Source organism: Pseudomonas sp. ACN5 (assembly GCF_002303975.1).
Taxonomy (GTDB): domain Bacteria; phylum Pseudomonadota; class Gammaproteobacteria; order Pseudomonadales; family Pseudomonadaceae; genus Aquipseudomonas; species Aquipseudomonas laurylsulfatiphila.
In genome coordinates this window covers 1-85,670 of record NZ_MRCP01000022.1, presented here as the reverse complement: position 1 = coordinate 85,670, position 85,670 = coordinate 1, and the positions used below count along the sequence as shown (strand labels likewise).

86 protein-coding genes are annotated in these 85,670 nt (G+C 59.6%); 47 read left to right on the top strand and 39 right to left on the bottom strand.

Annotation, left to right across the window (positions count from 1 at the left end; translation table 11 throughout):
• Positions 1 to 80: 80 nt before the first annotated feature.
• Both choX and betC read right to left on the bottom strand, forming a co-directional pair.
• Positions 81 to 1,001 (bottom strand): choline ABC transporter substrate-binding protein, encoded by a 921-nt coding sequence (gene choX, locus BSF40_RS28835; RefSeq protein ID WP_095967887.1) that lies wholly within the window; start codon positions 999 to 1,001, stop codon positions 81 to 83.
• Positions 1,002 to 1,016: 15 nt separating this feature from the next.
• Entirely contained in the window at positions 1,017 to 2,531 is a 1,515-nt protein-coding gene (gene betC / locus BSF40_RS28830; RefSeq protein ID WP_095967886.1) for a choline-sulfatase, read from the bottom strand.
• A gap of 114 nt (positions 2,532 to 2,645) precedes the next feature.
• On the opposite strand from betC, the gene BSF40_RS28825 reads away from it, so the two are divergent.
• Positions 2,646 to 3,596, top strand: a complete 951-nt coding sequence (locus BSF40_RS28825; protein ID WP_015092868.1) for a LysR family transcriptional regulator — start codon at positions 2,646 to 2,648, stop codon at positions 3,594 to 3,596.
• A 44-nt stretch (positions 3,597 to 3,640) separates the two neighbouring features.
• Here BSF40_RS28825 and BSF40_RS28820 read toward each other — a convergent pair whose 3' ends face one another.
• Complete coding sequence (locus BSF40_RS28820) at positions 3,641 to 4,306, bottom strand: NAD(P)-dependent oxidoreductase (RefSeq protein WP_095967885.1); 666 nt, start codon at positions 4,304 to 4,306, stop codon at positions 3,641 to 3,643.
• An 83-nt stretch (positions 4,307 to 4,389) separates the two neighbouring features.
• Here BSF40_RS28820 and BSF40_RS28815 point away from each other — a divergent pair, with 83 nt between their 5' ends.
• A complete protein-coding gene (locus BSF40_RS28815) occupies positions 4,390 to 4,716 on the top strand; it encodes a DOPA 4,5-dioxygenase family protein (RefSeq protein ID WP_095967884.1) in 327 nt (108 codons plus the stop codon).
• Here BSF40_RS28815 and BSF40_RS28810 read toward each other — a convergent pair whose 3' ends face one another.
• Positions 4,717 to 5,118 (bottom strand): GFA family protein, encoded by a 402-nt coding sequence (locus tag BSF40_RS28810; RefSeq protein ID WP_015092871.1) that lies wholly within the window; start codon positions 5,116 to 5,118, stop codon positions 4,717 to 4,719.
• Between the two features lie 417 nt (positions 5,119 to 5,535).
• On the opposite strand from BSF40_RS28810, the gene BSF40_RS28805 reads away from it, so the two are divergent.
• The 9 genes from BSF40_RS28805 (at position 5,536) to BSF40_RS28765 (ending at position 15,901) form a co-directional block, all read left to right on the top strand.
• The gene (locus tag BSF40_RS28805; protein ID WP_095967883.1) at positions 5,536 to 6,843 is read left to right on the top strand and encodes a CitMHS family transporter; all 1,308 of its coding nucleotides are present in this window, start codon (positions 5,536 to 5,538) and stop codon (positions 6,841 to 6,843) included.
• Positions 6,844 to 6,928: 85 nt separating this feature from the next.
• A complete protein-coding gene (locus tag BSF40_RS28800; protein WP_095967882.1) occupies positions 6,929 to 7,696 on the top strand; it encodes a TerC family protein in 768 nt (255 codons plus the stop codon).
• A gap of 287 nt (positions 7,697 to 7,983) precedes the next feature.
• Positions 7,984 to 9,642 (top strand): Na/Pi cotransporter family protein, encoded by a 1,659-nt coding sequence (locus BSF40_RS28795; protein ID WP_095967881.1) that lies wholly within the window; start codon positions 7,984 to 7,986, stop codon positions 9,640 to 9,642.
• 56 nt (positions 9,643 to 9,698) lie between these two features.
• The gene (locus BSF40_RS28790) at positions 9,699 to 11,075 is read left to right on the top strand and encodes a pitrilysin family protein (protein ID WP_095967880.1); all 1,377 of its coding nucleotides are present in this window, start codon (positions 9,699 to 9,701) and stop codon (positions 11,073 to 11,075) included.
• 231 nt (positions 11,076 to 11,306) lie between these two features.
• Positions 11,307 to 12,335 (top strand): DUF5924 family protein, encoded by a 1,029-nt coding sequence (locus BSF40_RS28785; RefSeq protein ID WP_095967879.1) that lies wholly within the window; start codon positions 11,307 to 11,309, stop codon positions 12,333 to 12,335.
• 54 nt (positions 12,336 to 12,389) lie between these two features.
• Complete coding sequence (locus tag BSF40_RS28780; protein WP_095967878.1) at positions 12,390 to 13,538, top strand: ABC transporter permease; 1,149 nt, start codon at positions 12,390 to 12,392, stop codon at positions 13,536 to 13,538.
• Positions 13,535 to 14,338: an ABC transporter ATP-binding protein gene (locus BSF40_RS28775; RefSeq protein ID WP_095967877.1), complete on the top strand. Its 804-nt coding sequence runs from the start codon at positions 13,535 to 13,537 to the stop codon at positions 14,336 to 14,338. Before BSF40_RS28780 ends, BSF40_RS28775 begins: the two co-directional genes overlap by 4 nt.
• A gap of 1 nt (position 14,339) precedes the next feature.
• Positions 14,340 to 15,278, top strand: a complete 939-nt coding sequence (locus BSF40_RS28770; RefSeq protein ID WP_095967876.1) for an MlaD family protein — start codon at positions 14,340 to 14,342, stop codon at positions 15,276 to 15,278.
• On the top strand, positions 15,275 to 15,901 hold the full coding sequence (locus BSF40_RS28765; protein ID WP_095967875.1) for an ABC-type transport auxiliary lipoprotein family protein: 627 nt from the start codon (positions 15,275 to 15,277) through the stop codon (positions 15,899 to 15,901). The genes BSF40_RS28770 and BSF40_RS28765 overlap by 4 nt, the downstream gene beginning before the upstream one ends.
• A gap of 127 nt (positions 15,902 to 16,028) precedes the next feature.
• On the opposite strand, the gene BSF40_RS28760 is transcribed toward BSF40_RS28765, so the two are convergent.
• The gene (locus tag BSF40_RS28760) at positions 16,029 to 16,679 is read right to left on the bottom strand and encodes an HAD family hydrolase (RefSeq protein WP_095967874.1); all 651 of its coding nucleotides are present in this window, start codon (positions 16,677 to 16,679) and stop codon (positions 16,029 to 16,031) included.
• A gap of 26 nt (positions 16,680 to 16,705) precedes the next feature.
• Positions 16,706 to 17,251 (bottom strand): gamma carbonic anhydrase family protein, encoded by a 546-nt coding sequence (locus BSF40_RS28755; RefSeq protein ID WP_095967873.1) that lies wholly within the window; start codon positions 17,249 to 17,251, stop codon positions 16,706 to 16,708.
• An 88-nt stretch (positions 17,252 to 17,339) separates the two neighbouring features.
• Here BSF40_RS28755 and prlC point away from each other — a divergent pair, with 88 nt between their 5' ends.
• Together prlC and BSF40_RS28745 are read left to right on the top strand one after the other, a co-directional pair.
• Positions 17,340 to 19,391, top strand: coding sequence for an oligopeptidase A (gene prlC, locus BSF40_RS28750; protein WP_095967872.1), 2,052 nt, complete (start codon positions 17,340 to 17,342; stop codon positions 19,389 to 19,391).
• Positions 19,388 to 19,675 carry a YheV family putative zinc ribbon protein gene (locus BSF40_RS28745; protein ID WP_007969831.1) on the top strand — a complete coding sequence of 96 codons (288 nt, stop codon included), beginning with the start codon at positions 19,388 to 19,390 and terminating at the stop codon, positions 19,673 to 19,675. Before prlC ends, BSF40_RS28745 begins: the two co-directional genes overlap by 4 nt.
• Positions 19,676 to 19,716: 41 nt before the next feature.
• Here the strand turns inward: BSF40_RS28745 and BSF40_RS28740 are convergent, their stop codons facing one another.
• Both BSF40_RS28740 and BSF40_RS28735 read right to left on the bottom strand, forming a co-directional pair.
• Entirely contained in the window at positions 19,717 to 20,361 is a 645-nt protein-coding gene (locus BSF40_RS28740) for a dual specificity protein phosphatase family protein (protein WP_172435773.1), read from the bottom strand.
• Positions 20,362 to 20,605: 244 nt separating this feature from the next.
• A complete protein-coding gene (locus BSF40_RS28735) occupies positions 20,606 to 20,911 on the bottom strand; it encodes a hypothetical protein (RefSeq protein WP_095967870.1) in 306 nt (101 codons plus the stop codon).
• A 209-nt stretch (positions 20,912 to 21,120) separates the two neighbouring features.
• On the opposite strand from BSF40_RS28735, the gene BSF40_RS28730 reads away from it, so the two are divergent.
• From BSF40_RS28730 to BSF40_RS28720, 3 genes are all read left to right on the top strand, one after another.
• The gene (locus BSF40_RS28730; protein ID WP_095967869.1) at positions 21,121 to 22,179 is read left to right on the top strand and encodes a PA0069 family radical SAM protein; all 1,059 of its coding nucleotides are present in this window, start codon (positions 21,121 to 21,123) and stop codon (positions 22,177 to 22,179) included.
• 244 nt (positions 22,180 to 22,423) lie between these two features.
• The gene (locus tag BSF40_RS28725; RefSeq protein WP_007969824.1) at positions 22,424 to 23,155 is read left to right on the top strand and encodes a carbonic anhydrase; all 732 of its coding nucleotides are present in this window, start codon (positions 22,424 to 22,426) and stop codon (positions 23,153 to 23,155) included.
• A 90-nt stretch (positions 23,156 to 23,245) separates the two neighbouring features.
• Positions 23,246 to 24,772: a SulP family inorganic anion transporter gene (locus BSF40_RS28720; RefSeq protein ID WP_095967868.1), complete on the top strand. Its 1,527-nt coding sequence runs from the start codon at positions 23,246 to 23,248 to the stop codon at positions 24,770 to 24,772.
• Positions 24,773 to 24,881: 109 nt separating this feature from the next.
• Here the strand turns inward: BSF40_RS28720 and BSF40_RS28715 are convergent, their stop codons facing one another.
• A complete protein-coding gene (locus BSF40_RS28715) occupies positions 24,882 to 25,532 on the bottom strand; it encodes a hypothetical protein (RefSeq protein WP_095967867.1) in 651 nt (216 codons plus the stop codon).
• A 369-nt stretch (positions 25,533 to 25,901) separates the two neighbouring features.
• Between BSF40_RS28715 and coxB the strand changes: the two genes are divergently transcribed.
• The 4 genes from coxB to BSF40_RS28695 all read left to right on the top strand — a co-directional run bounded on the left by coxB (position 25,902) and on the right by BSF40_RS28695 (position 30,307).
• The gene (gene coxB / locus BSF40_RS28710; RefSeq protein ID WP_095967866.1) at positions 25,902 to 27,029 is read left to right on the top strand and encodes a cytochrome c oxidase subunit II; all 1,128 of its coding nucleotides are present in this window, start codon (positions 25,902 to 25,904) and stop codon (positions 27,027 to 27,029) included.
• 82 nt (positions 27,030 to 27,111) lie between these two features.
• Complete coding sequence (gene ctaD, locus BSF40_RS28705; RefSeq protein WP_095967865.1) at positions 27,112 to 28,704, top strand: cytochrome c oxidase subunit I; 1,593 nt, start codon at positions 27,112 to 27,114, stop codon at positions 28,702 to 28,704.
• A 138-nt stretch (positions 28,705 to 28,842) separates the two neighbouring features.
• Positions 28,843 to 29,394, top strand: a complete 552-nt coding sequence (locus BSF40_RS28700) for a cytochrome c oxidase assembly protein (RefSeq protein WP_095967864.1) — start codon at positions 28,843 to 28,845, stop codon at positions 29,392 to 29,394.
• A 25-nt stretch (positions 29,395 to 29,419) separates the two neighbouring features.
• Positions 29,420 to 30,307: a cytochrome c oxidase subunit 3 gene (locus BSF40_RS28695; protein ID WP_095967863.1), complete on the top strand. Its 888-nt coding sequence runs from the start codon at positions 29,420 to 29,422 to the stop codon at positions 30,305 to 30,307.
• A gap of 33 nt (positions 30,308 to 30,340) precedes the next feature.
• On the opposite strand, the gene BSF40_RS28690 is transcribed toward BSF40_RS28695, so the two are convergent.
• Positions 30,341 to 30,544: a twin transmembrane helix small protein gene (locus tag BSF40_RS28690; RefSeq protein ID WP_008045798.1), complete on the bottom strand. Its 204-nt coding sequence runs from the start codon at positions 30,542 to 30,544 to the stop codon at positions 30,341 to 30,343.
• A gap of 71 nt (positions 30,545 to 30,615) precedes the next feature.
• On the opposite strand from BSF40_RS28690, the gene BSF40_RS28685 reads away from it, so the two are divergent.
• Genes BSF40_RS28685 through BSF40_RS28665 form a run of 5 tightly spaced genes read left to right on the top strand, consistent with a single transcriptional unit; the run spans position 30,616 to position 34,515 of the window.
• Positions 30,616 to 31,356 carry an SURF1 family protein gene (locus BSF40_RS28685; RefSeq protein WP_095967862.1) on the top strand — a complete coding sequence of 247 codons (741 nt, stop codon included), beginning with the start codon at positions 30,616 to 30,618 and terminating at the stop codon, positions 31,354 to 31,356.
• Positions 31,322 to 31,915, top strand: coding sequence for a hypothetical protein (locus BSF40_RS28680; RefSeq protein WP_095967861.1), 594 nt, complete (start codon positions 31,322 to 31,324; stop codon positions 31,913 to 31,915). The genes BSF40_RS28685 and BSF40_RS28680 overlap by 35 nt, the downstream gene beginning before the upstream one ends.
• Before the next feature lie 10 nt (positions 31,916 to 31,925).
• Complete coding sequence (locus tag BSF40_RS28675; protein ID WP_095967860.1) at positions 31,926 to 32,996, top strand: heme A synthase; 1,071 nt, start codon at positions 31,926 to 31,928, stop codon at positions 32,994 to 32,996.
• A complete protein-coding gene (gene cyoE / locus BSF40_RS28670; RefSeq protein ID WP_015092898.1) occupies positions 32,984 to 33,883 on the top strand; it encodes a heme o synthase in 900 nt (299 codons plus the stop codon). Before BSF40_RS28675 ends, cyoE begins: the two co-directional genes overlap by 13 nt.
• Positions 33,880 to 34,515 (top strand): SCO family protein, encoded by a 636-nt coding sequence (locus tag BSF40_RS28665; protein WP_095967859.1) that lies wholly within the window; start codon positions 33,880 to 33,882, stop codon positions 34,513 to 34,515. The genes cyoE and BSF40_RS28665 overlap by 4 nt, the downstream gene beginning before the upstream one ends.
• Positions 34,516 to 34,688: 173 nt before the next feature.
• Here BSF40_RS28665 and BSF40_RS28660 read toward each other — a convergent pair whose 3' ends face one another.
• The 3 genes from BSF40_RS28660 to BSF40_RS28650 are packed head-to-tail and all read right to left on the bottom strand — an operon-like array spanning position 34,689 to position 37,204.
• Positions 34,689 to 35,462 carry a MetQ/NlpA family ABC transporter substrate-binding protein gene (locus BSF40_RS28660; protein WP_095967858.1) on the bottom strand — a complete coding sequence of 258 codons (774 nt, stop codon included), beginning with the start codon at positions 35,460 to 35,462 and terminating at the stop codon, positions 34,689 to 34,691.
• Positions 35,463 to 35,522: 60 nt separating this feature from the next.
• Positions 35,523 to 36,197 carry a methionine ABC transporter permease gene (locus BSF40_RS28655; protein ID WP_008018443.1) on the bottom strand — a complete coding sequence of 225 codons (675 nt, stop codon included), beginning with the start codon at positions 36,195 to 36,197 and terminating at the stop codon, positions 35,523 to 35,525.
• A complete protein-coding gene (locus tag BSF40_RS28650; protein WP_015092901.1) occupies positions 36,197 to 37,204 on the bottom strand; it encodes a methionine ABC transporter ATP-binding protein in 1,008 nt (335 codons plus the stop codon). The genes BSF40_RS28655 and BSF40_RS28650 overlap by 1 nt, the downstream gene beginning before the upstream one ends.
• Before the next feature lie 210 nt (positions 37,205 to 37,414).
• On the opposite strand from BSF40_RS28650, the gene katE reads away from it, so the two are divergent.
• On the top strand, positions 37,415 to 39,553 hold the full coding sequence (gene katE / locus BSF40_RS28645; RefSeq protein ID WP_095967857.1) for a catalase HPII: 2,139 nt from the start codon (positions 37,415 to 37,417) through the stop codon (positions 39,551 to 39,553).
• Between the two features lie 106 nt (positions 39,554 to 39,659).
• Here katE and BSF40_RS28640 read toward each other — a convergent pair whose 3' ends face one another.
• The 4 genes from BSF40_RS28640 to zur are packed head-to-tail and all read right to left on the bottom strand — an operon-like array spanning position 39,660 to position 42,462.
• Positions 39,660 to 40,376 carry a PA5502 family lipoprotein gene (locus tag BSF40_RS28640; protein WP_095967856.1) on the bottom strand — a complete coding sequence of 239 codons (717 nt, stop codon included), beginning with the start codon at positions 40,374 to 40,376 and terminating at the stop codon, positions 39,660 to 39,662.
• Between the two features lie 37 nt (positions 40,377 to 40,413).
• Positions 40,414 to 41,202, bottom strand: coding sequence for a zinc ABC transporter permease subunit ZnuB (gene znuB, locus BSF40_RS28635; protein ID WP_015092904.1), 789 nt, complete (start codon positions 41,200 to 41,202; stop codon positions 40,414 to 40,416).
• The gene (gene znuC, locus BSF40_RS28630; RefSeq protein ID WP_095967855.1) at positions 41,195 to 41,980 is read right to left on the bottom strand and encodes a zinc ABC transporter ATP-binding protein ZnuC; all 786 of its coding nucleotides are present in this window, start codon (positions 41,978 to 41,980) and stop codon (positions 41,195 to 41,197) included. Before znuC ends, znuB begins: the two co-directional genes overlap by 8 nt.
• On the bottom strand, positions 41,980 to 42,462 hold the full coding sequence (gene zur, locus BSF40_RS28625) for a zinc uptake transcriptional repressor Zur (RefSeq protein WP_007969799.1): 483 nt from the start codon (positions 42,460 to 42,462) through the stop codon (positions 41,980 to 41,982). Before zur ends, znuC begins: the two co-directional genes overlap by 1 nt.
• Before the next feature lie 66 nt (positions 42,463 to 42,528).
• Between zur and znuA the strand changes: the two genes are divergently transcribed.
• Positions 42,529 to 43,449, top strand: coding sequence for a zinc ABC transporter substrate-binding protein ZnuA (gene znuA, locus BSF40_RS28620; RefSeq protein WP_172435772.1), 921 nt, complete (start codon positions 42,529 to 42,531; stop codon positions 43,447 to 43,449).
• A 90-nt stretch (positions 43,450 to 43,539) separates the two neighbouring features.
• Here znuA and BSF40_RS28615 read toward each other — a convergent pair whose 3' ends face one another.
• Entirely contained in the window at positions 43,540 to 44,490 is a 951-nt protein-coding gene (locus BSF40_RS28615; protein WP_095967853.1) for a homoserine kinase, read from the bottom strand.
• A 60-nt stretch (positions 44,491 to 44,550) separates the two neighbouring features.
• Positions 44,551 to 44,838 carry a DUF2782 domain-containing protein gene (locus tag BSF40_RS28610; RefSeq protein ID WP_095967852.1) on the bottom strand — a complete coding sequence of 96 codons (288 nt, stop codon included), beginning with the start codon at positions 44,836 to 44,838 and terminating at the stop codon, positions 44,551 to 44,553.
• A gap of 74 nt (positions 44,839 to 44,912) precedes the next feature.
• On the opposite strand from BSF40_RS28610, the gene polA reads away from it, so the two are divergent.
• Positions 44,913 to 47,717 carry a DNA polymerase I gene (polA, locus tag BSF40_RS28605; RefSeq protein ID WP_095967851.1) on the top strand — a complete coding sequence of 935 codons (2,805 nt, stop codon included), beginning with the start codon at positions 44,913 to 44,915 and terminating at the stop codon, positions 47,715 to 47,717.
• Between the two features lie 419 nt (positions 47,718 to 48,136).
• Here the strand turns inward: polA and yihA are convergent, their stop codons facing one another.
• The gene (gene yihA / locus BSF40_RS28600) at positions 48,137 to 48,781 is read right to left on the bottom strand and encodes a ribosome biogenesis GTP-binding protein YihA/YsxC (protein WP_008018454.1); all 645 of its coding nucleotides are present in this window, start codon (positions 48,779 to 48,781) and stop codon (positions 48,137 to 48,139) included.
• A 191-nt stretch (positions 48,782 to 48,972) separates the two neighbouring features.
• Between yihA and BSF40_RS28595 the strand changes: the two genes are divergently transcribed.
• From BSF40_RS28595 to BSF40_RS28560, 7 genes are all read left to right on the top strand, one after another.
• On the top strand, positions 48,973 to 49,263 hold the full coding sequence (locus tag BSF40_RS28595) for a cytochrome c5 family protein (protein WP_015092910.1): 291 nt from the start codon (positions 48,973 to 48,975) through the stop codon (positions 49,261 to 49,263).
• A gap of 45 nt (positions 49,264 to 49,308) precedes the next feature.
• Entirely contained in the window at positions 49,309 to 49,938 is a 630-nt protein-coding gene (locus BSF40_RS28590) for a cytochrome c (protein WP_015092911.1), read from the top strand.
• Positions 49,939 to 50,137: 199 nt separating this feature from the next.
• The gene (gene dsbA / locus BSF40_RS28580) at positions 50,138 to 50,779 is read left to right on the top strand and encodes a thiol:disulfide interchange protein DsbA (RefSeq protein ID WP_095967849.1); all 642 of its coding nucleotides are present in this window, start codon (positions 50,138 to 50,140) and stop codon (positions 50,777 to 50,779) included.
• Between the two features lie 14 nt (positions 50,780 to 50,793).
• Positions 50,794 to 51,672, top strand: coding sequence for an endonuclease/exonuclease/phosphatase family protein (locus BSF40_RS28575; RefSeq protein WP_095967848.1), 879 nt, complete (start codon positions 50,794 to 50,796; stop codon positions 51,670 to 51,672).
• Positions 51,669 to 53,687 carry a GGDEF domain-containing protein gene (locus BSF40_RS28570; protein ID WP_095967847.1) on the top strand — a complete coding sequence of 673 codons (2,019 nt, stop codon included), beginning with the start codon at positions 51,669 to 51,671 and terminating at the stop codon, positions 53,685 to 53,687. The genes BSF40_RS28575 and BSF40_RS28570 overlap by 4 nt, the downstream gene beginning before the upstream one ends.
• 104 nt (positions 53,688 to 53,791) lie before the next feature.
• Positions 53,792 to 54,571, top strand: coding sequence for an N-acetylmuramoyl-L-alanine amidase (locus tag BSF40_RS28565; RefSeq protein WP_095967846.1), 780 nt, complete (start codon positions 53,792 to 53,794; stop codon positions 54,569 to 54,571).
• 76 nt (positions 54,572 to 54,647) lie between these two features.
• Positions 54,648 to 56,264 (top strand): EAL domain-containing protein, encoded by a 1,617-nt coding sequence (locus BSF40_RS28560; RefSeq protein WP_095967845.1) that lies wholly within the window; start codon positions 54,648 to 54,650, stop codon positions 56,262 to 56,264.
• Between the two features lie 7 nt (positions 56,265 to 56,271).
• Here the strand turns inward: BSF40_RS28560 and BSF40_RS28555 are convergent, their stop codons facing one another.
• A complete protein-coding gene (locus BSF40_RS28555) occupies positions 56,272 to 58,062 on the bottom strand; it encodes an ATP-binding protein (protein WP_095967844.1) in 1,791 nt (596 codons plus the stop codon).
• A gap of 10 nt (positions 58,063 to 58,072) precedes the next feature.
• On the bottom strand, positions 58,073 to 59,419 hold the full coding sequence (gene algB, locus BSF40_RS28550) for a sigma-54-dependent response regulator transcription factor AlgB (protein WP_007969783.1): 1,347 nt from the start codon (positions 59,417 to 59,419) through the stop codon (positions 58,073 to 58,075).
• A gap of 439 nt (positions 59,420 to 59,858) precedes the next feature.
• Between algB and BSF40_RS28545 the strand changes: the two genes are divergently transcribed.
• The 4 genes from BSF40_RS28545 (at position 59,859) to BSF40_RS28530 (ending at position 63,998) form a co-directional block, all read left to right on the top strand.
• Complete coding sequence (locus BSF40_RS28545; RefSeq protein ID WP_095967843.1) at positions 59,859 to 60,146, top strand: hypothetical protein; 288 nt, start codon at positions 59,859 to 59,861, stop codon at positions 60,144 to 60,146.
• A 72-nt stretch (positions 60,147 to 60,218) separates the two neighbouring features.
• Positions 60,219 to 60,383 (top strand): DUF1328 domain-containing protein, encoded by a 165-nt coding sequence (locus tag BSF40_RS28540; RefSeq protein ID WP_003177151.1) that lies wholly within the window; start codon positions 60,219 to 60,221, stop codon positions 60,381 to 60,383.
• A gap of 840 nt (positions 60,384 to 61,223) precedes the next feature.
• The gene (gene gltP / locus BSF40_RS28535; RefSeq protein WP_015092920.1) at positions 61,224 to 62,555 is read left to right on the top strand and encodes a glutamate/aspartate:proton symporter GltP; all 1,332 of its coding nucleotides are present in this window, start codon (positions 61,224 to 61,226) and stop codon (positions 62,553 to 62,555) included.
• Between the two features lie 213 nt (positions 62,556 to 62,768).
• Positions 62,769 to 63,998 (top strand): nucleoside recognition domain-containing protein, encoded by a 1,230-nt coding sequence (locus BSF40_RS28530; protein WP_095967842.1) that lies wholly within the window; start codon positions 62,769 to 62,771, stop codon positions 63,996 to 63,998.
• Here BSF40_RS28530 and BSF40_RS28525 read toward each other — a convergent pair.
• The gene (locus tag BSF40_RS28525; protein WP_095967841.1) at positions 63,980 to 65,077 is read right to left on the bottom strand and encodes an aminopeptidase; all 1,098 of its coding nucleotides are present in this window, start codon (positions 65,075 to 65,077) and stop codon (positions 63,980 to 63,982) included. The genes BSF40_RS28530 and BSF40_RS28525 overlap by 19 nt on opposite strands.
• Before the next feature lie 59 nt (positions 65,078 to 65,136).
• Here BSF40_RS28525 and BSF40_RS28520 point away from each other — a divergent pair, with 59 nt between their 5' ends.
• Both BSF40_RS28520 and BSF40_RS28515 read left to right on the top strand, forming a co-directional pair.
• The gene (locus tag BSF40_RS28520; RefSeq protein WP_095967840.1) at positions 65,137 to 65,559 is read left to right on the top strand and encodes a hypothetical protein; all 423 of its coding nucleotides are present in this window, start codon (positions 65,137 to 65,139) and stop codon (positions 65,557 to 65,559) included.
• Between the two features lie 40 nt (positions 65,560 to 65,599).
• Positions 65,600 to 66,022 carry a hypothetical protein gene (locus BSF40_RS28515; RefSeq protein WP_007969772.1) on the top strand — a complete coding sequence of 141 codons (423 nt, stop codon included), beginning with the start codon at positions 65,600 to 65,602 and terminating at the stop codon, positions 66,020 to 66,022.
• A gap of 4 nt (positions 66,023 to 66,026) precedes the next feature.
• On the opposite strand, the gene BSF40_RS28510 is transcribed toward BSF40_RS28515, so the two are convergent.
• Together BSF40_RS28510 and BSF40_RS28505 are read right to left on the bottom strand one after the other, a co-directional pair.
• Complete coding sequence (locus BSF40_RS28510; protein WP_095967839.1) at positions 66,027 to 66,260, bottom strand: DUF1161 domain-containing protein; 234 nt, start codon at positions 66,258 to 66,260, stop codon at positions 66,027 to 66,029.
• Between the two features lie 182 nt (positions 66,261 to 66,442).
• A complete protein-coding gene (locus tag BSF40_RS28505) occupies positions 66,443 to 66,874 on the bottom strand; it encodes an OsmC family protein (RefSeq protein ID WP_095967838.1) in 432 nt (143 codons plus the stop codon).
• Between the two features lie 239 nt (positions 66,875 to 67,113).
• Here BSF40_RS28505 and BSF40_RS28500 point away from each other — a divergent pair, with 239 nt between their 5' ends.
• Entirely contained in the window at positions 67,114 to 68,115 is a 1,002-nt protein-coding gene (locus tag BSF40_RS28500) for an LLM class flavin-dependent oxidoreductase (RefSeq protein WP_095967837.1), read from the top strand.
• A 68-nt stretch (positions 68,116 to 68,183) separates the two neighbouring features.
• On the opposite strand, the gene BSF40_RS28495 is transcribed toward BSF40_RS28500, so the two are convergent.
• Together BSF40_RS28495 and BSF40_RS28490 are read right to left on the bottom strand one after the other, a co-directional pair.
• Entirely contained in the window at positions 68,184 to 68,408 is a 225-nt protein-coding gene (locus BSF40_RS28495; RefSeq protein WP_015092928.1) for a DUF1161 domain-containing protein, read from the bottom strand.
• Between the two features lie 121 nt (positions 68,409 to 68,529).
• Complete coding sequence (locus BSF40_RS28490) at positions 68,530 to 68,745, bottom strand: dodecin (RefSeq protein WP_015092929.1); 216 nt, start codon at positions 68,743 to 68,745, stop codon at positions 68,530 to 68,532.
• Positions 68,746 to 68,902: 157 nt separating this feature from the next.
• Here BSF40_RS28490 and BSF40_RS28485 point away from each other — a divergent pair, with 157 nt between their 5' ends.
• The gene (locus tag BSF40_RS28485) at positions 68,903 to 69,226 is read left to right on the top strand and encodes a YqjD family protein (protein ID WP_095967836.1); all 324 of its coding nucleotides are present in this window, start codon (positions 68,903 to 68,905) and stop codon (positions 69,224 to 69,226) included.
• On the opposite strand, the gene BSF40_RS28480 is transcribed toward BSF40_RS28485, so the two are convergent.
• Positions 69,223 to 70,116 (bottom strand): LysR family transcriptional regulator, encoded by an 894-nt coding sequence (locus BSF40_RS28480; RefSeq protein ID WP_095967835.1) that lies wholly within the window; start codon positions 70,114 to 70,116, stop codon positions 69,223 to 69,225. The genes BSF40_RS28485 and BSF40_RS28480 overlap by 4 nt on opposite strands.
• 124 nt (positions 70,117 to 70,240) lie before the next feature.
• Between BSF40_RS28480 and trpB the strand changes: the two genes are divergently transcribed.
• Complete coding sequence (gene trpB / locus BSF40_RS28475) at positions 70,241 to 71,461, top strand: tryptophan synthase subunit beta (protein WP_008002146.1); 1,221 nt, start codon at positions 70,241 to 70,243, stop codon at positions 71,459 to 71,461.
• A complete protein-coding gene (gene trpA, locus BSF40_RS28470) occupies positions 71,461 to 72,273 on the top strand; it encodes a tryptophan synthase subunit alpha (RefSeq protein WP_015092933.1) in 813 nt (270 codons plus the stop codon). The genes trpB and trpA overlap by 1 nt, the downstream gene beginning before the upstream one ends.
• Positions 72,274 to 72,421: 148 nt before the next feature.
• Here trpA and BSF40_RS28460 read toward each other — a convergent pair whose 3' ends face one another.
• From BSF40_RS28460 to BSF40_RS28410, 11 genes are all read right to left on the bottom strand, one after another.
• Positions 72,422 to 74,383: a DUF4105 domain-containing protein gene (locus BSF40_RS28460; protein ID WP_095967834.1), complete on the bottom strand. Its 1,962-nt coding sequence runs from the start codon at positions 74,381 to 74,383 to the stop codon at positions 72,422 to 72,424.
• Entirely contained in the window at positions 74,380 to 74,700 is a 321-nt protein-coding gene (locus BSF40_RS28455) for a DUF2388 domain-containing protein (RefSeq protein ID WP_008045884.1), read from the bottom strand. Before BSF40_RS28455 ends, BSF40_RS28460 begins: the two co-directional genes overlap by 4 nt.
• Positions 74,701 to 74,728: 28 nt before the next feature.
• Complete coding sequence (locus BSF40_RS28450; protein ID WP_095967833.1) at positions 74,729 to 75,046, bottom strand: DUF2388 domain-containing protein; 318 nt, start codon at positions 75,044 to 75,046, stop codon at positions 74,729 to 74,731.
• A gap of 107 nt (positions 75,047 to 75,153) precedes the next feature.
• On the bottom strand, positions 75,154 to 75,474 hold the full coding sequence (locus BSF40_RS28445; RefSeq protein ID WP_095967832.1) for a DUF2388 domain-containing protein: 321 nt from the start codon (positions 75,472 to 75,474) through the stop codon (positions 75,154 to 75,156).
• A 145-nt stretch (positions 75,475 to 75,619) separates the two neighbouring features.
• The gene (locus tag BSF40_RS28440) at positions 75,620 to 75,829 is read right to left on the bottom strand and encodes a DUF1127 domain-containing protein (protein WP_095967888.1); all 210 of its coding nucleotides are present in this window, start codon (positions 75,827 to 75,829) and stop codon (positions 75,620 to 75,622) included.
• Positions 75,830 to 76,087: 258 nt separating this feature from the next.
• Entirely contained in the window at positions 76,088 to 76,303 is a 216-nt protein-coding gene (locus BSF40_RS28435) for a DUF1127 domain-containing protein (RefSeq protein ID WP_007969750.1), read from the bottom strand.
• Positions 76,304 to 76,623: 320 nt separating this feature from the next.
• Positions 76,624 to 78,117, bottom strand: a complete 1,494-nt coding sequence (locus tag BSF40_RS28430) for an acetyl-CoA hydrolase/transferase family protein (RefSeq protein WP_095967831.1) — start codon at positions 78,115 to 78,117, stop codon at positions 76,624 to 76,626.
• A gap of 213 nt (positions 78,118 to 78,330) precedes the next feature.
• Positions 78,331 to 79,764 carry an NAD(P)(+) transhydrogenase (Re/Si-specific) subunit beta gene (locus BSF40_RS28425; protein WP_095967830.1) on the bottom strand — a complete coding sequence of 478 codons (1,434 nt, stop codon included), beginning with the start codon at positions 79,762 to 79,764 and terminating at the stop codon, positions 78,331 to 78,333.
• Complete coding sequence (locus BSF40_RS28420; RefSeq protein WP_095967829.1) at positions 79,761 to 80,117, bottom strand: NAD(P) transhydrogenase subunit alpha; 357 nt, start codon at positions 80,115 to 80,117, stop codon at positions 79,761 to 79,763. The genes BSF40_RS28425 and BSF40_RS28420 overlap by 4 nt, the downstream gene beginning before the upstream one ends.
• An 11-nt stretch (positions 80,118 to 80,128) precedes the next feature.
• Positions 80,129 to 81,250 carry a Re/Si-specific NAD(P)(+) transhydrogenase subunit alpha gene (locus BSF40_RS28415; protein WP_007969746.1) on the bottom strand — a complete coding sequence of 374 codons (1,122 nt, stop codon included), beginning with the start codon at positions 81,248 to 81,250 and terminating at the stop codon, positions 80,129 to 80,131.
• 435 nt (positions 81,251 to 81,685) lie between these two features.
• Positions 81,686 to 82,585: a LysR family transcriptional regulator gene (locus BSF40_RS28410; RefSeq protein ID WP_095967828.1), complete on the bottom strand. Its 900-nt coding sequence runs from the start codon at positions 82,583 to 82,585 to the stop codon at positions 81,686 to 81,688.
• Positions 82,586 to 82,742: 157 nt separating this feature from the next.
• On the opposite strand from BSF40_RS28410, the gene BSF40_RS28405 reads away from it, so the two are divergent.
• Together BSF40_RS28405 and BSF40_RS28400 are read left to right on the top strand one after the other, a co-directional pair.
• Positions 82,743 to 83,924 (top strand): acyl-CoA dehydrogenase, encoded by a 1,182-nt coding sequence (locus tag BSF40_RS28405; RefSeq protein WP_007969743.1) that lies wholly within the window; start codon positions 82,743 to 82,745, stop codon positions 83,922 to 83,924.
• 13 nt (positions 83,925 to 83,937) lie between these two features.
• Complete coding sequence (locus BSF40_RS28400; protein ID WP_095967827.1) at positions 83,938 to 85,158, top strand: CaiB/BaiF CoA-transferase family protein; 1,221 nt, start codon at positions 83,938 to 83,940, stop codon at positions 85,156 to 85,158.
• The last annotated feature ends 512 nt before the right edge of the window (positions 85,159 to 85,670 follow it).

Sequence of the window (85,670 nt, the reverse complement as noted above, 5' to 3'; positions counted from 1 at the left end):
CGCGAAGGCGGTGGGTCAGACAACATTAATGTCGACTGATCCACCGCCTTCGCGAGCAAGCCCGCTCCCACAAGTATTGGTTACAACTTGGCTTTGACCGCCGGCAACGCATCCTTCCCATCCACGGTCTTCACTCCATCAAGCCACTTGTCCAACACCGCGGGGTTGGCTTTGATCCACGCCTTGGCTGCGTCGGCGTTACTGACTTTGTTGTTCACCACCTCGGCCATGATGCTGTTTTCCATGTCCTGGGTGAAGCTCAGGTTGGTCAGTAGTTTGCCGACGTTCGGGCAGGCCTGTGCATAACCTTTGCGGGTCAGCGTGTGCACGCTGCCGGTGTCACCGAAGTACTTCTCGCCACCCTTGAGGTAATGCATTTTCAGTTGCACGTTCATCGGGTGCGGGGTCCAGCCGAGGAAGGTCACGAATTTCTGCTTTTTCACCGCGCGGGACACTTCCGCCAGCATGGCTTGCTCGCTGGACTCCACCAGTTTCCACTGGCCCATGTCGAAATCGTTTTTCTTGATGATCTCTTGCAGCGAGATGTTCGCCGGTGCACCGGAGCCGATGCCGTAGATCTTGCGGTCGAACTTGTCGGCGTATTTGTTCAGGTCGGCAAAGTTATGCACACCTGCATTCCATACGTAATCCGGAACAGCGAGGGTGAATTCGGTGCCGTCGAGGTTCTTCGCCAGTTGCGTGACATCGCCATTGGCGACGAATTTGTCATAGAAGCCCTGCTGCGCCGGCATCCAGTTACCCAGGAACACATCGACCTGGCCATCCTTGAGCCCGCCAAAAGTGATCGGCACCGCGAGGGTGTCGACCTTGGCCTTGTAGCCCATGCCGTCCAGCAGGAACCCGGTGATGGCGTTGGTCGCGGCGATGTCGCTCCATCCCGGGTCGGCCATCTTCACGGTCTCGCAACTCTGATCGGCAAACGCCGATGCACTGCCCAGAGCCAGGAGCCCGACCGTCAGTACTGTGGATAACCTTTGCATGGACTTCCCCTTACATTATTGGTTTTGGCAGGGTTGTGGATAACGTGCTTTACGTTCCAGATCGTCGAGGTCGATGTGGTTGCGCATGTATTGCTGACTGGCGTCCACCAGCGGCTGGTGATCCCAGCTCTTCAGCTTGCCGAGGGTCAGCGCCTCGGCTACGAAACGCCGGCGTCGCTGGCTGGCGAGCACCTGCTGGTGGATGGCTGGAATATTCCACTTCGCCCGCGCCTCAGCGAGAAAATCGTCGAACAGCTGGCGATGTTGCGGCGAATGGCTGAGTTCTTCCAGTTCGCGAGGGTCATTGTGTACGTCGAAGAGCAGACAAGGGTCATCTTCGCTGTAGATGAATTTATAGGCACCGCGGCGGATCATCATCAGCGGGCTGATGGTGCCTTCGGCCATGTATTCACCGAACACTTCATCGTGGCCACCCTGCCCTTGCAGGTGCGGCACCAGCGAGCGGCCGTCCAGCGGCAGGCCCGGTTCCAGCGAGCCGCCGGCCAGTTCGACGAATGTCGGCAACAGGTCCGCCGTGGAAACACTGGCGCTGACCCGGCTGGCCCCGAACTGTCCCGGTGCGCTGATCAGTAGTGGCACCCGTGCAGCCATTTCATACCAGTGCATTTTGTACCAGAGGCCGCGCTCGCCGAGCATGTCGCCGTGGTCACCGGAAAACACGATGATGGTGTCGTCGATCAACCCGGTATCTTCCAAGGTTTGCAGGAGTTTGCCGACGTTGCTGTCGATATAGCTGCAGGCGCCGAAATAGGCGCGGCGGGCATCGCGAATCTTGTCCACAGGCAGTGGCTTGTCCCACAGGTCATAGACCTTGAGCAAACGCTGCGAGTGCGGATCGAGATCATGCGGGTCCGGGGTTGCAGGCAGCGGGATATCGGCATCGTCGTACAAATCCCAGAAAGCCTTGGGAATCGTGTACGGATCGTGTGGGTGAGTCATGGAAACGGTCAGGCAGAACGGCTGGTCGCCATCCTCGCGGATATGGTCGAACAGGTACTGCTGGGCCTTGAATACCACCTCTTCGTCAAAATCCAGCTGGTTGGTGCGCACGCACGGGCCGGCTTGCAGCACCGAGGACATGTTGTGGTACCAGGTCGGACGCACGTCCGGCTCATCCCAGTTCACTGCCCAGCCGTAGTCGGCCGGGTAGATGTCACTGGTCAGGCGCTCTTCGTAGCCGTGCAACTGGTCCGGCCCGCAGAAATGCATCTTGCCCGACAGGGCGGTGCGGTAGCCGAGGCGGCGTAAATAATGGGCATAAGTTGGTACGTCGGCGGGGAAATCGGCAGCGTTGTCGTAGGCGCCGATCTTGCTCGGCAACTGGCCGCTGACCAGGGTGAAACGCGACGGCGCACACAGGGGGCTGTTGCAATAAGCCGAGTCGAACACCACGCCTTGTGCGGCGAGGCGGCTGAGATTGGGCAGCTTGATGGGCGATGGACCGTAGAACGGCAACATTGGCGCGGCCATTTGATCGGCCATGATGAAAAGAATGTTCTTGCGCTTCATGTGATCGCGGCATTCCATAGTGGATGTTTATGCGAGAGTGCTGGCTTCGAGAATGAAACCCAAGCTCTTTGCGGTAAAGCCCATGCACGGCAATGACTAGGATAAGCACAGCTTATGTATGACGCCCTTGGTGACCTGTCACTGGATCTGCTTCGTGCCTTCGAAGCGGCAGCCCGTCAGCGCAGCTTTACCGCGGCGGCGGTTGAACTCGGCACCACGCAGCCGGCCATCAGTCAGCAGATCAAGCGCCTTGAAGAACAACTGGCGACTCGATTGTTCGATCGCATTTATCGCGGTATCGAGCTGACTGAAGCCGGGCTGATACTTTTTCAGCAGGTTCAGCTCGGATTGCAGAATATCGACGCAGGATTGAGCGCAATCAGTGCCCAGCAACAGCATGAAGTGCTGCAGGTGGCCACGGATTTTGCCTTCGCCGCCTATTGGTTGATGCCGCGTCTGCATCGCTTTCACGCGGCCAATCCGCAGGTGGATGTCAGCCTGGTCACCAGTGAACGCAGCCATAACATGCTACGTACCGATATCGACGTGGCGGTACTGTTCGGCGATGGCCGCTTCAAGCAGGGTGAAAGCCATTGGCTGTTCAGTGAGGAAGTGTTTCCGGTGTGCAGCCCGCAGTTGCTGAGTGAGCGCTCCCTGCCTTTGCCCCCCCAGGCATTGCTCGAGTTTCCGTTGCTGCATCTGCGTGGGGAAAACAGCAGTAACTGGTTCGACTGGAGCGGCGTATTCCGCGAATTGGGCATCACCTCGCCCCCGGCGCCCGGGCAACTGCGTTTCGACAATTACACCTTGCTGATTCAGGCGGCGATTGGTGGTCAGGGCGTGGCCATCGGCTGGCGCCACCTTGTGGATAACTTGCTGGCGCAAGGGCTGTTGTGCCGACCGATCGGCGAAACGGTGATGTCCCGGCTGGGCTATTACGTGGTTTTGCCCCAGCGTAAACGGCGCGGGGTGTTGATCCAGCAGTTTGTGGATTGGTTGATGGCTGAGCAGGCGGGTAGCGCGGAGTCGTTAACGGGGTTGGCGTTTCCTTCGATTGCGGTTTGAGCGTCAAAAGATCGCAGCCTGCGGCAGCTCCAGGAGCAGCCAATTCAAGGTTCCGAGGTCGCGATGAAACTGACGTGCTCGCGGATGTGCAGTTTCAGGTGCAATTCATCGGCAATGCCCACGGCGGTGCGAGCCAATCGCCCGAGCGGTTCGGCCAGCCCCGGCTCGAGGTTGCCACCGGGTTTGGCGAAATGTTCGATGGTCAGCCCCGGTACCCCGCGCGGTTCGTTAACCAGCGTCCACTGCAAAGGACTGCTTTGCAGTGCCTCGCGGATTTCCTCTGCGGCGTGACGTTGCAGGCTGTCCTCGAGCTCTGGCTCGTCCAGCACTCCGAAATCTCCCACCAGAAACAGCCGGGCAACGCCTGCTCCTTGCAGGCCTTCAATCAAGGCGTCGACTGCCAGCACTTGCTCGACCGGACCCGGTACGATGGTTTTTTCCACGTGTTCGCTGTTGAACGGTAAGCCTGGAGCGTCCAGCAAGCAGATGACCACGGAGCTGCCGGCCACACTCTGCTTGACCCGTTGCGCGTCGAACAGGTCGCCAGTCTTGGTACGCAGCCCCGGACGGGGTGCCAGCGCATTGAGGTCATCGAGAATCGCGATCACTTCATGCTGACGTCTTAGCATTTCAGCCATCAGCGCACTGCCCAGGCTACTCATGGCACCATAAAGCACCACTTTCACAACGGGGGTTTCGGCATTTTTCATGGCTGAACCCTTTTTCCAGCGTCTATATAACGTGTGACCCGCAGGAAAGGGTGAGGGTTCGAACAGCTTTCAGAGGGATTGCGATGCAGCAGATCACGGGCTATCACGCCCATGTTTACTTCGATGCCGACTCGATCGGGCAGGCGCGGGCACTGTGTGAGCAGGCGGCGCAATTGTTTCCAGTGAAAATGGGCCGTGTGCACGAGCGCCCGGTCGGTCCACACCCGGACTGGAGCTGCCAGTTGGCGTTCGAGCCGCAGGTGCTGGGCGACGTGCTGCCGTGGCTGGCGCTCAATCGCAAGGGCCTGGTGGTGTTTCTACACCCGGACACCGGCGACGATCGGCGTGACCACACCGAGCATGCGATCTGGATGGGCGCGATTCGACCGCTGGATCTGTCTGTTTTTTGATCAGAGTGTTTCTTCAGCCTCGCCGGGCAAGTGTTCGTCCAGATGCAGCCACGGCAAGCGGCTGTCAGTCCAGATGTGCCGCTGCGCCGGGGCCTGCTCGGGGTGGTCGAGGGTGGCGATGGTCAGGTCGATGCTGTCCGGGCTCAGGTGCGTTACCACCGCCAGTTGCGCCCCGCAGTGACCGCAGAAATAACGCGCGCAGGTGGATGAAGAGTCGTACCGCGACGGCGTCCCGGCCAGCCATTGAAAGGCGGATGCCGGCACGGTGATCCAGGTGGTCACGATGCCGCCGCTGACCCGTCGGCAAATCGAACAATGACAGTGGACGATATCGTGCAGTGGCCCGCTGAATTGATAGCGCAGCTGCCCGCAGTGGCAACCGCCGGTGTGAACATTGTTCATGACATTCCTCCTGCTGCGTTATGACTGACGCCTTCGCGAGCAAGCCCGCTCCCACATTGGCTTTGTGTACGACACAGATCCAGTGTGGGAGCGGGCTTGCTCGCGAAGGCCGTAACCCGGTTCACCTCCCTGCCCCCGTCCGACGACCGGTCGTGCATCCGGTCAAAGCTTTCAATTGCGAAAGCTGGCTGAAAGCTTCCCCGATTAGGATCGCCGCCACTACCGGCAAAAGACCGGTGGCCAATGCGAGTGTTCGATTGCTCGAAAGGCCCATTTAACAACAACAATGGTGATTCTGATGTCCTCTTCTACCCGCCACTTCGCTGTGCCTCCGTCCGTACCTCTCGTGCTTCCCGTTCTGCGCTGATCCCGCCCGATCCGCCCATTCCCTAGCCGCGCTACGCCTGGAGTACTCCCATGCTGACTTTCCTTGGCTTCGCCATGGTCATCACGTTCATGTTCCTGATCATGACCAAGCGCCTGTCTGCGCTGATCGCCCTGATCCTCATTCCAATCATCTTCGCCCTGTTCGGCGGCTTCGGTCCCAAAATCGGCCCGATGATGCTCGAAGGCATCACCAAGCTCGCGCCGACCGGCGTGATGCTGATGTTCGCTATCTTGTATTTCGCCCTGATGATCGACTCCGGCCTGTTCGACCCGGCCGTGCGCAAGATCCTCAAAATGGTCAAGGGCGACCCGCTGAAGGTTTCGGTCGGCACCGCTGTACTGGCGCTCGTCGTGTCCCTCGATGGTGACGGCGCGACCACTTACATGATCTGTGTGGCCGCCATGCTGCCGCTCTACAGCCGTATCGGCATGAGCCCGCGGATCATGGCCGGCCTGATCATCCTCGCCGGTGGCGTGATGAACATGACCCCATGGGGCGGTCCGACCGCCCGTGCCGCCAGCGCACTGCACGTGGACCCGTCGGCTATTTTCGTACCGATGATCCCGGCGATGCTGGCCGGTGTGGTGGCGATCCTGGCTATCGCTTACTTCTACGGCAAACGTGAACGTGCGCGCCTGGGTGAACTGCACCTGGTGGGCGATGAAATCGACCACAGCGAAATCAGTGTTTCGCAGTTCCCGGATGCCCGTCGTCCGAAGCTGATCTGGTTCAACGGCGCCCTGACGCTAGGCCTGATGTGCACCCTGATCGCCGGCCTGCTGCCGTTGCCGGTGTTGTTCATGGTGGCGTTCAGTATCGCCATGATCGTCAACTATCCTTGCCTGCAACAGCAGAAGGATCGCGTCGCGGCTCACGCCGGTAGCGTACTGGCCGTGGTCGGGCTGATCTTTGCGGCCGGCATCTTCACAGGTATCCTGACGGGCACCGGCATGGTCGATGCCATGTCGAAAAGTCTGTTGTCGGTGATTCCGGATTTCCTCGGCCCGTACCTGGCAGTGATCACGGCGCTGGTAAGCATGCCGTTCACCTTCTTCATGTCGAATGATGCATTTTATTATGGCGTGTTACCGGTACTTGCCGAAGCTGCCAGTCACTACGGTATAACCGCGGTGGAAATGGCACGTGCCTCGATCGTCGGTCAGCCCGTCCACCTGTTGAGCCCGCTGGTTCCATCGACCTATCTGTTGGTGGCCCTGGCCGGTATCGATTTCGGTGACCACCAGCGCTTCACCCTGAAGTGGGCAGTGCTGGTTTGTATCTGCATACTGATTGCTGCACTGCTGTTGGGGACTTTCCCGATGTTCAGCACTCTATAAGCCCAAGACTCACCACTTCGGGTCCAGGCTTCGCTGTTTGAAGCCCGGGCCCTTTGTGGTTTAACAATCGCTCAAAGGAATACACATGGAATGGCTGACCAACCCTGAAATCTGGGTTGCCTTCTTTACCCTGACCGCCCTGGAAATCGTCCTGGGCATCGATAACATCATCATGATTTCGATCCTGGTCAGCCGCATGCCCAAACACATGCAGGCGCGTACCCGGATTTTCGGTCTGGCGCTGGCCATGATCACGCGAATTCTGCTCCTGTTGTCGATCACCTGGGTCATGCGCCTCACCGCCGACCTGTTCGTCGTGTTCGGCCAGGGCATCTCCGGACGTGACCTGATCCTGTTCTTCGGTGGTCTGTTCCTGTTGTGGAAGAGCTCGCAAGAGATGTACCACGCCCTGGAAGGTGAAGACGAAACCAACGAAGAGCCTTCGGGCAAGGGCGGCAACTTCCTCTACACCATCATCCAGATCGCGATCATCGACATCGTGTTCTCCCTGGACTCGGTCATCACCGCGGTCGGCATGGTCTCCCACGTACCGGTCATGGTCGCGGCGATCATCGTGGCGGTGTTGGTGATGATGTGGGCTTCCGGCACCATCAGTGAATTCATCGACAGGCACCCGTCGCTGAAGATGCTGGCGCTGTCGTTCCTGTTGATCGTCGGTACCGTGCTGATTGCCGAATCCCTGGACGTGCACGTGCCAAAAGGCTACGTCTACTTCGCCATGGCGTTCTCGCTGGCGGTGGAAGCGATCAACATCAAGATGCGCACGGCCATCGCGAAAAAGAAGAAACAGCAGGATCCGGTAAAGCTGCGCAAGGACATTCCGGGCCAGTAACCCGGTAGCACGCAATACCCTGTGGGAGCGGGCTTGCTCGCGAAGACGGTGTGTCAGACAACATTAATGTTGACTGATACGACGCCTTCGCGAGCAAGCCCGCTCCCACTTTGTTTTTGGCAGGTTGCATGAACCGGATTTCATGACAGTTTTGTTTCAATCCCTTCTTTGGCTATGCGATGCTGGCGCGCAGACCGTTAGCCAACTACAGCTTAAGTACAGAACGTAGAACGTCGCGCGGTACCGTTAACTTGCTCCTTTGGGGCGCTACACCACAGGGGGTCATTATGCTCACCCTGCTCAATTTGCTTTCCGCCGTGGCCCTGCTGATCTGGGGCACGCACATCGTCCGAACCGGCATCCTGCGGGTCTACGGCACCAATTTGCGCCATGTCATCAGCCATAACATGGCCAACCGCTGGCTGGCTTTCGCCTCCGGGATCGCCGTGACGGCGATGGTCCAGAGCAGCAACGCCACTGCCATGCTCGTCACCTCCTTTGTCGGCCAGGGCCTGATGGCGCTGACCCCGGCGCTGGCCACCATGCTTGGCGCGGACGTCGGTACGGCGCTGATGGCACGAGTGCTGACGTTCGATCTGTCGTGGCTGTCGCCGTTACTGATTTTTGTCGGGGTGATTTTCTTTCTGTCGCGCAAACAGACCCGACTCGGGCAGTTGGGCCGTGTCGCCATTGGCTTGGGGTTGATCATTCTGGCGCTGCAACTGATTGTCGAGGCGGCGCATCCGATTACCCACGCCAAAGGGGTGAAGGTGATTTTCGCCTCACTCACTGGTGACATCCTGCTCGACGCCTTGGTTGGCGCGCTGTTCGCGATGATTTCCTATTCAAGCCTGGCCGCCGTGCTGCTGACGGCGACCCTGGCGGGTGCCAACGTGATCAGCCTGCCGGTGGCCATCGGGCTGGTGATCGGCGCCAATATCGGCAGCGGCATACTCGCCTTCCTCAGCACCAGCATGCAGAACGCCGCCGGACGCCAAGTGGCGCTGGGCAGCCTGTTGTACAAACTGATTGGCCTTTTATTGATCATTCCGGTGCTCGACCCGTTGGTGCGCTGGCTTGATGGCCTGGATTTCAGCCCTCAGGAAATGGTCATTGGCTTTCACCTGCTCTACAACACTGTGCGCTGCCTGATCCTGCTGCCCAGCCTCAAACCGATGGCCAGGTTTTGCGCCTGGGTGCTGCCGGAGCGCCCGCTGGCCAACGGCACGGCCAAGCCCCGGCATCTTGACCCCACGGCGTTGGTCACGCCCGGTCTGGCGCTGGCCAACGCGGCCCGGGAAACCTTGCGCATGGGCGACCTGATCGACAACATGCTCGAAGCCATGCTTGACGTGTTGCATGGCAAGCAAACCGCAGTCACCCAGGAAGTCCGCCGCCTGTGCGACGATGTCGAAGCGCTCTACAGCGCGATCAAGTTGTACCTGGCGCAAATGCCGCGGGAAGACCTCAGCGATCAGGACAGCCGGCGCTGGGCGGAAATCATTGAGCTGGCGATCAACCTGAAGCTCGCCAGCGACTTGATCGAACGCATGCTGCGCAAGATTCAGCAGCAGAAAACCTCGCAGCGCCGGTCGTTTTCCGAAGTCGGGCTGGAGGAACTGACCGGACTGCACACTCAGTTGATTTCCAGCCTGCGGCTCGGGATGTCGGTGTTTCTCAGTGGTGATCCGGAAAGTGCGCGCCAACTGGTGCGTGAAAAACGTCGTTTCCGCGCACAGGAACGGCGTCTTGCCCACGCTCATGTCAGCCGTTTGCAACGTAAAATCGTGCAAAGTATCGAAACCAGCTCGTTGCACCTGGAGCTGATCGCCGACATGAAGCGTCTGAATTCGCTGTTTTGCAGCAGTGCCTACGTGGTGCTGGAAACATCGGACACCGGTGCGCTGGTGGTCGACGATTTGAGCGACATCACTCATTCACCCTGAACGTCCACAGTCGCCTGAAGTCTGTTGAACTTACGCTGGTCGTATGGAAGCTTGTTATGCGTTGTCTGTTGTTCGCCTGCCTGTTGCTTGGTTCACTCCCGTCATTCGCCCTGGATCGCTTCCAGGTCGAGGGCTACACGCTGCGCAATGGCTTGCAGTTGCTGCTCAAACCCGGCACTGATCGCGGGCATGTGGCAATCCGGCTGGTGGTCGGCGTTGGCCTGGACGATTTCGACTGCGAAGAAAAGGAATTACCGCATCTGCTGGAACACCTGTTGTTCAGCGGCATTGACGCCAGTGGCGAAGGTGGCCTGGAGGAGCGCATGCAGGCCTTGGGCGGTGAGTGGAATGCCTTCACCAGCAATGCCGATACGACTTTCGTCATCGAGGCCCCGGCGAAAAACCAGCGTAAGGTACTCGACCTGTTGCTGGCGCTGCTGACCCAGACCCGCTTCGACGACAGCGCGATCAACGCGGCCAAGCAAGTGGTCGAGCGTGAAGATGGCGGCCACTACTCACACCTGCAACGCTGGCTCGATCGTCAGGACCTCGGCCACACGGCCAGCAACCAACTGGCCGTCGAGTTGGGCCTCAAATGCCCGGAGCGTGCGCAAGTCGATGGCCTGACCCGTGAACAACTGGAGCAGGTGCGCAAGGACTGGTATGCGCCGAACAACATGACCCTGATCGTGGTCGGCGACCTCGACAAGCTGCTGCCAGCCTATCTGGAGCGGGCGTATGGCACGCTGGAAGCGATCACCCCCGGCGAGCATCCGCCGCTACCACAAATCCAGGCCAGCGCCGCCCATGAGCGCACCTTGCCCCGTGGTCTGGTCGGCAACGGCGCCAAGCTGCACTGGCTGGTGCCGGAGCCGGTGCTGGAAGATGGGCACGACCAAACCTTCGATTTACTCAAGGACTATCTGGATTGGGCGCTCTATCGCCAGCTGCGCCTGGCTCATGGTTTGTCCTATGGCCCTTGGGCGGAGCGCGAAGTGTTCGGCGGCGTGGGTTTCATGAGCCTCAATGCCGACCTTGAGCGTGACGACGTGTCCGAGGCCGAACAAGTGCTCGACGACTTGAAGGCCGGACTGCTCAGGGACGGCCTCAATGCCGACACCTTCAACCGCCTGAAGCAGGCTGCGATCGCCCGCCAGGCCTGGGCCGTACAAGGCAACAGTGCGTTGGCCGACTACTATTGGAGCGCCATCGGAAACTACGAGGACGGCCGTTTCGCCAACCCGTCCCGGGAGCTGCAAGGGGTGACGCTGGAAGAGGCGAACAAGGCCGTGCGTGAACTGCTGTTGCAGCCGGGTTATTTGCGGATCGAGAAGCCGTTGTTCAGCTATGACCAGTTGATGTGGTTGGTGGTTGGTGGGGTGGGCTTGATCGTGTTGATGCTGGTGGGCTGGCGTTTGCATCGCAGGAAGTAATCATTCTGTTTGGCAAGAAAACTCCTTGTGGGAAACACAATCCTCTGTGGGAGCGAGCTTGCTCGCGATGAGGCCATGTCATTCAACATCAAAGTTGACTGATCCGCCGCCATCGCGAGCAGGCTCGCTCCCACAGGTTGCGTGGTGCAACTGACCGCAAACTCTCGCCACAGCGCCGCACCAGCGGTACCCTGTCGAGGTTTTTTCCTACAACCACTGTGAAACCGCCGAATGCAAAACCTGCCCCGTTTCGTACAGCGCATCCTCGAATTGATGAAGCGCTACCCCGGGGTCATTGCGCTTGCTGGTTTCATCTCCGGGGTAGGCAGTTTCATCCTGGTCGATCGCCAGCAAGGCCTGGCGAGCTGGATCACCACCATCATGCTGATCAGCTGGATCTGGCTGATGCTGGAGAACACCCTGACCAAGTTGTTCACGCGCATTTTCAAGCGCGAAATCCCGGAACCCTTGCTGCGTTACGCAACGCAGATGATCCATCAGGAAAGCCTGTTTTTTGTCCTGCCGTTCTTCTTCATTACCACGACGTGGAACAGCGGCCAGTTGTTTTTCACCGGGCTGCTGGGCGTCGCGGCACTGATTTCGATCATCGACCCGCTGTACTACAAGTGGCTTGCTCCACGACGCTGGGCATTTCTGGCCCTGCACACCCTGACCCTGTTCGCCGCGCTGCTCACCGCGTTGCCGGTGATCATGCACCTGACCACAGCGCAAAGTTTCAAATGGGCGCTGGGTATCTCGGTGCTGCTGTCGTTCCCGAGCCTGGCGTCGATCTTCCCGATTCGTACCCTGCGCAGTGCGCTGGCGATTTTGAGTATCACTCTGGGCATTGGCGCCGTCGGGTGGGAGCTGCGCTCGTGGGTGCCACCGGCGACGCTGTGGATGACCGACGTGGCCATCAGTACGCAAATGCAGGACCGCACGCCTGGTGCCAGCCTCGACGAAGTCAGCGCCGAGCAGATTCGCAACGGCGGGCTTTACGCCTACACCGCGATCAATGCCCCGCGTGGCCTGGACGAGCGGATTTATCACGTCTGGCAGTTCAACGGCAAAGAGGTCGACCGTATCCCTCTGGATATTCGTGGCGGGCGTAAGGAAGGTTACCGGGCCTGGACCCACAAGCAGAATTTCCCGGGCAACCCGGCCGGCAAATGGCAGGTCCGGGTGCTGACCGAAGATGGCCAGGTCATCGGCGTGCTGCGTTTCAAGGTCACGGACAGCACAGCGATCAAAGAAAAGTAGTGCGGTTCGTGCTATTACGTAGAGCTGCCTAATCACTGAACAAGCACGGAGCTTATGATCAGCAGCACGATGGCCGGCAACGCCCGATTGGACACGTCGCTCACTCCTGCACGGTTGCGGGTGACGGGCGACTGGACGCTTGCCCATTACGCTGACCTCAAGCTGTTGAGCGAAAAACTCCACGGCCAGTACGACACCAACACCCCCATTGACCTCAATGGTCTCGGCGCCCTCGACACCGCCGGCGCCTCGCTGTTGGTCGAGCTGCTCGGCTCCGAGCGCCTCGGCCGTTCCGCCGAACATCCTGATTGCACACTTTCCGCTGCCGATCGGGCGTTGCTGCAAACCGTCTATTGCTCGTTGACCGATTTCTGCGTACCTATCAAGGAACCGGAAGTCAGCGTTTCCATTCAGTTGCTGACCCGCATCGGCCGCGCGGTGGACGCCGTCTGGCAGGACACCCTGCAACTGCTGGGTTTCGTTGGCCTGATCATCGAAACCATCGTCCGCGGCCTGTTCCGTCCCAAGCGCTGGCGCGTCACGCCGATGATCGCCCACATCGAACAGACCGGTCTCGACGCTGCCCCCATCGTTGCCCTGCTGACTTTTCTGGTGGGCGCCGTGGTGGCGTTTCTCGGGTCGACGGTGTTGGCCACCTTCGGCGCCACTGTCTTCACCGTGGACCTGGTGGGATTTGCCTTCCTGCGTGAATTCGGTGTGTTGCTGACGGCAATCCTGATGGCCGGGCGCACCGCCAGTGCGTTCACGGCGCAAATCGGTTCGATGAAGGCCAACGAGGAAATCGACGCCATCCGCACTTTGGGCCTCGACCCCGTGGAGTTGCTGGTGGTGCCGCGGGTCCTGGCGTTGCTGATCGCCCTGCCGATGTTGACCTTTCTGGCGATGCTGTCGGGGATTATCGGCGGCGCGGTGGTCTGTGCGGTGAAGCTGGATATCTCGCCGGCGATGTTCATCTCGCTGTTGCAATCGGACATCGGCGTTCAGCACTTTCTGGTGGGGATCGTCAAAGCCCCGATCTTCGCCTTCCTCATCGCCGCCATCGGTTGCCTCGAAGGCTTCAAGGTCAGTGGTAGCGCTGAATCTGTGGGCGTGCACACCACGTCGAGTGTGGTGCAGTCGATTTTCGTGGTGATCGTGATGGATGCGATCGCTGCGATGTTTTTCATGGAGATGGGTTGGTGAGTCGTGTACCCCGAGCGCCCTCCGAGGCGGTGATTGAAGTGCGTGGGCTGTGCAATCGCTTTGGCTCCCAGAGCGTGCACGAGAACCTCGACCTGGATTTGTACAAGGGTGAAATCCTCGCCGTGGTCGGCGGCTCCGGCAGCGGCAAATCGGTGCTGCTGCGCAGCATTGTCGGGCTGCGCCAGCCCAGTGACGGGGTGGTGAAAGTCTTCGGCAAGAACCTGCCAACCTTGTCCGAGCACGAGCGCTCGCTGGTGGAGCGGCGATTCGGTGTGCTGTTCCAGAAAGGCGCGCTGTTCTCTTCGCTGACCGTGACCGAGAACGTTGCCCTGCCGCTGATCGAGCACGCCGGCTTGACCCGCAACGACGCCGAGCATCTGGCGGCGGTGAAAATGGCCTTGGCCGGGTTGCCGTTGTCGGCGGCGGAGAAGTACCCCGCGTCGCTGTCCGGCGGCATGATCAAGCGTGCCGCACTGGCCCGGGCATTGGCGCTGGACCCGGACATCCTGTTTCTCGACGAGCCCACCGCCGGTCTCGACCCGATCGGTGCTGCCGCGTTCGACCAATTGATCCTGACCCTGCGCGATGCCCTGGGCCTGAGTGTCTTTCTGGTGACCCACGACCTGGACACGCTCTACACCATCACCGACCGGGTGGCGGTGCTGGCGCAGAAAAAGGTGCTGGTGGCAGACGCCATCGACAAGGTCTCGGAAACCAACGATCCGTGGATTCACGAATACTTCCATGGCCCTCGCGGCCGCGCGGCGTTGACGGCCGCCCAACAGCTCAACGAGGTCTGACATGGAAACCCGAGCCCATCATGTATTGATCGGCCTGTTCACCGTGATTGTGGTGACGGCCGCGCTGTTGTTCGGTCTGTGGCTGGCGAAGTCCAGTGTCGACACCGAGTTCAAGGACTACGAGGTTGTGTTCAACGAGGCGGTCAGCGGTTTGTCCAAGGGCAGTTCGGTGCAGTACAGCGGGATCAAGGTCGGCGATGTGATCTCGCTGCGCCTGGACCCGAAAGACCCGCGCCGGGTGTTGGCGCGAATCCGCCTGGCCGGCGATACCCCGGTCAAGGAAGACACCCAGGCCAAACTGGCCCTGACCGGCGTCACCGGGACCTCGATCATCCAGCTCAGCGGCGGCACGCCACAGAGCCCGACGCTCAAGGGCAAGGACGGCCACCTGCCGACCATTGTCGCCTCGCCCTCGCCCATCGCCCGCCTGCTCAATGACAGCGAAGACCTGATGGCCGGGGTGAGCACGCTGATGCATAACGCCAACCTGATGTTCTCCACGGAAAACATCGCGCGCATCAGCAACACCCTGGAGCATCTGGAGCAAACCACCGGAACCATCGCCGATCAGCGCGGCGATATCCGCCAGGCCATGCAGCAACTGGCCTCGGTGGGCAAGCAGGCCAACAACATGCTGGAGCAGACCACGACGCTGATGCGCAATGCCAACGGGCTGCTCAACGATCATGGCAAGGAAGCGCTGGGCAGCGCCGAGCAGGCGATGAAGTCGCTGCAGGAAAGTAGCGCCACCCTCAACACACTGATCAGCGCCAATCAGGAGTCGCTCAACAGCGGCATGCAAGGCCTCAATGGCCTGGGCCCGGCCGTGCGCGAGATGCGCGAAACCCTGTCGTCGTTGCGCGTCATTACCAAACGTCTGGAGGCCGACCCCAGCGGTTACCTGCTGGGCAGTGACAAGACCAAGGAATTCACGCCATGAAGCTGATCCGGATTGCCCTCCTCGCTGGCTTCACGCTGATCGGCTCGTGCTCGATCCTGCCCAAGCCAGAGCTTTTCGAGGTCTATCGATTGCCCTCAGCCCAGAGCAGCACGCCAGCCAGTCATGGCAAGCTGCAGCACTGGTCGCTGCGCCTGACCAAGTTCCAGTCCAGTGAAGCGTTGAACAGTCCGAACATTGCAGTCATTCCTCAGGGCGACGTGATCAGCCACTACAAGGGCTCGCGCTGGAGCGACCCGGCGCCGGTGCTGGTGCGCAATCGCCTGCTGCAAGGTTTCCAGCATGACGGGCGTGTGCCGTTGTTGAGCACCGATGACAGCATTTTCCAGACCGATCTTGAATTGGGCGGCAGCCTGCAGGCGTTCCAGACGGAATACCAGGGTACGAGTGCCAGCGTGGTCGTGCGTCTGGATGCATTGCTGGTGCGCAGCTACGACCAGCGCATCCTCGCCAGTCGCCGCTTCGAAGTGCACCAGCCGTTGAGCAATGTGCAGGTCCCGGCGGCGGTGGCCGGGTTCGGTCAGGCGAATGATCAGTTGACCGCGCAAGTGGTGAACTGGGCGGTGGAGCAAGGACAGAAACTGGCGCCACCACCAAGACCTTAAGGTAAGAACACAGCCCCCTGTGGGAGCGGGCTTGCTCGCGAAGAGGGAGTGTCAGTCGACAACATCGTTTCCTGACCCACCGCCTTCGCGAGCAAGCCCGCTCCCACATTGAATGGGCGTGTTTCAACTACCGCTGCAAAAACGCCTGATGCAACTCAGCCAGCGTTTCAAAGTGATACGCCGGCGCTTCGGCGCTCAGTTCTTCGTGGCTGCCGAACCCGTAACCCACCGCCGCCGCATCCAGGCCATTGCTGCGCGCGCCGATCAGGTCGTGCTTGCGGTCGCCGATCATCAGGGTATTGGCCGGGTCCAGGTTTTCTTCGGCCATCAGGTGAGCGATCAGATCAACCTTGTTGGTCCGGGTGCCGTCCAGTTCGCTGCCGTAAATCACCTTGAAGTGTTTGGCAAAGTCGAAATGCCGGGCGATTTCACGGGCGAACACCCAGGGTTTCGAGGTTGCGATGTACAGCTGCCGGCCTTGCCCGCTCAGGGTTTCCAGTAGCGGTGTGACGCCGTCGAACACGCGGTTCTCGTAGAGTCCGGTGACCTTGAAGCGTTCGCGGTAAAAATTCACCGCCTCCCACGCCCTGGCTTCATCGAAGTCGTAGAACTGCATGAAAGCCTGCAACAGTGGCGGGCCGATGAAGTGTTCGAGTTTGCCCAGATCCGGTTCATCGATACCCAGTTTGCCCAAGGCGAACTGGATCGAACGGGTGATGCCCTCGCGCGGGTCGGTCAGGGTGCCATCGAGGTCGAACAAAACGGTTTGGTAATGCATGTTGAGTCCTGAATTAGGGAGCCAGGTCAAAGCTGGTCGTAGCCTTCGGCCAGATGCAGGTCCTTGAGCTTCACGTAGTTCGCCGCGCTGTAGGTGAAAAAGGCGCGTTCCTTGTCCGTCAGCGGGCGGATCTGCTTCACCGGGCTGCCCACATACAGGAAGCCGCTTTGCAGGTGCTTGCCCGGTGGCACCAGGCTGCCAGCGCCGATGATCACGTCATCGTCGACCACGGCGCCGTCCATGACGATGCTGCCCATGCCGATCAACACCCGGCTGCCCACCGAACAGCCATGCAGCATGACCTTGTGGGCGATGGTCACGTCATCGCCGATCAGCAACGGAAAGCCATCGGGGTTGAACGGGCCGGCGTGAGTGATGTGCAACACACAACCATCCTGCACGCTGGTGCGCGCACCGATGCGGATGTGGTGCATGTCGCCACGGATCACCGTCAGCGGCCAGACCGAGCTGTCTTCGCCGATTTCAACGTCGCCGATCACTACCGCCGAGCCATCGACAAAAGCGCCTTTACCCAGCAGCGGCGTGTGGTTCTGATACTTGCGAAGGTTCACGATAGGGTTTCTCTCTGTTGCTGATAGCTGCGGTGAACGTCGATTGTAATTAAGATGGCTGCATGTTTCTCCAGCCAAGGTATCAACCGTGAGCGTGAACAACCCTCTTTTGCAGTCCTATGACCTGCCGCCGTTCTCCACCATCCGCGCCGAACATGTACAACCGGCCATTGAACAGATCCTGGCTGACAACCGCGCCGCCATCGTCGAGATCCTCAAGACCCAGGCCAAGCAGCCAACGTGGGCCGGCCTGGTGCTAGCGATGGACGAACTCAACGACCGCCTGGGTGCCGCCTGGAGCCCGGTCAGCCACCTCAATGCCGTGTGCAACAGCGCCGAACTGCGTGAAGCCTACGAGTCCTGCCTGCCTGCCTTGAGCGCCTACTCCACCGAAATGGGCCAGAACCGCGAGCTGTTCCAGGCCTTCGAAGCCCTGGCCAGCAGTCCTGAAGCCGCCGGTTTCGACGTGGCGCAGAAAACCATCCTGGAACACTCCCTGCGTGACTTCCGTCTGTCGGGTATCGACCTGCCGGAAGCCGAACAGAAACGTTACGCCGAAGTGCAGAGCAAGCTGTCGGAACTGGGCAGCCGTTTCTCCAACCAGTTGCTCGATGCCACTCAGGCGTGGACCAAGCACGTCACCGATGAAGCCGCCCTCGCCGGCCTGACCGATTCGGCCAAGGCGCAAATGGCTGCCGCGGCACAGGCCAAGGACCTGGACGGCTGGCTGATCACCCTGGAATTCCCGAGCTATTACGCAGTGATGACCTATGCCCAGGACCGCGCACTGCGCGAAGAGGTCTACGCGGCTTACTGCACCCGTGCGTCGGACCAGGGGCCGAATGCCGGCCAGAACGACAACGGCCCGGTCATGGAAGAAATCCTCGATCTGCGCCAGGAGTTGGCAAAGCTGTTGGGGTTCAGCAGTTTCTCCGAGCTGAGTCTGGCCACAAAAATGGCTGAGTCCAGCGATCAGGTGCTGAGCTTCCTGCGCGACCTGGCCAAGCGCAGCAAGCCGTTCGCCGCCCAGGATCTGGAACAGCTCAAGGCCTACGCGGCCGAGCAAGGCTGCCCGGACCTGCAAAGCTGGGACAGCGGTTTCTACGGTGAAAAACTCCGTGAACAACGTTACAGCGTGGCTCAGGAAGCCCTGCGTGCCTACTTCCCGATCGACAAGGTGCTCAGCGGCCTGTTCGCCATCGTCCAGCGCCTGTACGGCATCGAGATTGCCGAACTCAAAGGCTTCGACACCTGGCACCCGGACGTTCGCCTGTTCGAAATCAGGGAAAACGGCCAGCACGTCGGCCGCTTCTTCTTCGACCTCTACGCTCGCGCCAACAAGCGCGGTGGTGCCTGGATGGATGGCGCCCGCGACCGTCGCCGCACGGCTGGCGGCGTGCTGCAAAGCCCGGTGGCGAACCTGGTGTGCAACTTCACCCCGGCTGACAGCGGTAAGCCTGCGCTGCTGACCCACGATGAAGTCACTACCCTGTTCCATGAATTCGGTCACGGCCTGCATCACCTGCTGACCCGCGTCGAACATGCTGGCGTGTCCGGCATCAACGGTGTGGCATGGGATGCCGTCGAACTGCCAAGTCAGTTCATGGAAAACTGGTGCTGGGAGCCGGAAGGCCTGGCGCTGATTTCCGGTCATTACGAAACCGGCGAGCCACTGCCTCAGGACCTGCTCGGGAAAATGCTCGCGGCGAAAAACTTCCAGTCCGGCCTGATGATGGTCCGCCAACTGGAGTTCTCGTTGTTCGATTTCGAACTGCACGCGACCCATGGCGACGGCCGCAGCGTGCTGCAAGTGCTCGAAAGCGTACGCGACGAGGTCTCGGTGATGCGTCCGCCGGCCTACAACCGCTTCCCCAACAGCTTTGCGCACATCTTCGCCGGTGGTTATGCCGCGGGTTACTACAGCTACAAATGGGCTGAAGTGCTCTCGGCCGATGCGTTCTCGAAGTTCGAAGAAGAAGGCGTGCTCAACGCCGACACCGGTCGTGCTTTCCGCGAAGCGATCCTCGCCCGTGGCGGTTCCCAGGAGCCGATGGTGCTGTTCGTCGACTTCCGTGGCCGTGAGCCATCGATTGACGCACTCTTGCGCCACAGCGGCCTGAGTGAGGACGCGGCAGCATGAGTGAGGGGCCTGTGATTACGAAAAAGCGCTTTATCGCCGGGGCTGTCTGCCCGGCATGCAGCGAGCCGGACAAGTTGATGATGTGGAACGAAGACCAGGTCCCGCACCGGGAGTGCGTGGCCTGCGGTTATTCCGACACACTCAATGAGCAAGGGCTGTCGGTGCCCAAGGAGTTAGGTACGCGGGTCAACACCACCGCACCCAAAGCCCCGGACACCAAGGTTCAGGCGGTTCAGTTCTTCCCGAATCCGAAGCTGAAGAAAAAGCCCGACGAACAGCACTGAGTGTAAAAAAGCCCCCGTTGCTCCATGCAACGGGGGCTTTTTTATTCGATATGAGCGGACTTGAACCAGCTCTTCATCGAGCACGCGGCAAACGGGCTGGTGCTGCAATCGCCATTGGCCAGGGCCGTGCGCAGTTTGTCGACATCGACCTGCATCATGTAGCGGATGCCGTCCTTGAAGTGGGTACTGTCACCAAAGCCGCCCTCGGTCATTTCGTTCAGGGCCTCTTCCTTACTCCAGCCCTGGATGACAATCCGGTACATGGCCGCCATCAGGCCGGTACGGTCAGAGCCGTGTTTGCAGTGCATCAGCACCGGGCCTTTGGCTTCGGCATTCTGGATGGCGCGCAAGGCCTTGAGCACATCGGCGTCATCCACATGGTTGGTGCGATAAGGCAGCTGCACTTGCGTGATGCCTGGTGTGGACAACCAACTGGAGTCCTCTTCAGGCAAAAAGTTGATCACTGTGCCGACCTTGAGTTTCTCCAGCAGCGGCACCGCGTCCTTGTCCGGCAAGGCGCTGCGGTAGAGGGTTGGCGAGATTTGAAAGAGGTTGTATTGCTTCTCGATCGGTTGAGCCCAGTCTGCCGGACGGTGCATCGCGCTGTCGTCAGCAAATGCCGGTGTCAGGTTAACGAGTGTGGCCAGCGACAGGCATATTGCAGATAAAAAACGTGATAGAGGCATGCTTGAGCGACCGTTCTGAAAGGCACGGGAAGATGCTGGCAAGGATCAGCCACGCCCGGTCAAAGGCCTGTGAGAGGGCTGTCAAAGAATCGTGAAGCTGACGGGATGATGAATGTTTCATCAAGGATCGAGCCTCGCTCATTGAAAAGTGCATTGTTATAGGCGACAAAAAAAATCAAACCCGATCGATTATTAACTTCGACCGGACCTGATAAGTAAAAATATAGTTGCCTGGACCTTTGGTTCAATATTTCGCAATGCTGGCGTACGCTTTGGCCAGAGCCAGCAGTTTTTCCTTATCATCGGAATTGATGGTCCCGTTACCATCAATATCTTTGTCGACACTGCCGATACTAAAAGACTGACCGCCGTCGTATGAGGACGCAATCAGTGTGGTGGAGTCCAGCAAAGAGGTGGTCGCGACCGAGTTTTCTTCATCCCAGCCTTCTTCCTTGAGTGCGAACTGCATCGATACCAGTACTTCATTGGGGTCGACTACAGTCGGTCCAAGTTTTTGCAGAAATATACCGCGGCGATTAAAAAACGACATAAATAAATCCTTTTATAGAATATCGGTGTTTATGTTTTGCAGCGAAAAAAATGGTACATGTGGCTTTGTCGCAACAGCCAGGCTTTATATGTTTCTCCCGGTTGCTTCACGCAAGCGCGCATGACAAATAATCAGAAAGTGCCGAACGGTGCTGGTCGAGTGGTATTGATCGATGTACTGTATGCACATACAGTCATTGGGTGTTTTTCATGCACACGCCATTTCCTCCCCGTGGCCGCGGCACTGCGACCAACCCGCACAACCGTTTCGCCCCCAGTCATTCGTTGGCCGAAGACGACGGCTGGTATCAGGAGGTGCCGCTCACTCAAGGCACCGAGGTGCGCATTGAAACGGCGAAAACCATCATCACCCGCAACACGTCGCCGGACTTGCCCTTCGATCGCTCGATCAACCCCTATCGCGGCTGCGAGCACGGTTGTATTTATTGCTATGCGCGCCCCAGTCATGCCTATTGGGACATGTCGCCCGGACTGGATTTTGAGACAAAGCTGATCGCCAAGACCAACGCCGTGGATGTGCTGGAGGAGCAGTTGTCCAAACGTGGCTATCAATGTGCACCGATCAACCTCGGCTCCAACACCGACCCGTATCAGCCGATCGAGCGCGAATACCGGATCACCCGCAAGACCCTTGAGGTGCTGCTGCGCTACCGGCACCCGGTGACCATCGTGACCAAGGGCTCGCTGATTCTTCGTGACCTGGACCTGCTGACCGAGCTCGCCAGCCAAAGACTGGTGGCGGTCATGATCAGCCTGACCACACTGGACGACGAACTCAAGCGCATCCTCGAACCCCGCGCCGCAGCGCCCAAGGCGCGGCTGCGGGCGATCAGGGTCATGCGCGAGGCGGGTATCCCGGTCGGTGTTCTGTGTTCACCGATGATCCCGATGATCAACGACAGCGAACTCGAAAGTCTGCTCACTGAGGCCCATGTGGCCGGGGCGCAGAGTGCCGCCTACATGATGCTGCGCTTGCCGCTTGAAGTGGCGCCTCTGTTCGAGGAATGGTTGGCGACCCACTACCCTCAACGGGCGGCGCATGTGCTGAGCCTGATTCGCCAGAGCCGTGGCGGTGAACTCTACGACAGCCGCTTTGGCGCTCGAATGCGCGGCGAAGGTCCCTTCGCCGACCTGCTGGCACAGCGCTTTGCCAAAACCATCAAGCGCCTGGGGCTCAATCACCGGGAAGGCTTTGACCTGGACTGCAATGCCTTTTGTCCGCCCGGTCGCCAAATGTCGTTGATTTGAGGACAATTGGCCTATGGTTGAGTACTGAAGATCGCGCTCGCGCCTTAGGCTAGTCACGTTTTTTGTGACCTGGAACACGCATTCTAGAGCGTTTTATTCAGTTTCAATTAAGATTCGGCCGCTACCTTGTTCATCGAGTGACTGATGGGTCGAGATGTTTGGCCTGGATGTTTTTTAACCAGCCACTGGCTTCACACCGGACCACACGGGATGACTCCCTGAGCCCGCCAATGAGGATGAATTGATGAGTGACAAGGATAAACAGCCGTTGGCTGCGTCGGCTTCCGCCCAACCCGAGGCCGAAACCGCCGATGCAGCGTTGCAGCATATCGTTGACGGCTTTTTGCATTTTCATCATGAGATCTTTCCTCAGCAGGAAGAGCTCTTCAAGAAACTCGCCACGGCCCAGCGGCCACGAGCGATGTTCATCGCCTGCGCCGATTCGCGCATCGTTCCTGAACTGATCACACAAAGCTCCCCGGGCGACCTGTTCGTGACCCGTAACGTCGGCAACGTGGTGCCGCCTTACGGGCAAATGAACGGTGGTGTCTCCACGGCCATCGAGTACGCCGTACTGGCTCTGGGGGTGCATCACATCATCATTTGCGGGCATTCCGACTGCGGCGCCATGCGCGCGGTACTCAACCCGGACAGTCTGGAGAAAATGCCCACGGTCAAAGCCTGGCTGCGTCATGCCGAAGTGGCCAAGACCATGGTGCAGGAGAACTGCAACTGCTCTAACGAAAGCGAAAGCATGCACATCCTCACCGAGGAGAATGTGATCGCCCAATTGCAGCATCTGCGTACCCATCCGTCGGTTGCCTCGCGCATGGCCAACGGTCAGCTGTTTATCCACGGCTGGGTCTACAACATCGAAACCAGCGAAATCAAAGCGTACGACGCCGATCAGGGCTGTTTCCTGCCGCTCAATGGCAGCCTGCCAATTCCCGTGGCGACGCCCAAAGCGCGCTTCTAACTCCTCCTAAATCGTTGTGTGGTTTAGCCGAGGCTGCCGTTCAGGCAGCCTGGCTTTGCCATGCCTGAAGAAAACTTCGGGAGACTCACCATGCGTGCTGCTCGACTCAAAGCTGTTCTGCCACGGGAGCTGTTGGCTTCGGTGGTCGTGTTTCTGGTCGCCCTGCCCCTGTGCATGGGCATCGCCATTGCCTCGGGGTTGCCACCGGCAAAAGGTCTGATCACCGGCATCATCGGCGGTCTGGTGGTGGGCTGGTTGGCCGGCTCGCCGCTGCAAGTCAGTGGCCCGGCAGCGGGCCTGGCCGTTCTGGTATTCGAACTGGTCCGCCAACACGGTATCGCCATGCTTGGGCCCATCCTGTTACTGGCGGGTTTGCTGCAACTGGTGGCGGGTCGATTGAAGCTGGGATGCTGGTTTCGGGTGACGGCGCCTGCGGTGGTGTACGGCATGCTGGCCGGGATCGGTGTACTGATTGTCCTGTCCCAAGTGCATGTAATGCTGGATGCGGTGCCCAAACCCTCGGGTCTCGATAACCTGGCAGCCTTCCCGGCGGCGTTGGCTCAGGCATTGCCCACGTTTGGCTGGCAAGCCGGCTTGCTTGGTCTGTCGACGATTGCTGTCATGTGGCTGTGGGAAAAATTCCGTCCGCAATCCTTGCGCTTCATTCCCGGGGCGCTACTGGGTGTCGGTCTGGCCACGCTGGCCAGCCTGGTGCTGGCGTTGCAGGTCAAACGGGTTGAGGTCCCGGCCAACCTGGCAGAGGCCATCGACTGGCTGAAGCCGGTTGACCTGCTCAACCTGGCCGATCCGACATTGCTGATCGCGGCGTTTGCCGTGGCCTTTATCGCCAGCGCCGAAACTTTGCTCTCAGCCGCGGCAGTTGATCGGATGCACAGTGGTCAGCGCTCGGACTTTGACCGGGAACTGACGGCGCAAGGTATCGGCAACATGCTGTGTGGCCTGCTTGGGGCCTTGCCAATGACCGGCGTTATCGTGCGCAGTTCGGCGAATGTTCAGGCCGGAGCAACCACGCGGTTTTCGACCATATTCCACGGCCTGTGGCTGCTGGCGTTCGTACTGTTGCTCTCCAGCGTGCTGCAAAGCATTCCGGTGGCGAGCCTGGCGGGCGTGCTGGTGTACACCGGTTTCAAACTGGTGGATCTCAAGGTCTTTCGAGGGTTGGGTCGGTACGGTCGGGCGCCGATGTTCACTTACGCGGCAACCGCGTTGGCCATCGTTTTTACCGACCTGCTGACGGGCGTGTTGATTGGCTTTGGCCTGACACTGGTGAAACTGGCGCTGAAAGCCTCGCGCTTGAAGATCAGCCTGATCGACCTGCCCCGGGAAGGGGAGATGGAGTTGCGCCTGACGGGCGCGGCGACCTTCCTCAAAGTGCCGGCGCTGACCCGGGTGCTGGGCAGCATTCCGGTGGGTACGACGGTGCATGTGCCGCTCAATAACCTGAGCTACATCGATCACTCGTGTCTGGAGTTGCTGGAGGAATGGGGACGAGCCAATGCGGGCAAGGGTTCGAAGCTGTTGATTGAATCGCGGGGGCTGAAGCGCAGGCTCGAGGGGCGGGTGCGGACGAATACCGGCGTCGGCGCGGCTGGCTGAAGTACCTGTGTGGGAGCGGGCTTGCTCGCGAAAGCGGCGTGTCAGTCGATATCAACGTTGAATGACTGACCGTATTCGCGAGCAAGCCCGCTCCCACAGGTTTCAGGGATCAGGCAGCCGGCTGATCCAGCTCCAGGCCTACGCCCAGGCGGCGGGACATGCACGGCCAGCGTTTCCATGCGGCGCCGGTGTCCGGGCTGCTGAGCTTCTCGCGATAGGCTTCCACCGACTCCAGCGCAAAGCTTTCGTCGTTGAGCATTTCGTCCACCGCGTGATGCACCACCTCGTCCAGTTGGTTGGCGAACTCCTCACCGATCAATTGGTGAGCAATCAGGTTGGCGACAGTCATGTCCAGGGGGATCAGTGGCTGGCCGAAATGCTTGATGTACAGGTCGTTGACCTCTTCGACAAACCTGTGCGCCAGGTAGGCTTCATCCAGCAGGCTGTCGAGCCCGACGTGACCGTTCAGGACGGTCGGCGGCTGGAGGAAGTACTGTTCGGCGATTGTCAGCACCGGTTTGATCTGTAACTCAATGCCCGCTTCCCTGGCGACTTCATTGGCTGCATCCAGCAGATCGGGCACTTCTTCGATGTAGGCGGCGACAAATCGCGTCAGTACGCCGTTGGTATCGGCCTCCGGCAATTGGATCGCCGGGTGCAGATGAGGCAATTTACTTTCCAGCTGACGCGTCAGCAGGCCGGTCTCGGCTTCGTGTTGTTGGGCTTTTTGGATCTGCTCGCGCAATGCGGCGGTGTTCATGAAAACTCCAGGAAACAAGGCAATGAAATAGGGAAGACATAACTTAGCTGGCTTACGAAAAATGCTAAGACGCATTTGTCATAATTATTTCATCCTTGAGACGGCTCCGTTATATCGGTTTGCCACCACTCGTCTGCATCCTTCTCCATTCGTGCCCTGCAAAGCAAGTGAATGCTGTTTCAGATGATTTACGCCTTCGCATTGCGAGGTCAGTGGTGCTGTCTATACTCGGGTTGGAATGGAGTTAGCTGATGACGCCCGACTGCATATGCAGCAAGGCCCGGTGCTCAAGTTCGTAGTCTGATGCAGCCGCTCCCTTGCCGCAGGTGAAAGCCGGCGGGATAACAAGAACGATAAGGGGAACCCGCAATGATGCGACATCCACATGTCTGGATGGGCCTCCTGTTGTGGTCGATTTTCAGTCAGGCGCAAGCGGCCTGGACTGTGAATATGGCGCCTGGAGCGACTGAAATCAGTCACGCAGTATTCGACCTGCACATGACCATTTTCTGGATCTGTGTGGTGATCGGCATCATCGTTTTTGGTGCCATGTTCTGGTCGATGATTCTCCACCGCCGCTCGACCGGGCAGGTGGCCGCCAAATTTCATGAAAGCACCACCGTCGAAATCCTCTGGACCATCGTGCCCTTCCTGATCCTGGTGGCCATGGCGGTTCCCGCTACCGCGACCCTGATCAAAATGTACGACGCCAGCGAGCCGGAGATCGATATCCAGGTCACCGGCTACCAGTGGAAGTGGCACTACAAATACCTGGGCCAGGACGTCGAGTTCTTCAGCAACCTGACCACCCCCCAGGATCAAATCCACAACAAGGAAGCCAAGAGTGAGCACTACCTGCTCGAGGTCGACAAGCCATTGGTGCTGCCGGTCGGCACCAAAGTGCGCTTCCTGGTGACCTCCGCCGACGTGATCCACTCCTGGTGGGTGCCGGCTTTCGCGGTCAAGCGCGATGCGATACCCGGGTTCGTCAATGAAGCCTGGACCCGCATCGACAAGCCCGGCATCTACCGTGGCCAATGCGCCGAGTTGTGCGGCAAGGATCACGGCTTCATGCCGACCGTGGTCGAAGTCAAGGAAAAGGCCGATTACGAAAAATGGCTGGCCGATCGCAAGGTCGAGGCCGCGCAGCTCAAAGAGCTGACCAGCAAGGAATGGACCCTCGACGAGCTCAAGGAGCGCGGCGACAAGGTCTATCACACCACTTGCGTGGCCTGTCACCAGGCCGAAGGCCAGGGCCTCCCGCCGATGTTCCCGGCACTCAAGGGCTCGAAAATCGCCACCGGACCGAAAGAAGATCACCTGAGCATTGTCTTCCACGGCAAGCCTGGCACTTCCATGGCCGCGTTCGGCAAACAGCTCTCGGAAGTCGATATCGCAGCAGTCGTGACCTATGAACGTAACGCCTGGGGCAACAACAAGGGCGACATGGTCACGCCAAAAGAAGTGCTGGAGCTGAAACAGGCGGAAAGCAAATGACCCGGTCTATTGCGCACGTAAGGAACCGGTCGGGGCTACGCACCCCGGCCTGCCCAGCCCATCTGTTTGCAGGAGACAGGACATGACTGCTGTAATCGATGAACATGTTCATACCGCCACCGACCACGCCCACGGCCCCGCCAAAGGCCTGATGCGATGGGTGCTGACCACCAACCACAAGGACATCGGCACCCTGTACCTGTGGTTTGCGTTCTCCATGTTCCTGCTTGGCGGTTCGTTCGCGATGGTGATTCGCGCCGAGCTGTTCCAGCCGGGGCTGCAGATCGTCCAGCCGGAATTCTTCAACCAGATGACCACCATGCACGGTCTGGTGATGGTCTTCGGTGCGGTGATGCCGGCCTTCGTCGGCCTCGCCAACTGGATGATCCCGCTGATGATCGGCGCGCCGGACATGGCCCTGCCGCGAATGAACAACTTCAGCTTCTGGCTGTTGCCGGCGGCGTTCCTGATGCTGGTGTCGACCCTGTTCACCGCCGGTGGCGGGCCGAACTTCGGCTGGACGTTCTATGCGCCGCTGTCGACGACCTATGCGCCGGAAAGCGTGACCTTCTTCATCTTCGCCATTCACTTGATGGGGATCAGCTCGATCATGGGGGCGATCAACGTGATCGCCACCATCCTCAACCTGCGCGCCCCCGGCATGACGCTGATGAAAATGCCGCTGTTCGTCTGGACCTGGCTGATCACGGCGTTCCTGCTGATCGCGGTGATGCCGGTGCTGGCCGGTTGCGTGACGATGATGCTGATGGACATCCACTTCGGCACCAGCTTCTTCAGCGCCGCCGGTGGCGGTGACCCGGTGCTGTTCCAGCACGTGTTCTGGTTCTTCGGCCACCCCGAGGTGTACATCATGATCCTGCCGGCCTTCGGTGCCGTCAGCTCGATCATTCCGGCCTTCTCGCGCAAGCCGCTGTTCGGCTATACCTCGATGGTCTACGCCACGGCGAGTATCGCGTTCCTGTCGTTCATCGTCTGGGCGCACCACATGTTCGTGGTCGGCATTCCGCTGGTGGGCGAGCTGTTCTTCATGTACGCCACGCTGCTGATTGCGGTGCCAACGGGTGTGAAGGTATTCAACTGGGCCAGCACCATGTGGCAGGGCTCGCTGACCTTCGAGACGCCGATGCTGTTTGCCGTGGCGTTCGTGATCCTGTTCTCCATCGGCGGTTTCTCGGGATTGATGCTGGCCATCGCCCCGGCGGACTTCCAGTACCAGGACACCTACTTCGTGGTCGCGCACTTCCATTACGTGCTGGTACCGGGGGCGATCTTCGGGATCTTCGCCTCGGCCTACTACTGGTTGCCGAAATGGACCGGCCACATGTACGACGAAACCCTCGGCAAGCTGCATTTCTGGCTGTCGTTCATCGGCATGAACCTGGCTTTTTTCCCTATGCACTTTGTGGGTCTGGCGGGCATGCCGCGACGGATTCCGGACTACAACCTGCAGTTCGCTGACTTCAACATGGTGTCGTCGGTCGGTGCATTCATGTTCGGGGCCACGCAGATCTTCTTCCTGTTCATCGTGATCAAGACCATTCGCGGCGGCCCGCCGGCACCGGCCAAACCGTGGGATGGGGCTGAAGGCCTGGAGTGGAGCATCCCGTCGCCGGCGCCGTATCACACCTTCACCACGCCGCCGGAAGTGAAATGAACGCCTGCCCCTTTGTAGGAGCGAGCTCGCTCGCGATGGTCGTCAACGATAACGCTGGAAGCCTGATACCCCGCGGCGTTCTCAGGTTTTTCGCGAGCGAGCTCGCTCCTACAGGGGTTGGCGTAGAGGTTTGCAATCATGGCTGACTCGATTTCAATGAAGAAACTGGTCACGCGCCTGCTGACGGTGGTGGTGGCAATGTTTGTGTTCGGGTTTGCGCTGGTGCCGATCTACGACGTGATGTGCAGGGCCTTCGGCATCAATGGCAAGACCGCCGGGCAGTACGAGGGGGAGCAGACGGTCGACACCTCGCGGCAGGTGCGTGTGCAGTTTCTGTCGACCAATACCGCCGATATGCCGTGGGATTTTTACCCCAAGCATGACGAACTGACCGCTAACCCGGGGGCGGTGAACGAGATGATCTTCATCGCCCACAACCCCACCGATAAACCAATGAGTGCCCAGGCCGTGCCGAGCATCGCGCCAAGCACCGCGGCGGCGTACTTCCACAAGACCGAATGTTTCTGCTTTACCCAGCAAGTGCTGCAGCCCGGTCAACGGATCGAGATGCCGGTACGTTTCATCGTTGACCGTGACATGCCCAAGGATGTGAAGCACCTGACGCTGTCTTACACGCTGTTCGATATCACCGCCCGACATCCACCGGTAGCTGTAAACACTGGCGGCTGAGCGTGCCCGATAAGGAGAACAATAAATGGCAACTCATGAGCATTATTACGTACCGGCCCAGAGCAAATGGCCAATCATCGCCACGGTCGGCATGTTCGTCACGGTGTTTGGCCTGGCCACCTGGTTCAATGATCTGAAAGCAGCGCGTCCGGAATCCCACGGGCCACTGATCTTTTTCGTCGGCGGGTTACTGCTGGCCTACATGCTGTTCGGTTGGTTCGGTACGGTGATCAAGGAAAGTCGCGGCGGCTTGTACAGCGCGCAAATGGATCGCTCGTTCCGCTGGGGCATGAGCTGGTTCATTTTCTCGGAGGTGATGTTCTTCATCGCTTTTTTCGGCGCACTGTTTTATGTGCGTCACATCTCCGGGCCGGCGCTTGGCGGTGAAGGCGCCCAAGGCATCACGCACATGCTGTGGCCGAACTTCCAGTTCACCTGGCCGCTGCTGGACAACCCCGACTCGAAACTGTTTCCGCCACCAAAAGAGGTCATCAGCCCCTGGGGTCTGCCGCTGCTCAACACCGTGTTGCTGGTGAGCTCCAGTGTGACTGTGACCATCGCCCATCACGCCTTGAAAAAGGGCCATCGCGGCGCACTGAAACTCTGGCTGGCGCTCACCGTAGTGTTGGGCTGTGCATTCCTCATCTTCCAGGCCGAAGAGTACATGCACGCCTACCGCGAACTGGGTCTGACCTTGGGTTCGGGCATCTACGGCGCGACCTTCTTCATGCTCACCGGGTTCCACGGCGCTCACGTGACCATCGGCACCATCATCCTGTTCGTGATGCTGATGCGGGTCATGCGCGGGCACTTCGACAGCGAGCACCAGTTCGGCTTCGAAGCGGCGAGCTGGTACTGGCACTTCGTGGATGTGGTGTGGATCGGGTTGTTCGTTTTCGTCTATGTGCTTTGAAGCAGCTTGAAACTAAAAGCTTGAAGCTTTGAGCTACCACGGCACGTGGGACACCAGCTGGCCGCTGAAAAACCCCCAGGTGATCAGGCCGAGGGTAATGGCGGCCAGCGTGACACGCACACTCAAGGCAATGACGAGGCGGTTTGAGCGGCTGTCGTCCTTGACCAGAAAAAACAGGCCGCTGAACAGGCTGACAACCGTGGCAATCAGCATCAGGACGATGGCTGCTTTGAGCATGGTGGGACTCCGGGGGGACAAGCGATGCACTTGAGTATAGCTATCGCGATGACCGACTTTCTGGCAATGCCATGAAGCGCTTTCGGCCGGGTATCGTGCCAACGCTGGTGGTCGCGCTGTTGCTGCCGCTACTGGTGTCCCTGGGGTTCTGGCAATTGAGCCGGGGCGCGGAGAAAAGCGCGCTGCTGCACACCTACGCCGAGCGCAGGGCCGCCGAGCCGATGGCCAGCACCGAGCTGCAATACACCGCTGACCCGGCTTTCCGCCGGGTTCGCCTGCACGGCCGCTTCGATGCCGAACACAGCCTGCTGCTCGACAACAGTCAACGTAACGGCAGGGTCGGCGTCGAGCTGTTGCAACCCTTTCATGATCAGGCCAGCGGGCTCTGGCTGCTGGTCAATCGCGGCTGGCTGCCCTGGCCGGAACGCCGCACACCCGTGCAATTCAAGACACCTGCCGAGGCAGTCAGCCTCGACGCGTGGGTCTACGTCTCCCCCGGTGCACCATTTCAGTTGCATGCAGACCCGGCGACAGCGACGTGGCCGAAGCTGATTACGGCCGTTGAACCGGCCAGTCTCTGGAAGACGCTGAACCGCGAAGGCTTTGCCTTTGAGCTACGCGCCGAAACCGCTCCGGCCACCTATCAGGCCGACTGGCCGGTGGTCGCCACGGGCCCGGAAAAACACATCGCTTATGCCGTGCAGTGGTTCGCCATGGCGATCGCCCTGTTCGGTCTTTATCTCTATCTCGGCTGGCACAACGCAAAGGAGAAACACCATGGGAGCGGCCATGAATCCACCCAGCATGTCTGAGGCGAAACCTTCGGTGAACCGGCGCAAGGGGCGTATGCAACTGCTGCTGATCCTGCTCGGGGTGATCGGTCCGATGATCCTTGCCACCGGTATGTACAAGCTGAATTTCTGGGTGCCCGAGGGCCGCAGTTATCACGGCGAACTGATCGGCAACGGTCAGACCCGCGCGGACATCGGCGTGCAGGCCCAGGAAGAGCGTTGGCAGATCCTGGTGACCGCGCCCAAGGATTGCGCGGTGGACTGCCAGCAACTGGTGTACCTGGCGCGGCAGATCCAGATCGGCCTCGGTCGCGATGCGTCCCGTGCCAGCCATGCATTGGCCGCCGCGCAGGCGCTGAACAGCGATTACGAGACTAAACTTCAACGCGAGTACCCGCAGTTGCAACGCTATTCACTGGACTTGCCTGCCTACACAAAAGGCGCTCAGAGCAATGACGTGCCGCACCTGTGGATCATCGACCCCCACGGCAATCTGGTGCTGCGCTACGACCCGTCGGTGAAGGGCAAGGACCTGCTGAACGATCTGCGCCACCTGCTGAAACTGTCGAACATCGGATAAGGGCATCGTCATGGCCAAGCCTGGATTTCGCCTCGCGTTGTTTGCCACCTTGCTGGCACTGATCGTGGTATTGCTCGGCGCCTACACCCGCCTGACCCACGCCGGCCTCGGCTGCCCGGACTGGCCTGGCTGCTACGGTTTCATCAGCGTGCCGAAAAGCGAAGCCCAGCTGGCCCATGCCGAATTGCATTTCCCGGACGCTCCGGTCGAGGCCCACAAGGGCTGGAACGAGATGATCCACCGCTACTTCGCTGGCACGCTGGGCGTGTTGATCGCGGTGTTGGCCGGTCGTGCGTGGTTGCATCGCCGTCATCCGGGGCAACCGGTGAAGTTGCCATTGTTTCTGTTGGCGGTGGTCTTCGGCCAAGCCGCGTTCGGCATGTGGACGGTAACGCTCAAGCTCTGGCCGCAGGTGGTCACCGGGCATTTGCTTGGCGGCTTCGCGACCTTGAGCCTGTTGTTTCTGCTGACCTTGCGCCTGTCCGGCGTACTGCCGGCGCTGACCGTGCCACGACGTCTGCAACACTGGGCGACGGCGGGGCTGTTGCTGGTGATCGGGCAAATCGCCCTCGGTGGCTGGGTCAGTTCCAACTACGCCGCCGTGGCCTGCATCGACTTTCCGACCTGTCACGGCCAGTGGTTGCCGCCCGCCGACTTCGCCAATGGCTTTCATCTGACCCAACACATCGGCCCGAATTACCTCGGCGGGCAACTGGACAGCGACGCCCGTACGGCCATCCACCTGACCCATCGCATCGGCGCCTTGCTGGTCACCCTGGTGTTGCTTGGTCTGGCCTGGCAATTGAAGGTGGTCGGCATGACGCGCCTGGCAGGCCTGGTGCTGATCGCCCTTGGCGCACAAATCACTTTGGGCATCAGCAACGTGCTATTTCATCTGCCGCTGCCGCTGGCCGTCGCACATAACGCGGGCGGCGCGGCGCTGTTGCTGACCATGGTGCTGGTCAATTACCACGCCCGAACCAGTCTGGTCCGGGTCAAGCAAGCACGCTGGCACTTCAGCCCGCGTAAACACTCAGCCGGGCCCATAACAATAAAAGGAGAGATGCCATGGCGATTCTGATCGGCGAACGTCCCAGTCAGGCGATCTGGCGTGACTACCTGGAACTGACAAAGCCCAAAGTCGTGGTGCTGATGCTCATCACGTCACTGGTGGGGATGTTCCTCGCGACCCGTGCCGGGGTGCCCTGGACGGTGCTGGTGTTCGGCAACCTGGGCATCGCCCTGTGTGCCGGTGGCGCCGCGGCGGTCAATCATGTGGTGGACCGGCGCATCGACGCGGTGATGGCGCGCACCCACAAACGGCCGCTCGCCGAAGGCCGGATATCTCCGACCGCCGCGCTGACGTTCGCGCTGGTGTTGGCGGCTCTCGGGCAAGCCATGCTGCTGGCGTTTACCAACCCGCTGACCGCGTGGCTGACCCTCGCCTCGCTGCTTGGCTATGCGGTGATCTACACCGGATTCCTCAAGCGTGCGACCCCGCAGAACATCGTCATCGGCGGTCTGGCCGGTGCCGCGCCGCCCTTGCTCGGCTGGACTGCCGCCACCGGTCACGTCAGCGCCGAACCGCTGCTGCTGGTGCTGATCATCTTCGCCTGGACCCCGCCGCACTTCTGGGCGTTGGCGATCCATCGCAAGGAGGAATACGCCAAGGCCGACATCCCGATGCTGCCGGTCACCCATGGCGAGCACTACACCAAGATTCATATCCTGCTGTATACCTTTGCGCTGCTCGCCGTCAGCCTGATGCCCTACGTGATCCACATGAGCGGTATGCTCTATCTGGTCTGCGCGCTCGGGCTGGGCGCGCGCTTTCTGCAATGGGCCGTGGTGTTGTACCGTGGCACTCGGCCGCACGCGGCGATCAACACGTTCAAGTACTCTATTTACTACTTGTTCCTGCTGTTTATCGCCCTGCTCGTAGACCACTACTTACTGTTGAACCTATGACTCGAACCCAGAAAACCGTCTTCATCCTCGTCGCCCTGGTCGCACTGATCCTGGGCCTGACCGTCAACAAGGTACTGTCCGGGAAAGACCAGGGCGACCCGACGGCGCTGATCGACGCCGGTATCATTTTGCTGCCGCAGAGCCGCAATCTGCCGGACGTGACGTTGACCAATCAGGACGGCCAGCCGGTCGCGATCAATGAATTGAAGGGTAAGTGGAGCCTGCTGTTCTTCGGCTACACCTTCTGCCCGGACGTCTGCCCGACCACCCTCGCCCAGCTGCGACAGATCAAGAGCGAGTTGCCGCCCGAGGCGGTGGATAAGTTGCAGATCGTGCTGGTCAGCGTCGACCCCCATCGCGACACGCCCCAGCAGCTCAAGCAGTACCTGGGCTACTTTGACCCGCAGTTTGTCGGCCTGACGCCAAAGTCGACCGATGAATTGCAAAAGGTCTCCAACGCGGTGAGCATTCCGTTCATTCCGGCGGACACCAACAAGCCAAACTACACGGTCGACCACAGTGGCAACCTCGCGGTGATCGGGCCGGATGGCACGCAGCGCGGCTTCATCCGGGCGCCGTTGAACAACGCGAAGCTGGTGGCGCAGTTGCCGGTGATGCTCAAGCGTAATTAAGTGACACAAAACCCTGTGGGAGCGGGCTTGCTCGCGAAGGCGGTGGTTCAGCCGACATTGATAGTGGCTGACACACCGCTTTCGCGAGCAAGCCCGCTCCCACAGGGGTCTAAATTTCAAGGCACAAAAAAGGGGACGCACTTGGCGTCCCCTGTTTCGTTTCCGCAGTTCAATCAGAACGCCGGCACTACCGCGCCTTTGTACTTCTCGAGGATGAAGGCCTTCACTTCCGGGCTGTGCAAAGCTGCAACCAGCTTCTTCATCGCGTCGCTGTCCTTGTCATCCGGGCGAGCCACCAGGATGTTCACGTACGGCGAGTCGTTGCCTTCGATGACCAGCGCGTCCTTGGCCGGATCGAGCTTGGCTTCCAGCGCGTAGTTGGTGTTGATCAGCGCCAGGTCGACCTGGGTCAGCACGCGCGGGATGGTCGCGGCTTCCAGTTCGCGGATTTTCAGGTCCTTGGCGTTCTCGGTGATGTCTTTCACGGTCGACAGGATGTTGTTCGAATCCTTCAACTTGATCAGCCCGGCCTTGGCCATCAGCAACAGTGCACGGCCACCGTTGGTGGCGTCGTTCGGGATCACCACGTTGGCGCCGCCAGGCAGTTCAGCGAGGGTCTTGTACTTGCTGGAGTAAGCGCCCAGGGGTTCCAGGTGCACGCCGGCGACGGATACCAGGTTTGTGCTCTTGGCCTTGTTGAACTCATCCAGGTACGGCTGGTGCTGGAAGAAGTTGGCGTCCAGGCGCTTTTCCGCGACTTGCACGTTCGGCTGGATGTAGTCAGTGAAGACCTTGACCTTCAGGTCCACGCCTTCTTTGGCCAGGGTCGGCTTCACGAATTCGAGGATCTCGGCGTGTGGCACCGGGGTGGCTGCGACGGTCAGGGTGTCAGCCGCGTGGGCCGAGAATGCGGCAACGGCAGCGAAGGCGACGAGTAGTTTTTTCATTCAGCTAACTCCTTGTGAGGCGCCCGTTTGGCGCCTGCCAGCGAATGGCCGGCTCATGTCTTACTTACGGGAAAAGTGGACGACCAACTTGTCGCCAACGGTTTGTAGTACCTGGACCAGGACCAGCAGCAACACCACCGTCACGACCATCACATCGGTCTGGAAACGCTGGTAACCGAAGCGGATCGCCAGGTCACCCAGACCACCGGCGCCGACAACACCCGCCATCGCCGTGTAGGACACCAGTGTAATTGCGGTCACCGTAATCGCCGCGAAAATGCCCGGACGAGCCTCAGGCAGCAACGCATTGGTGATGATCTGTCGCGTGGTCGCACCCATGGCCTGGGTGGCTTCGATGATGCCGCGGTCCACTTCACGCAGGGCGGTTTCCACCAGGCGCGCGAAAAACGGCGTGGCGCCCACCACCAGCGGCGGGATCGCACCGGCAACACCGAGGGACGTGCCGGTGATCAACACGGTGAACGGAATCATCACGATCAACAGGATGATGAACGGCAGCGAACGCAGAATGTTCACCACCAGCGACAACATCGCGTAGACGCCTTTGGCTTCCAGCAACTGGCGTGGGCTGCAGAGGAATAGCAGCACGCCCAGCGGCAAGCCGAGCAGCACGGTGAACAACAGCGAACCGCCGAGCATCAGCAAAGTGTCGCCGGTGGCCAGCCAGATTTCGAGCCAGTCGATATTGGCGAAGAAACTTGTCAGGGCTTCCATTAGCGCAGCACCTCCATGTGGACGTCGGCTGCGGTGAAGCGGGCGAACGCCGCTTCCATGTCACCGCCGGTCACGGCCAGGGTCAGTTGCCCGTAAGGGACGTCTTTGATGCGGTCGATACGACCGGCCAGGATGCTGTAGTCCACCCCGGTTTCCCGGGCGACGGTGCCCAGCAACGGCGCGTAGGTCGCATCGCCCTGGAAGGTCAGACGCACGATGCGCCCCGGAACGTGAGCGAAGTCGTCACGCTGTTCGCTTTCGTCGATCTGCTCGTCTTCCTGCACAAAGCGTTTGGTGGTCGGATGCTTCGGATGCAGGAACACCTCGGCCACCGAGCCTTGCTCGACGATCATGCCGGCGTCCATCACGGCCACCTGGTCGCAGACCCGGCGGATCACGTCCATTTCGTGGGTGATCAATACGATGGTCAGTTTCAGCTCGCGATTGATCTCGGCCAGCAATTGCAGGACCGATGCAGTGGTTTGCGGGTCGAGGGCGCTGGTGGCTTCATCGCACAGCAGGATTTTTGGCTTGGTCGCCAGGGCGCGGGCAATGCCGACACGCTGCTTTTGCCCGCCGGACAATTGCGCCGGGTACTTTTTCGCGTGATCGGACAAACCGACCCGCGCCAGCAACTCGGCCACGCGCGAATCGATCTCGCTGCGCGACAGTTCGCCGGCCAGGGTCAGTGGCAATGCGACGTTGTCGGCGACGGTCTTGGAGGCCAGCAGGTTGAAGTGCTGGAAAATCATTCCGACCTGCTGACGGAAGCGGCGCAGGCCGTTGGCGTCGAGCGCGGTGACTTCTTCACCGTCGACGGTGATCTTGCCGCCACTGGCGTTTTCCAGGCGATTGATCAGACGCAGCAGGGTACTTTTTCCTGCGCCGGAATGACCGATCAAGCCGAAAACCTGCCCGTTCTCAATCGTCAGACTGGTCGGATGCAGCGCGGGGATTTCCTTACCGGCGACGCGGTAGGTTTTATGGACGTTTTGAAACTCGATCACGTAGCGAACCTTGTGGGGCGCGTTAGAAAAGGGTCAGCGGTTAGCCGGGCGCGCATTTTAGCCTGTCCGTATAGAGGTTCTTAGCATTTATTTCGCATTTGTCCTGTCATTTGGCAATAACGCGATCAAAGGTCAGAAAAAAGGAACGGCTGAATAAGCTCGTCAGTCACTACTTAGGCCACTGGAATATGCCTGAGGAGTTCACGCCTGATGAGTACCAAGAAGCCTGCCGCCACCAAGAGCGTCCTGGCCGGGACCGATACCCCGGACCGCCACAACACCAACGCCAAGCTCGACAGCCTGAAAGCATTTCGCTCCGATGCCACTGAGCAGGCCTTGCGCACTAACCAGGGTGTGAAGGTGGCGGACAACCAGAACACCCTGAAGGCCGGGGCCCGCGGACCGTCGCTGCTGGAAGATTTCATCATGCGTGAAAAGATCACGCATTTTGATCATGAGCGCATTCCCGAACGCATCGTTCACGCTCGCGGCACCGGTGCCCATGGTTATTTCCAGAGCTATGAAAACCATTCGGTGCTGACCAAGGCCGGTTTCCTGCAGGACCCCGCGAAGAAAACGCCGGTGTTCGTGCGCTTTTCCACGGTACAGGGGCCGCGAGGGTCAGGCGATACCGTGCGTGATGTACGGGGTTTCGCCGTGAAGTTCTTCACCGACGAAGGCAACTTCGACCTGGTGGGCAATAACATGCCGGTGTTTTTCATACAGGATGCGATCAAGTTTCCCGACTTCGTGCACGCGGTCAAACCCGAGCCGCATAACGAGATCCCTACCGGTGGCTCGGCCCACGACACCTTCTGGGACTTCGTTTCGTTGGTGCCGGAGTCGGCGCACATGGTGATGTGGGCAATGTCCGACCGGGCGATCCCGAAAAGCCTGCGCAGCATGCAGGGCTTCGGCGTGCACACCTTTCGCCTGATCAATGCCGAGGGCAAGTCGCGCTTCGTCAAATTCCACTGGCGCCCTACGGCCGGCACTTGCTCCCTGGTGTGGGACGAAGCGCAGAAGCTTGCGGGAAAGGACGCCGACTACCATCGGCGTGATCTGTGGGAGTCGATTGAGATCGGCGACTACCCGGAATGGGAGTTGGGGGTGCAGGTCATCGAAGAAGAAAATGAACACGCCTTCGATTTCGACATTCTCGACCCGACCAAGCTGATCCCCGAAGAACTGGTGCCCATCACGCCGTTGGGCAAGATGGTGCTGAACCGCAACCCGGACAACTTCTTCGCCGAAACCGAGCAGGTTGCCTTCTGCCCCGGGCATATCGTTCCGGGGATCGATTTCTCCAACGACCCCCTGCTGCAAGGTCGATTGTTTTCCTACACCGACACGCAAATCAGCCGACTCGGCGGGCCGAACTTTCACGAAATCCCAATCAACCGTCCGGTGTCACCGTTCCACAACGGTCAGCGGGATGCGCAGCACCGCACCACCATCGACAAGGGACGTGCGTCTTATGAGCCGAACTCCATCGATGGCGGCTGGCCAAAGGAAACGCCTGTTTCGGCGCAGGATGGAGGATTCGAGAGTTATCCGGAGCGCATCGACGCCAACAAGATTCGCCAGCGCAGCGAGTCGTTCGCTGACCACTTCTCCCAGGCTCGTTTGTTTTTCCACAGCATGAGTGAGCATGAACGGGAGCACATCATCTCGGCCTACAGCTTTGAATTGGGCAAGGTTGAGCGTGAGGCGATCCGCGCCCGGGAAGTGAACGAAATTCTCGCCAATATCGATCTGGAGTTGGCCAAACGAGTGGCGCAGAACCTTGGATTGCCTACGCCGGCTCGAGGAACCGTCGAGGTACGCAAAGCCGCACAGGATCACTCTCCGGCATTGAGCCAGGCCAATCTGTTGCCGGAGAACATCAAGACGCGGAAGGTCGCGATTCTGGCGGCCAATGGCGTTGATAGCGCTGCGATTGATGCGATGAAAAAAGCGCTTGCAGTGCAGGGCGCTCACGCGAAGTTACTGGGGCCGACCTCTGCACCCGTGAAAACCGCCGATGGCAAAACCCTGGCGGTCGATGCTTCGATGGAGGGCTCGCCGTCGGTGGCATTCGACGCGGTGTTCGTGCCGGGCGGAGCCGCGTCGATCAAGGCGCTGAGTACAGACGGCGTGGCGTTGCATTACCTGCTGGAGGCGTACAAGCATCTGAAGGCTATCGCCTTGCAGGGTGAAGCGAAGCAGTTGCTGGATGTATTGAAGCTGGAGGCTGATGCGGGATTGATCGTGGGGACGGATGCGAAGTTGATCAAAGGGTTTTTCGCCGCGATCGGACAGCATCGGGTTTGGGACAGGGAGGCGAAGGCCAGGGCGATTCCGGCCTGAACATGTTTATTGCCAGAAAGGCCGCCTTCGCGAGCAAGCCCGCTCCCACACGAGTCCTGTGGCGGGCACAGATCCAATGTGGGAGCGGGCTTGCTCGCGAAGCTTTTTAAGGTTTACGCGGACTCAGAACCATCTGCGCCGGAACACTGCGCAAAATCTGTCGCTCCAGCTTCAGGTCAAACTCGGGATCGAGCTTGTTCACCCGTTTTGTCAGCAATGTCGCCAGCCAAGGGTAATCATCGGTGCGTGGAGCCTGAATGCTCACCTCGCACTGAAAATTCACCACATCGGCGGCGATGGCATCCAGTTGGCGACGCAGTTTGCCCATATCGTTGATATTCAGCGCGACCGTGGTGCTTTCAGCCGTCAGATCGATGACTTTGGCTTTTGGCTTGGCTTCGGCAGCTTTCAGGGCCGCTTCGGCTTTTTCCAGCTCGGCCTTGCGTGCCTGGGCAATCGAGCCGTTGACTCCGCCGGTCAGTGCCGGAGCCTTGGGCATCAACGCGCGGGCACGGCTCAGGGCGGTCGCTGCAGCATCCACATCACCTTTTTGCAGCACGATCTGGCTGCGGCGCAGATAGGCTTCGGCCAGTTGCCGCTGGTACTGCTCAAGGGACGCATCGTTGGGCGATTCGGCCTGCAAGGCCGCCAATTGGTCTTCGGCGGTGGCCAGTTCATCGCTGGCGATGTTTTGTTCCAGCTGTACGATGGCCGTGGCTCGCGCATTGGCGGCCTCGGTGGCCGCCGGTGGCGTGCTTTGGCAGGCGCCCAGCAGCAAAGAAAATGCGACAAGGAGCAGATAACGGGAGGCGAACGACTTCATTCCTGCGACTCTCTATTTGCGCAAAAAACGAGCAAGTCTACACCCCTCGACGGGGCAGAACAAAACTCAGCAGAAACAGCGCGGCGGCTGCCACCACAATCGACGGGCCGGCCGGGGTGTCCTTGAACCAGGACAACGCCAGCCCGCCACACACGGCGAGTATGCCCAGCAGGCTCGCGCCCAGTGCCATCTGCTCCGGCGAGCGGGCGTGACGTTGTGCCGCCGCCGCCGGGATGATCAGCAACGAAGTGATCAGTAGCACGCCGACGATTTTCATCGCCACGGCAATCACAACGGCGATCAGCAACATCAGCGCCAGGCGCAATCCGGCCACCGGAAGGCCTTCGACCCTGGCCAGTTCTTCATGCACCGTGATCGCCAGCAATGGCCGCCACAATGCAACCAGCAAGGCCAGCACGGCCGCACTGCCGCCAAGAATCCAGGCCAGATCGGTTGGACTGATTGCCAGCAGGTCGCCGAACAGATAGGCCATCAGGTCGATCCGCACTTCGTGCATGAAGCTTAGTACCACCAGGCCCAGTGAGAGCGTGCTGGGTGCGAGAATTCCCAAAAGCGTGTCGGATGCCAAGGGCTGACGTTGTTGCAAGGTCACCAGTAACACCGCCAGCAGCAGGCAGCCAACGGTCACGGCAACCGTCGGGCTGACATCCAGCAGGAAGCCCAGGGCCACGCCGAGCAGTGCCGCGTGGGACAAGGTGTCGCCAAAATAAGCCATGCGCCGCCAGACCACGAAAGACCCCAGCGGGCCCGCGACAACGGCCAGGGCCAGGCCTGCAAGCAGGGCGTAGAGCAGAAAATCAGCCATGCTTGCAGCCATCTCCGTGAACATGGGGTTGTCCCGATGCGGGCGCCTTGACCACTGAGCCGTGCAAGTCGTGGGCGTGGTCGTGATGGTGGTGATAAATCGCCAGGCTTTGTGCGTTTTTTCCGAACAGCTCGACGAACGCCGGATCGCCGCTGACCTGCTCGGGATGGCCTGAACAGCAGACGTGACGATTGAGGCAAACCACTTGATCCGTGGTGCTCATCACCAGATGCAAATCGTGGGAGACCATCAGCACGCCGCAACCGTGACGGTCGCGCAGGCGGGTGATCAGGCTGTACAGCTCAGCCTGGCCGGCCACGTCGACACCCTGTACCGGTTCGTCGAGTACCAGCAACTCCGGTTCGCGCAACAAGGCCCGGGCCAGTAGCACGCGTTGCATTTCACCACCGGAAACGCTTTGCACCGGACTGTCGATGACCTGCTCGGCACCGACTTCCTTGAGTGCCGCCAAGGCCATCGCACGGTCTACGCCCGGCACCAGGCGCAGGAAGCGCAGCACCGACAGCGGCAGGGTCGGGTCGACATGGAGTTTTTGCGGCATGTAGCCGACCCGCAGTTTGGGCTTACGCCAGACGTTGCCGCTGTCCGGTTTCAACAGGCCGAGCACGGCACGTACCAGTGTGGTTTTGCCGGCGCCGTTGGGGCCGATCAGTGTCACGATCTGCCCAGGCTCGACACTCAGCTCAATGTTGTCCAGCACCGGTTGCCCGGCGAACGTGACGGCAACCTGCTCTAGACGGATCAGCGCGTTGCTCATCAAGCCCCCTGGCAACCCGAGCACAGACCGACCACTTCGACGGTCTGGCCTTCGACGATAAACCCGACATCCCTGGCGCTGGCGATGATCGCGTCGCTGATGGATTTTTGCTCGAGCTCGATGGCGGCGTGGCACACACGGCAGATCAGGAACTGACCCTGGTGTGCATGTTCCGGGTGATTGCAGCCGATAAAGGCGTTGAGCGAGGAAATCCGATGGACCAGGCCGTTTTCCAGCAGGAAATCCAGCGCGCGGTACACCGTCGGTGGCGCAGCGCGGCGACCGTCCTGCTCGCTGAGAACCGCAAGAATGTCGTAGGCACCCAGCGGCTTGTGGCTTTGCCACACCAGTTCCAGCACCCGCCGGCGCAATGCGGTCAGGCGCAGGCCTTGACGAGCGCACAGGGCATCGGCCTCGGACAAAGCGCTGTGAACGCAATGCGAGTGGTCGTGGGGGCGGCTGGCAATCGGTGTTTTTAGCATGAGCGGCGACGAGTTTTGTGAGAGACGTTATTATGTTACCCGTTCTCGCCTCTTCGAGTGGTCATCGTGTCCCGTCTTTTTTCTATCTTTGTCGCATTTTTCGCAAGTTTTCTGCTGATCGGTCCGGCGCAGGCCGAGGTCAAGGTCCTTACCAGCATCAAGCCCCTGCAGTTGATCGCCGCAGCGGTGCAGGACGGCGTGGCGATTCCTGAGGTCTTGCTGCCACCGGGTGCCTCGCCGCACAACTATGCACTGCGCCCTTCCGACGTACGCAAGGTGCAATCGGTGGACCTGCTGTACTGGATCGGCCCGGACATGGAGGGTTTCCTGCCTCGCGTGCTCAATGGTCGTACGCTGCCCAGCGTGGCCGTGCAGGATTTGCCAGGCATGAAACTGCGCCGTTTTGCCGAGGATAGCCACTCCCACGCCGAAGAAGCCGACGACCACGACCACGATCATCGCCCAGGCAGCCTGGATGCACATTTGTGGTTGTCGCCGGTCAACGCCCGGGTCATCGCCACGAAAATGGCGGCGGATCTGAGTGCCGCCGATCCTGACAATGCCGTGCGCTATCAGAGCAACCTGAAAGCCTTCGACGAGCGTCTCGATGCGTCGGATGCGCGCCTGAAGAAACGCCTGGCCGATGTTCAGGGCAAGCCTTACTTCGTGTTCCACGAAGCGTTCGATTACTTCGAAGACGCCTACGGCCTCAAGCACGTGGGTGTGTTCAGTGTCGCGGCCGAAGTGCAACCCGGTGCCCAGCATGTCGCGGCGATGCGCGCGCGCTTGCAGGAAGTCGGCAAGACCTGCGTGTTCAGCGAACCACCGCTGCGTCCGCGCCTTGCGGAAACTCTGGTGGCGGGCTTGCCGGTGAAGCTGGCGGAACTGGATGCGTTGGGTGGTTACACGCCGGTGACTGCCCAGGGCTATGAGCAGGTGCTGGAGAAATTGGGGAATGATCTGGCGGGGTGCCTGGAGTCGTTGTAATTCGAAAAAAGTGGCGCCCCCATTCGCGAGCAGGCTCGCTCCCACAAGGATCACCGTGAACCTGTGGGAGCGAGCCTGCTCGCGAAGCCTTTAAAGGGCGAAAGGCAACGGCGTATTGACCGTCTGCCGCTGAGCCAGGCGCAACTGGAACTCCATCGGGTCGTGAATCAACACGTCCTGCCCGGCAAACGCCTGCGCCGCGATCAAGCGTGACAACCAGAACCGTACGCACGCCACCCGCAGCATGGTCGGCCACAGTTCGGCTTCGGCAGCGGTGAACGGTCGCAAGGCCGCATAAGCGCCCAGCAAGGCCCGTGCTCGCGGGCCATCGATCACGCCATCGTCGTCCGAGCACCAGTCGTTCAAGGCAATCGCCACGTCGTAGAGCATCGGCCCGGAGCAGGCGTTGTAGAAGTCGATCAGTCCGGTCAGGTGTGTGCCTTCGAACATTGCGTTGTCGCGGAACAGGTCGGCGTGAATGTTCGCCCGCGGCAGAGCGAGGATTTTTTCTTTCTGTCGGGTGATTTCTTCCAGCGCCCGTTGCAGCAGGTCCTTCTGTTCGGCACCGAGGTGCGAGAGGAACTGCGTGCCCTCTTCCAGCATCCAGTCCAGGCCGCGATCGGTTTTGCGCTTGATCATGTTGGCCTGGGTCGCCAGGTGCAGATGGCCGAGCAACTCACCAACCTGCACGCAATGTTGCGCATTGGCTTGCTTGATGTGCTTGCCGGCCAGGCGTGGCTGCAGCAATGCCGGTTTGCCCGCCAGTTCGCGCAAGGCCACGCCGTCGGTGGTGCGCAGGGCGTAAGGAACCGGCAGGTCGGCGCCGTGCAGCACGTCGAGCAATTCGATGAAGAACGGCATTTCCTGAACCGGACCGCGCTCGACCAGGGTCAGGACAAATTCGCCCTGCTCCAGGCTGATAAAGAAATTGGTGTTTTCGCTACCGGCGGCAATCCCCTGGAAATCAAGCAGGCGGCCGAGGCCATAAGGGGCGAGAAAAGCTTCCAGCTCGGGCCGAGCCAGGGGGGTGAACACAGACATGTTTAAACTGCCAGTACGGGCGCCGCTCATGAGCCAGCGCCGATTAAAGTTAGGGACGACTTACCACTTAAAAATTTCCCACGCCGGAATCAGCATATCCGGGTAATCAGAGCGGATGAAGTTTCCCTCCGAGCCATCCGCACGCACCAGGAAATACGGTTTGCCAACCTTTGGGGTGACCTTGATGGCGTACAAAAAGCCGTTTTGCCGGTATTCCTGAATGGTTTTATCGCCTTCCGTGCGAATGGTCACATCCGGGTCTGCCGACGGTGCATCATCCGCCGCCATGACGGTCAATGGAGTGATTGCAAACAAGCCAGCCAGCAACAGGCGATTTAGTGTGCGCATGATAACCTTGTCCCTTTGTCGTCAACGGTCCCGCTATTCTAGCGCCGGACCCGCCGAAAAGGTTGATCCTGCTCATGAGCCAAGCCCCCCTCGTCCTGGTGGACGGTTCTTCTTACCTTTACCGCGCCTTTCACGCGCTGCCACCGCTGACCACGTCCAAAGGCCTGCCGACCGGTGCGGTCAAGGGCGTGTTGAACATGCTCAAGAGCCTGCGCAAGCAATATCCGAATAGTCCGTTCGCCGTGGTGTTCGACGCCAAGGGCGGGACTTTTCGCGATGACATGTACGCCGAATACAAGGCCAACCGTCCGAGTATGCCTGACGACATGCGCGTGCAGATCGAACCGCTGCACCAGAGCGTGATCGCCCTGGGCTTCCCGCTGCTGTGCGTCGAAGGCGTCGAGGCCGATGACGTGATTGGCACTCTGGCTCGCAGCAGTGCGGCGGCGGATCGTCCGGTAATCATCTCCACGGGCGACAAGGATATGGCGCAACTGGTCGATGGTCACATTACCTTGGTCAACACCATGACCGGTAGCAGCATGGACGTGGAGGGCGTGAAGGAGAAATTCGGCGTCGCTCCGGAGCAGATCATCGATTATCTGGCGCTCATGGGCGATTCTTCCGACAACATTCCGGGCGTTCCGGGGATTGGCCCGAAGACGGCTTCAGGCCTGCTGGTCGGTGTGAACGGCGGTCTGACCGAGCTCTATGCGCAGCTCGACATCGTACCGACCCTGCCGATTCGTGGTGCCAAGACCCTGCCGGCCAAGCTCGAAGAACACAAGGAAATGGCCTTCCTTTCCTATCAGTTGGCGACCATCAAGGTCGACGTACCGCTGGACATTGGCCTCGACGACCTGCAAATGGGCGCGGAAGATCCGGCGAAACTCTACGAGTTGTACAGCCTGCTGGAGTTCAAGAGCTGGCTGAACGACCTTGATCGCGACGCCAAACGCTTGGAACTGAGTGCTGCCGCCGAGCCTGCACCGGCCAACGATCTGTTCAGCGAACCAGAGGCCGAAGCACCGGCCGCCGCTGCTGAAGCCGCCTACGAAACTATCCTCGATCAGGCGCGTTTCGATGCCTGGCTGGAAAAGCTGAACAACGCCAAGCTGTTTGCGTTCGACACCGAAACCACCGGCATCGACGCGCAGCAGGCGCAATTGGTGGGTCTGTCATTCGCGGTTCAGGCTAACGAAGCGGCCTACATCCCGTTGACCCATTCCTACATCGGCGTGCCGCAGCAGCTGGATCGCGACACGGTCCTGCGCGCGCTCAAGCCGATTCTGGAAGACCCGAACAAGCTCAAGGTCGGCCAGCACGCCAAGTTCGACATGAACATCCTGGCCAACTGCGCCATCGGTGGCGTACAGGACAACGGCATCACCGTGCGCGGCATCGCCTTCGACACCATGCTCGAGTCCTACGTGCTCAACTCCACGGCCACGCGCCATGACATGGACAGCCTGGCGCAGAAGTATCTGGACCACACCACGGTGAGCTTCCAGGACATCGCCGGCAAAGGCGTGAAACAGCTGACGTTCGATCAGATCGCCCTTGAGCAGGCCGGGCCTTACGCCGCCGAAGATGCGGACATCACCCTGCGTCTGCACCAGGCCCTGTTCGAAAAGCTCTCGGCCATTCCGAGCCTGGCCAGTGTGCTGACCGACATCGAAATCCCGCTGGTGCCGGTGCTGGCGCGCATCGAGCGCCAGGGCGCATTCGTCGACGCCGCTCTGCTGGGCGTGCAAAGCATCGAGCTGGGCGACAAGATGGTCGCACTTGAGCGCGAAGCCTTCGAGATTGCCGGCGAGGAATTCAACCTCGGTTCGCCCAAGCAGCTCGGCGTGATCCTCTACGAGAAACTCGGCCTGCCGGTGCTGAAAAAGACTGCCAAGGGCCAGCCGTCCACGGCCGAAGAGGTGCTGGCCAAGCTGGCGGAAGACGACTACCGATTGCCGAAAGTGCTCATGGAATATCGCTCCATGAGCAAGCTGAAAAGCACTTACACCGATCGTTTGCCGGAACAGATCAACCCGCGCACCGGGCGGATCCATACGTCTTACCACCAGGCTGTCGCCTCCACCGGGCGCCTGTCCTCCAGCGATCCGAACCTGCAGAACATCCCGGTGCGCACGGCCGAAGGGCGTCGTATCCGCCAGGCCTTCGTGGCCCCGGCCGGTTACAAGCTGCTGGCGGCGGACTACTCGCAGATCGAGTTGCGGATCATGGCGCACCTGTCACGGGATGAAGGGCTGATGAACGCTTTCCGCCACAATCTGGACGTGCACACCGCGACCGCCGCCGAAGTGTTCAAGGTCGAACTGGCCGACGTGACCTCCGACCAGCGCCGCAGCGCCAAGGCGATCAACTTCGGCCTGATCTACGGCATGGGGGCGCAGAAGCTCGGCAAGGACATTGGCGTCGACACCAAGACCGCCAAGGCCTACATCGATACCTACTTCGCCCGATACCCCGGCGTACGCCAGTACATGGACCGCACGCGTGCCCAGGCCGCCGAGCAAGGTTATGTCGAGACGTTCTTCGGTCGTCGCCTGTACCTGCCGGACATCAACTCCAACAAGCCGCAAGAGCGCGCCGCCGCCGAACGCACGGCAATCAACGCACCGATGCAAGGCACCGCTGCGGACATCATCAAGAAAGCCATGGTCGCTGTGGATAACTGGCTGACCGCGTCCGGACTCGACGCCAAAGTCATTTTGCAGGTGCACGATGAACTGGTGCTGGAGGTACGTGAAGACCTGGTCGACCAGGTTCGCGATGAAATTCGCGTACACATGAGTGAAGCCGCGAAACTGGACGTGCCGTTGCTGGTCGAAGTGGGTGTTGGAAATAACTGGGATGAGGCTCACTGAGCCTTCCTGTAGGAGCGAGCTCGCTCGCGATGGAGTGTCAGGCACATCGTGTTCGACTGAAATTCCATCGTCGGAACGCCGCCCGGAGCAAGCTCGCTCCTACAGAAAATGTCGTGTTCTTGCTGCGGCATGGTGCCGCGGCAGAAGGGTGCAAACAGCTTAGTCCGCAAGGCTATCGGCGTTATTTCAAAGCTATTTGAAAAAAATCTGAACTAATCTTGCGAAGCACTACTCAGAGGTACTGAATGGCTGGTGAAGCCCTTCGATGCTCCTATGTTGTGTTAAGTGTTGGCAGATATCTGGACCCCGCCCTAGCGGTCTAGAGCTTGAACCCCGGAACTTCTCCCTCCCCATATGAAGCCCGGGGTTTTTTTTGCCTGCAGAAAGCTGTCTGGAGTGCCCAGACAGCTTTCGCTGCCTTACTGGGCTTCTACCTCGGCACCCTTGTCCGCCAGCTCCATCCAGCCTGCCAGTACGGTATAGGCTTCTTCCAGGCCCATGCGTTTCGGGGCCGAGAACAGCTGAATCGTCACCAGATCGCCCCAGCCCTTGCGGATTTCCGCCTGAACCTTGAGCAGCGTGTTCTTGGCCGCGCCATAGGTCAGCTTGTCCGCTTTGGTCAGCAGAATGTGCATCGGCATGCCGGCAGCCACGGCCCAATCGAGCATCAGCAGGTCGAAATCGGTCATCGGATGGCGGATGTCCATCATCAGGATCAGGCCTTTCAAACTCTCTCGACCACCCAGGTACGCTTCCAGGTGACGCTGCCAGTGTTGCTTGAGCGGGATCGGTACTTTTGCATAACCGTAGCCCGGCAGGTCGACCAGACGGCGTTCATCGTCTAGCTTGAAGAAATTCAACAGTTGCGTGCGCCCCGGGGTTTTCGAGGTGCGCGCCAGGCTGGCGTGGGTCAGGGTGTTCAAGGCACTCGACTTGCCGGCGTTGGAACGCCCGGCGAAGGCGACTTCGAAGCCCTCGTCATCCGGACATTGGTCGACTTTGGCGGCGCTGAGCATGAAGGTGGACTGTTGGCACAGACCGAGGATGGGATTCTTGAGTTGCATGGGATTTCCGATGTGGGCGGCGCCAGGAATGGGTGCGGCAAGCAGTGTCGCTTCCGTTTCAGTGACGCCAGTATATAATGCCGCAGATTTTGTGTGCGCTTTGTCCCAGCGTAGGATGAAGTTCACGAGAGCGACAGACCTTGATTGCGCACTAGAACGCAGCACGCTCTCAACCCTGAAAAGGTCGTTTTATGACGAAATGGCTGCTAGCTGCCGGTGTCTTGATGCCGCTTTACAGCGCTCAGGCTACACAGGATCCGGAAGCTGTGTACAACCGTGTTTGTGGTGCCTGTCATTCCGGCCAACTACCCATGGCGCCGAAAAAAGGCGATCAGGATGCTTGGACGCCGAGGTTGGCGAAAGGTATGGAGACGCTGGTGCAACACGTGACCCAGGGTTTCAAGGCGATGCCGCCGCGTGGTTTGTGCATGGACTGCAGTGCCGAGGATTACCAAGCCATCATCCTTTGGATGAGCGAGTAAGCCCGGTCCATAACTCTTAACCCTTAGCCGTAGTTGGATTAGCTGATGAAGAAATTGATCGTGAGTCTGCTGTTGACCGTGGGCATCTCCGGCATAGCCCATGCTGCAGGTGAGGCAGTACAACCGGGTGATGCTAAAGCTGGCCAGGCCAAAGCCGCCGTCTGTGGCGCCTGCCACGGCCCGGATGGCAACAGCATGGCGCCAAACTTTCCCAAACTGGCGGGTCAGGGTGAACGCTACCTGACCAAGCAATTGCACGACATCAAGTCGGGCAAGCGCACCGTTCTGGAAATGACCGGCCTGCTGACCAACCTGAGCGATCAGGACCTGGCGGACATCGCCGCCTACTTTGCCAGCCAGAAAGGCAGCGTTGGTGCCGCCGATCCTAAAGTCGTCGCTCGCGGTGAGGCCCTGTTCCGCGGCGGTGACCTGGCCAAGGGCCTGCCATCCTGCACCGGCTGCCACTCGCCAAATGGCGCCGGCAACGCAGCCGCCGGCTTCCCGCACCTGGGTGGCCAGCACGCTCAATACATCGCCAAGCAACTGACCGATTTCCGCAAGGAAGAAGGCGGCCGCACCAACGATGGCGATGCCAAGACCATGCAGACCATCGCCAAGCGGCTGAGCGACGAAGACATCGCCGCGGTGTCCAGCTACATCCAGGGCCTGCACTAAGGCCGGCGGATCGGGCGTTGAACGGGGTAAATATCGCCTGCAACGTTAACGCTCGATTAATCCGTTGCAACGAGTATAAAAAGGGTGGCCTTGGCCGCCCTTTTTTGTGGCCGCTGCCGTTACACTACAAAACTCAAGCCCGCCAGGACCTGTCTGAAAACACGTTGCGCGAGGCGAAAAACTTGTCCAGGAGTGAAGCATGCGTAATCTGATCATCAGCGCCGTTTTTGCCGCTGCCAGCCTGTTCGGCATGACTGCCCAGGCCGCTGAAGCCCCCGCCGCACCTTATGTCGAACTGAGCAATCCGGTTCCGGTCGCCGTGCCTGGCAAGATCGAAGTGGTGGAGCTGTTCTGGTATGGCTGCCCGCACTGCTATCACTTTGAGCCGACAATCAATCCCTGGGCCGAAAAACTGCCATCGGATGTGAACTTCAAGCGTATTCCAGCGATGTTCGGCGGTCCTTGGGACGCTCATGGCCAAATGTTCCTGACTCTTGAGTCCATGGGTGTTGAGCATAAGGTTCATGCCGCGGTGTTCGACGCGATCCAGAACAAAAAAATGAAGCTGACCGATAAGAATGATATGGCCGACTTCCTGGCTACCCAGGGCGTAGACAAGGAAAAATTCCTGGCCACTTTCGACTCCTTTGCGATCAAGGGACAGGTCGTTCAAGCCCGTGAACTGGCCAAAAAATATGAGATCTCCGGCGTTCCAACCCTGATTGTGAATGGTAAATACCGCTTTGACGTAGGCTCCGCCGGCGGTGCCGAACAGGCCCTGCAACTGGCCGACAAACTGATCGACAAAGAGCGAGCGGCTAACAAGGCTGCCGCCAACTAAGGGCAGTCACTGCCATGCGCCGATGGGGTACTGAACGCATCGTTGGCCTGCATGATCCGCGGGTCAACGAGCATCATCTGGAATCCACGGGCCTGCCCGCAGACAGTCGTCTGCGCTTGCTCAGTTTCAATATCCAGGTCGGCATCAGCACCGAGCGTTACCGGCATTACCTGACCCGGGGCTGGCAGCATCTGCTGCCGCACACCGGGCGTGCCGACAATCTGCAGAAAATCGGCAATCTGCTGGGCGACTTCGATCTGGTCGCCTTGCAGGAGGCCGATGGTGGCAGCCTGCGTTCAGGCTACGTCAATCAGGTTGAGCATCTGGCCCAACTCGGCGCCTTCCCCTACTGGTATCAACAACTCAATCGCAATCTAGGTCGCCTGGCCCAGCACAGCAATGGCGTGCTCAGCCGATTGCGCCCGTGGGCCATTGAAGATCATCCGTTGCCGGGCCCAAAGGGACGCGGAGCCATTCTGGTACGGTTCGGCGAAGGCCCGGAAGCACTGGTGGTCGTCATGATGCACCTGGCACTGGGCGCCCGGGCGCGCAGCCTGCAACTGGCCTATATCCGCGATCTGATTGGCGACTACAAACACCAGGTACTGATGGGCGACATGAACACCCATGCCAGTGACCTGCTGCAAAATTCCGCGTTGCGCGATCTCGGCCTGCTCGCGCCGCAATTGGAAGCAACGTTCCCCAGCTGGCGCCCACAGCGTTGCCTGGACCATATCCTGCTGAGCCCGAGCCTGACCCTGGAAAAGGTCGAGGTGCTGGCACAGCCCATTTCCGATCACCTGCCGGTCGCGGTAGAGATTCGTCTGCCGGGTTCGCTCACGGCCGATGCATTGCCCGCGTTGAGTCCTGCCCCTCGCGGAACCCATGAATGAGCGACGAAGCACAGCGCTGGAAAGAGAAATACCTCAAAAGCATCGAACAACAGGAAAAGCTCGAACGTCGCTGGGACGCGCGGCTCGACTTGCTGCGCCGTGGACTGGTGCGCAGCACCCTGGCGGCGGAAGGCACTGACCGCGCGGTTGACCAATGCATGAAGGAAATGCGCGAGGTCGTGCGTACCGACGACATGGACGCCGGCCTGGCCGCGCTGATTCCGCGCCTGGAAAAAGCCGTGCTCGACTCCGAGCAGCGTCGGGAAACCCGGATCAACCAGACCAGTGCCGCCCTGACTGCACTGGTCACTCAACTGCAAACATTGCCGCTGCCTCGGGATGTGAGCCGGCCACTCAAGAGTTTCGCCAGGCAACTGGATGCACGGGTCAGTCAGGCGCGTGAGATGCCCTTGTTGCTCAGCGAGCTGAGTGGTTTGCAAGGCAAGGCCCTGAGCCAGCTGGAGACCCCGACCGAACCTGGTCGGCCGGGCTTGTTGCAGCGATTGTTCGGCGGTCGTGAAGCAGAAGAGACGGTGGCATCAACGACTGTTTCTCCTGCGCCGGCGGCCCCTGTAGCCGAGAGTCCTGTGGCGGTTATCGAGCCGACCCCGGTCGCGATTGAGACGGCAATCTGCGAAGTACCCACGGCTGAGCGAGTTGAAGAGGCGTCCGCGCCGACCGGACCAGCCGAGGCTTGCGCTGCTCCGGCAGTCGTGGCCTTGGCACCTGCGGCTGCGGAGCCTCAACCCGCCATCGCAGGCGCGGCAAAAACCGGGTCGACCGAGAAGCCGACCCCGGAAACCATCGAAACACCTCTTGAGTCGCAAGTGAACCCCGACGAGCTGATCGTGCCAGCATCGCCGGATGGCCATGCCTTGCTTGCGATTCCGACAGAGGAGGTGGTCGCCGCAGATCAGCCTCTATCCGGTCACGACACGTTCTACGCACTCCCGGATACCCCAGAGCCCTCCTACAGCTCGGTGGCCAGCCACATCGAACACACGCTGCTGGGGCTGCTCGAAGACCTGACATTGCCCGAGCGTCATCGCCCGCAAGCCGAATCCATGCGCGATCGTCTGAAAAACGGGTTGAACTGGTACGAATTACTACCGATTCTCGACGACTTCGCCACGTTGATGCTGGCCATTACCGACAGCGGCCAGCATGAGTTCGAAGCCTACCTGCAACGACTGAACGAGCGCCTCGAATCGTTCCAGAGCAACTTGCAGGCCGCCACCGCAGGGCACGCCGACAACCGTTCGGCTGCGCGGCAGATGGACACGCAGATCCGCGAACAGGTTGATGGCTTGCAAAGCAGCATGCAGGATGCCGCGGACCTGGAAGGTCTCAAGCACGTTCTGGAAAACCATCTCGAAGGCTTGCTGGGTACCATGGACCAGCACCAGAAACAGCGCGATGAGCGCGAGCAAGAGGTCGCTGCGCGCCTGCACAGCCTGGCCGAGCGGGTCGCCCATATGGAGCAGGAGGCCCAGGGTTACCGCGAGCACCTTGAAGAGCAACGTCAGAAGGCATTGGTCGACCCGTTGACCGGGCTGCCCAACCGCGCGGCCTGGAGCGAGCGCCTGGATCATGAAGTCAAACAATGGCAGCAACATGGCAATACGCTGTTACTGGCCATGCTCGACCTCGATCATTTCAAGCGCATCAACGATAACTACGGGCACCTGGCCGGCGACAAAGTGCTGAAGATCATTGCCAGCGTGTTGCGCAAGCGTCTTCGCGCAACGGACTTCATTGCCCGGTTCGGCGGCGAGGAGTTTGTGCTGTTGATGCCATCCACAGTGCCGGCGGCGGGCCTGAAGTTGCTGGAAAGCCTGCGTGCCTCCATCGAGGCCTGTCCGTTCCACTTCAAGGGAGAGCCGGTGACCATTACCGTGTCTGTCGGAATGTCGGCGTTCAGGCCGGGTGAGCACAGCGATCAAGTGCTTAAAAGAGCCGATCAGGCGTTGTACCGTGCAAAAAATGCCGGACGCAACCGCGTGGAGCCGGGCTGAGCATTATTTGTTCCATATTTGTTTAATTCGTGGCGATTGCCGTCAACCCGCAAGGCATTACGTTACACTGTTGCATTATTGTCTTGTGTGTACTGCCTTTCGCCATGAAATATCTTGCTCTGATCCTGTCACTTGTTCTGCTGGCTGGCTGCGCCAGCGGTCCCCGTTTTGACACCAGTCATCCTTCAGCCAATTACGACAGTCGTGTGCAGTTCGTGGTGGTGCATTACACCAACGCCTCGATGGAGCGTTCGCTGCAACTGCTGACCCACGGCGAGGTCAGCAGTCATTACCTGATCGGTGACGACAAGGGCGCCACCATCTACAAGCTGATGGATGAAAACGTTCGCGCCTGGCACGCCGGGGAGAGCGAATGGGATGGCCGGACCTGGCTGAATTCCAGTTCCATCGGTATCGAAATCGTCAATCCGGGATTCAAGGACACTCCAACCGGGCGCGTGTGGTATCCCTACAGCGAAGATCAGGTTCAGTCCTTGATCGTATTGCTCAAGGACATCAGCAAGCGTCAGGGCATCAAGCCTCGCGACATCATCGGCCATAGCGATATTGCGCCGTTGCGCAAACTGGACCCGGGGCCGCTGTTCCCCTGGAAGCGTCTGGCTGCCGAGGGGCTGGGTATCTGGCCGAACGAACAGGCGGTCGCGCGCCAGCAAATGCTGTTCGCCGATCAGTTACCGAGCATCAGCTGGTTTCAGGCGCAATTGGCCCGCCTGGGTTATGCCTCTCCACAAACCGGCGAGCTCGATGTTGCGACACGCCATGTGATAGCAGCCTTCCAGATGCACTTCCGCCCGGCACGCTTCGATGGCACTCCGGATGCGCAAACAGCCGCGCTGCTTTTGGTGTTGAATCAGACAAAATAATGGCGCCCGCCCGGCGGTCCGGGCTATTTCCCAATCAGCAGCTATAACTCATTGGTAATCCATCGGATATTACGCAATGACTGCTGCTCGAGAGACCTTCCGTAGTTGGTTCCATCGCCCCTGGTTCCTGGGGCTGATGTCGGCTGTCTTGAGTGCAACGTTATTGATGGCCGGCAGCCTGTTCGTCGCCATTCATCAGGTCGAGCAAAACGAAAGCGAAGAAATGAATGCTCAGGGTGAGCGTTTTCTCGCCCGCCTGGAACAGCTCTTCGGGCAACTGCGTGAAAGCCTGGACGACCTTGAAGCGCAACCGTTGCGTGGTTGCGATGCTGAAATGATCGCGACCTTGCAACAGGTTACGTTCAATTATCGCTTCGTCTACGAAGCCGCCTACATGGACTCTTCGCGAATCTGCTCCAATCGCCCTCGCCAGGAAGGGCTTTCGCTGATTCGACCGCCAGACATCAAAGGCCCGACCTACAGCTATTGGCTCAATACCACCACCGAACCCGATGAAAACCGCGCCGCCCTGATGCTCGGGCGCGGGAATTTCCGGGTCGCGACCTCTCGCGGGCATTTGACCGATATGGTCGACCTGTCGCCGGGCAGCAGCCTGCTGGTAGTCCTTGACCATGGTAAGCGCGCGATTCCGGTGTTGGGCTCTTCGCAGATCTGGCCACCGGTCGAGGCCTGGCCCCCGAAAAATCGCGATGCGCTGCAGATCACCCAGACACGCCTGATATACCGCATGCCCACCGACAACCCGGAGTATCAATTGGTGTTGATCAGCCTGCGTACGGGCATGCATATCCCGTCGGTCTGGTGGTGGCTAGTGCCGGCCAGCATTGCGCTGGGCATATGCGTCGGGTTCCTGGTGTTCCTGCTGGTGCAACAGCGCCAGTCGCTGGATGCCGAACTGGCCGGGGCGATTCGCCGGGGCGAGTTGCAGGTGCTGTATCAACCGATCTTCGACCTCGATAGCCGCAACTGTGTCGGGGCTGAAGCGCTGCTGCGCTGGCGCAGGCCGGACGGTACCCTGACCAGTCCCGATCTGTTCATTCCGATGGCGGAGGACACCGGGCAGATTCGCCAGATGACGGATTTCGTCTTGCAACGCTTGCTCGAGCAACTTGGCCAGTTGCTGCGTGCCAACCCGCAACTGTACATCTCGGTCAATCTCGCGGCGTGTGATGTGATGGTTCCGCGAATCGGCCAGGTGATGGCGAGGCTGCTGACCCTGCATCGCGTTGCTGCGCGGCAAATTGCCTTCGAGGTCACCGAGCGTGGGCTGGTCGATGTGGTGGTGGCCCGGGAAAACCTGCAATCGCTGCGGGATGTCGGGCACCAGGTGTTGATCGATGATTTTGGCACCGGCTACTGCAGCCTCGCCTATTTGCAAACCCTGCCGGTGGACTGCCTGAAAATCGACAAGGCGTTCATTGATGCGTTGGGGCATGACGCCGCCAGCAGCGGTGTGGCCCCGCACATCATTCACATGGCCCAGTCGCTGCATTTGAAGGTGATTGCCGAGGGCATCGAACATGAGGCCCAGGCCGAGTTCCTGAGCAGTGAAGGCGTGAAGTTCGGCCAGGGTTGGCTGTTCGCCCACGCGCTGAGCGCGGTTCAGTTCATTGAATTGATCACCCGGGGGCGACGACTGGCGGGCGGTCGGCGCCTGGATGACGAAGCGTGACCACGATCTAAACCGTCAGCGCCATGTAGAACTGAGTGCCCTGCCCCGGCCGTGAATAGACGCCCATCCGCCCGCCATGCAATTGCACGATTTCCTTGCACAATGCCAGGCCGAGACCGGCTCCGCCTTTCTTGCGTCCGACCTGCACGAACGGCTCGAAGATCCGCCCCTGCTGACCGTAGGCAATGCCTTCGCCGTTGTCCTCGACACTGATGATGACCCGATCGCCGTGGCGCCGGGCGTGCAAGCGTATCCGTCCGCCGGAACCGGTGTGACGCAAGGCGTTGTCGAGCAAATTATCGAGTACCCGCTCCAGTTGTGGCTGATCGGCCTGCAAACGCGGCAAGGGCCCCTGCACTTCCACCAGCAGACTGATTTCCTTCTCTTCGGCCGATGTGGCAAAGCGTGACTGAGCCTGTTCCAGCAACGCCTCGATGGAACACGGCGCCAGGGTGAGTTTCTGCAAACCGTTTTGGTAGCGGGAGAAATTCAGCAGGTCATTGATCAGCTGCATCAGCCGCTGCATCTCTTCATTCACGGTATCGAGCAGGTCGGCTTCCCGGGAGTCCGGGGCAAAGTGTACGCGCTCGCGGAACAATCCGAAGGCCATGTGCATGCCGGTAACCGGTGTGCGCAATTCATGGGAGGCGCGCAACACAAATTCGCTGCGTACCCGTTCGAAGGCACGCTGCTCCGTGACGTCATGCAGCACCATCACGGCACCGAGAATATGGCCCTGGGTGTGGCTGACCGGGGTCAGGCTATAGGTCAGCAGTCGCGACTCGCCGTCGACTTCGACACTCAAGTCCTCCGGCGCCCTCTCCAAGGTGCCGCCGCGCAGCACCAGTTGCAGTTGCTCATCGAGTTCGGGGCGCTCCAGTGCCGTGCCCAGTCCCTGTCCCAGGCGATCGGACTCCCAGCCCAACTGGCGCTGGGCCACAGGGTTAAGGTGTTCCAGATGGCCCTGACGGTCGATCATCAGCAGCCCGTCGTCGATGCTGTCGAGCACGGCCTGCAAACGCTGCTGGCCGGCCAGCAACTCATCGACGTTGGTGGCCTGATGTTCACGCAGCGCCTGGGCCATGATCCCGAAACGCCGGGTCAGCTGGTTGAGCTCCACTGCCGAGGAGATCGGCAGGGTGACATCGAAATTGCCCTGGCCGATATTGTCCGCTGCCTTGGCCAAGGCTTCGATGGGCGCCCCGAAACGCCGGGCAATGGCCTGCGCGGTCACGAAGCCGATGATCAGCACCGCCAGCCCCACCAGGGCAAGTAACCCTGCAATCAGCAGTGCCCGCTCCCGGGCCTTGCGCTCGGTATCGTTGATGTTATCCAGCGCGCGCTTGTGCTCGGCGATCAGACCATTGCGCAGTGCGTTGAATTTTTCCGTCAGGTTGTCATGGCTGCTGAGCACACTCGAGGGGTCCGGGGACGCCTCATAAGCTTCGATAAAGCGCTCGTAGTCAGCCTTGGCTTTTCTGAAGCCGTACTCGCTTGCGTTTAGCTCCGGTTCCTGGGCGATGCCTTCCTCCAGCAATTGGAAGTAACGCTGCTTCGAGGCGGCGAAAGCGGCGGAGTCAGGCTTCTCGCTGAGCATGATGATCAGTTGATCACCCAGGGTCTGGCGCAGCTTGAGTCCCAGGTCCAGGGTGATGAAGTTACTGCGGGTCAGTGCTTCCTGGCTGCCGGCCATCTGCATCACGCTGACCAGCCCGAGCAGGAGACCGAGCAAGGCGACAGTGATCAGTGCGGAGATGCTCAGGAAAAGCCGGGTCCGCAATTTCATCGCCAGTTTCATCGGCTATTGCTCACAAGTTGTACTGCTTGCGTTTGCGGTACAGCGTCGAGGCATCGATGCCCAGGGTTTTTGCCGCTTGATCCAGCGTGTCGGCGGTGGCGAGGACCGCGCCGATGTGGGCCTTTTCCAGCTCATCCAGGCTCAGCGCTGCGCCGATGCGCGGTGCATTGTTGACCGGGGTTTCGGCCATGCCCAGATGACTGATCTCGACCCGTTCTTGCGGACAGATGATGCTCGCGCGCTCTATCACGTTGCGCAGCTCACGGATGTTGCCCGGCCAGCGATAGCCCAACAGGGCTTCCCGGGCCTCGTCGCTTAGCGCGCGCGCGGGACGGGCATACTCCTTGACGAAACGCGCCAGGAAACGATCGGCCAGGTTGAGAATATCTTCACGGCGTTCGCGGAGCGGTGGCAGGTGCAGGGTAATGACATTCAGGCGATAGAGCAGGTCTTCACGGAAACGACCATCGCGGACCATGTCCTCGAGGTTGAGGTTGGTGGCTGCAAGGATGCGCACATCGGCACGGCGGGTCACCGGATCACCGACGCGCTCGTACTCTTTGTCCTGAATGAAACGCAGTAACTTCGGCTGCAATGTCAGTGGAAAATCGCCGATTTCGTCAAGAAACAGAGTCCCGCCGTCCGCCTGGTTGACTCGGCCCAGCGTGCTTTCGCTGGCGCCGGTGAAGGCGCCACGACTGTGGCCGAAGAGCTCGCTTTCCATAAGCTCGGCGGTCAGCGACGGGCAGTTGATCGTGACGCAGGATTTCTTCGCGCGTTTGCTCCAGCCGTGAATGGCCTGGGACAGCTCGCCCTTGCCAGTGCCGGATTCACCGAGAATCAGGATATTGGCATCGGTCGTGGCTACCTGGCGTGCGGTTTCGAGAACCACTTTCATGGCCGGGCTGTGGGAGTCCAGACCGTCCTTGGGCTTGCGCACTTCACCTTCCAGGGCTTCGAGCCGCGCCGACAGCTGCCGCACTTCCAGTTGCTTGGCGGTTGCCAACCGCAATTGATCGGGGCTGCACGGCTTGACCAGATAGTCGGCGGCACCGGCCTGAATCGCATCCACCGCCGTGTCGACGGCTGAGTGCGCAGTGACGATCACCACCCGCATCCAGGGCGCCTGGATACGCATCTGGGCCAGCACATCCAGGCCGTTGTCTTCGCCCAGACGCAAATCGAGGAAGCACAGGTCGAAGACCTGGCGCTGCAACAGGGCTTCTGCCTGCGCGGCGCTGGTGGCGGTGGCCACGCTGTAGCCTTCGTCTTCGAGGCAGTAACGGAAAGTACGCAGGATGGCGGACTCATCATCCACCAGCAGAATGCGGCCTTGGTGCTCAGTGGCTGATTCCATTTTCCTACGCTCCTTAATGAATGATCTTGATTTAGTCCCGGAGAAATCGGGCAAGTTGCATGATTGATTCTGAGCCATTCCTGTCATGGCAGGGTAGCTTTCATCCGATGTATCGGTTAGCCAGCTGATGTCGCGGCTCTTTTATATAGATGACCGGTTTCCGACAGTGGCCAGCGTGTATTTCTGACAGCTGCGTCCTCCTCTCAATTCAAAAAATTTACGCCTTCCTTCAAACGGATCGTGCAATACGCACGACCGCACAAGTGGCATCGTGCAGGATGCGTACGATGTGATTTCTTTGATGATCTTAAGATGTTGATATTAAAGGAAATTAATTCATTTCAATGCTGGCATGCGGGGTGCAATTGTCTGGTTGACCAGGGCATTCAAAAACAAACGCCCGCTATCGAATACCGACCCGAGTGGTAGGAGCTCCAGGATGAATCGTCAACGTGCCGCCCACCTGCAACTCTCGCCTGTGCATATTCAGCAAGGACTGTTTGCTGTTCTGGCGCTGTTGCTCACCCTTATCGGCGGCCAACAGTTTCTGCGCTGGGAGCAGAGTCAGCAGCCGCAAGCGCCACAACTGTCAATTGAGCATCCGACCCAAACCCATTTCAGTGCTGTTGGCAGTCTTCAGGCCGATAGCCCCCCGATGCGCATGATGGACGTCGACCAGGCCGGGCCTGCAGGTGAGATACGTCATCAGGAGCGCTGGGTGTTCTAGGTCAAAAATTTCCGCCGCAGCGATGTGCCGGGAAACGCAACACCTCTAAATAGAAGCGTAAGGAGAATCACCATGTTGAGCTGGGCAATCACATTCCTGATCATTGCCATCATCGCCGCAGTACTGGGCTTCGGTGGTATCGCGGGCACCGCCACGGGTATCGCCAAGATTCTGTTTGTCGTGTTCCTGGTGATGTTCATTGCTTCCTTCTTCTTTGGCCGTCGCGGTCGAGGCTGACATGAAAGGTTTGTTCAAGACGCTGGCAGCCGCCCTGCTATCAGGGCGGTAGTGCCATGGCATGCGGGCTGAGGCTTCTGCGGAATGCCTGAGGCCCTCATGCAGGGCTTGTCGGTAGAACAGAATTTGTACACGAAGGAGGTCACAGCGCCTCTTTCGATCTGCGTCACCTGAGGAAGGCTGGCGCATGACCAAGGGGTCGGGATGTTCTGCCTGCTTCAGGGGCGGAGTGACCTACGGGTACAGGGAGTACCTGCGTAAGGGCTGGGTCAGGAAAAGCTGCTGCGCAAGTTCGCCGGACCACCATGGCTCGACGAGCTTGCGAAGGGCTGGATCAAGCAACACATTGAAATAGAGCGCTCGTCTCGATTTCATCACTGTTATCGGCTCCTTGTCCCTGTTACGTCGGAAATTACTTTTCCCGGTGTTTCACAGGCGACCGTATATCGAGAAAAATCCCTTTTTTTTGGTCGCGATTTTTCGCTTTGTCCTACGGGATTTTGTTGAAAAATCAACGCTCGGCCACTGCTCAAAAAACATTCAATCTGCTCTGTGATGACCGGTTCACGGCACTTATGCCTGCCGAAATGTCGTAATCGAACCGATTGCGACGCCGCATTCAGCAAAAAAACCTCATGCCGATTCGGCATAGGGTAGGCGTTTACGGCATTAGACGGCGCTTCCTTGCATCGGAATAGTTGCGCCTTTTTTCGCCTGCCAGAGAGCCGCAAACACGCGTTCCGGGGCACCTTATACGGGGGGTAGATGCACTAGACTTTTTCGCCATGAGCGTTCCAGTTCGCGCATCTCCCTGAGTCAAACGCAAGTAAGGGTAAAGATATGAAGAAGGCAAAGCTTAGCCTCGCCTGGCAGATCCTCATCGGTCTGGTATTGGGGATAGCAATCGGTGCGCTGCTCAACCATTTCAGTGCCGAAAAAGCCTGGTGGATCAGCAACGTCCTGCAACCGGCAGGCGATATCTTTATCCGTCTGATCAAGATGATCGTGATCCCGATCGTCATCTCCTCTTTGATCGTCGGCATTGCCGGCGTTGGTGACGCCAAGAAGCTGGGACGCATCGGCTTCAAGACCATCGTCTACTTCGAAATCGTCACGACCATCGCCATCGTGGTCGGTCTGCTGCTGGCCAACCTGTTCCATCCGGGTGCCGGCATCGACATGAGCACCCTGGGCACTGTGGACATTTCCAAGTACCAGGCGACTGCCGCCGAGGTCCAGCATGAACACGCGTTCATCGAAACCATCCTCAACCTGATCCCGTCGAACATCTTCGCGGCCATGGTTCGCGGCGAAATGCTGCCGATCATCTTCTTCTCCGTATTGTTCGGTCTCGGGCTGTCGAGCCTGCAGGCGGACCTGCGCGAGCCGCTGGTGAAGATGTTCCAGGGCGTGTCGGAAAGCATGTTCAAGGTCACTCACATGATCATGAACTACGCCCCGATCGGCGTGTTCGCACTGATCGCGGTGACCGTGGCCAACTTCGGCTTCGCGTCGTTGATACCGCTGGCCAAGCTGGTGATCCTGGTTTACGTCGCCATCGCCTTCTTCGCGTTCGTGATCCTGGGCCTGATCGCTCGCCTGTTCGGCTTCTCGGTGATCAAGCTGATGCGCATCTTCAAGGATGAGCTGGTACTGGCCTACTCCACCGCCAGCTCCGAAACCGTGCTGCCGCGCGTGATCGAGAAGATGGAAGCCTACGGCGCGCCGAAAGCCATTTGCAGCTTCGTGGTACCGACCGGTTACTCGTTCAACCTCGACGGCTCGACCCTGTACCAAAGCATTGCGGCGATCTTCATTGCCCAGCTCTATGGCATCGACCTGTCGATCAGCCAGCAACTGCTGCTGGTCCTGACGTTGATGGTCACCTCCAAAGGCATCGCCGGCGTACCGGGCGTGTCCTTCGTGGTCCTGCTGGCCACCCTCGGCAGCGTCGGTATTCCACTGGAAGGCCTGGCGTTCATCGCCGGTGTCGACCGCGTCATGGACATGGCCCGTACCGCACTGAACGTGATCGGCAACGCCCTGGCTGTTCTGGTTATCGCGCGTTGGGAAGGCATGTACGACGACGCCAAGGGCCAGCGTTACTGGAACTCCCTGCCGCACTGGCGTAGCAAGGAAAAGCTGCCGGCGGGTGAAACCTCCAGCAACTGATACAAAACCTGTGGGAGCGAGCTTGCTCGCGATGACCGACTAAAGCCGACATTGATGTCGACGGATACACCGCTATCGCGAGCAATCGAGCGTCGACCGGCTGCTCCCACAGTGATCTACGAAAGCCGCACCAGACAAACCCCGGAGAAATCCGGGGTTTGTCGTTTCTGGTCACCCCGCTATCATTCGCGGATCTTTTGGGGGATTTGACTGATGCTCAATGGCCTGTGGCTTGGCTTCTTCATCGTGGCAGCCGTTTCGGCGCTGGCGCAGTGGCTGATTGGTGGCAACGCCGGGATATTCGCGGCGATGGTGGAGAGCATTTTTGCCATGGCCAAGCTGTCGGTCGAGGTCATGGTGCTGCTGTTCGGCACCCTCACCCTCTGGCTGGGTTTTCTGCGCATTGCCGAGAAGGCCGGCATCGTCGAATGGTTGGCCAGGGCCTTGGGGCCATTGTTTTTGCGCCTGATGCCCGAAGTCCCGCCTGGTCATCCAGCCATCGGCCTGATCACCCTGAACTTCGCCGCCAACGGCCTCGGTCTGGACAACGCCGCCACGCCTATTGGCCTGAAGGCCATGAAAGCGCTGCAAGAACTCAACCCCAGCGCTACCGTCGCCAGTAACGCACAGATCCTGTTCCTGGTGCTCAACGCCTCTTCGCTGACCCTGCTGCCGGTGACCATCTTCATGTATCGCGCCCAGCAAGGCGCGCCTGACCCGACGCTGGTGTTCCTGCCGATCCTGCTGGCGACCAGTTGCTCGACCATTGTCGGCTTCCTGTCGGTGGCATTCATGCAGCGCTTGCGCGTCTGGGACCCGGTGGTGTTGGCCTACATGATCCCCGGCGCCCTCGCCCTCGGTGGTTTCATGGCGCTGCTGGCGACCCTTTCGGCGACCGCGCTGGCCGGCCTGTCATCGATCCTCGGCAACCTGACGCTGTTTGGCCTGATCATGCTGTTTTTACTGATCGGCGCGCTGCGCCAAGTGAAGGTGTACGAGGCCTTCGTTGAAGGTGCCAAAGAGGGTTTCGACGTCGCCAAGAACTTGCTGCCCTATCTGGTGGCGATGCTCTGCGCGGTGGGTGTCCTGCGGGCCTCCGGGGCACTGGACTTCGGCCTGGACGGGATTCGTCATCTGGTGGCGTGGGCCGGTTGGGACACGCGCTTCGTCGATGCGCTGCCGACGGCGATGGTCAAACCCTTCTCCGGCAGTGCCGCCCGGGCGATGCTGATTGAAACCATGAAGACCTCGGGCGTCGACAGCTTTCCGGCGCTGGTGGCGGCGACAATCCAGGGCAGTACCGAGACCACGTTCTATGTGCTGGCGGTGTACTTCGGTGCCGTGGGCATCCAGCGTGCGCGCCATGCGGTTGGCTGCGCCTTGCTGGCGGAGCTGGCCGGGGTGCTGGGTGCAATCGGTGTTTGCTACTGGTTCTTTGGTTGATCGACGTCGTCAGCCAGCGTCTTAAGCGCGGCCTTGCGCTCATCCGTCGGTAAGCCGCCGAGCTTTTCTGCGGCGGCATAGAACCTGGGCCAATCGCCATCCACCTGATGGAACAGCGCGTCAAATGCCGGTACCCACTGGTCGTACAAGCCAAACGGCAATAGCCGGGCATTGTTCATGGGGGCATGAATCCAGGCGTCGTAGCGTTTGTCTCCAGCCCACTGACTGTCGCGCAGTTGCCGGTATTCGCTGCGCAAGCGCTCGAACTCGGCCGCTTTGCGCTGGCGCATCTGTTTGGTTGGCAATGGCAAGACGTAGAGCTTTTCCAGCCTGGCGCGGGTTTCCAGCACCAATTCAGTGAACTGGTCGCGCTGACGCGCCTGCGCATTGTTGTCCGGTGGCAGGTGGCGATAGGCCCGCCATTGGCGAGTACCTTCCTGCTCGACGAAGGTGGCAAAGGATTCGTTGAACTCGGTGTCGTCCTTCACATAGACGCGCTGATGGGCCAGTTCGTGAAAGATCAGCGTGGCCAGTCGCTCATCCCCCCAGCCCATCATCGAACTGATGATCGGATCGTTGAACCAGCCGAGTGTCGAATAGGCCTCGACACCGCCAATCGACACGTCCATGCCCTGCAAGCGTTGCAAGGCTGCTTCGCCGCGAGCTGCGCTCTGACTGTAGTACCCGCGATAGGCCACGCAGCCGGCGATGGGAAAACAGTGGTTTACAGGCTTGAGGGAAAATTCCGGCGTGACGAAGACATTCCAGACGACGAAGGGACGGCCAATGTCCGCATACAAGCGGTAACTTTGGTTATCCGGCAGGTGCAATTGCCGGCTGGCGAACGTTCGGGCCTTTTGTGATTGCTCCAGGTGCATACGCAGTTTTTGGTCGCGCGCCGGGTCGGCAATCACGCTGGAAACCGGCTCCCTGGCCCGCAGCAACTGCAGTTGGCCGCTGGCCAGTTGGCTGTAATAGCTGATGCTGGTGCAACCGTTGAGCAACAAAAACAACACGCCCGGAAACAAAACGCGAAAAACGCGATCAAGTAACCCAAGGCTAGGAAGCGGCCTGATCACAATAATTCTTCCTTGGAGAGTCTTCCCGCAAGACTATCCCGCCTCACTGGAGCTCCGCTATGCGCACGATGATACTGACAGGAAGTCTGCTGTTGCTGGCCGGCTGTGCCGGATTCGGAATACCCCGCCATGATCCTGCGCAAGCCTGGATCGACCTGGACTCGAAGCAAGAAGATACGGCGTTGCAGGCACTGGAGGTCGATGACAAGGCCACCGACGATAAACGCTACTTCGAAGTTCAGCCCGGTAGCCATGAATTGACAGTCCGCTACCAGTTTCCGGTGCAGCCCACCAACATCGGCCCCGACGCCGAGCCGTTGTGGCGCGATTGTCAGTTGAATGTGAAATTCAAGGATTTCAACGCCGGCGAACGTTATCAACTGCAAGCGGGGAACATCGGTTTTCGGCCGTGGGCCAAGCTCTATGATCAGCAGCGAAAAGTGATCGGCCATGGCACTCCTGCGGGCTGCCAACGAACCTGATCGGCGTTATGCTGGATGCATATCCCCTGGGACATCCATCATGCGCAGGTTGATGCTGTTACTCGCCGTTGGAGTCGTCGCGGGCTGTCAAAGCCCGATGCCGACACCTGATCCAAAAATGGCCTGGGTTGATTTTTCGACGCCCTTCCCTAACGACAAGTTGTTGATGGCTGAACGCCTGGACAAACAGCGATTGCGCGATGGGCGTTATTTCGAAGTGACGCCCGGCAGCCACGAACTGATCGTGCGTTTCGACTTTGAAGTCCCCGGCGGTGGTGGCTTGAGTATGATGAGCGGGCCCTCTGAGCGGCTGTGCTACCTGACCATCCGTTATGATCATTTCGAAGCCGGTCAGCGTTATGTACTCGAAGGCCGCTCCATAGCGTTTACCCCCGGCGCCCGGCTGTACAACGCCAAGCGCGAGATCGTCGCTGAAGACCGGGAAGCCAACTGCCTGATGTGAGATGTCAGCGGTCGTTCTTCTGGTAGATGATTTTTTTGGTGCCGTTTTCGCACGAGCCCACGACCATGTTCTGGTCGTGCACTTCGTCGTTAGTGACGATTTCAAGCGTGTAGGAAGTGACGCCACTGGCCTGGATCTTTTCTTCGATCTCGGCCTTGAGCTCTTCGCAGGGTTTCGGTGCTGCGAGGGCCGACGTGGCCAATGCGCAACAGATAACCGCCAGGGCAAAACGTTTCATGGTTGAAGCTCCTTTGAGGCAGCACGCCTGTTCACAGGTTTTCGCTGCTGTCATTTATTCGACCATATTATTAGCGGGCAAATCTGTAACGACACAAAAAAGATCGCAGCCTTGGGCTCCTCTTGCCGAATGACCCCGGCAGGTTACGCAAGGCTGCGATTTTTCTTTGCAAAAATGAAGATCTAGCTGACCAATGTTGCCTCCAGGCTGATCTTGGCATTCAGCACTTTGGACACCGGGCAGCCCTCTTTGGCCTTGTTGCTGAGTTCTTCGAACTGCGCCTGGCTTGCCCCGGGGATTTTCGCCTGCAGAACCAATTTCACTGCGGTGATCGCAAAACCGCCGTCCACTTGATCCAGAGTGACTTCCGCCTGGGTATCGATGCTATCGGCCTTCAGGCCGGCGTCACCGAGAATCATGGAGAACGCCATGGAGAAACAGCCGGCGTGGGCAGCGCCGATCAACTCTTCCGGGTTGGTGCCCCGGCCGCCTTCGAAGCGCGCCTTGAAGCCGTAGGGGGCTTCCCGGAGCACGCCGGTTTCTGTGGAAATCGCGCCGATGCCGGTTTTCAGATCACCTTCCCAATGTGCCGATGCTTTCTTGACGATAGCCATGCCTGCCTCCTGAAGGTCGGCGCGAAAGGTCGCGCCTGTGGGGTTTTCGGTTGCCAGGGTTGTGAGGATAGACGAAGGGGCAAAGTTCACTTCGTCCGATCAATCTGCTTTTTTCGCGGGATTTTTTACCGGGCTATTGAAACTCGGGTATATGCCCACATTGCATGAACACGCTTTTGGATTCGGCAGGTTTGCGTTCGCAAGAACAAACCTGCGCCCTCAATTGGAGAAGCAGGTTTATGAAACGACTGTCCGATATCAAGTTCTCGACCCTCGATCTGGTGCCGGTGCGCGAGAACGGCAGCGCGGCCCAGTCGCTGCGCAACTCGCTGGACCTGGCGCAGCATGTCGAGAAGTTCGGTTACAACCGCTTCTGGGTGGCTGAGCACCACAACATGGACGGCATCGCCAGTTCCGCGACATCGGTACTGCTCGGTTATCTGGCCGGTGGCACGTCGACCATTCGTGTCGGTTCGGGCGGTGTGATGTTGCCCAACCACGCACCCTTGGTGATTGCCGAGCAGTTCGGCACCCTGGAAAGCCTGTATCCGGGCCGGATTGATCTGGGCCTGGGGCGCGCGCCCGGTTCCGACCAGATGACCGCACGTGCGTTGCGCCGCGAGCGCTCCGGCAGTGCCGACGACTTCCCGGAAGATGTGGCGGAACTGGTGCGCTACCTCGGGCCACGTACCCCGGATCAACGAATCATCGCCATGCCGGGAACCGGGACCCATGTGCCGGTCTGGTTGTTGGGATCGAGCCTGTTCAGTGCACAGCTGGCCGGTGAACGTGGTTTGCCCTACGCCTTCGCTTCGCATTTCGCACCGCGCTACATGCATGAAGCGATTCGGGTCTACCGCAATCACTTCAAGCCCTCAGCCGTTTTGGACAAACCCTACGTAATGCTCGGCGTGCCATTGGTGGCAGCCGATACCGACGAGCAGGCCGATTACCTGGCGACTTCGGTGTTCCAGCGGATTCTCGCCCTGATGCGCGGCCAAAGCCTGGTACAGCGTCCGCCGGTGAAGACCATGGACGGCCTGTGGCTGCCCCATGAGAAAGAGGCTGTGCACGATTTTCTTGGTCTGGCCATGATTGGCAGCCCACAGAAAATCCGCGCCAAACTCGAGGTCCTGATCGAACAGACCCAGGCTGACGAGCTGATTTTCACCTGTGACCTGTACGAACATTCGGATCGCGTGCATTCCTACGAGCTGCTCGCGCAGGTTATGCGCGGCTGATACTCAAACGGCAGGCATGAAAAAGCCGGCGCCAGGGCGTCGGCTTTTTCAATCAGGCGAGGATCAGCCTACTTTTTGTAGACGATCACTTTGGCGCCCTTTTCGCATTGACCAACGACTTTTCCGCCAGATGCACTACCTTTATCGACAATCTCCAGCGAATAACCGGAAACGCCCTTGGCATCAAGTTTCGCTGCGATTTCGGCTTTCAGCTCTTCGCATGGCTTGCCACCATCTGCCAATACGGTCCCCGCAAGGCTTAACAAACCTACCGCCAACATAAACTTCTTCATCGGTTGCATTCCCTGGTCGGATCATAGGGGTAACCAGCCGTCAGCCGGACGCACTCATTCAGCGCTTTGCCATTCCCTATGGCATTCGGCCGGCGTGCAAGTTCAGAAGACTAGCCCAAAGTCAGCTGCTGGCAATCCGGAATCCGACTTTCAGGGTCACCTGAAAGTGCGCAGCCTTGCCGTCCCTGATGTGCCCACGAGTCTCGGTGACTTCAAACCATTCCATGTACTTGATGCTTTTGCTGGCTTCGGTCAGAGCATTGTTGATCGCATCTTCGATACTGCTGGTGGACGAGCCGACCAGCTCGACTTTCTTGTAGGTGTGATGGTCAGACATGGCGTTCTCCTTGGCGTGTGAATTACAGCCTAGCAGTGATTTTTCCTATTTCTTCTGTTGGCCGTTCTGAGAGTGAAGTTCAGATTTTCTGCACTTTCTCGAACCTCTGAAGTCCCAACCAACACACGCCACTCATCACCAATGCAGGAGAGCCACCATGGCCAACACCTCGTTACGCAAAGCCTCATTGCAAAGCATGGAAGCCGAGATCGAGAGTCTGCTCAAGTCTTTGGAAAACCTGAAGGACGATGCCTCGGACGAGTCGCGTAAAACCCTCAAGACCCTGAAAGGCAACGCCGAGAATGCCTTGAAGCACTCGCGCCATCTGCTTGCCGACGCCTATGAAGAGGTCAAGGTCAAAACCCGTGAAACCGGGATTGCCACCAGGGACTACGCCCAGGAGCACCCCTGGACGACAGCCGGTGTCGCCGTGGGCGCATTGGGCCTGCTGGCCGCTTATCTGTTGTGCAAGCGTGACTAATCCGTTTGGCGCAGCTCGTTTTTAAGCCACTGCGCCAGTTGCCGGGCGCGCCCGTCCGCGGCGCGCTTGGGTAGCCACAACGCCAGTTGTGCCGGGGTTTCACTGAAGCCCCAGGGCGCAACCAGGCGGCCGGCCTTCAAGTCCTCTGCCACCAAGGGTTCGGGGGCAATCGCCACGCCCAAACCCGCGACAGCGGCTTCCAGCAAGTAGTACAAATGCTCAAATCCCTGACCGTACTTCAACGCCCTGGCGTCGAGGCCGCATTGTTGCGCCCAATTTGGCCAGGCTTGCGGGCGTGAAGTGGTGTGCAGCAAGGGTTCGTTCAGCAGTGCGCTCTCCGGCGCTTGCTTGAGCCGCTCATAGCCGGCGAACCGAGGGCTCATGACCGGCCCGATACGTTCGCTGGCCAGCTCGAAAACCTGCATGTCCGCCGGCCAGGGTGGCTCGGCAAAGACCAGCAAGGCATCCAGTCCCGGTCTTCGCGGATCGAGATCGCCTTCTCCGGCCGACAGGTGCAGACGCAGGTCCGGCAAGTCGGCATTGAGCCTCCCCAGTCGCGGGATAAACCAGCGCGCCAACAGGCTTCCCGAGCAACCGAGTACGAACGGGGCGTCGGCCGTGCTTTGTGTGAGTTCTGCGCAGACGCTGCGCAGGCGCTCGAAGGCTTCGCTGCTGGCGTCACGCAGGCGTAAGCCGGCATCTGTGAGTTTCAGGCCGCGACCGTCCTTGATGAACAGGCTGACGCCGAGGTGTTCTTCAAGCACCTTGAGCTGCCGGCTAACCGCACCATGGGTGACATGCAGCTGCTCGGCCGCGTGACTGACACTGTTCAAGCGGGCAGTGGCTTCGAAGGCGCGAAGCGCATTCAGCGGAGGAAGGTCATGGCTCATTGGATCTGTGAGTTTTCCTGACAGGTTGTGGCGATCTTATCGGTTTTCAGGCCGGGGCGTCAGGGGTAGAGTGAAGCCCACTATCTCTTTATGCATCACTTCACGCATTCAACTGGAGCGCCAAATGACCCAGACTAATCTGCGCAACGGCCCTGATGCCAACGGCCTGTTTGGCGCGTTCGGTGGCCGCTACGTTGCCGAAACCCTGATGCCGTTGATCCTCGACCTGGCCCGTGAATATGAATTGGCCAAGGAAGATCCTGCATTCAAGGAAGAACTGGCCTACTTCCAGCGCGACTACGTCGGACGTCCAAGCCCGTTGTACTTCGCCGAGCGTCTGACCGAGTTCTGTGGCGGCGCAAAGATCTATCTCAAGCGCGAAGAGCTGAACCACACCGGCGCGCACAAGATCAATAACTGCATCGGCCAGATCCTGCTGGCGCGACGCATGGGCAAGAAACGCATCATCGCCGAGACCGGCGCCGGCATGCACGGCGTGGCCACTGCCACCGTGGCTGCACGTTTCGGCCTGGATTGCGTGATCTACATGGGCACCACTGACATCGAACGCCAGCAGGCCAACGTTTTCCGCATGAAGCTGCTGGGCGCCGAGGTTATCCCGGTGGTCGCCGGCACCGGCACGCTCAAGGATGCAATGAACGAAGCCCTGCGTGACTGGGTGACCAACGTCGACAGCACCTTCTACCTGATCGGCACCGTGGCCGGTCCGCACCCTTACCCGGCGATGGTCCGTGACTTCCAGGCCGTGATCGGCAAGGAAACCCGCGAGCAGTTGCAAGCCCAGGAAGGTCGCCTGCCGGACAGCCTGGTGGCGTGCATTGGCGGTGGCTCCAACGCCATGGGCCTGTTCCATCCGTTCCTGGACGACAAGAGTGTCGAGATCATCGGCGTTGAAGCGGCCGGTTATGGCATCGAGACCGGCAAGCATGCGGCCAGCCTGAACGGCGGCGTTCCAGGCGTGCTGCACGGCAACCGCACGTTCCTGCTGCAGGACGACGATGGCCAGATCATCGATGCCCACTCGATCTCCGCCGGCCTCGACTACCCGGGCATCGGCCCGGAACACGCCTGGTTGCACGACATCGGCCGCGTTCAGTACACCTCGGTGACTGACGACGAAGCCCTCGCCGCGTTCCACCAGTGCTGCCGCCTGGAAGGGATCATCCCGGCCCTGGAAAGCGCCCATGCCCTGGCTGAAGTATTCAAACGCGCACCGACCCTGCCAAAGGATCACCTGATGGTGGTCAACCTGTCCGGCCGTGGCGACAAAGACATGCAGACCGTGATGCACCACATGGAACAATCCAAGCAGGAGAAACACTGATGAGCCGCCTGCAAACGCGTTTTGCCGAACTCAAGGAACAGAACCGTGCCGCCCTGGTGACCTTCGTGACCGCTGGCGACCCGGGCTATGACACCTCCCTGGCAATCCTCAAGGGCTTGCCGGCGGCTGGCGCCGATGTGATCGAGTTGGGCATGCCCTTCACCGACCCGATGGCTGACGGCCCGGCCATCCAGCTCGCCAACATCCGTGCGTTGGGTGCCAAACAGAATCTGGCGAAAACCCTGCAAATGGTTCGCGAGTTCCGCCAGGACAACAACGAAACGCCGCTGGTGCTGATGGGTTACTTCAACCCGATCCACATGTACGGTGTACCGCGCTTCATTGCCGAAGCCAAAGAGGCCGGCGTTGACGGCCTGATCGTGGTCGACCTGCCGCCGGAGCACAACGGCGAGCTGTGCGACCCGGCGCAGGCTGCGGGCCTGGACTTCATCCGCCTGACCACGCCAACCACCGACGATGTGCGCCTGCCGACTGTTCTTAACGGCAGCTCCGGTTTCGTCTACTACGTGTCGGTGGCCGGTGTGACCGGCGCAGGTGCCGCCACGCTGGAACACGTCGAGGAAGCGGTTGCCCGTCTGCGCCGCCATACCGACCTGCCGATCAGTATCGGTTTCGGTATCCGGACTCCGGAACAGGCAGCGTCCATTGCACGCCTGGCTGATGGCGTGGTGGTGGGCTCGGCGTTGATCGATCACATCGCCAATGCCACGTCCCCGGAACAAGCCGTGGATGGCGTGCTGAGCCTGTGCTCGGCATTGGCCGAAGGCGTGCGTAAGGCCCGCGTCAGCTGAAGGCACCGTTCCTGATTCAGGGACTGAACAGCAAAACGCGGTAAACCTTGTGGGAGCGAGCTTGCTCGCGATAGCGGCGTGTCAGCCGACATCAATGCTGGATGTGCAGCCCTCATCGCGAGCAAGCTCGCTCCCACAGGTCGCGGTATCAAGGCAACTCTATGCCGCCTGCTGCCTTGTGCAGTTTGCGCAAATGCTCGCCAATCTGCTTCACGTTGGCTTCGTTGGCGGCCATTTCGGCGGCACGACCCGGTTCGAGCAACGCTCTCACTTCCTTGTCCAGGTCCCCGGACAGCGCCAGAAGCTGCTTCTGGCGCTGGCTGCTTTCCGATTCCAGGTGCTCCCACTCGCTCGGCTGTGGCAAGCCATATCCGTTGGTGCCCAGTAGTTCCGCCGGACGGCTGAGGAAGCCACTGTTGGCGAGAATGTCCTTGAGCGTCTGGTTGGCCTTGTCCATGCCGCCATTCTGCAGTTCTCGGGCGCCCAGATAGCGCTGCTTCACTTCATCCTGAGCCAGCAGCATCTGCTGACGGAAACTGGCCTGTTCCAGCAGGAGCAACGCCGCGCTGGTGCGCAGGTCCGCCTGGTCGAACCATTGCCGACGATCCGCGGCTTTCAAGTCCAGCCACTCTTCGACGGTTTCCTGTTTGATCGGCAAGTGCTTTTTCAGGATTTCGAACATCGCCTGATAGCGTTCGCGGAAGGAATCGAAACGATAACCCAGGCGCAAGGCTTCCCGCGGATCGTCCAGCACACTGGTGTCCGCCAACCCTCGACCTTTGAGCACTTCCAGCAAACCGTTGGGCATGATGTTGTCGAGCCCTACCAATTTCGGATTGTTGGTGCCGCCGCGCAGCAATTTCAGTTCTTCCACCGCACAGTTGTTCGACAGGAAGAAGTAGTTGCCGTCGTAGCTCCAGTGCATCTCGGCGGCACGCTCCACCACGTCTTCAACCTCTGTGCGCGACAGGTTCAGGGGCACGGAGGCCAGGCTGCGCAGTTCGGTCTTGGTATATTCGTCGATGACCTGGGACAGCGGCAGGATAAACAGCCGCGACGGGTATTTACCGACCAGGCCATCCCAGCTCGACAACTGTACGTCGCCGACGAAGGCGCGATACGACAGCACCAGGTGCTGGTCCAGGTCCAGTCGGCAATCCGGACCACGGGGGCGGCCCGGCGCGCAGATCACCAGACGCAGCATGCTGTGGCCCCAGCGGCTGAACAGGTTCTGGTTAGCCTCGGCCAGCAGATAGTCAACGGCATAGACCCGCTCCGGATCGACCTGCCCCAGCGGTGTCTTGGCGAAATCGTTGCCGGCATTGAGGAACGCGACGGTGTTGCTGCAGGTGTCACTGGCGGCGGGCGCCCAGCCGAAATGCTCTTTGTAGTAGCGATACAGTGCGGGACGGCGGCAGGCGTAGCTCGGGTCAAGGAGGAAATACTCCATGTTGATCGCGACGAATTCCTTGGGGCTGCTGGTCTCGTAGATATCCGGACTGCGGGCAATCTGGCGATTGTGCTGTTCGCGTTCACCCCGACGGCCTACGTATTGCTGCCAGCCGGCCAGGTCGAGCAGGCGCGGATCGTCGCTGAGGGTAAAGCGCCGATCGGACTGGCCCCGACATTGGTCGGGTATGCCGACCAGCCCTGAGCTGTTGTTGCGCCGGGTGCAGCGCTGAATCAACTTGCGCTCGTCATCCGGCCACAGGCGCGAACGGTCGTAGATGTGAGTCAGCTCGTGCAACACAGTGGCCAGCATCTCCCGACGCACGGTGCCATGGGGGCGATGGGTTTTTTTGCTCGCAGCGCTGCCATCGGTGAGACCGGCCAACAGATTGCGGTTCAGATCGAGCTCGGACACCAGCGATGCCTGGCCGTAGGCATTGCGCGGCATGTCATCGGTCCAGCCGACGACGATACGCCGGTCCAGTTGCTCGATGAAACGTGGCGGCAGCGCCTGCATGGCTTCATCAAGCAACGCCTGGCTGGCTTGCTGTTGCGCGGGCGTCAGACCTTCGGTCTTGAGTTGCAACTGAAGGCCTGCGTGGGCCGTGTTGCCAAGCAGCAACAGGGCCCCGGTCAGCAGCCAGGCACGTGGACACCTCACAGTGCGAGGATGGCTTCGGCGAGATCCTGATCGCTGGCGTCGCGCGCTTCCGGCACGCGGGTACGCAGCAAGTTGAAAGCGGACTCCAGGTGAGCGCCACGAATGTCGCCGTTGCTGGCGACGAAACTGGCGGCGTCGTCCTGGGCTTCGCGCACGATTTTCGAATCGCGAATGGACGTGGTGGTGTCGGAGGTGAAATCGAGGGTGCGCTGGGTCGCACGGATCAGGATGTTACTGGTGGCAACCAGAGTATGTGCCTGGGCCACATCGGCCAACAGCAGCAGGCCGAGGATGGCAGCAATCAGCGGGTTACGCATGGATCGAACTCCAGAAAAACGGGGATAACTATTGGACGAGAATTGCTTGCGCCAGTTCAAGGTCGCTGGCATGAAGTTTTGCCTGGGTCTGGCGCAGATACCGAAGGGCCGACTCCAGTCGTGCGCCTCTCAGTTGGCCGTCACTGGCAATGAATGCCGCGGCATCATCGTGGGCGGCGAGCAGTAGTTTATGGTCGAAGGGGGCGGAGGTCACGAGGCTTGTGGCGTAACCACTGGCGACGGTGCCCTGTGTGGACAGGTTAAAGGCGTCATAAGCGTGGGCTGATGCGCAGTAACCCAGAGTAAGAAAAACTGGAGCGATCAAGGGAATGGAAAGAAAACGCATGAGACTCGACAGTTGAAAGTGAGTCCCAAGGCTAGCGCAAGGGCCGGTCTAGAGCCAGTGCCAAAACATTGGGACACGCCGGGCGTGCCCCATGTCTGTACCGCCGTTTAGATGGTCAGGATCGCCTGAGCCAGTTGTGCGTCTGTTGCGCTCAGTTGCGGCGCCTTATGGCGAATGTGGTCGAGGGCGCTTTCCAGCTTCACGCCGCGGATGGAGCCTTCGCTGGCGACGAAGCTGGCGGCGTCGTCACGGGCGGCGAGGACAATCTTGTCATCCTTGAACGACGACGAGACGATGTTGGTGGTCGCATCGGAAGTGGCCTTGAGCGCATTGACCACAGCATCCGTGGTCACGATGAAGCTGGTGGCTTGGGCACTGGCAGCCACGGCAAACAGGGCCGCGGCGCTAAGCAGGCGAAGACGGGACATGGGGTAACTCCTTTTGGTAGACCATTTGAAATATGGCGCAGTGTCTGCAAAGTCAGACGCCAGGCACTCGGCGTTCGCCACGTTCTGAAGTGATATTAGGCCTGTCTGTGTCGGTTCGAACAGTCCTGACCCTGTGCGCGGTAAGTCAGCGCCAGAAGGGTTTATCCAATTCATGGCTGCGGTCGGCGTGGCTGATACCCAGATCCGATAGCTGGCGATCATCGAGTTGAGCCAGCAAACGTCGTGTTCTCGCCCTTTCCAGGCCAGCGCAGAGTCCCTTCAGCAGCCCTCGAAGCCAGTGCTGGCAAGTTCTCGATTGAGCCGAGGGAATGGAAAAATCCTGCAGGTTCTTCATGGCACGGTCCCTGTCCTGATAAGTGGAAAGCTCCATGCTGACACCTGCCGAGTATCCACTACAGACACACGGCGGCAATATTGTACTCATGCAGTTTATGTTTTTTTCAAACTGTACTGGTGATCAGGTTTCTCTTCTGTAAGACCGGGTTTGCCAGGCCAAAACGACAAAACCCGTCGTGGTTGCCCACGACGGGTTTTGTTTTTTCAATTCGGGTTGCTGGCGGTGGACCTTAAGGTCAGAGCCAGCGACGCTAACTTAGCGCCAGAACGGCTTGCTCAGCTCTTCGTAGCGTTGTGCTTCGCTAATCCCGGCGTCAGCCAGCAGACGCGAATCCAGGCGAGCCAGTTGATGGCGGCTGGTAATGCGGCGCTGCCACAACATCAGGTTGGCGATAACGCGCAGAGGCAGGGAAGCCTGGGTTTTTGCAGCAGTGTCTTCGAAGAACAGATCGGAACTGAGTGTACGTTCCATGGTGGTCATCCTTCCGCTTGTGGCGGGATTAGGTAGTGGTTTAACTGGTGCCCATGATCCTCTTGTTTGCCTAGTCTCTGTAGATACAGTTCATCTGTATTGTGAGAGCTCAGTTAACTGTTTATAGGGGGTGTACTGGTCGAAATTGAGGCAACTGTACCTGTCTGCACTGTTTAAGTGCAAAAACGCTGTTTTACCCCGATGAGGTAGGAATTTTCCGTAGGAAATGACCAGTACAGCAGTACAGTTTTTTTCATATTACGAGGGTGACAAGAGCAAGCTGGCGAAACTGTGTTTGCGCCAGCTGTTATCTGTAGCAATTACTTCTTCAGCATGTGCCCGGTTTCTTCCAGGTTTATGTGCCAACTGAGTGCGTCACGCAGGATGTGCGGGGTATGTCCGCCGATGGCGCACGCAGCAGTGAAGTAATCATTCAGCGCCTGGCGGTAATCCGGGTGCACGCACTTGTCGATGATGACCCGGGCACGCTCCCGGGGCGCCAGGCCTCGCAAGTCTGCCAGGCCCACTTCGGTCACGAGGATGTCGACATCATGTTCGGTGTGGTCAACATGGCTGACCATCGGTACCACGCTGGAGATTGCGCCGCCTTTGGCAATCGACTTGGTCACGAATACGGACAGGTGTGCGTTGCGCGCGAAGTCGCCGGAGCCACCGATGCCGTTCATCATCCGGGTGCCGCAGACGTGGGTGGAGTTGACGTTGCCGTAGATGTCGAACTCCAGCGCCGTGTTGATGCCGATGATGCCGAGGCGGCGCACGACTTCCGGGTGGTTGGAGATTTCCTGCGGGCGCAGGACCAGCTTGTCCTTGTAACGCTCCAGGTTGCCGAACACATCGGCGTTGCGCCGGCTCGAAAGGGTGATCGAGCTGCCCGAAGCAAAGCTCAGCTTACCGGCGTCGATCAGGTCGAAAGTCGAGTCCTGCAGCACCTCGGAATACATCGTCAGGTCTTCGAACGGCGAGTCGATCAGGCCACACATCACCGAGTTGGCGATGGTGCCGATACCGGCCTGTAGTGGACCGAGCTTGTTGGTCATGCGTCCGGCGGCCACTTCCTGTTTGAAGAAGTCGATCAGGTGGTCGGCAATGGCTTGGGTCTCGGCGTCTGGCGCCAGTACCGTGGAGGGTGAGTCAGCCTGATTGGTGACCACGATGGCGACGATTTTTTCCGCTGGAATCGGGATGGCGGTGCTGCCAATGCGGTCGTCGACTCTGACCAATGGAATCGGAGTGCGGGTCGGGCGATAGGTCGGGATATAGATGTCGTGCAGGCCTTCGAGGTTCGGGTTGTGTGCCATGTTGATCTCGACGATCACGTGCTTGGCGAAAATCGCGAAGCTGGCCGAGTTGCCTACCGAAGTGGTTGGCACGATATGCCCTTGCTCGGTGATCGCAACGGCTTCAATCACGGCAATGTCCGGCAGTTTCAATTGCTGGTTGCGCAATTGCTCCACGGTTTCCGACAGGTGCTGGTCGATGAACATGACTTCACCGGCGTTGATCGCCTTGCGCAGGGTGCTGTCGACCTGAAACGGCATGCGCCGCGAGAGCACACCGGCTTCGGTCAACTGCTTGTCGAGGTCGTTGCCCAGGCTTGCGCCAGTCATGAGGCTGATCTTCAGTGGCGTGACCTTGGCGCGCTCGGCCAGCGCCTGAGGAACGGCTTTGGCTTCTCCGGCGCGAGTAAAGCCACTCATGCCGACGGTCATGCCATCCTCAATCAGGGCGGCAGCGTCGGCAGCGCTCATCACTTTGTCCAACAACGAAGGCAGGCGAATACGGTCACGGTACATGGATTGTTATCTCGGGCAACAGGTAGCAGGACGTGCAGTCTAGTGAATTGCGTCGACTTCTGTCCCGCTACCAAGGTCGCAATCGAGGCGTCTATTCCGCGCCTTTCAAGCAAAACACCGTTACCGGATCGGTAACAAAAGAGTGGTTTGTCCGACGATTTGCGCAAACAAAAACGCCCCGACGAGTCGGGGCGTTCTGTGTACCGCAGAGGATTAGTCGACGGCTTTTACCATGTCTTCGATGACCTTTTTGGCGTCACCGAACACCATCATGGTTTTGTCCAGGTAGAACAGTTCGTTGTCCAGGCCGGCATAGCCGCTGGCCATCGAGCGCTTGTTGACGATGATGGTCTTGGCCTTGAACGCTTCGAGGATCGGCATGCCGGCAATCGGCGATTTCGGATCGTTCTTCGCGGCCGGGTTGACCACGTCGTTGGCGCCCAACACCAGCACCACGTCGGCCTGGCCGAACTCGGAGTTGATGTCTTCCATCTCGAACACCTGGTCGTAAGGTACTTCGGCCTCCGCCAGCAACACGTTCATGTGGCCCGGCATACGACCGGCAACCGGGTGGATCGCGTACTTCACGGTCACGCCGCGATGGGTCAGCTTCTCGGTCAGTTCCTTCAGCGCATGCTGCGCCCGTGCTACCGCCAGGCCATAGCCCGGAACGATGATCACGGTGTCGGCGTTGGTCAGCAGGAAAGTCGCGTCGTCAGCCGAGCCGGATTTCACCGGACGGGCTTCCTTGGCGCCTGCCGGACCTGCGTCGGCTGTATTGCCGAAACCGCCGAGCAGTACATTAAAGAAGGAGCGGTTCATCGCCTTGCACATGATGTACGAGAGGATCGCGCCGGACGAACCTACCAGCGAACCCGCGATGATCAGCATCGAGTTGTTCAGCGAGAAGCCGATACCTGCCGCTGCCCAGCCGGAGTAGCTGTTGAGCATCGACACGACCACTGGCATGTCCGCGCCACCGATCGGGATGATGATCAGCACACCCATGATGAAGGCCAGGGCCAGCATCAAGGCGAAGGCGCTGAGATCGCCGGTCAACATGAAGGTGATGCCCAGGCCCAGGGTAGCCACGCCAAGCAGCAGGTTCAGTTTGTGTTGACCGGTGAACTGTACCGGTGCGCCCTGGAACAGGCGGAACTTGTACTTGCCCGACAGCTTGCCGAAAGCGATGACCGAACCGGAGAAGGTGATCGCACCAATGGCCGCACCGAGGAACAGCTCCAGGCGGTTACCGGCCGGGATCGCGTCACCCAGTTGTGCAACGATACCCAGCGATTGCGGCTCGACGACTGCTGCAATGGCGATGAACACCGCGGCCAGGCCGATCATGCTGTGCATGAAGGCGACCAGTTCGGGCATCTTGGTCATTTCAACGCGTTTGGCCATGATCGAACCGGCGGTGCCGCCGATCAGCAGGCCGACGATCACGTAGACGATACCGTCCTGGGCCAGTTCGGCACCGAGCTTGTAGATCAGGCCGACCGTGGTGAGGATCGCCAGGCCCATGCCGAGCATGCCGAACAGGTTGCCGCGACGCGACGTGGTGGGATGCGAAAGGCCCTTGAGCGCCTGGATGAAGCAAACCGAGGCGATCAAATACAGGGAAGTAACCAGGTTCATGCTCATGCTTGCTGCACCTCAGCCTTGACTGCTTCGGCCTTGGCGGCCGGAGTTTTTGCCGGGGCCGCTTTCTTCTTGAACATTTCCAGCATGCGCCGGGTCACCAGGAAGCCACCAAAGACGTTGACCGCAGCCAGGGCCACGGCCAGGGTACCCATGGTCTTGCCCAGCGGGGTGACAGTGAGGGCGGCGGCGAGCATGGCGCCGACGATCACGATGGCAGAGATGGCATTGGTGACAGCCATCAGTGGCGTGTGCAGTGCAGGTGTAACGTTCCAGACCACGTGGTAGCCGACGTAGATGGCCAGCACGAAGATGATCAGGTTGTAGATACCGTGAGAGATCAGCATGTCTTCCATTGTTTTTATCCTCAGCCGTTCTTGCGCACGATCTGGCCGTCGCGGCACATCAGGCACGCGGCGACGATATCGTCTTCAAGGTTGATCACCAGTTGTCCTTCTTTATCGAACAACAGTTTCATGAAGTCCAGCAGGTTGCGTGCGTACAGCGCCGACGCATCGGCCGCCACTGCGCCCGCCAGGTTGGTCGGGCCAACGATGGTCACGCCATTTTCGACGACCACCTGATCGGCCACGGTCAGCGGGCAGTTACCGCCCTGGGCTGCCGCGAGGTCGATGACTACTGAGCCCGGTTTCATCTGTGCCACGGTTTCTGCGCTGAGCAGCGTCGGTGCCTTGCGACCGGGAATCAGTGCTGTGGTGATGACGATGTCAGCCTGCTTGGCGCGTTCGTGCACGGCCGCGGCCTGGCGCTGCATCCAGCTGGCCGGCATCGGCCGGGCGTAACCACCGACACCAACGGCGCATTCACGCTCTTCGTCGGTCTCGTAAGGCACGTCGACGAACTTGGCGCCGAGGGATTCGATCTGCTCTTTCACCGCAGGACGCACGTCAGAGGCTTCGATCACCGCACCCAGGCGTTTTGCCGTAGCAATGGCCTGCAATCCGGCCACACCGGCACCAAGGATCAGCACGCGCGCCGCTTTTACGGTGCCCGCAGCCGTCATCAGCATCGGCATGAAACGTGGGTAATGGTGAGCGGCCAGCAAGACAGCCTTGTAACCGGCAATGTTGGCTTGCGACGACAGCACATCCAGGCTTTGGGCGCGGGAGGTGCGTGGCGCAGCCTCCAGGGCGAAGGCGGTAATGCCGCACTCGGCCATTTTGGCGATGGTTTCGTTGTTGAACGGATTGAGCATACCCACCACAACGGTGCCGCTTTTGATCAGCGCCAGCTCGCTGTCGCTGGGGGCGACCACCTTCAAAATCAGCTCTGCTCCAAACGCATCATTGGCGCTGCCAATGGTTGCGCCTGCCGCTTCATAGGCACTGTCGACAACGCTGGCATTAACGCCGGCGCCGCTTTGTACAGTGACCTTATGACCCTGGCTGATCAGCTTCTTGATGGTTTCCGGGGTTGCAGCAACCCGTGTTTCACCGGTCTGGGTTTCGAGAGGAACACCAATGTGCACGTCAAATCTCCTGCGTGATCTTATTGAGTAAACCCATGCACTACGGATGGTGCGGCTGGGGCGGCCGATCAGCACGATCCCGCCAAATCAGGGCGGGGCGCGGCATTTTGCAGGCGAACTTTGTGCCCTTCAAGGGATTATGACGGGTGACGGAAAATTAACTACAAGTCACCCCGTGACCGAATGTCGCAACCAACCGGCTCGATCCCTTGCAAACCGTGCTTTACAAGGATTCTGGCCGAAATTGAAGAATTTATACATCGGCCGTATGAATGATGCGGCATCGCCTCGAAATAGTGGCCCAAAGCCGCGTGATCTGGCGCTTGTGGGACGTTTGTACGACTTTTCGATACAGTTTGCTGTCATGCGACAAATACGTATATCTGTAGGGCTTTGTTTTTGCTGACTACGGGGTCAAGTAACGTTGGAGAGCCTTTACTCCTCTAGGCTGTAGCTGTGCGCCTGGTTTACCAGCCAGTCACGAAATGCCCTTAAAGACGCGGATTCGACCTTTCGCTCAGGAATCATCAGGTAATAAGCCTTGATGCTGGACAGTGCTTGCGGGTTGGCGATCACCAGACGTTTTTCTTTCAACTCCCTTTGAATCAGGAACGGCGGAATCAGGGCAATGCCCATGTCATGCATGGCCGCTTGGGCGAGCATGGAGAATAGCTCGTAGCGGGGGCCTGTCATGTCTCGCGGGACATTCAGGTGTTGGGAGTCGAACCACTGGCGCCAGGCATAAGGACGGGTGGTTTGTTGCAGCAGGGGCAAATCGGCGATTTCGTCGGGCGTAAGGCTGTTGTTGTTTCCGAGCAGGTTGGGGCTGCAAACGGGCATCGGATTTTCACCCATCAGCCTGTGGGATTCTGTACCCGACCAATCCGCGTCGCCGAAGTAGATCGCGGCATCGAAATCAGTGTCGGCGAACAGGAACGGGCGTGTGCGGTTGGTCAGGTTGACCGTCACTTCCGGGTGCTTGTGCTGGAAATCCTTGAGTCGTGGCAGCAGCCATTGGGTGCCGAAGGTCGGCACCACGGCCAATTCGATTACGTTGGTGCCCTGCTGGCCCATCACGGACAAGGTGTCGCGCTCAACTGCATCAAGTTGAGTGGCGATCCGGCGGCTGTAGGAAAGCCCGGCCTCCGTCAACTTCACTCCGCGCCGCGAACGTCGGAACAGTTCTACGCTTAGGAACTCCTCAAGGCTGGCGATCTGTCGGCAGATCGCCCCCTGGGTCAGCGAAAGCTCCTGGGCGGCCTTGGTGAAGCTTTCATGGCGCGCCGCGGCCTCGAAGCTGATCAGGGCGGTGGTGCTGGGTATCTTCCTGCGCATGTACGTCAACCTCACTAATGCATCGCATAAAAGCTCTTTTGCGACGTTTCGGAGTGAGAAATTAGCACAACAGTATGCGAAATCCTCGTTTGCCGTAGCGCCGATCCAGGCCTAGGATCACTCCACGTTATTTGACCCGATTCGAGAGGACACACTCATGGGTGGTAAAGCTAGCTTCAACTGGATCGATCCCCTGCTGCTGGATCAACAGCTCACTGAAGAAGAACGCATGATTCGCGACACGGCTGCGCAGTTCGCTCAGCAGAGCCTGGCGCCGCGCATTCTTGAAGCTTTCCGCCATGAGAAGACCGATCCGGCGATCTTCCGCGAAATGGGCGAAGTGGGTCTGTTGGGCGCAACCATCCCCGAGCAGTACGGTGGCAGTGGCCTGAACTACGTCAGCTATGGCCTGATCGCCCGTGAAGTCGAGCGTATCGACTCCGGTTATCGCTCGATGATGAGCGTTCAGTCCTCGCTGGTGATGGTGCCGATCAATGAGTTCGGTACCGAAGCGCAGAAGCAGAAGTACCTGCCGAAACTGGCCTCGGGCGAGTGGATCGGCTGCTTCGGTCTGACCGAGCCTAACCACGGTTCCGACCCGGGCGCGATGATCACTCGTGCGCGCAAAGTGGAAGGCGGCTACAGCCTCACCGGCAGCAAGATGTGGATCACCAACAGCCCGATTGCCGACGTGTTCGTGGTCTGGGGCAAGGATGATGCCGGCGACATCCGCGGCTTCGTTCTGGAGAAAGGCTGGAAAGGCCTGAGCGCTCCGGCGATTCACGGCAAGGTTGGCCTGCGGGCATCGATCACCGGTGAAATCGTGATGGACAACGTGTTCGTGCCGGAAGAGAACATCTTCCCGGATGTCCGTGGCCTGAAAGGTCCTTTCACCTGCCTCAACTCGGCACGTTACGGTATCTCCTGGGGCGCACTGGGTGCGGCCGAGTTCTGCTGGCACACCGCTCGCCAGTACACCCTGGATCGCCAACAGTTCGGCCGTCCATTGGCAGCCACTCAGTTGATCCAGAAGAAACTGGCCGACATGCAGACCGAAATCACCATGGCGCTGCAAGGCTGCCTGCGTCTGGGTCGTATGAAGGATGAAGGCACTGCGGCGGTCGAAATCACTTCGATGATGAAGCGCAACTCTTGCGGCAAGTCCCTGGACATCGCGCGCATGGCTCGCGATATGTTGGGCGGCAATGGCATCTCCGATGAGTTCGGCGTTGCTCGCCACCTGGTGAACCTGGAAGTGGTGAATACCTATGAAGGTACGCACGACGTCCATGCACTGATCCTCGGTCGTGCGCAAACCGGCATCCAGGCGTTCTATTAACAGGAGGACGTCCATGGGCGCGCTATCGCATCTACGGGTACTGGATTTATCGCGGGTGCTGGCCGGGCCTTGGGCCGGGCAGATCCTGGCCGACCTCGGCGCTGAAGTGATCAAGGTCGAGCGCCCCGGTAACGGTGATGACACGCGCGCCTGGGGGCCACCGTTCCTTAAAGACGCTTATGGGGAAAACACCAGCGAGGCTGCCTATTACCTGTCGGCCAACCGCAACAAGCAATCGGTCACCATCGACTTCACTCGCCCCGAAGGGCAGAAGCTGGTGCGTGAGCTGGCGGCGAAGTCGGACATCCTGATCGAAAACTTCAAGGTTGGTGGTCTGGCGGCCTATGGCCTGGACTATGAATCGATGAAGGCGATCAATCCGGACCTGATCTATTGCTCGATCACCGGGTTTGGCCAGACCGGTCCTTACGCCAAGCGTGCGGGTTATGACTTCATGATCCAGGGGTTGGGCGGTCTCATGAGCCTCACGGGGCGACCTGAAGGCGAAGAAGGTGCGGGGCCGGTGAAGGTTGGCGTGGCGCTGACGGATATCCTGACCGGGCTGTACTCGACTGTCGCGATCCTGGCTGCGCTTGCGCATCGGGATCACGACGGCGGTGGTCAGCATATCGACATGGCGCTGCTGGACGTGCAGGTGGCCTGTCTGGCCAACCAGGCCATGAACTACCTGACGACAGGCAATGCGCCTAAACGCTTGGGTAATGCTCATCCGAACATTGTGCCCTATCAGGATTTTCCTACGGCGGACGGCGATTTCATCCTTACCGTTGGGAACGACGGGCAGTTCCGCAAGTTCGCGGAAGTGGCCGGGCAGCCGCAGTGGGCGGACGATCCGCGTTTTGCCACCAACAAGCTGCGGGTAGCGAACCGTGCGCTGTTGATTCCGCTGATCCGCCAGGCAACGGTGTTCAAGACCACCGCTGAATGGGTGGCGCAGCTGGAGCAGGCGGGCGTGCCATGCGGGCCTATCAATGACCTGGCGCAGATGTTTGCCGATCCTCAGGTCAAGGCGCGCGGCTTGGCCATCGAGCTGCCGCATGCGCTGGCGGGAATGGTGCCTCAGGTGGCGAGCCCTATTCGTCTGTCCGAAACCCCGGTGGAGTACCGGTTTGCGCCACCTTTGCTGGGTGAGCATACGCTGGAGGTATTGCATCGGGTCTTGGGGCTGGATGCAGGCTCGGTGTCTGCGCTCAAGGCGTCTGGCGTGCTTTGATTGCTCTCCTCTATATAGGGAAGCGCTTTTGCTTCTCTATATAGGCTGCAAACCCGGCGTTTTGGCGCTTTCTGCAAGTTATTGATAGAAAAGCAAAGTCAGTGCTTGACGGCTGATTTCAGATGTCTATAATTCGCCCCACTTCCGGCGCAGTCGAAACGGAAAACTCCTTGATAAACAAAGAGTTACGCAGTTTTCGGCAGCGGGTTGCTTCAGTTCATCGAAGCGCCAAGGAAGTTGAAAAAGAGGTGTTGACAGCAGCGAGTAACGCTGTAGAATTCGCCTCCCGCTGACGAGAGATCGAAAGCGCAAGTGGTTGAAGTTGTTAAGGATTCCTTGAAAACTTCTGAAAAAAATCACTTGACAGCAAATGAGGCTGCTGTAAAATGCGCGCCTCGGTTGAGACGAAAGATCTTAACCAACCGCTCTTTAACAACTGAATCAAGCAATTCGTGTGGGTGCTTGTGGAGTCAGACTGCTAGTCAACAGATTATCAGCATCACAAGTTACTC

Excerpts from the sequence above, each read along its gene's own strand:
- choX (WP_095967887.1), bottom strand. The coding sequence starts at position 1,001 with ATGCAAAGGTTATCCACAGTACTGACGGTCGGGCTCCTGGCTCTGGGC.
- betC (WP_095967886.1), bottom strand. The coding sequence starts at position 2,531 with ATGAAGCGCAAGAACATTCTTTTCATCATGGCCGATCAAATGGCCGCG.
- BSF40_RS28825 (WP_015092868.1), top strand. The coding sequence starts at position 2,646 with ATGTATGACGCCCTTGGTGACCTGTCACTGGATCTGCTTCGTGCCTTC.
- BSF40_RS28820 (WP_095967885.1), bottom strand. The coding sequence starts at position 4,306 with ATGAAAAATGCCGAAACCCCCGTTGTGAAAGTGGTGCTTTATGGTGCC.
- BSF40_RS28815 (WP_095967884.1), top strand. The coding sequence starts at position 4,390 with ATGCAGCAGATCACGGGCTATCACGCCCATGTTTACTTCGATGCCGAC.
- BSF40_RS28810 (WP_015092871.1), bottom strand. The coding sequence starts at position 5,118 with ATGAACAATGTTCACACCGGCGGTTGCCACTGCGGGCAGCTGCGCTAT.
- BSF40_RS28805 (WP_095967883.1), top strand. The coding sequence starts at position 5,536 with ATGCTGACTTTCCTTGGCTTCGCCATGGTCATCACGTTCATGTTCCTG.
- BSF40_RS28800 (WP_095967882.1), top strand. The coding sequence starts at position 6,929 with ATGGAATGGCTGACCAACCCTGAAATCTGGGTTGCCTTCTTTACCCTG.
- BSF40_RS28795 (WP_095967881.1), top strand. The coding sequence starts at position 7,984 with ATGCTCACCCTGCTCAATTTGCTTTCCGCCGTGGCCCTGCTGATCTGG.
- BSF40_RS28790 (WP_095967880.1), top strand. The coding sequence starts at position 9,699 with ATGCGTTGTCTGTTGTTCGCCTGCCTGTTGCTTGGTTCACTCCCGTCA.
- BSF40_RS28785 (WP_095967879.1), top strand. The coding sequence starts at position 11,307 with ATGCAAAACCTGCCCCGTTTCGTACAGCGCATCCTCGAATTGATGAAG.
- BSF40_RS28780 (WP_095967878.1), top strand. The coding sequence starts at position 12,390 with ATGATCAGCAGCACGATGGCCGGCAACGCCCGATTGGACACGTCGCTC.
- BSF40_RS28770 (WP_095967876.1), top strand. The coding sequence starts at position 14,340 with ATGGAAACCCGAGCCCATCATGTATTGATCGGCCTGTTCACCGTGATT.
- BSF40_RS28765 (WP_095967875.1), top strand. The coding sequence starts at position 15,275 with ATGAAGCTGATCCGGATTGCCCTCCTCGCTGGCTTCACGCTGATCGGC.
- BSF40_RS28760 (WP_095967874.1), bottom strand. The coding sequence starts at position 16,679 with ATGCATTACCAAACCGTTTTGTTCGACCTCGATGGCACCCTGACCGAC.
- BSF40_RS28745 (WP_007969831.1), top strand. The coding sequence starts at position 19,388 with ATGAGTGAGGGGCCTGTGATTACGAAAAAGCGCTTTATCGCCGGGGCT.
- BSF40_RS28740 (WP_172435773.1), bottom strand. The coding sequence starts at position 20,361 with ATGCCTCTATCACGTTTTTTATCTGCAATATGCCTGTCGCTGGCCACA.
- BSF40_RS28735 (WP_095967870.1), bottom strand. The coding sequence starts at position 20,911 with ATGTCGTTTTTTAATCGCCGCGGTATATTTCTGCAAAAACTTGGACCG.
- BSF40_RS28730 (WP_095967869.1), top strand. The coding sequence starts at position 21,121 with ATGCACACGCCATTTCCTCCCCGTGGCCGCGGCACTGCGACCAACCCG.
- BSF40_RS28725 (WP_007969824.1), top strand. The coding sequence starts at position 22,424 with ATGAGTGACAAGGATAAACAGCCGTTGGCTGCGTCGGCTTCCGCCCAA.
- BSF40_RS28720 (WP_095967868.1), top strand. The coding sequence starts at position 23,246 with ATGCGTGCTGCTCGACTCAAAGCTGTTCTGCCACGGGAGCTGTTGGCT.
- BSF40_RS28715 (WP_095967867.1), bottom strand. The coding sequence starts at position 25,532 with ATGAACACCGCCGCATTGCGCGAGCAGATCCAAAAAGCCCAACAACAC.
- coxB (WP_095967866.1), top strand. The coding sequence starts at position 25,902 with ATGATGCGACATCCACATGTCTGGATGGGCCTCCTGTTGTGGTCGATT.
- ctaD (WP_095967865.1), top strand. The coding sequence starts at position 27,112 with ATGACTGCTGTAATCGATGAACATGTTCATACCGCCACCGACCACGCC.
- BSF40_RS28700 (WP_095967864.1), top strand. The coding sequence starts at position 28,843 with ATGGCTGACTCGATTTCAATGAAGAAACTGGTCACGCGCCTGCTGACG.
- BSF40_RS28695 (WP_095967863.1), top strand. The coding sequence starts at position 29,420 with ATGGCAACTCATGAGCATTATTACGTACCGGCCCAGAGCAAATGGCCA.
- BSF40_RS28690 (WP_008045798.1), bottom strand. The coding sequence starts at position 30,544 with ATGCTCAAAGCAGCCATCGTCCTGATGCTGATTGCCACGGTTGTCAGC.
- BSF40_RS28685 (WP_095967862.1), top strand. The coding sequence starts at position 30,616 with ATGAAGCGCTTTCGGCCGGGTATCGTGCCAACGCTGGTGGTCGCGCTG.
- BSF40_RS28680 (WP_095967861.1), top strand. The coding sequence starts at position 31,322 with ATGGGAGCGGCCATGAATCCACCCAGCATGTCTGAGGCGAAACCTTCG.
- BSF40_RS28675 (WP_095967860.1), top strand. The coding sequence starts at position 31,926 with ATGGCCAAGCCTGGATTTCGCCTCGCGTTGTTTGCCACCTTGCTGGCA.
- cyoE (WP_015092898.1), top strand. The coding sequence starts at position 32,984 with ATGGCGATTCTGATCGGCGAACGTCCCAGTCAGGCGATCTGGCGTGAC.
- BSF40_RS28665 (WP_095967859.1), top strand. The coding sequence starts at position 33,880 with ATGACTCGAACCCAGAAAACCGTCTTCATCCTCGTCGCCCTGGTCGCA.
- BSF40_RS28660 (WP_095967858.1), bottom strand. The coding sequence starts at position 35,462 with ATGAAAAAACTACTCGTCGCCTTCGCTGCCGTTGCCGCATTCTCGGCC.
- BSF40_RS28655 (WP_008018443.1), bottom strand. The coding sequence starts at position 36,197 with ATGGAAGCCCTGACAAGTTTCTTCGCCAATATCGACTGGCTCGAAATC.
- katE (WP_095967857.1), top strand. The coding sequence starts at position 37,415 with ATGAGTACCAAGAAGCCTGCCGCCACCAAGAGCGTCCTGGCCGGGACC.
- BSF40_RS28640 (WP_095967856.1), bottom strand. The coding sequence starts at position 40,376 with ATGAAGTCGTTCGCCTCCCGTTATCTGCTCCTTGTCGCATTTTCTTTG.
- znuB (WP_015092904.1), bottom strand. The coding sequence starts at position 41,202 with ATGGCTGATTTTCTGCTCTACGCCCTGCTTGCAGGCCTGGCCCTGGCC.
- znuC (WP_095967855.1), bottom strand. The coding sequence starts at position 41,980 with ATGAGCAACGCGCTGATCCGTCTAGAGCAGGTTGCCGTCACGTTCGCC.
- zur (WP_007969799.1), bottom strand. The coding sequence starts at position 42,462 with ATGCTAAAAACACCGATTGCCAGCCGCCCCCACGACCACTCGCATTGC.
- BSF40_RS28615 (WP_095967853.1), bottom strand. The coding sequence starts at position 44,490 with ATGTCTGTGTTCACCCCCCTGGCTCGGCCCGAGCTGGAAGCTTTTCTC.
- BSF40_RS28610 (WP_095967852.1), bottom strand. The coding sequence starts at position 44,838 with ATGCGCACACTAAATCGCCTGTTGCTGGCTGGCTTGTTTGCAATCACT.
- polA (WP_095967851.1), top strand. The coding sequence starts at position 44,913 with ATGAGCCAAGCCCCCCTCGTCCTGGTGGACGGTTCTTCTTACCTTTAC.
- yihA (WP_008018454.1), bottom strand. The coding sequence starts at position 48,781 with ATGCAACTCAAGAATCCCATCCTCGGTCTGTGCCAACAGTCCACCTTC.
- BSF40_RS28595 (WP_015092910.1), top strand. The coding sequence starts at position 48,973 with ATGACGAAATGGCTGCTAGCTGCCGGTGTCTTGATGCCGCTTTACAGC.
- BSF40_RS28590 (WP_015092911.1), top strand. The coding sequence starts at position 49,309 with ATGAAGAAATTGATCGTGAGTCTGCTGTTGACCGTGGGCATCTCCGGC.
- dsbA (WP_095967849.1), top strand. The coding sequence starts at position 50,138 with ATGCGTAATCTGATCATCAGCGCCGTTTTTGCCGCTGCCAGCCTGTTC.
- BSF40_RS28575 (WP_095967848.1), top strand. The coding sequence starts at position 50,794 with ATGCGCCGATGGGGTACTGAACGCATCGTTGGCCTGCATGATCCGCGG.
- BSF40_RS28570 (WP_095967847.1), top strand. The coding sequence starts at position 51,669 with ATGAGCGACGAAGCACAGCGCTGGAAAGAGAAATACCTCAAAAGCATC.
- BSF40_RS28565 (WP_095967846.1), top strand. The coding sequence starts at position 53,792 with ATGAAATATCTTGCTCTGATCCTGTCACTTGTTCTGCTGGCTGGCTGC.
- BSF40_RS28560 (WP_095967845.1), top strand. The coding sequence starts at position 54,648 with ATGACTGCTGCTCGAGAGACCTTCCGTAGTTGGTTCCATCGCCCCTGG.
- BSF40_RS28555 (WP_095967844.1), bottom strand. The coding sequence starts at position 58,062 with ATGAAACTGGCGATGAAATTGCGGACCCGGCTTTTCCTGAGCATCTCC.
- algB (WP_007969783.1), bottom strand. The coding sequence starts at position 59,419 with ATGGAATCAGCCACTGAGCACCAAGGCCGCATTCTGCTGGTGGATGAT.
- BSF40_RS28545 (WP_095967843.1), top strand. The coding sequence starts at position 59,859 with ATGAATCGTCAACGTGCCGCCCACCTGCAACTCTCGCCTGTGCATATT.
- BSF40_RS28540 (WP_003177151.1), top strand. The coding sequence starts at position 60,219 with ATGTTGAGCTGGGCAATCACATTCCTGATCATTGCCATCATCGCCGCA.
- gltP (WP_015092920.1), top strand. The coding sequence starts at position 61,224 with ATGAAGAAGGCAAAGCTTAGCCTCGCCTGGCAGATCCTCATCGGTCTG.
- BSF40_RS28530 (WP_095967842.1), top strand. The coding sequence starts at position 62,769 with ATGCTCAATGGCCTGTGGCTTGGCTTCTTCATCGTGGCAGCCGTTTCG.
- BSF40_RS28520 (WP_095967840.1), top strand. The coding sequence starts at position 65,137 with ATGCGCACGATGATACTGACAGGAAGTCTGCTGTTGCTGGCCGGCTGT.
- BSF40_RS28515 (WP_007969772.1), top strand. The coding sequence starts at position 65,600 with ATGCGCAGGTTGATGCTGTTACTCGCCGTTGGAGTCGTCGCGGGCTGT.
- BSF40_RS28510 (WP_095967839.1), bottom strand. The coding sequence starts at position 66,260 with ATGAAACGTTTTGCCCTGGCGGTTATCTGTTGCGCATTGGCCACGTCG.
- BSF40_RS28505 (WP_095967838.1), bottom strand. The coding sequence starts at position 66,874 with ATGGCTATCGTCAAGAAAGCATCGGCACATTGGGAAGGTGATCTGAAA.
- BSF40_RS28500 (WP_095967837.1), top strand. The coding sequence starts at position 67,114 with ATGAAACGACTGTCCGATATCAAGTTCTCGACCCTCGATCTGGTGCCG.
- BSF40_RS28495 (WP_015092928.1), bottom strand. The coding sequence starts at position 68,408 with ATGAAGAAGTTTATGTTGGCGGTAGGTTTGTTAAGCCTTGCGGGGACC.
- BSF40_RS28490 (WP_015092929.1), bottom strand. The coding sequence starts at position 68,745 with ATGTCTGACCATCACACCTACAAGAAAGTCGAGCTGGTCGGCTCGTCC.
- BSF40_RS28485 (WP_095967836.1), top strand. The coding sequence starts at position 68,903 with ATGGCCAACACCTCGTTACGCAAAGCCTCATTGCAAAGCATGGAAGCC.
- BSF40_RS28480 (WP_095967835.1), bottom strand. The coding sequence starts at position 70,116 with ATGAGCCATGACCTTCCTCCGCTGAATGCGCTTCGCGCCTTCGAAGCC.
- trpB (WP_008002146.1), top strand. The coding sequence starts at position 70,241 with ATGACCCAGACTAATCTGCGCAACGGCCCTGATGCCAACGGCCTGTTT.
- trpA (WP_015092933.1), top strand. The coding sequence starts at position 71,461 with ATGAGCCGCCTGCAAACGCGTTTTGCCGAACTCAAGGAACAGAACCGT.
- BSF40_RS28455 (WP_008045884.1), bottom strand. The coding sequence starts at position 74,700 with ATGCGTAACCCGCTGATTGCTGCCATCCTCGGCCTGCTGCTGTTGGCC.
- BSF40_RS28450 (WP_095967833.1), bottom strand. The coding sequence starts at position 75,046 with ATGCGTTTTCTTTCCATTCCCTTGATCGCTCCAGTTTTTCTTACTCTG.
- BSF40_RS28445 (WP_095967832.1), bottom strand. The coding sequence starts at position 75,474 with ATGTCCCGTCTTCGCCTGCTTAGCGCCGCGGCCCTGTTTGCCGTGGCT.
- BSF40_RS28440 (WP_095967888.1), bottom strand. The coding sequence starts at position 75,829 with ATGAAGAACCTGCAGGATTTTTCCATTCCCTCGGCTCAATCGAGAACT.
- BSF40_RS28435 (WP_007969750.1), bottom strand. The coding sequence starts at position 76,303 with ATGGAACGTACACTCAGTTCCGATCTGTTCTTCGAAGACACTGCTGCA.
- BSF40_RS28430 (WP_095967831.1), bottom strand. The coding sequence starts at position 78,117 with ATGTACCGTGACCGTATTCGCCTGCCTTCGTTGTTGGACAAAGTGATG.
- BSF40_RS28425 (WP_095967830.1), bottom strand. The coding sequence starts at position 79,764 with ATGAGCATGAACCTGGTTACTTCCCTGTATTTGATCGCCTCGGTTTGC.
- BSF40_RS28420 (WP_095967829.1), bottom strand. The coding sequence starts at position 80,117 with ATGGAAGACATGCTGATCTCTCACGGTATCTACAACCTGATCATCTTC.
- BSF40_RS28410 (WP_095967828.1), bottom strand. The coding sequence starts at position 82,585 with ATGCGCAGGAAGATACCCAGCACCACCGCCCTGATCAGCTTCGAGGCC.
- BSF40_RS28405 (WP_007969743.1), top strand. The coding sequence starts at position 82,743 with ATGGGTGGTAAAGCTAGCTTCAACTGGATCGATCCCCTGCTGCTGGAT.
- BSF40_RS28400 (WP_095967827.1), top strand. The coding sequence starts at position 83,938 with ATGGGCGCGCTATCGCATCTACGGGTACTGGATTTATCGCGGGTGCTG.